Below are 115,343 nucleotides of genomic sequence, written 5' to 3' on the forward strand. Positions count from 1 at the left end.
CACCGAATATGCTAAAGCATGCGTGTGAATAAGAGTGGGGACTTGCTGAGTATGAGGCATGATGAGCGGAGTTATTGGGTGTAAGACTGGGATGCTTGAATGGATTATTATAGTTGGGTGTTATAGTTAATTTCGAGTGTGAGATGTTGATGGGGGGAGAGAAAAATGAAAAATGCCCCGCAGGAACGGGGCAGATCAGCGAGGTTTTGAGGTGTTCTATTCCACTAGGGCGCCTTGCAGAAAATGTTTGTAGTCTTTGCCAGCTTCGAGAGTCGGTCGTTGCAAGAAAAGTAGTGATATCGCGGGTTGGTTGCGCAATGATGTGTTATTTAGGTTTATGCAGATCATCACCCAGGCTGCTTTCGTGTGTTAGTGCATATGAGTTAAAGCTGTCTCTTGCGGCGGGTGAGAAGGGGTATGGCGGTGAGTGAGAATAAGGCAAGTGATGCGGGTTCTGGGACTGAGATGTTGATGAACTCGATGGTTTCGCTGTGTGCGTTGGTGACGACGAGTGTGTCATTGATGAAGTCGACGCCATGAACGTTGGCCCAGCCGTGTGCGGAGGCTGCGGTGAGGTTGCCGGCGATGTCGAGGATGTAGACGGCAGAGTCGTTGAGCGTGATGCCTGTACTGGTTGTAGCGGTTGTGCCGGGGACGAGGGATAGTGCAAAGAGTGGATCGCTGCCATCAATATTGATAAGAGCGAGGTCGTAGCCGTTATTGGAGTAGTTCGCGTCCGTGCCTGTGAAGGTGAAGATGGTTTGCGTTGCGTATGAGTTGGTGTCGCTGTCGTAGGCTGCGTAAGTGAGTGCGCCATTACCTTGTGTGAGGGAGTAGTCGAGATAGGCGGCATTGCCTTGCGAGTCGAAATCAAGGGCGAGCAGGCCTGTGGGGCGGTCTTGGGTTTTGAGTGATGGTGTGGTTGTATGTGTGACGGCACCTTGATCATCGATGTTGTAGAAGGTGTAGCCCATGGAGAAGAATGAAGTCGCTTGGGCGGCAGGGTTGTAGGCGGCGCCGCTTGTGGGTTGATGGCCGACGTTTGAGCCGTCTCCGACGTAAGACCAGTTGATGGATTCGGTGGCTGTATTGAAAGATGTGATATATGAATCGGCGTGATCGAATGCATATGGATTGATGGCGTATGCGGCGATGAGGTTGCCGTTGTGGTAGTCGAGTGAGGTGAGAGGTGAGCCTGCGTTGATGTTGTATTGCATGGCGGTGAGTGAGGCTTGGGGGTTGGTGGTCGCGTTTTCGACTTTGATGATGGAAGAGAGGTTGGTGGTGGACCAATCATTGTCCCAGCATGCGATGTAGAGGTTTGCTGAGCCGTCGTATGCGACGCGGGCTGGTGTGAAATTTTGTGCACCGGCTGACCCGCCGTTCCATGCGGTGATGTCGCTGATATTGACACTGGCGTAGACGTTGAAGTTGAGATTGTCGTTGAGGTTCTGATCTTCAATCGCAGCATTCAGGTTGGATGCTGCAAGTATGCTGAATAATGCGAAGGCGGAAGTGGTGGTTTTCATGTTTCTCTCCATGAAGTGATACAGGGGACAGATAGGGGTATGTGCAGTACAGCTTGAACTCAATTAGATGGGTTGGTACGAAAGGGATGAGATTTTGTAGAGGTCGAATTGGCTGTAACTAATGCAAAATTAATGTCTTTTGATCTTTTTCTGTCAGGCTGCCTCAAATATATCCCGTGTGAGAGGATTCGGTATGGCATTTATGATGATTGATTTAACATTTTTGATTAGGTAACAATCGTTCTTAAGGCTATTATTGCAGTTTAATGTGCTGTAATTAATCGAAAATGTTAAATAAGTTAAATGTGATGGGCAATATGTCTGGAGGCTTAATTTGAGGGCATGTCAGAGGAGGTGTTATGGGGTTATTTCGCTGTTTTATGGCTGCTGATTGGAGGTATGTTGACTGATATACGGGCTGATCGGTATACTTTGAACATGCAAAACGCACAGAGCTTGCAATTTGAAGCATTTTTGAGTGAGTCATCACAAGTCATTGTGGTTGGCGGCTCGCGCACGGTCCTTGTTATCTGAGCGGAGGACCCGCATATATACCCTGTCTGAATAAGAGGTTAGATTACGATTCGTTTTGGGAGGAATCGTGTTTGTCGCAACCTCAGGCCTAAAATATGAATGGATACTGAGTCAACCATGCGATATTCGCATGTTAGGTATGCTTAGTGACTAGAAGTTTGTAAAAAGGCTGAAAAAGCAAGCTCTCCCATCCGAAAAAGAACAAAACGGTACGAAACTGAATAAAATAGATATCCAGCGGCGGCGATCGGTCAATTAGAGATTGCGGGACAGCTGGAAGTTATAGAGCAACAACAAGGTTTAGAGTCATGATGTCAAAGACATTGAATACGCGTAACCTGGCGGCGAGCCAGGATGAGATGACGGATCGTTATATCGGTATGACGGGCGGGGAGGTTTTTCATGAGTTGATGCGTGAGCATGGTGTTGAAACGATGTTCGGGTATCCGGGCGGGGCGATTTTACCTGTGTTTGATGCGATTCATGAATCCGAACAGTTTAAATTTGTGTTGTCACGCCATGAGCAGGGCGCTGGGCATATGGCGCAGGGTTATGCTCGGGTGACGGGTAAGCCGGGTGTTGCGCTAGTGACCAGTGGGCCGGGCGCGACGAATACGGTGACGCCGTTGCAGGACGCTTTGATGGATGGAACGCCGCTGTTGGTGTTCTCGGGTCAAGTCGCGACGGGTGCGATTGGTACGGATGCGTTTCAAGAGGCGGACGTGACGGGGATAACGAGGCCGTGTACGAAGTGGAATTGTTTGGTGAAAGATCCGCATGATTTGCCACGCGTGATTAATACGGCTTTTGAAATTGCGACGACGGGTCGTCCTGGGCCGGTGTTGGTGGATATGCCTAAGGACGTGACGGCTGCAAAGATAACGCGTGCGGTGAATACGAAGCCGTATTTGCCGGGGTATCACGTTGCGGAATTGGGAGCGAGCGATCAGATTGATTGTGTAGCTGAGATGATCAACAAGGCGAAGAAGCCGTTGTTGTATGTGGGGCAGGGTGTGATTACAGGTGGGGCGGTTGACGTTCTTCGCAAGTGTGCGGAGCACGCGAATATACCTGTGACAACGACGCTGTTGGGTTTGGGGGCGTTTGATGAACTCAGCGATTTGTCGGTTGATTTCCTGGGTATGCATGGCGCGGCTTATGCGAACTGGGCGATGCGTGATGCGGATGTTGTGATCGCGGTGGGGGCGCGGTTCGATGACCGTGTGACGGGTGATGTGAAGAAGTTTGCACCGAGTGCACGCTTGGCTGAGGCTGAGGGTCGTGGTGGAATTATTCACTTTGATATCTCGCCGGACAATATTAATAAGACAGTGCAGGTGACGGTGGGTGTTGAAGGGGATGCGAAGAAGAATTTGGAATTGCTGTTGCCGAAGCTGAAGGATGTTGACCGAGGTGATTGGTTGGCAGAGATTCATCGGTGGAAGAAGGAGCAGCCATTTAAATATGATGCAGATGAACGTGAGTACCACTTGAAGCCTCAGCAGGTTATTGAGGAGATGTGGAAGCAAACGAACAGCGAGGCAATCGTTGTGACGGGTGTGGGGCAGCATCAGATGTGGGCTGCTCAGTTCTACAAGTACCGTACGCCGCGTCAATGGGTGACGTCGGGTGGTTTAGGTACGATGGGCTTTGGTGTGCCAGCGAGTGTGGGGGCGGCATTAGCTGAGCAGATTGAAGCAGATAAGGAAGGGCGCGAAGCACGTCAGGTGATCAACATTGACGGTGATGGCAGTTTCAGCATGACCGCGATGGAGATGGCGACGGCAGCTCAATATGGAATCCGTGCGAAGTCGATTATTTTGAATAACGATTTCCAAGGAATGGTTAAGCAGTGGCAGGACTTGTTCTATGAAGAGCGGTACTCGCATACTGAGATGCATAACCCGGATTTTGTGAAGCTTGCGGATGCTTTGAACTGTAAGGGTTTCAGAGTGACGAAGGCGGAGGATTTGCCTAAGGTTATGAAGGCGTTTATTGAGTATGATGGGCCGGCGGTGCTTGAAGCGCTGGTTGAGAAGCATGAGCATGTTTATCCGATGATGCCTGCGGGCAAGAGTGTGGATGATATGGTGCTTGGGCCTGCGAGTGAGCAGGGCGATTACGATCCGGCAGATGTACCGGGGTAATTGAGTAATGATGAATTGACGAAACCGGTAGCCGCGTGGCTACCGGTTTTTTTGTTGGTGAGGTGAGGGAGGGACGGTATGATTTGTGGATTGTGGTCGCGTCTGTGAACAACACGAACAAGATTGTCGGATGAAGAAGATGATGGATATGGTGAAATGTATGGTGATGGCGGGGAGTTTGGTGTGTGCTGTTGGTTTGCAGGGGTGCGGGGTTGGTGAGCAAGCTAGTGATCTGAAGAAGCCACGATTTATAGGGCATGGTCATGATGTTGGCAGTGAGCATGAAAAAGAAAAAGCGGATGGTGTGCGTGTAAAGCGAATGGGGAGGATGGACTATCCGGCGCTTAGTGAGGTGAGCGGAATTGTTCGTGCTCATCCAGATGAGAAGCAGTGGTGGGTGATGAATGATAGTGGTAATGATGCGATCGTTTATGCGATTGATGAGAAGGGGCAGTTGCTGAAAGAGGTGAAGGTTGCGGGGGCGAGAAATGTGGATTGGGAGGACATTGCGATTGAAGATGGCCGATTGTTCGTTTCGGATTTGGGGAACAATGGGAATGCTCGAGAAAATTTAGGTGTGTATGCGGTCGGTGGTGTGCTTGATGATGTTGCGGGGGGTGTTGATGTGACGTGGTATGGGATGAAGTATGAGGATCAAGATACTTATCCTGCAGCGGTTTTTGAGTTTGATTGTGAGGCTATTTTCTTTTTGGATGGGAAGTTTGCTGTGCTGACGAAACACCGGATGGGGCAGACGAGGATGGCGAACCAGGGGACGAAATTGTATATGTTGGATGAGCTGAAGGTGGGTGAGATGAATGTGCTTCGAAAAATCGATGAGAGAAGTGATGTTGGGTATTGGGTGACGGGTGCAGATGTATCGCCGAGTGGTGATCGATTGGTGGTGCTGGGGCAAACAGAATTATGGGTGTTTGATCGGCCGATGAGTGGGAGTGATAGATGGTTGAGTGAAGGTGTGTGTTGGAAAATGTCATTGCCGGCAGAGATGATGAAGCAGGCTGAGGGTGTGTGTTGGGATGATGATCAGATGATTCGGATTGTGAATGAGCAGCGGGATGTGTATGTGCTGGATGTGGTATATCTCGAGCGATACGGGGTTGGTTTTGATTCTAATGAAAAATGAGAGTGCATTTTTTCTTGGATCAATATGGCTGGTGATTACAATGTATGGCATGAGAAACGCCAAATTGAATGTCTGTGTTATGGGAGTGCTGTTGTGCGTCTGGGGCTTGGGGATCGGTGCAGTGTTACGGGCGGAGGTGGTTATTGAAAGTGCATTTCCTGAGTTGTGGTTTAATAAACCGGTGTATCTAACACATGTGCCGGACGGGTCGGGGAAGCTGATTGTGATAGAGCAGGGGGGCGGGGTGTATGTTTTTCCGAATAAAACATATGTGAAGAAGGGGGAGATGGTGCGGATGTTTGATGGGGATACAAAGCATGGGCAGATTCGGGCTGATGGTGAGCAGGGATTGCTTGGGTTGGCGGTGCATCCGGATTTTAAGACAACGCGTGAAGTGTTTTTGCATTATTCAGCGATGAATCCACGACGTGGTATTGTGTCACGGTTTAAGGTCGGGCTGGATTGGGTGATAGATAAACAATCGGAAGTATTGGTGATCGAAGTTGATCAACCATATGCGAATCATAATGGTGGGACGATTACGTTTGGGCCGGATGGGTATTTGTATGTTGGGTGGGGTGATGGTGGAGCGGCGGGAGATCCGAAGGGGCATGGGCAGGATCGGGGTACATTGCTAGGTTCTATCTTGCGGATAGATGTTGATCGACGTGAAGGAAGCAAGGGATATGCGGTGCCAAGGGATAATCCATTTGTAAGGTTGAAGAATGTTCGGCCTGAGATTTGGGCGTGGGGGATTAGGAATCCGTGGCGATTTTCATTTGATCGTGAAACGGGGTTGTTATGGGTTGGTGATGTTGGGCAGAATAAGTATGAAGAGGTGAGTATTGTGCCACGTGGTGGGAATATGGGATGGAATATCAAGGAAGGAAAGCACGCGTTTAAACGTGGAAGAGGACGTGGGCTTATTGATCCAGTGTGGGAGTATGGGCGAGATGAGGGGTATTCGATTACGGGTGGTTACGTTTATCGCGGTCAAAAGATCAAGTCTTTGTATGGAGCGTATGTCTTTGCAGATTTTGTTTCGAGTCACGTTTGGGCATTGCAGTATGACGAGAAACGGGGGGAAGTGAAAAAGCATGTGCGTATTGGTACGGGGCATACGCCGGCGAGCTTTGGTGAAGATGCTGATGGGGAGTTGTATATCTGTACGTATGGCGGCGGTATATTTAAATTTACAGAGCGTTAAATATTTACCGGATGTGTGCTATCGCTTGATTTTTGGATCGTATGAGTTTTTAGATGGATTTTGGAGATCGTTGGTGATTGACTTGGTGAGATCTCGTTTAAAAATTTCTGTGAAGAGGCAGATGCAGTAGGCTGCAACGACGCAGGCAGTGATAGCGATTTGGTAATCGGCGTAGTTGTATGCGGTTATCGCGATGGCCAACAGTACGATGAGTAGGAAGGCGCAGATAAAGCGGAGAGGTGTGGTGGCGGCTTGGTGGAGTGGCTCATTCATGGGCATATTTTAATGGAATATTGCGAGGATGACAGTGGGGCGTTGGAAATGTCGCAAAGTTATGTTTGGGCGGTATATTTCAGGGGATTAACGCGGGTGAGAGTATCTTGAGGTCGAGGATGTGGATGTCGGGGGAAAGGCGATTCTGCCAATTGTTGATCGCGGGGGAAAAGACGATATCGAGGTTCATGCCGACGGCGAGTTTGGGTGCAAGTTCGCCAAGGCCGAAGCCGACTGCGCGCATCGAGCGGTTGTTTTGCTTGATGTGAATTGAGAGGTGCGTGCCTTCAGAGCCAATACGGTTGGGTGGGCGATCTAGTGTTACATTGCGAAGAATGAGTTTGGGTTTTGGGTTTGCGTTGCCAAAGGGTGAGAGGGAATGGATGATCTGAAAGAGCTGCAAGTTGATTTCAGAACATTGAATTTCACCATCAATTTTGATGGTGTGGCTTAGGTCCTGTTCGGTAAGCAAATCATTGCAGTGGTTGATTAGAGCTTCGCGAAAAGCGGGTACATTGTCTTGGGGAAGCGTGCAACCGGCAGCGGCTTCGTGGCCGCCAAATTGGGTGAGGTGTTCGCTGCAAGCAGTGAAGGCGGCGTGTATGTTGAAGTTTGCGATCGAACGAGCGGAACCAGATGCAGAACCGTCCGGTTGATATGAGAGGACAACGGTGGGGCGATGATATGTTTCGACAATACGGGAGGCAACGATGCCGACAACACCTTTATGCCAATCATCGGCACCAATCACAATCGCTCTGTGATTGGGCGAATTGTCGCCAGCGGCTTCGATTTGTTGTTTTGCCTGTTCGATGATTTCGCGTTCAATTTCTTTACGTTTTTGATTTTCCTGCGTCAGGAAGTCGGCAATGTGTTTGGCTTGATTACCTTGGGCGATGGTTAGGAGAAAGACGGCGTTGCGTGCGTGGCCCATGCGGCCGCAGGCGTTGAGTCGCGGGCCAAGGACGAATCCGACGTGGTATGCGTCGACTTTCTCGTCACGGAGCTTTGCGGCATCAATGAGTGCGTTGAGTCCGGGGAAAGGTGTGTTTTTGATGCGTGAGAGGCCGAAGGTTGTGAGGGTACGGTTTTCACCGACAAGTGGGACGACATCGGCGATTGTGCCGAGTGCGACTAGAGAGATGAGATCGATCATGAGGTTGCGGAAGGGGGCTGGGAGGCTGCCAGAGTTAGGATCGAGGTTGTGGTGGATGCGTGCGAATTGCCAGGCAAGTTTGAATGCGACACCAGCCCCGCAGAGGTCGCCAAAAGGATAAGGGGTGGGGAGTGATGAGGGGATGCGTGGGTGGACGAGTGTGTGAGCGTTCGGGAGATTCTCGGCATCAAAGTGGTGGTGGTCGGTGATGATGAGGTCGACACCGAGTTGTTTGGCAAGGTCGGCTTGTTCTGTGGCGGTGATGCCGCAATCGACGGTGATGATGAGAGGCGGGGTCGCAGGGTCTTCAGGTTGGCGGTTGAAGATTTTATTTTCTGTATCTTGGTGCCAGTCACCTGAGGCGATGTGTGAGAGGGCTTCGGAGTTGAGGCCGTAGCCTTCGTCAATGCGGTGGGGGACGTAGCAGGAGACGGTTGCTTTGGCGAGATTCAGGGTGTGGTAGAGGATTGTGGAGGCGGTGACACCGTCGACGTCATAGTCGCCGTAGATGACGATCGGTTGGTCGTTGAGCACTGCTTGGCTAATGCGTTGTGCGGCTTGTGTGGCGCCGGGTAAGAGGGCAGGGTCATGCAGGTTTTTGAGAGTTGGCTTTAGAAAACTGGCGGCTTCTTCAAGGGTATTAATATCACGCTTTAGGAGGAGGTTGGCAATGAGTGGGTGTTGGTGAATCTGCTGTGCGAATTCGGTAGGCGAGATTTGGGTGGTTTTATTTGGATTTCTCGGGATCCAAGTTGATTTGAGGCCGGATTCTGGATTCATGGGATCCATGATAACGTAGTTGAAGCTGCAAGTGGAATGGTATTACTCATACAGATGATACGATCGTTATTGTTTGCCAAGTTGAACATTTTTCGGCTGAAAAAAGGTGTATTGGTGTGAGCTGAAATGCATATTCAGTGCAAAGGGTTCGTGATGTACTTTTTGTGGATTGCGAAATGACAGCAGTAAGAGGCAGAATAAGGATGAATGCATGAATAGGCTGCTCCATCGGGGGTTCACGTTGGTTGAAATATTGATCGTGGTGGTAATATTGGCCATATTGGCATCGATTGTCATTCCTCAGTTGAGTCGAGCGGGCGAGCAGGCGAGAGAGAATTCGCTTGCGATGAGTCTGTACCGCATACGGCAGCAACTTGAGATTTACAGAAATCAGCACAATGGTCATTATCCGTCGCTTGATCAGTTTGATAATCAGATGCTGAAGATGAGTAATGAGAGTGGTGATACTGCTGAGATTGGTACAGATGGATACCTGTTGGGGCCATATCTGCAAGAGGTGCCTGTGAACCCTTTTACGAGTAAGAAGACGATTGGTATTGGAGAAGTAGGTACAAGTGATTGGTATTACAATGAGTTGACAGGTGATTTTGCGGCAAACAATTCAGAAAAAGCTGCGAAATTCTGATTGCTATATAGTGATATTTTAATACCAACATGATGCGGTAGTGAGTTTTGTAAAGTAGTTGGTGAAATCAACATATCTGTTGTGAACAGCGAGTGGTATACTGACTGGTGTGGTGTCATGCATAGTTAGAAGACCGTGTTGGATATGGAGAGCGTCATGCGTTTTTTAAGGGTATTGTTGTTTGCTTTATGTATCTTGATCACAGCGGTATCGCATGCACAGTTAGGACGCGTGAAAGTAGATACCCGAACGGGCGTACCGGGCCCGAAAGTCGAAAAGTTTGCAGGCCGCGAAGCATGGATTCGTGTTCGTATTCAGAAAGACACAAAGGCATTGAAGATTGGCGGCCGTGGGCAAGTCAGAGTTGGGCCCGATGAATCGATGAAGGGACGCGTTCCAGAGCAAACTTGGGATTTACCGATTGAGGTGACTCGGGTTAACAAAGAGTTTTATATCAAAAGCAAGAGACGCGGGAAGGTGAAGTGGGCGTTACCAGCTTTAATGATGCAGGTTGGTAATGAACGTGTTTTGAAGTTGGGTGATCGTGAGTATCCGCACCGTCTGGTTTTAGATGGGAAAAATGTAAGTGCGTTTGATGTAATTAATCATGTACCTTTAGAAGAGTATTTACCGGGGGTTTTAGCCAGAGAGCTGTATCCAGATTGGGACGTGAAGGCTTTTGAAGCGCAGGCTGTTGCGGCGAGATCATATGCTTTGTGGGAGATGACATTAAAAACCGGTCGTAAGTTTGATCTCGAGTCATCGACGGCAAGCCAAGCGTACATTGGGAAAACGAAGGCAAGTAAGCCATTGACTGCAGTCAAGAATACTCGAGGTATGGTTTTATCGTGGGAGGGAAGAATCGTACCTGCCTTTTATTCGGCATCGCATGGCGGTGTGACGAATGATGCATCGGTCGCATTGCTGGGAAAAACACCATTGATAAAACCCTTGATGGGTAAGAATGTCGGTGACTGGGGTAAGGTTGGTGCAAAGGTTTATAGCTGGGGTCCGCAAAAAAGAAATCGACAAATGCTGTCGAAACGTATTGCTGCGTATGCCAAACGTAGAGGTCATCAGGCGTCTCAGCTGACGGAAATTCGGCGTGTTGTTGTAACAAAGAAAAGTAAGCAGGGGAGGCCAATAGAATTTGGTATCGTTGATCGTAATGGAAAAATGTATTTACTGCCGTGCGAATGGTTTCGCAATGCATGTAATTACAGTGATGGGCGATCGATACCGAAGCTTGCCCGAAAAGACATTGTAAAAAGTAGTTTCTTGACGGTTACGATTAAAGGTAACGAAGTGATTTTCAATGGCAGAGGGTATGGGCATGGCGTGGGGATGAGCCAATGGGGGGCGCAAGGCATGGCATTGAAGGGGTATACGTTTCAACAAATATTAAGCAACTATTACGCGGGTGCGGCAATCGCAAAATTGTATTAAGACAAGCTCGAAAAATTTATGGGTCAATTTTGATTTTCGGAAGTTCTTTATCGACTTGTGGGAAGTAACGTCGAATAACTGCACAATCAAATTTACTCATGATTGCCGAGGCAGGTTCATTCTGCAGCAGAAAAAGAAACGCTTTATGTACAACTTTGGAGGGAGGTATGGTACCGCCGCACCATAATTCGTAATCGGCAAAATTGAGTGTCACTTTGTATTGAAAAGTTGAGTCCGAATCTTTGACGGCAACGTCATAAATCCAAGAGTTGCTGTTTTCAATTTCAGTGCCGATGTTGATTTCTGGCATAAGCGAGTCTCGCATAGTTTTAGTGGCAAGTTTACGATAAGGATATCATATGGAAGGTCGTAAGTCGCATGATAACGATTGGGATGACGAAGAGGACCCTAAGCTTGCGATCCGGAGGCATACTGACCGCTGTTTTCATCGCGTTGAGGAGGTTGTTCAGGGAGGATATATCGTAGAGGGGATCATGATCGGTGAGGATGAGGTTGCGGAGGTGCGAAAGACGGGCGATGATGGCGGTTTACCTCAATGTAATGTGCCAGAAGATGAAAAATAGTCTTGTTAAGGCGCGAAAATTTGAAATTCGAGGCGTTTTTGTACGTCATTTAGATTGACGTGACGATTTCCTTGCAGGAAGATGGTGGCTTAAAACGTGAATTTTTTAATTGAAACAATTCGGCTTGGTTTGTCGAACCTTATGCTGCACAAGCTTAGGTCGCTTTTAACTGCCCTTGGGATCATCATTGGCATCGCTGCGGTGGTATCCATGGCATCGTATGGTGAGGGGGCCAAACAGGCGGCATTGGAGGATATTCGACAGCTTGGTGCGCGAAATATCATAGTTCGTTCCGTGAAACCGCCAGACTCGAATCAAGCGAGTGACAGCCGGCAATTCGCTCCTAAATACGGCTTGCTGCGAAGAGATTTAAGGCGTATAGAGCAAACGGTTGGGCCGATTGAGCGAATCGTGCCACTTAAGAAAGTCGGAGCTCAGGCTCAGCGTGGTCGATACAAAACGCCAGCGGCAGTGTTTGGGACAACGCCAGTGCTGATGGATGTGGCATCGCTGAAGGTTGCGCGTGGTCGATATCTGACTGAAGCAGATATGCTGCAATTGAATAAAGTTGCGGTTGCAGTGATTGGGGCTGAAATTGCAGATCGCTTGTTCCCGCTTGTAGACCCAATTGGCAGTCAGTTGAGGGTTGATACCCAAACGTTCGAAGTTGTTGGTGTTTTAAACAGGATTGGTTTGGCTGGCGGGGCAGGGTCGGCACTTGTTGGTCGTGATCTAAATTTTGATGTTCATATTGCTATGCCTGTAGCCAAGGCTCGATTTGGAGATACATTATTCCAAAGAAGTTCAGGCTCAATGCAGGCATCGCAAGTTGAAATCAGTGAGCTGTATATTCAAGCTCCTGAGGAAGATCAGGTTGTATCCGTTTCAGAACAGGTTAAACGTGTTTTAGAAAAAGAGCATAAGCAGCAGCAGGACACGTCTTTGACCGTCCCTCTGGAATTGTTGATCCAGAAGGAAAAAACGCAGCAGATGTTTAATATCATGATGATTCTGATTGCTGGATTGAGTTTGTTGGTGGGTGGTATCGGGATCATGAATATTATGTTGGCTTCTGTAACAGAGCGCACTCGCGAAATTGGAATTCGTCGTGCATTAGGAGCGACGAGGCATCACATCGTGATGCAGTTTTTGGTTGAGACGACCGTGTTATCTGGGATTGGTGGTGTCATTGGAGTTGGTGTGGGTTTGGGTGGCGTTGGCGCATTAACGGTTTTGCATCAGTTATGGCCGGACTTAGAGCAACCTCAGGTGACCATGTGGTCGATCGCAGTCAGCTTTGTCGTTGCGACTAGTGTGGGTGTTGTTTTTGGTTTATATCCTGCTATCAAAGCTTCACAGCAAGATCCGATTGTCGCGCTTCGTCACGATTAATATCTATTATCTGAGTATAAATTTTGCTCAATAATGCCGGAGCACATTGATGTCTAAAATATCTTTATATACACGTTCAATAGTTTGCTATCTATTAGTCGCTTGTTTTGCCACATCTCTTTGGGCCGGTGAGACTCAGAAAGCTAATAAGGACTATTTCAAACCAAGTGGTCAATATGTTTTGGATGTTGCGTATAGTTATGATAATGGCGGTAAGTATATTTGGAAGAAAAGCACAGGTGTGCCACATGACTTGATTCATAAAGGTGAGGTTGTACTTAAAAAGCAGCCAGAGGGCACTTACTGCTGTGGTTTTACTGTCACGATTGCTTTTGAAGTCGCCCAAGATTTCGGTTTATTTGATGAATTTTCGCCAAAGCAAGTGAAGAGATTTCAGCAGGAATGGTATGGCAGTATCAAAGAGACTGCGGAGCGTCAGGGGGCAATGGCGATGTCTAATTTAAAGATAGGCGAGCAAGTTAAGAATTGGAAAGATGTTCGGCCTGGAGATTTCTCGAATTACTGGCGTAAGCCTAAAGGTGGTCATTCGGTAATCTTTGTCGATTGGGTTAAAGAAAAAGGAAAGATTGTTGGTATTAAATATCGTAGTTCGCAGGGATCAACCAATGGGATTGGTGATAATGTTGAGTATTTCTACGGTGTGAAAAAAGATGCAAAGGGGAAGTTAAAGCGTGGTGTTGATCGAGATAGAATATATTTTTATCGTTTGTATACACCAGATGATTCGGAAAAGATCGAACAAGCCAAAAAGCGAATGGCTAGGCGATTAAAAGAAGAAAAATAAAAAAATAAAAACGCCTTATTTAAGGCGTTTTTTTGTGTTGTTATAGTTGTCAATACACGTTTTGCAAATGCATGATTTGTTTATGTATTGGTCAGGTATTTGGTCTAATAAATCCTGAGGTATCGTTGCGCTTACACACCAACATTCGCCTGCATCGGTTTGATGTAAGTAGCAGTTATTTGGTTTGCTGCACAATGGACAAATTTTCTCAATATCTGATTCTGCATTCATGTTTGCATTTTAGCACAAGATATTGTGTTTGGCTCTTATACTTGATGAGCAACTAATTGGTCAATTGTGAAAGGTATGTCAGAATCCTTGGCAATCTGCTCAAATTCCAATATTTCAGCCTCAGTAAATAACAGACCCCCGGCTTTGTCACTCTCGCAGGCAGCTTGATGTTCTAATTGTCCAGGTAACAAGCAGTTTTCGTTTCCATGCCCAAGTATATCTAGAATAACAGCTTTTGTATTCTCACTCTGGTTGCGTTTGTCGGCAAACAGGCCTGAACTAACCGCATCAGGATGGATGACTTGGAAGTAGAAATTAGGCGTTGTTTTTTCAATTGTTCCAGTTGTAATATTTTCTGGACGCGATCGTAACGTAGGTAGCGATCCACCAATTAATGCTGCGACTAATTCATTAATCAATGAGAGTCCATAGCCTTTGTGTTTTCCAAAAGGCAGTAGTGCTGAAGCGTTATGGGGATCTTGTGTTGGATTACCTTTGGAATCAACAGCAGCGTCTGGTGGTAATTGCTTGTTTTCTCGTTTGAATTGCTGAACACGTCCCATTGCGACTGTACTAGTTGCCCAATCGATGACGATTGGATAGCCAAGTGCATCCATTGTTGGAAATGCCCACGAGTGTGGATTTGTGCCTAGCGTTGGATGTTTGCCCATAAATGGCACAACCTCCGCTAATGCGGCAGTGCAGCATGTGTATGCAATGTAGCCGCGCTTAGCTGCTTCCATGACATACCCGCCACCCCATAAGTAGTGAAATGCTTCGTCAACACTCACGATGCCAACACCGTACTCATCTGCCAGTGTCATTGCTTGTTCAATAGCATTGAATGCGACCGCTTGGCCCAGTTTTTTATGCGCGTTCCAAACGGTGCAAGCTTTAAATCGATTCGGTATTTCTTCGATCTCGGCACGGGGGGTACAGCCTTGGCTTTTTTGATTACCTGACCCAAAAAGGTCATCTAAATGCAGCGCTTTAATTGCATTGTGTGTTTTAATACCGTGCCATGATGCCATTGCACAGAATCGCGCAGCTTTATCGGCTTCATCCTGGTTAAAACCTCGTTTGAGATATGCAGATGTAACGATTGTGTTATGTAGATCCAAGGGCATTATGAGGTCGTTCATCGTTTTTTAACCAATCGTTTACTTTTTGATGAATGTTTCTAAAACACAATTGTGCTAGCATTTAGGCTTAACACACACAATATCATGATTTTTAACGAAAGTGATATATGGTGTTTATGTGTGGATTCTGAGGGCGAATCCGTCAAAATTATGCCTGAAACAGTAGGTTATGTACGTAAGAAGGCTTACATGACAATAGCCATGCTCTAAACTTATATATAGTTTGTGATCATTTTCATGAGGAGTTGATATGAAGCGTTTTTCGATGATTATTACATTGTTTTTAGCGACTTTTTTCATATATGTGAACGCTTTTGCTGATCAATCGGGAATTAAGAATGTGATCGTAATGATTGCCGATGGCTCTGGATACAGCACTTTAGATGCAACTCGCTACTGGACCGGCGAGCCATTGATCTATGACCGAGATGATTGGAAAAAATATGCAATGGCTACATACTCCTATTCAGGCCCTAAGGGTGCTGATGAGCAGGATTTGAGTCGTGTCTATAACCCGGCAAAGGCATGGGATGGTACGCCAGTGGAAGGTAGTTCAGGGCGGTACCCGTACTATTTTGAAGGATATAAATGGCATCGAAGCACCTATCCAGATTCTGCAGCGACAATGTCGCAGATGATGACTGGTGTACTTACATCAAACGGTAGATTGAATGTTGGACCAAATGGCGAAAATCTCGTTAGTGTGCCGGAACTAGCAAAGCAAGCTGGCAAAAAAGTAGGCACCATATCTTCAGTTTTCTTGAGTGATGCTACGCCAGCTGCTGGAGGTGGCGCTCACAACATTAATCGGAAAGAGTACGCAGCTGTAGCAAATGAAATGTTTGATGCGGGTGTTCTAGATTTAATCGGCGGCACAGGTAATCCTGAATACAATGATGACGGGCAATCTGTCGTTCCTTCAAAGGATACCGATTACAAATACGTTGGCGGCAAGGAGACGTGGGAAACATTAAAGGCAGGTACACATCCAAATGGTTGGCTGTTAATTGAGGACAAAGAATCGATTATTCAATTAGCAGAACAAGGTTTAGATGAAGATCGCCGTATTGCAATGATTCCGCAGGCAAGAATAACATTACAGCAAAATCGATCTTCAACCGGTAATTCACGAGAAGCTGTCCCTGGTGATGATCCACTAAATACCAATGTGCCGACGTTGGTTGATATGACCAAAGCGGCATTGAATGTTGTTGGGAAAGGCGAAGATGGATTTTTTCTTCAAGTTGAAGGTGGCGCTGTTGATAAGGCAATGCATCTCAATCAAGCGGGTCGAATGATTGAGGAATACATCGATTTTCATCAGGCTGTCAAAGCGGTTTCAGATTATCTAACACACAACACCGATGGCAATAACTGGGGTAATACTTTGGTAATTGTGACTGCTGATCATGATCATCTGTTGTGCGGGCCAGATGCGCATAAGAAACCATTTCAGCCAATTATCGATAATGGGGCAGGGGTGATGCCCGGTTATCGATGGTACTTTAATAGCCATAGCAATTTTCCCGTGCCATTTTTCGTCAAGGGAGCGGGAGCTGATCGATTTGATCAGTTACCAAAGCAGATGGATTACTATGAAAGCAATGGCGAGCAGTTTGGGCGAGGTTTGTATTTCCATCAAATAGATATGGCACGCGTGCTTAAAGACATCTATCAGAATGAAATTTCTGATAATGAACAGAATAAAGAGCATCGTTTGCCATAAAATTGTGTTGAGTAGATATTAAAAAAGCCCACTAAATGTGGGCTTTTTTAATAACCTTGTAAAAAACTATTTTTTGTCGGGTAGTTGATTAGGATCAAAGCTATTATCGAAATTGTTCCGATCGAGCCATGACGGGATCACTTCTTTCTCTGAATTTACCCAAGCAGTTAAGAATAAATTTGCAACAAATCTAGATGCAGCCCGTTCTCGATTTTTCGTAAAAGCGATCACATCTTTATCGTATAAGTCTAAATCACGAGCTTCAGGGAATTTATCTGCTAATTCGTATGTCTGTTTAACATAGCTATGACTTTCTTCGAGTTCAGTAAGAACATATAGAAATAAATTATCAGCAGGCTTTATATCATCCAAAGCAACATCAAAGATTTCGTTAAATGTTATTTTACTGGGTAAGGCATCAACTTTTGCGTGGATCCCTTTATGTTCTATGTTGCCGTCTTGTTTAATCCAACCATTGAAGTGCTTGGTCGTGTGAAGAGGCATTTTTATATCAGCCGCATAATGAGATAAGTTGCCGGCATATATTAAACATTTAGCTTTTACGTGTGGATTGGATGGATCTTTTCTGTATTCAGCAAATGCAATGGTAAGGCGTTGGGTCCATTCGGTTATAGCATATGGAGCAGTACCAACTTTTTGGGGACTAATTTCTAGTTCATTACAGAGCTCGTAAAATTCATAGCGCGTGTTTGGTAGCTTGTTATCACCAATTAACTCTTTATCTAAATAATGCTCACTGCTTTCAAAATCGGTGAGTTGCTTTGTATTTGGTGATTTCATTACATCTGGATCAATAGAGCAATGTGCGATTGTTTTGAAACCGTCTTTGAAAAAAATAGGGAAGGTATTAGGAAGATTTTGAGTCGCAGCCATGGCCGCATAATAGTGGCCTTCATCATGCCAAGCTGTAGCACTATTGGGTGCTAAACTTATCGTTGATATTGCGATTGCAGTGATGAGTCCTGTGATCTTACGGCTTTTGTTTCGAGATAAAGCCGGGAGAGCCTGTATCTTGTTTGTCGTATTCATTTGTGACCTGATTATGTCTTGCACCATCGGTGCCGGCCTTTGATTGTTTCCAACTCTTACCTTGGTCATTCTCGGCCGTGGAGAGTTTGTCAGGCAAAAGATAAATACTCGGCCCCTGTTTTGTATCGGTTGGCCATGGTTTATTGTCGTCGTAGTTTACCCGATCTATTATGCGTCCAGAACCGTCATGTAGTGTGAGAATTTCATTTGTTTCGGTGGGATTATTGGCAAGGCCTTTGAGGCCACCGTTATTCCATTTTTTGACAGTCATGACTAGAAAGTCGCCTGGCCACGCCTTTCTGAATTCTTCAATTTGCTGGTCGTCTGGTATCAAAACAATTGCATGATTTGGTGCAATTTCAATCTGTTGTGTAAATGGTTCACTCTTGCCATCTTCGTCACTTAAATACCAGCCACGTATTGGGACCGTTTCGTCGCCGGTGTTGTAAAGCTCAAGCCATTCTGTACGCGCGGGTACTTTTTCTCGACTTGCCGGGTTGTACATAATCTCGGTGATCAAAATTTCAGCTTCAATAACGTTTGCGATGAGTACGTTTAGGCATAATACTGTGAAAATTGCAAGGTATTTCATGATGCTTGCCTCCAGAATAGAAAGATAACACTCGAAGCTGTCGCTGTCACGAACAAAGCCCTGGCATGGACAATCAAAAAAGCCTGATCCCTTTTTATGGGAATCAGGCTTGCATCTATAAAAGTGCACTGCAGGGTCTATGTTATCGCTTTAGTTTTTGCAGCAGGCAGTGTTGCTCAAACCCGCGCTTTCCCACCATTCGGAAAGTTCAACGACTTCGCCAGTTTCCATAGCTTTATCCATCGCGAAGCATGTTGCTGCTGCGACAAGTCCGTCTTCAAGTGAAGCTTGTGGTGCTGCACCCTTGGTCATTGTGTTGATGATGCCTTTGACCATGATGGTGTCGCCATCGCCGTGGCCACCGCCTGTTGCATCGATAACCGTTGTTGGGGCTTCCCAATCGATACGACGGAACTCAATTTTGCCTGTGATCAAGTCAGCTCTGACAGCACCTTCTGTACCCAAAATGTACATGCGGCGTTCTGGGATGCCAGCGTTGCAGCTTGTATGGAAAGTAACATTGACACCATTTTCATACTCAAGAATACCGACTTGGCTATCTACGATGTCCTTGTCGTTCCTGAAAGGCGTCTCGTGGCTGTAGATCCAGCCTTGATAGGCTGGGCGGTCATCCTTTGGATTTGGCCCAATACGATCCTGGTGATGTTTGTTTGCATCGGTGAAGAATGTGCAGCTACCAAAGCTGGCTACACGTTTGGCCTTAGAGCCAATAATCCAGTTCACAAGATCAACATCGTGGCAACATTTTTCTAGCAGGTGTGTACCCGCTAATTCTGTCTTGCGACGCCAGTCTTGGTGGATGTAACCGCCATGATTAAATTCAAGAGTCTCATTGAATTCGAAGCTCATGATGTCACCGATTTGGCCGGATTTCACAATTTCATTGATCTTGTTGTAAAGCGTTGCATATCGCAGAACTAGGCCGAATGAAAAGATTTGGCCAGGAGCAGCATTCATGGCTTTTTGCATCGCGAGGCAATCTTCAAAATTCGTCGCAAGCGGCTTTTCGCAAAAAACGTGCTTGCCGCACTCGAGTGCCTTGATTGCATGCTCCTTGTGGAAACAATTCCATGAGCCAATCATGATCCAATCGATATCATCAGCCTCGCAGAGGCTCTCGAAGCTGTCATAGATCACAGCCTCAGAAGCATCGCATCTGGCTTTGCATTTCTCAATAGATTCAGGATTCGGGTCGTATAAGCCGGAAATCTTGATCTGGTCACACTGTTTGTCCAATCGCTCCACGACATCCATCAATCGGAAGCCGGGGCCGATCAGTCCTACACGTACTACATCATGGCCATTTGCCATCATCTTTTCCTATCAAACAGGTAGCAAAAAGGGGGTCTTTACCAACTTGTATGATAAGGTATAATATCGAAATAGGTAAGTACATAGCCAAAATGACTAAAGATTTAACAATTACGACGGATATTTCCATTCCGCCACCCCCACCTAACCGTGCTTTAGCCGATGGTGCTGATTGGGTAAGGTTGGAAGGGGCTGTTTGCGCCATTTCAGATTGGCGTGAGATGTATATGCAGCACATCTCAGGGGATGTGATTGTGCCTGATAAGGTCTTGATGTTTAAACGCCGTGCTCCCATGCTTGGGCCAGCACATCGACATGGCCGGTTTGTCCTGATCATCCCCATTCGAACACGCGCAGATGTCATTATTGACCAAACGTTTTATCGCATCGGCCCGAGTCAGGCGCTCATGGTCTTTCCATGGCAGTTTCATCATTTCGCGAACTTTGAAGAAGAAGATCTGACCTGGCTATTTATGACGTTTGAATTAAAAGATGAAAAGCAGATCGCGTCACTTCGCTCAACACCGCTCACATTGAATGATCAGATTAGTCAAAACTTGATCACGCTAACAGAAATTTATGAAGCTCGAGATGCATCTGTTTCTGCAGTTGAACAAGAAATCAGATTGCGTTTTGGTTTGGTTCTCCAGCAATTGCAACGACAGGTTCAACGTCAAATCAAGCCGTTCTCGGGTGAGTCTGGCGACGTTCGTTCTGCTGCGGTTCCGCACCTATCTCTTTTTGAATCCGTTGCGAGATATCTACTGGACAATATGGAAGAGCCGGTTTCAGTTGATGATGTCGCGGAATGCCTTGCGATGTCCAACTCTCATCTGCGTGAGCGATTTAGAAAACAGTATGGCATGTCAATTGGCCACTATATCCGTCAAGTCAAGATGCACCACGCCATGCGTCTACTATCAACCACAGATCTGTCTGTTGCGCAAATTGCTTCTCGAACAGGCTTTCAATCTGTGTATGCTTTTTCGCGTTCGTTCAAACGTGAAACAGGTAAGTCGCCAAGACAATTTCGAGACAGTCTGATTAGCGAATAGATAGGCATAAAAAAAGCCCGCAAAATAGCGAGCTTTTGAATAATCGTGAATTATTGGTTAATTATGCCTTGTATTGTGGACGTTTAGGATCTGGCCAATCAATATGGAACATCTCACCGCGTTTTTTATCTGTACGCTCGTAAGTATGTGCACCAAAGTAATCACGCATGCCTTGTAGCAGATTCGCTGGTAAGACCTCACTTCGGTATCCATCGTAGTATGCTAACGCCGAACCAAATGCAGGTGACGGAATGCCATGCTCTGCACAGAGCGATATGATTTTTCGCCAATCTTCTTGGCCAGAATGTATCGCCTTCTTGAAATACGGGTCCATCATCAGGTTCTGCAATTTTTTGTCATTCGCATACGCATCTGTAATTTTCTGCAGGAATCGAGCGCGAATGATACAACCGCCTCGCCAGATCTTTGCGATCGTACCGAAGTTTAGCTTCCAGTTGTATTCCTTCTGAGCCTCCGTCATTAACTGGAAACCCTGTGCGTATGCACAGATTTTTGAGCAATACAAAGCTTCGCGGATCATTTCTACATACTTGGCCTTGCCGCGTTGGATCGGCTTAATTTTAGGCCCTTTTAATACTTTGCTTGCTTTAACGCGTTCATCTTTAAGAGCGGATAAGCAGCGGGCATAGACCGCTTCACCAATTGCATTAGCGGGTACACCAATATCTAACGCATTCATAGCAGTCCATTTGCCTGTTCCTTTTTGCCCCGCACGATCCAATACGATATCAACAAACGCCTTGCGTTTATTCGTTGGATCTTTTTGCTTAAGAATATCAGCCGTAATTTCAATGAGGTAACTTGAGAGTTCGCCTTTGTTCCACTCTTCAAATACTTCGCCAATCTCTTCAGGCTTCATTGCAAGCAAGTGGCGCATGATTGAATATGCTTCGCAAATCAACTGCATATCAATGTACTCAATCCCGTTATGCACCATTTTTACATAATGTCCCGCACCATCTGGGCCGATATGAGCGGTGCATGTTTCACCGCCTTTAATAGGCTTGCCGGCCTCAGCACCTTGCAATTCAGCACCGGTCTTTTTATCTACTTTCGCAGCACATGCGCGCCAGATCGGCTTAATGGCATTCCATGCTTCTTTCGATCCGCCCGGCATCAATGATGGGCCAAACCTCGCACCCAGTTCACCGCCCGATACGCCGCTACCTACAAAGTGAATCCCTTTTTCAGCAAGCTCATTTTCGCGACGAATCGTATCCGTCCACTCACTATTGCCGCCGTCAATGAGAATATCACCCTTATCAATTAATGGCAGTAATTCCGCGATAACCATATCCACAGGCCTGCCAGCCTTCACCAAGAATATAATCTTCCTAGGCTTGGCAAGTGACTTAACGAAATCCTTCAGCTTTGCGTAACCAATAACACGATCTGCGCTCGGCTCACCTGATTGGCATCGTTCAATGAATTCTTCCATTTTTTCCGTCGTACGGTTGTAGACTGAAACCGTAAAGCCGTGGTCAGCCATATTCAGTACGAGATTTTGTCCCATGACCGCTAGCCCGATCAGGCCAATATGATGCTCCCCATTATTTTGGTTCTTTGCCATCTCAGCGTTTGCTCCATTTTTCTTACCCCTCAGGATCTCAGCAAAATACATCATTAAGCCCTCATGATCCCGAGTGGTTTTGTTTCGTGAATCTTAGCCCTGATCCTGCCAGAGCATGAATATCTCCAGCAATATCATAAGCTTTCTGATAAACCGCGTTTATTTAACACAATATCGCAGCTTCTCGGGACATCGCTCTGATCGACATTTCAGCGATGCCACTTTCAATTATCAAATCCTATAGCCCTTTTTATCATTCTATTACGATATAACTATTGGCTTATCCTAGTTATTCGCTTGGATGTAATCTTCTACACCCGCCAAATAATTCAGTAGATTTTTAGTTGCGCGCATTGCCTGTCGTTCAACGCTCTCCTGAGTTCGGCTGCCTACATGCGGAGTCATTAAAATATTATCGACCCCAGTAAATGGATGCTCGGCACGCATTGGCTCTTCGTTTAGCACATCAGTTCCATATCCTCCCAGCTTTCCACTTCGGCAAGCCTCGGCAACATCATCTTCAACAATCAAACCGCCTCGAGCAGTATTGATGAGATAAGCCCCATCTTTCATCTTCTTAATCGATTCACGATTAATTAATCCACGTGTTTCATCGCTAAGGAATACGTGCAAGCTGACAATATCTGACTCTTTGAGAAGTTCATCGATTGTTTTTGCATGCTTGACACAATACTCGCGTGCAAATGCATCGTCCCAACGATGATCGTAGCCGATCACATTCATGCTAAAAGCTTGAGCACGTTCGGTAAGTGCCCTGCCAATTCTTCCCATTCCGACAATTCCAACCGTTTTGCCCATCAATTCATGACCTGTCACTCGTTTCCACTCACCATGCTTGCAAGCATTCATATGGATCCAGAAATGCTTAGCTAAGCCAATAATGAGCCCAATCGCATGTTCCGCGACAGTCGTATGATTCACACCCGGTGTGAACAAGACCGGAAGACCCTTATTTGTTGCATAGGCCACATCAATTGAATCTAACCCAATGCCATACTTCGAGATGACTTTTAGCGGGGTAGGGGCTTCCAACGCGATATCGATAAACTTGGCAGTAATCTCATCATCGCCATTCAATAATCCATCAAAGCCACCATATTCTTTGACGAGTTTGATCATTTCAACTTCGGGTAGCGGCCCACGAGCTCGGACAATCTCATATCCCGAATTTTCTATGACATGATGGTGCTCACCAGGTGTGTCTTGGTAGCTGGTTGTTGTTAATAATACCCGCATCAGGCGCTCCTCTAATCAGATGTTAGCTAAGAGCCTGCCGTAATAAATTCTATTTGAGGCGCGATATTGCCAAGTGTGTTTACTGGATTGACAGCCACGCTCATTCGGCAGGCTGCACATGCCTCCTGACATTACACACTGTCATTTTCATGAAGCCTGCAATCGACGCACCTGTGCATCATTCATATGTCACTGCATACATAACACGAGTTGATGTACCCAACAAAACTACCACCCATTCAAAGTATGTCAAGACGTACTGATATTACGCACTGTAAAAAACGGTGTTATCCGAATATTCGTGTATTGTTTGATCTGATCTGTAAAATCAATGATTGAAATTGCCAAAATCGAAATGATTCGCTACTCAAGTTTACCTTTAACCAGCGTAAGGCTGCGATCTGCAATTTTTGCGATCCCTTCGTCATGCGTCACAAGGATCAATGTTTGCCCGCCTTGATGAAGAGATTGGAATAATTCGATGATTGAGCCGCTCGTATCAATATCCAAATTTCCTGTTGGTTCATCCGCCATCAACACGTCTGGCTCATTGATCAATGCTCTTGCGATCGCAACTCGTTGACGCTCGCCGCCAGAGAGTTTGCTTGGCCGGTGTTTCATGCGATCTGATAACCCAACTTCCTCTAGCAGCATCTTTGCTCGCTCTTTAACTGCTTGTCTTTTTCCAGCCCAACTCAGCAAGCTTTTCCCTACCATCGACCCAATCAAAACATTTTCAAATGCATTTAGTTCTGGTAGTAAATGATATTGTTGAAAGACAAACCCCACATGCTGATTGCGATATCGATCTAGTTTTCCGCCGCGTAGCCGAAAAACCGGGTCGCCGTTGAAGAAAACCTCGCCTTCATTAGGTCGATCCAGCCCGCCGAGCAGATGTAACAGCGTGCTTTTTCCTGATCCAGAGCGGCCATAAATCGCGACAAACTCAGATTGCCTGACCTCCATATCGATGCCGCGCAAGATATGCAGATCCTGACCGCCCATCCGGTAGTGCTTATGCAAAGTGCTTGATCTGAGCACCGGTTCTTGGTTTGTCGTCGTGTCCTGATTCATATTTACTTCCGCTGTGACAAAAATACAAACTTATCTATTCGCAAGTTAGTTCTACTCGTAGCGTAATGCCTCAATAGGATTCAGCCGTGCAGCTAATAACGCAGGTATCAATGCCCCGACGACGCTGCTCGCGATTGCCCCAAGCACAATCCAGGTTGCTTTAGTTGGGTCAACCTGATCTGGAATGCGATCGAAGAAATACGTTCGTGGATCCCACATTCGCCAGCCAAACCACTGGTACAGCCAATCTTGAATTTCATTCAGATTCGTTACGATTTCATAAGCAAAAAACAAGCCTAAAAATGCACCGACAACACCAATGGCAAATCCATACCCCAAATAGATATTCATGATCCCCAGCCGTGAAGCCCCGATCGCTCGTAGCACGCCAATATCTCGCGTTTTCTCAAGCACAATCATGTAAAACGTTGTCGCGACCATGACGATTGCAACCACGCTAATGATCGCGAACAAGAACGTAACCAGCCCAACTTCATTCTGCACAGCTCCAAGTAGTTGAGCATGCATCTCCATCCATGTTTGAGCGTAAAGCACAGGCATCATCTGCCCCATCTCACGGTGCTTATCCTCTACGAGGCGAATTGCTTTTTTTACAGCTTCTGCGGTCTGTTCCGCGGTATAGCCCGGTGCAGATTTTACAAGTACCTGTGTTACCCTTGCAGGCACCATTTTTCCGGTCGGCTCAAGCGTATCGGGGTCATATTCCTCGGCTTCCCCCATATCCAACTTCTCTTGTAAAACCTTTAGCGGCACATAAACCCGGTTCGCATCAATGTCATACAAACCACTCTTGAATTCATTGACAACGGCAAACTCGGCATTCGCCGGCTCCCCACGGATACCACCCTTCTCATTTATCGGCATCAGCGCCAGTACCGCATTGTCATAAACGCTCGCATTTGCATAACGATATTTCCCCTCAGCGTCACGCATATGATACGGGTTCACCTCCACCCCCATCACCATACCCGGCAGATCTTTTCCTGCTCGATCTAATCGCTGCTTAGTCGGTTCAAGTTTGCTGCCCATTTCGGCCAACTCATCGCCCCTGCGCTTGCCGTCTCGTTGTTTTTCTACCTCAGCCAGATACTCACGCTTTTGCTTGAACTCTTCACGTATTGCTTCTTTTTCTTCGGCCGTCTTTGCTTCTGCTAAATCATCCGATTCCCATTTATCAAGCTGAAGACGCTGCGACGAAATTGCTTGTTCCAGATCCGCAACCAGTGACGGCCCAGTCCACAGCAATGTATCTTCATAATTCACAACTTCAGAATACCCGGCAGGCTCAATCCCCATCACCTCAATTGTTTTTGTATTACCCGTTCGCCCATTCTCCCCGCCGCGTTTTAGATTCAGCAAGCCATACGATTGAATAACCGGCGTCGCAGCTTCAACTTCCTTTAACTGATTCACTTCATCAATCACATCTTTATAGTACGGAAACCCTGTTAGCGTAAACGCCGTGACCGTAACATCACCACTCAGCTTCTGAGCACTCTTGCTCAGCATGTCAAAGAAGCCCCCCATAACACTAATCACAATGATCACCATCATCGTGCACATTGTTACCGCAAGCGCAGCAAACATCGGCGCTAATTTACGCCGCAAGTATTTTAATACCAGCAATACTTTGTACATGTTCCTATACCTACTCTAATGATCGTACCTGCCGTCACCCCTCACTTATCAGGACGTTTCCTGCGTCATTTGCGATCTATACGCTTCCATTTAATCGTCCATTCCCCATTATCACCATCATACTTCCTTATTCACCCGATAGCGTCACATCATACATAAAAAAAGAAGGGCCAGACGACCCTTCTGAGTATGATTAAGATTGGTATTTTATTGGGACGCCTGTGTAGGCCGCATCAATGGGAACAAGATCACATCCCGTATGGATTGCTGGTTCGTCATCAGCATCACCATGCGGTCAATTCCAATCCCTAACCCGCCAGCCGGCGGCATCCCCACCTTCAAAGCCTCTAAGAAGTCATGATCCACATTTCTGAACGTTGACTCCTCGTCGTCAATCCCATCAATCTGCTGTGTGAAGTTTGCTTCCTGCACATCCGGATCATTCAGTTCCGTATATGCATTCGCCAATTCCATTTTTGCGATAAACAATTCAAATCGTTCTGCAATCTCAGGCTCATCCGGCTTGCGCTTTGTAAGTGGGCACAAGCTCGCAGGATAATCAATCACAAACGTTGGCTGAATCAGATGTTCCTCAACCGTCTCTTCCCATACCGCATTCAGCAGCTGGTCATGATCGACAATCTCATCCGTATCGATGCTCAGCTTCTTCGCTTTTTCAATCAGCTTCTCATGATCTTTGTGCGAGAACCCATTGTGTTCTTCAAACAAATCCAGATACTTCGCGCGACGGAAGTTTGAGTAGTCGATTTCAAGATCACCGAACATACGTTTCATGCCGCCGCAGACATTTTCAGCGATATGTTGGAAGGTTTTTTCGACAAGGTTCATGATCGAGTAGAGATCGCCAAATGCTTCGTACAACTCAAGCATTGTGAACTCAGGATTGTGTCTCGGACTCAAACCTTCATTTCGGAAATTGCGATTGATTTCGAATACGCGATGCATACCACCTACAAGCAATCGCTTGAGGTAAAGCTCCGGTGCAATTCGCAAAAATAGTTCAATATCCAGAGCATTGTGATGTGTCGCAAACGGCCTCGCCGCCGCTCCGCCAGCCATCGATTGCATCATAGGCGTTTCGACTTCCAGAAACCCGCCACTGATACCGCTCTCGGCCGGAGGGTCTGTCAGGAAATCGCGAACACCCTTAACGATCTCACTACGCTTCACCATGGTCTGCATGACATCAGGATTCGTATACAAATCAACATATCGCTTGCGGTACCGTGTTTCCTGATCCTGTAGGCCGTGGAATTTGCCCGGGGGCAGGGCGAGTGATTTGGTGAGTACCGAGTATCCACCCGTTTCAACTTCTTCAGCTTTGGTCGCCCAAACAGAAATTTCACCCGTCTTCGTTGTCGCCAACGGCCCCTCCGCATGAACAATGTCAGATAGATCAGTAGCTCTCGCTAATTTGAATGTTGGGGCGCCCACCATCTTCTTTGAAACCGCGACCTGAATATCGCCCGTGGCATCACGCAGTGACATAAAGATCAGGTTCCCCATCACTCTGTGCTGTATCACACGTCCCGCGATTTTGACGATAGGCCGATTATCGACCTCAGCATTCTCTTTATGTGCTGCGTCCGCTTCTGCATCGTAAGCATCTCTAGCAGCCTTCACTGTCATCAAGCCATCGGTCCGTTGCCCGTATGGGTCAATCCCAAAATCGTCACGTAGTTTGACCAGCTTTGCTCGGCGATCTGCCAGCAATTCAGACGTGCTCTTACTGACTTCCTGTTTCCCGCCTTTGCCCTGCTTCTGTTGCTTCTGATTGTTTTGAGCTTGCTTCTCACTCATCTTTTTGTTGCTCCAATTGGTCGCCCGCCCCGTGATCCCAATCATTGTCACCTGTTAGACAGCTATCAACATAATACAACAGCCCTGAGCTTGCCGCTCAGGGCTGGAATTGTCGTTTTGTTGCAGTTGTGTCCCAATATTTTACATCACGATGCAATGTAATCAGGGCTGCTCTTGGCAATAGTTGTATAAGCCGCTAATGAGCTTATTCAGCAGCCTTTGTTGCCGCTTCAACCGTTGCACGACCCAAGCCTCTGCGGCGGTCACGCAAGCGGCGTTTCTTACCAACGCGGTCACGCAGGTAATAAAGCTTCGCACGGCGAGTATGACCAGAACGAACAATGTCGATCTTGTCGATACGTGGGCTGTTGAATGGGAACGTTCTTTCAACGCCCTCATTCGCCACAATGCGGCGAACCGTGAATGTACGATTCATTCCACCGCTTTGAATCTTGATCACAACGCCCGAGAAAACCTGAATACGCTCTTTCGCGCCCTCAATAATTTTCACGTGTACATCCACCGTGTCACCGACGGATACGTTGGGAAGATCCGTGCGGATCTGTTTTTCTTCAACTGCTTTGATAATGGCGTCGCTCATGACGTTATCTCGTTGCTAGTAAATTGTTTACGTATTTTATTCGGTTCCCGCTGCGGAAAACCGCACCGCCACCCTCATGTCGAGCCAAATAGTCTAGCTACTTCTCCCCGCTCTGTCGAATCCGCTCTCAATCCAGCCCTCTCAAAAGCGTTCAGCCACTAGCCAACTATCCCCAATCACCCATTTCATCCCCATCTTCCGCACAATCACACCCCCTTTTCCCCAGCACTGCACAACCAATCCCCGATCCTTTTCAATCATTCATGCTCCCATCCTACACACAGCCTTCTATTCTCGCGGCTTCAGCATCCCACGCAGGTACTCCGAAAATGTCACCTCCACCGAATCCTTAAATTCGCCAGCATCCAAATACATCCCGCCACATAATGAGCACATCTCGTACTGAATGTGCGGCTGGTCATGGAGCGACATCCCCACCATCAGCGTGTGACACTTCGGACACTTCACCTCACGTTCCGTATTATGCATCCGCCCAACACCCGCATCACCACTATCCACCAGCTCCCCAGCCTCTTTCATACCCTTCACCTTCTCATACTCCAACGCATCAAACCATATCCCCTTGCAGCTATCGCAGCGATCTACATCCACATCGCCAATCGACACCGTCTGCATCACACCTTCGCACTTCGGGCAATTCATTTCATGCTCCTCAACAATGAAAAATGACAGCTCTAAACTGTCATTATCTTCTCGGTTCGCCTCTTTTCTCGCAAGAGAAATTCATCGCATTGCATCATTCTTGTCTTTATCTCAACTCATTTTCTTTAAGTCGGGTTGGTGGATCTCTTTTGCAAGCCCAACCCATGAAAGAATTTTGATCGTCCAGTATGTCATGTCCCATTCAAACCACCGCATCCCATGTGCCGCTGATCGTGGCTGTGCATGGTGGTTATTATGCCAACCCTCGCCAAATGACAACAACGCCAGCCACCAAAGATTCGTCGAATCTTCTCCCGTTTCCTTGAAATTCTGATACCCCCATGTATGTGTTGCAGAGTTCACGAACCAGGTAATGTGAAAGATAACCACAGTTCTCGCACCAACCGCCCAGATCACCCACGATAGCCCGAGCACCCATCCTCCCCACAACCATCCCAACCCCATAAGGGCCACCATCAATCCAAACTGTGGCAACCAAAACCATGCGTTCAGTCGTCTAACAAACCCATCACGCATTAAATCTTTGGCCGCATCTTCGCCCTTTACACCCTCGATTTCGCGATGCAACATCCACAAAATATGCGCCCATGTGAAACCATGTCTCGGGCTATGCGGATCCGCATCGCCATCCGAATGCTTGTGATGTAACCGGTGTACACCAACCCACTGTACCGGCCCTCCCTGCCATGCCAGCGATGCTACCAGCAACAAAACCCGTTCAAACCATATGGGCGTCTTGAATGATCGGTGAGTCATCAGCCTGTGATAGCACAAATTGATCCCGATCCCTCCACTCAACCACATCAGCACAGCCATCAGCACCAACCCACTCCACGAGAACGCCCATGGCAATAATGCTAATAACGCGAGTAAATGCATCCCACCCAATCCCGTAATCACGACCCAATTCAAATTTCCCCATTCAATCCCACCGCGTCGCGGCCGAGCCGCTTCCACACGCTTTGCTACAGGCATTATTTGCTTCTTAATTCAAGAGGTATTGACAACATGGCTCACAACAGCTGCAAGGCAATCGCCGTAATGATCAAGGGCATAGTTTTAAAAACCATTCTTACCTAAACCCAACGCATCAGCTTAGCTCTTTCGAAAACGATTGCGATGAATTTAACATTAAAAGAAAAAACAGTTTTTAATCCTTATGCTGTAGCATTATTAATCCACTGCATTTTGCCCCAATCACATGTCAAAACACTCTCAAGACTGAACATGCCGATTCATTAAATACATACGATTTCTGCATAAGTCATCAAACGATCGATGAGCATTCAGTCGCTCAATCATCGCGCGACTCCGCCTCACCGAGTAAATCAGGCCGTCTTGCCTTCGTATTCTGTAGCGCTTCCTCGCGGCGCCATGCCTCAATCTTCGCATGATTCCCCGACATCAACACGCTCGGCACCTCTCGGCCTTCCCACGTCGCTGGCCTCGTATAGTGAGAGCAATCTAATAACCGATTAGCCCCCTCCGAAAACGAATCCTGATGCGCACTCTCTTCATGCCCAAGCGCACCCGGAATCAATCGCACGATCGAGTCAATCATCACCATCGCCGCCAACTCCCCACCACTCAATACATAATCACCGATCGAAACTTCCACTGGCTCTAACTCGTCGATGACCCGTTGATCAATTGCTTCGTAATGCCCCGCCAGAAAAATGACTCGCTCTTCCTTTGCCATCTCCTCCGCCATCTTCTGATCCCACACCTTCCCTTGCGGCGTCAGGTGAATCAATCTCCCCTTCGGTAGCACAACCCCATCATCACCCTTCACTTCACGTACCGCATTGACGCAATCAAACACCGGTTGGCACTGAATCACCATTCCCGGCCCGCCACCATACGGCGGCTGATCTACTTTTTGATGCCGGTTCGTCGTGTAGTCCCTAATATTCCACGTGTGATACGAGCATACCGCCTCCCTCACCGAGCCGTCCGATTTATCAACCACAGGCTCAGCCGCCCGCTTCAAGATCGAACTACCCAGTACCCCTTCAAACATCTCTGGAAACAATGTGCAAATATCAATTCTCATAGCTGTAGCCTACTCTTATCAATACTCTCAGTCCATTTTCAATGATTGCATGCTTTAGTATGCAAGCATATTACTGCTTTTTATAATTAAATTATGTACAAGTTTTGTATCCGCCATTCAGCGTTGTTTCTACTATGCATATTTGTGCTATTTCCTTTTACAGCATGTAGCACCCAAGCAACTTTTACTGCTTCCTATGATCAGGTTTGGCAGGCAACTGAAATTGTGCTTCGTGAGGAAACTTTTTTGGGCCCCACAACTTCCCGTCAGATGTCAAGCACAGGTCTTTTAGGTGAGTATAAATTTACCAGTCACTTTGATAAAAATACGGGATATATCAGAATTCCGACCTATGGCACAACTTTTTTCGATACCACAGTAATCTCTGCTCATATACAAGAAAAAAAGTACGCAAAACCCAAGCAATGTAGTTTGAAAATTAATGCCGCAGAGCATCCTTTCTCTATGCTATTTTCGATACGAGATAAGCAACTTGAAGCTAAGCTGATTAGCATGATTCAACAGGAGATCTTAGAGAAGATGCCTGAAAACGAAAATGATTGTGTTTGCAACGATTAGTCTTCCTCTGTTTGCCATGCGCGGCATGGCGTTAATCAATCCATTTCTTCTTTGCATGCTTCTAACCGCCTCGCTTGCGTCCATTCTAGGACTAGCCACTAGCACTAGCACCGCAACAAAAAACGCCCGACTTCGCAGCCGAGCGTTCTTAATTTTCGTTTAACTTCCAACTGGAAGCTCAAGCAGGCACTTAGGCCTTCTTGCCCGGCGTCGGATCAACGCCAGCCTTCTTCAAGATACTTGCAACCGTTTCCGATGGCTGAGCACCAACTGAGATCCAGTACTGTGCACGCTCAACGTTTACGTTGATCTGCTTCTCTTCGTCCTTGTTGCAAGGATCGTACTGACCTAAATATTCGATCGCCCGACTGTCGCGTGCTGAACGTGAGTCCATTGCACAAATACGGTAGTAAGGACTGTGGGTGCGACCCATACGAGTCAAACGTAATCTAACCATTTCGGTGTCTCCGGAGGGCAAAATTTCCTGCTCACCAGCCCAATCTCGCCACGATAAATGGCAATTTCTGGCCGTAAAACGGGGCAGGGTCGTCATGATAGGATTCTTATAAATCCGCCCAAAACCATGACTTGCGTGACCATTGACGGTTCAGCCGAGGTACATCACCAGGGCTTGAAGGTTCAACATACTAACCCAATCCCCCACCGCAGGCAATTTCTACGTCCCAGTTTCAGGCTTCCTTCATCGGCTTTGTCTTAACAACCCGCTCCCTGATCGGATCAAATCCTGTCAGCTTGCACACGTATTCAATCCACCTCATCGCGGTATCCGTGTTCTTCGCACTTGTTAACTTCCGTTCAACCTCTTCCCCATCATTCGCCACATACTTCAGCGTCAGATCCACACTAAAATCTCGCGAAGATTTCCGCTTCTTGTCTCTTTGATAATGTATGCTCCGAATCTGATCAAAATCCATCCATTCCGTATGCTCCCCATAGGTAAACCGAAATTTGTCCCGATACACATCAAACACCAACTGCCGTGGCGTCATTCGGTTCTTAATTGTCTTCGACACTCCAGCATACAAACCGCCACCAACCAATAGGGCAAAATAACCCTGTGCCGCAATCAAAGGCAACGCATCGCCTGCAAAGCCAAATAAAAACGCACCAACAAAACCACTCGCACCCATAATGATCAACGCCACCGCAACCCCCGGCGTGCGTTCAAATTCTGCAACAACCTCATCCCCATTTTCTTTTACCTTAACGCCACCACTACTATTATACGATTTGCCAAACAGGATCTTCGATACCCCAAGCCATATCCCGATTCCCACGCATACAAATGGCATCAAAAAAATGCACAGCACATAATCCACTTTTTGCAGTCCTGTCACCAGCACCGCACGCTCTGGATCATTCGCATCATAATAAACCGTCACCTCTTGACCCGCTGGAAATCTCTTTTTTACCGCTTTAGACGTACCCGAATTAGAAGTGCCGATCGTTCCAAAACGATATGTGTCACTTTCGTATGCTTTTCCATTCACCTCATATTCAAACACAATTTTCGCGCGGTAGCTATCGCTATCAACATCAATGTTGCTACTTGTCACAATCCCTGGCGTTGTCGGAAAACCCTCCGCCATGACTTGCCAATACATGTTTGGCCCAGCCATCCAAATGAAGAATCCAATAAATCCACACCACAACGTCCCAAAAATCATCAGCGGAATTGCGCTTAATTTATGCCCCATACTTTGACTTCCAATCCCAAAAAAATGGCGCATTCTATTGTTTTAGGCGCGCTGACTCACCCAATGCCCATTCTCAACTTCAACCAGCGGCGGCCGATCCAGCAATCGCTTTCTTGTCACAATCTCAATATCATCACTAGCTTCTGCAGCCCTTTCTGCTTTCTCTTCTTCAGACATTTCTTCAATGTTCCCTGCCGCAATATCCGCTGCTAGTTTCTTCTCATCCTCAAATAAACTGATCGGGCTCGGCACATCGCCCAGCAACATAATCCGCTGTTTTTTCCTTCTCGGGTCAGGACTCGGTGCGGCACTCAAAAGCGCCTTCGTGTACGGATGTATCGGGTTTGCATACAACGTATCACGATCCGCCATCTCAACAATCCGCCCCAAGTACATCACCGCAATCCGGTCGCAGAAATGCTCCACCACCGCCAGATTATGCGCGATAAACAGATAGCTCAGCCCAAACTCTTCCTGTAAGTCAGCCAGCAAGTTCAAAATTTGGCTCTGCACCGAAACATCAAGCGCACTCACAGGCTCATCACACACTATAAACTTCGGATTTAGCGCAAGTGCCCTCGCGATCCCAATCCGCTGCCGTTGACCCCCTGAAAACTCATGCGGATACCGGTACATATGCTCCGGCAACATCCCACATTTCTCCAGCAATACCGCAATCCGATCATCCAACTCCGACCCACTTGCGACCTTATGTACCTGCATCGGCTCACCAATGATCCGCCTGATTGTCATCCTCGGATTCAAGCTCCCCACTGGATCCTGGAAAATCATCTGCATCTCACGTCGCAGCTGTTTCATCCGCCCACTGCTTGTCCCCAGCACGTCCTCCCCGTTAAAACTAACTTCCCCATGGGTTGCCGGGATCAACCTTAATATCGTCCTGCCTACCGTTGACTTGCCGCACCCCGATTCCCCCACAAGCCCCACCGTTTCCTGATGCCCCACTGTGAACGAAACATCGTCCACAGCCTTCACATTCCCCACATGCTTGCGCAGTAATCCACGTTTTACCGGGAAATACGTCTTCAGGTTCTTTACCTCCAAAAGAGGTTGTGAACCATGCTTATTCACTGAGTCCATTCCTTCACTTGCATTCATGCCAAGATTGTAATTCAATCACCCCTGCTAGGTCTACCATCAATCCCCTCCGAACCCCTTTCTTCATGCCTCTCCATCCTGCCTCGACCCGGTCAAAAAACTGACCCGATTTTTCATCGGGCCAGCTCTCAAGTTTTCATTTCGCACATCAGATTCAGATCAACGCCGCCGCCAAAGCAGCCCGCTCATCGCCAACATCAACAACCCGGCCCCCGGTTCAGGCACGCTCAATGCTTCCAACTCCAACGCTCCAAGATAGCCAACCTTATTACCAGTTCGGCTACTGGCCATCACCTCAACCAGCAATTCTCCATTCTCATCCGCCATAAGATCCGCATACTCAGCGAAATCACTCAGGTTATCATTCGCATCGTACCAGGTCTTTTCGCCATTCACCGTGAACTCTGTCTCGTAATCATCCGTATACGAGTACCCGTGTTGCGAACCCGTCAGCAGCAGCCTGTAATGCCCGCCAGCTTCCAGCCCCGTGAGCTTAAACGACGCCGTCTTGTTCTTGTCAACATACCATGTGTCGCGCATCTTCAAGTCGCCAAACAATGATGAGCCTGCTTCGCCTTTGCTATCCCAGTAGCTAAACCCGTCCACAATCTCAAGCCCAACCTTCGTCAATTCGCCCGTCGTATTCGACGTCACGTTTAGCACGCTTCCAGCCGCGCCTACGCTATCTGCCACCGCATCATTCCAATGATTATCTGCCGCATCAAGCTTCCCAGACATCAGTACTTCCACAGAATCCTTGCCCGTTGAACTATCTTTCGTGTACTTCGATCTAGGCCCAAAATCAATGCGAATTTTTTCCCCTTCCAGTAACCCGCGAGGCTCATTATTCCGAACATCCAAATTCTGGTTAAACAACCATTCCCAGATCGTATCCTTACCCAGATCCCGTGCATGTCCGCCAACATACTGACTCGAATACGAGTCATTATAAATATCGCTCCAATTCGAGTGGCCAATATTATTCTTCAACGTATACCGGCTCGGTGACCCGTTCGCCTTCAACGTCGAATACATCTTGTCAATCTGGTTATAGTTGAATGTGCCATCATCCTCACCATGGAAAAGCCATAGCGGCACACCCGACGCGCCAAGCTCCGGAATGAAATCCTTGTACTGACTACCCAACGCTACGCCGCCCGCTATCAAGTTCGGGTTTTCATGACTCTGAATCAGTGTCCCAATACCCCCCGCGCTCAGCCCTGTCACATACACCCGCTTCGAATCAACATTCGGCAACGTCGCCAGCAAATGCTCCACAAATCCCGCATCCAGCTCCCCATTCCGCGAATCATGATTCGGCGCCACAACATACGAGTTAAACGCCGTTGTTCGCGATTTGTCGACAATCGGCGTCATGCTCCAATTGATATGTTTCTTATTGATCTGGCTACTTGGTATCCACGATCGCAGCTCGCCCGAACCGTGCATAAATATGATCAACGGCACCTTGTTGTCTGCACTCGCCTCTGTCGCATCAAATATCCGATACGGCATCGTGCTGTATTGCGCTTCTCGGCTTATCGCCAATGCCTCCGTTGGCGATATCGCTATCGCCTCTCCGCATACACCGAATCCACTAAAAATAGCAAAACACAACACCCCAGGCAGGCAACTAGTCAAATTGGTGCATTTTCTTTCTGTACCCACAGCCTCTCCTCTCAACTGTCACTCAAAATCAGGATAGTTAATCTTTTACACTGAACTGATGAACATAAGATATTTCTAAAATACCACGAATTAACCATCTTTCAATATGACTTTGCAGAAATTAATGCCAATTCAACAGTAGGCAAAAAGGCAAATAGGGCGTTGGTCGATTCGAATTAAATCAGCGCATAAGAAAACGGGCTGAGGAGAGGCAGCCCGTTTCGGAGAGGTATTCACACGTTCAACTTTCTAGGAGGAAACTTTCACTTCATCAGTTAATACGCATCACTCAGATGAAAGTTCGAGGAATTCGTAAGTATTTATATATTCCTCAGATTCTTTATCCCAGATCGCGATCGACAGGCGGATCCCTGCCGTCGGATCATGCTTCGAAATCTCTTCAGCGAGTTCACTCACACTCGTTACAGGATCGCCCATGACATGCGTGATAATCATCGGTGCTCGCGTACCCAATCCCTCGATCGCAGCAACAGACCCGCTTCTCACCGACTTCACCAAAACGCCCGGCTCAAACTTCAAACCATAACGTTCTGCCAATTCCTCACTAAAAGTCTGCAAGCCCGTCAAGCCAAATTTCTTCAGCATCTCCGAACCCTTCGACGTTTCAGTCTCAACCGCCGCTTCATCTTCGAGTTCATTCGACCTGGCGATCATGTTCGTCGGCAATTCTGCCAACTCAATCGATGTCACCTGCTCACCTTGGCCTTGACGATAATAAGTCACGTCTATCTTGGTATTAGGTGAGAATGAAGCCACAACATTTCTAAGCTGGTCAATATTGGTAATCGGCACATCATTAATCTTTGTAACGATATCGCCGCGTTTCAAACCCGCTTTCGCCGCCGGCCCGTCAGGCACAACATCGTTTACAAGCACGCCACTTTCACCTTCAAAACCAAACGACTTCGCCAAGTTCGGAGATAACTCCTCGCTCGGCAACATAATCCCCAAATAACCCCGTGATACAGAACCTTTCTCAATGATCTGTGTCACAATTCGCTTCACCATGTCTGTCGGAATCGCAAAGCCCAAACCATTAAATCCACCAGTTCTCGACGCAATCGCTGTATTCATCCCCACAACTTCACCGTAAATGTTCGTCAGCGGCCCACCCGAATTCCCCGGGTTAATCGCCGCATCCGTCTGAATGAAGTTCTCATACCCACCGTTCCCAATAATGTTCAAATTCTTGCGCCCCGTCGCCGACACAATCCCTTGCGTCATCGAAAACTCAAACCGGAACGGCGAGCCAAACGCGAAAACAATCTCACCTTGCTTGACTGGTTTCGATGTCAGCTTCGCCGGATACAAACTTCCCGCTTGTACCTTCAGCACCGCGATATCAGTTTTTGCATCCGTCCCAACAACCTCAGCATCATAGCGATCACCATTACGGAACCTCACACGAATCTTCTCAGCGTTCGCCACCACATGGTTGTTCGTAATGATATGACCTTCATTGTCATACACCCATCCCGAACCATTACCCACCGGCAATTGCGGGTTGTATTCTTCAAAATTATCATCCCCGCCGCGTTCTTCGGGCGCCTGCTGTTCAAGTTCCGGGAAGAATTTTCGGAACTCCTCCGGCATCTGTCCGAACGGCGCCATACGTCCACCACGCATACTTCGTGATCTTTGCTTGCCCAAAATCTCAATATGCACAACCGATGGCTCAACCACCTCCGCAACCTGCGTAAACGATTCAGACAACGTCTGTAACGCTTCGGACTGCGACAGATTATTTTGGATCAATTGAATCCGCGCCTCGGTCTCAGCATAAGCCAGCGACCTCACAATCCCAGGCCCCGCAACCATCGTCACCAAAACCGTTAACAATAACACAACCGATGGACCGTACCAGCGTATCCGTGGCATAGACTAAGCTCCTTGTTTCTCAAAGTCCCAATCAATTCTTCTCATGCTTATCACATCCCAATGACCAACCTGTCCCTGTCGACCGCAGACTTTTGCATGCAGCACCCAAACTATACGCATCAAACCCCCAGACTGTTCTGCATGATTTGCCCTTGCAATGCTTACTTTTGCAGCTTCGCAATTCTTCGTAAACAGCTTTGCATGCCCAATCCAGCCATACCCATAACCCACATCCCAGCAGCTTCTCGTTGGCACAAGATCACTGCATAAATATCTACTTGGAAAACAACAACTTAAGCCGTATTTATTCCCACCTCCCAAATCACCACTGCGCTTAACTCTCGTCCAGCATCGTATACGGCCCGCCATCTCTCAAATATCGGCCAGATTCAACCAACTCCACCCATTTTGCCCCAGCCTCCTGAATCTTCTCGCCCATATTGTAAATCGGCTTCGCAAACGGCGGCTGCCAATCCGATAACCCAAAAATGTCATGGAACACTACCACATGACCATGCGCCGCTGGCCCCGCACCGCAACCAATCACCGGCACAGGCCTTCCACTCCCCGGCTGCTTCGCTGCCGCAACGATCCGTTCCGTTACCTCATCAGGTACCGCCTCAACCAATAACGCTGCCGCGCCATGGGCAATCATCGTCTCCGCTGTCTCAATCAATATGTCTGCAACCCGTTTCGTTCGGCCGCTCGACAAAAACCCACCCATCGCACGCACCGTCTGAGGTCGCGATCCAATATGAGCCACCACCGGAATCCCCGCATGTGTCATCCGATGCACCAACGGAGCATGCGTCATATCCACCTCAAGCTTCACCAAATCCGCATTCCCATGCGACAAAAATCGGCAAGCATTCTTCATCGCATCATCATCACTGCACTGATAGGACCCAAACGGCATGTCCCCCATAATCAACGCTTTCGGCGCACCACGCCTCACCGCCGCCGTCAACTGAATCATAAACTCGCACGGGACAGGCAACGTCGAGTCATGCCCCAAAATCATCTGCGCCGCCGTATCCCCCACCAGCATCACACGGCAACCGCCCTCATACAAATGCCTCGCCGTCGTCGCGTCGTAACACGTAATCATCGGAAATTTATGATCATCACGAGCCCAATGACGGATATCGCGAAGGGTACAACGCTTGTCTGTTGGCTTATCACTCATCCCACGATTGTAGTTTCACCCGCCTCTTCAAGCGAATTAAACATTCTCGTCTCAATACCTTCGCCCAGAACGATTTTCGTACGATCAATGCACGAATACACCGTTTTACGTCAGAATCCCCGCCTTTCCTTATCTCCAACTACCCCTACCTCATTGCCATTCCCCATTTTCTCCGTCACAATACACCCCATGATCAGTTCTATCCGCCACGCCTCTTACCCTTTGTACGCCCTCCTCATCACCGCCATCTCTCTGCTTACCCCCACCACTTCCCTCGCCGCCGACATCCCCATCAACCTCACCGACACCCGCCAACTCGTCCTCAAAGCCTTACCTGATCCCTGCGTCATCCGCGTCGCCGACACCTACTACGCCTACGGCACCACCGACCCCGGACAAGGTTTCCAAGCCTACAAATCCCAAAACCTCACCGATTGGCAATCCCTCGGCTTCGTTTTCAAGAAAACCGAATCCAGTTGGGGCCAAAAACATTATTGGGCGCCCTGCGTCGTTCAAAAGAACAACAAGTTCTACCTCTTCTACAGCACCTTCGGCCCGATCAACGGCACATGGGGCAGGGCAGGTCACCGCATCGGTGTCGCCATCTCCGAGTCAGGCCCCCAAGGCCCGTTCATCGAACAAAAAATCCCCCTCTTTGGCGTTGGCAAATCCATCATCGACGCCGAAGTCTTCATCGACAACGACGGCTCCGCCTACCTCTACTACGTCCTCGATATCAGCGAAAACAAACGTTCTGAAATCTTTGTCGTCAAACTCAGTGACGATCTTCTTAGTATTGCCGACCAATGGGATCAAGACGACACCACCAGCAACGAACCCGTTTGGTGCGCCGAACCCATCGGCAAATGGGAAGGCAAACAATGGAATGAAGGCCCCAACGTCTTCCGTGTCGACAAATGGTACATCATGATGTACTCCGCCAACGGCTTCTTCACCCCCGACTATTCCGTCGGCTACGCCATCGCCCCATCACCCCGCGGCCCATGGTTCAAAAGCCCCAGCAACCCCATCATCAAAAAAGATCCATCCTCCGCACCAAACCCCATTGTCGGCACAGGCCACAGCGATGTCGTCCAAGACCCTACCGGCCAATACTACATCTTCTATCACGCGCATAGCCAAGACCGTGGCGTTAAACGTCGCGACCTTTACGCTCAAAAACTCTACATCCAACCCGACAAAGACCTCATCCTCAAACTCACCCTCACACCTCAACCCGCTCCTCATAACCAATCAACGTCAACTCCTCCAATCAAGGACTGATTGCAGTAGCGACAAGGGGAGAGCAGGGGAAAACGAAGTGGAATAGGGGGAAAATAGGAGGGGGATGGAGGGGGATTAATTCGTTGCATGAATAAACTGCTTATACAGATGCGCATACGTCCCACCTTCATGCAGAAGCTCCACATGTGTTCCTTCCTCAATCACGCGTCCTTGATCCAAAACCAAAATCCTATCTGCCTGCCTGATCGTCGATAGCCTGTGCGCAACAACAAACGATGTTCGCCCCGCCAGTAAAATCTCAAGCGCCTTTTGGATCCGTGATTCTGTGATCCCATCCACCGATGACGTTGCCTCATCCAAAATCAAGATCCGCGGGTCTGCCAGCATCGCCCTGCAGAAACACACCAACTGCCTCTGCCCTAATGACAAGTTAGACCCCGCTTCGCCTACTTCCGTATGTAAGCCATCCGACAACTGCTCCAAAATATCCAGACAGTTCAGCGCCTCCGCCGCAGCATACACCTCCGCATCGCTCGCCTGTGGCCGCCCCATCCTGATATTCTCAAGCACACTCCCCGTAAACAGAAAATTCTGCTGCAACACAATCCCAAGCTGCCTCACCAATGAACCCGTCTCAATTTTTTCAACCCGTATCCCATCAATCCGCACCTCTCCCTCCGTCGGCAAGTAGAACTTCGATATCAGCTTAATCGCTGTACTCTTCCCCGATCCCGTCGCCCCAACCAGTGCGATCGTTTCTCCCTGCTTCGCCTCGAAATTCACATCCTCCAGCACCCGTACCCCCGGCTCGTACTCAAAACAAACCCCCTCAAACGTCACATCACCCACAATCTCACCCACCTCCTCAGCATCCTCATCCTCCATCGCCTCCACTTTCAAATCCAGCAGCGTAAACACACGCTCCGCGCCCGCCATCGCCGTCAGTGAAAAATGATACATCCGCCCAATGATCGCGATCGGGAAGAAGAACATCCCCGACATAAAGAAGAAGATCACCAGCGACCCAAACTCGCCCGCCTGTTCACCCGGATCCGCATACGTCATCCCCAAAATCTGATACCCACCCAGCACCAACAAGATCGCAATAAAGAACTGCGAGTTCAATTCCAACAGCGGCAAGAAGATCCCAGACAGCTCTGCCGTCCGTTGGTTGTATTGCGAATGATCTTCTACCAAACCCTTAAACCGCCGCGCATTCTCATCATGACGCACAAACCCCTGCGTTACACGGATCCCGTTCACGCTCTCTGCCAGCGTTGACGTGATTCGTGAAAAACTCTCCTGCACATCACGAAACGCCTTCGATAACTTCTTCCGAAAATACCCCGTAATCAACCAGATCACCGGCGCCATCACCAGCAACACCGAAAACAACACCGCATCGTAATACAGCATCACACCCGCCGCGATCAGCATCTGTCCCCCCTGGACCAGCGTGACAAACAGCACATCCTGCACCCCCATCCGCACGTTCTCAGTATCTGACGTGATCCGCGAAATGACCCGCCCCAATTTCGTGTGGTCATAAAACCGCATCGGCATCTTCTGCAGATGCGCAAAAATCTGTTCCCGCAAATCATGCACCACAAACTCACCCAGCATCATCGCCAGCTTCATCCGAAAATGAAACACAATCGAAGTCAGAAACGATAACACCAAAAAACCGCCCGTATACCAAACCGTCCCACTGAAATCCTTTTGCTCAATCGGCCCCTTAATAATATATCCCACAAACCAACCCAACAGCGGCAACTGAACCGCCCTTAAAAACACCGTTACCAGCAGCCAATTCCGCGTCTTCGCATACGGCTTCGTATACTGCAACAGCCGCATGATCAACCCCATCGACAGCGGCCGCTCCTTCACCTCCTCCAACTTCTGCAGCGCAACCAAATCATCCAGACCTAATTGATTGTTAGATCTGTCCGCCTCGTTTGTCCCCGTCTTCACCGCCGTTGCTGTTGTCGTTGTTGTCATATCCGTCACCTCTCCCTCCCCTATCCGTTAAGTTCAATTTCCAATCCCGCCCTCCCCCCCCTGTTCGTAAAATTAATTTTTCAATCCCGCCCTTGAATTGCAGCGCTTTTTGGTTGTGTCCATCAAGCCCCGCACCGCCGGTGCGGGGGTGTTCTCCCAATCAATGACCCCTTTCTTTCCTACAACCCCCATGGGCCCAACTTTCGGGGGTTCGGGGGAGGGCAGAGGCCTAACTTCCGGGGGAAACCAGCCCTAAAATCTCTCGCGACCTCGGATCCGCGATCTGCAGATCCGCCGCCGTCCTGTAATGCCCGCCATTCGCCATCAATTCCCCGTGCGTCCCCTGTTCCACAATCTTCCCCTTTTCCAGCACAATAATCTGATCCGCACGCCGCAGCGTCGACAACCTATGAGCAATCACAAATGTCGTCCGCCCCTTCATTGCCGCATCCATCGCGCTCAAAATTTCATGCTCGGTTTCCGGGTCAATCGCCGCCGTCGGATCATCTAACAATAAAATAGGCGGCTCCAGCAATAACGCTCTCGCAATCGCCAGCCGCTGCTTCTGACCACCCGACAGATTGTTCCCTCCCTCTTTCAGCTTCGTGTCGTACCCGTTTTCTAACCCCACAATAAACTCATGCGCCTGCGCGATCTTCGCCGCCTGTTCGATCTGTTCCCGCGTTGCCTCCGGATGCCCAAACGCAATATTCTCCGCCACCGTATCCGAGAACAAAAACGACTCCTGAAACACAATCCCGATGTTTCGTCTCAGATCAAACAAATCCACATTCCGTACATCCGTATCATCGATCAGCACCGCCCCTTCCTGTGGGTCATAAAACCGCGGGATCAGTGACAGCATCGTACTCTTTCCCGATCCTGTTGCCCCCAACACCGCCACACATTCCCCCGGCTCAGCCGTAAAGTTTACCCCATTAAGTACCCGCGCATCTTCATCCCCCTCATTCTCTCCGTACCCAAAGGACGTATTGAAAAACGTCACCTTCCCCGCAACCCGATCAATTCTCTTCGCGCATTTTCCACTCTCAATCTCGATCGGCGTATCCATCACTTCAAACACACGCTGCGCTGAGGTCAGCGACCGCTGCATCCCATTCGCGATCTGCGCAATCGAATGAATTTTGTCCGAAAACTGTTGCAAAAGCCCCGCAAAAACCACCAGCCCCGTCCCAATATTGAACGACGCATCATGAATATACAACCACCCACCATACACCAGCAGTACCGCGATATTCACCGACGGTAAAAACGAGATCACCGGCACAAACCAAGATACAACCCGAAAAATATAACTCTTCTGCGCCGCAACCTCATCATTCGCCCGCCCAAACACTTTCCGCTGCTCCCCCTGCAACCCAAACCCCTTCACAACATGCACCCCCTGCACATTTTCCGACAACACCCTCACCGCCCCATCAAACAGCCGTCTATTCTCCCGATAGGCCGGACGCACCATTCTCGAAAACAACACCACCAATAAATACACCACCGGCGTACTCACCAGCGTCGCCAACGTCAGACCCACATGAATCTGAAACATAAACACCACATACGCCGCCAGCGACAACCCAATAATGATCACCTCCAGCAACACCGCATCCACAAACATCCGCAGACCTTGCACATCTGATGTCACGCGGTTGATGATCGACCCCGACTCGTTCGCATCGAAAAATCGAAACGATAGCCGCTGCAATTTGTCATACACCGCCGACCGCAAATCCACCACCATCGTTTGCACCAACAGCGACTTCCACACCGTCGCAAAACGCTCCAGTATAAACCGACCTACCGCCAGCAAAAATACAATACCTGCCAACACACAAACAATCTGCAGCGCCCCCCACTCCCCCGGCGGCGCAATACCAAACGGATACTGCGGATCTTTCGCCTCAGCATTAAACCCCTTCTGAATAATGTCCACACCCAACCCTGTCAGGCCTAGCGTCGAGATAATCACGCCCAACAACACCAGCTGCACCACAAGCAGCCGCACCGCGTGAAATTTATACTGCCACGCCAACTTCACCATCCGCCAAACCAATTCCCCAGTCGTGTAATCAATATCCATCCCTCCCGTGCTGCTCACCTCCCCACTTTGTTTCTCGCGCACGACATCCTTGCTCTCCCCATCTGTCTTCCGTTTCGTCTCTGTTGCCGTTGCCAAATGAACATCCTTAGCCTGCTAGGCCGAACGTTTTTTCTCATGCATCAAGTCACCGCAACCCACGCTACCAGACGTGAATCACAACCCACGAATCTAACAACCATTCACAAACTTACAAGCGCAATCCGCGCACAATCGCCACATCGGTCAACAATGTCTCATCAGCCCATATTCCATCTCTTTTTTTGCACAACCCCTGTCTCTCAGATAATGCCTCTCGCTCCAATCTATCTCTCAATCATCCTCACCGCCCCGGTAACGGCGGCAGCCTTTCATTCATCCGCTCCAGCGGCAAAATCTCCACGTACAGCGGCAAATGATCAGACCCAATCTGCGGCCCAAGCCGGCGGTCAACCGCCGACAACTTCGGCGACACCAGACAATGATCCAGTGGCAATCTCAACCAGCTTGGAAACTGCGCCGGCCAAGTCCCCGCATAGCCCCAACCTTGTTGTGAATACACCAGCACCGGCACCTCACCCTCAGGGTTCATCAACTCACTCAGCGGATGACTAAACGGAGTCGCATTTAAATCACCTATCAATACCGGCGGAAACGGCTGATTCCTTGCCCATTCAAACGCCCTCACCAATTGCTCATTCCTCACCGACGCATAGCTCCCAGCCCACGTCCGCACATCCATCGGCACAATCGGCGGCAACGTGTGCAACGACAACACCGAATACGTTTGACCTTGCACTCTCACCGTCGCCTCGATCGCCGGAATGTTATAACCCCCCGTCATGTCCGCCAGCCCCGCATCAATCAACTTAAACTCATCACTCTGCCCACGCTTCACAAACATCGCAATCCCAAATGCATCCGATCGTGGCCGAGGCGTGTGTAAATCATATCCCTCAAAATACCCCTCTAAATTCATCAACCACCAAGTATTCACCTCCTGCAGAAAAATCAGATCCGCATCACTCTCCTCCATCAACTTACCCACCTGCTCGTAATCCATATTCCGATTATGCACATTCACATGCAGCAGCCGCAGTCCCCGCGCCCCTTCCTCAACCGTCGCATTCGCCACACTCTTCGCCGCCGGTAAATACAGCGGCGCTATAAACCCAAGATTGATCAGTAAACACAGCAGCATCAAACTCGACCAGAACCAACGCTGCCGTAAACCCATGACAATCACACTCAACACCAGTATCTCCGCGTAGATCAACCGGAAGTTCGACATCAAGTCTAATATATGGTTATATCGATTACCCAACCCCAATATCGTCCCCAACATCGCCCCGATTCCAATCAACAACACCACCCCACTCACCACACCCCACAGACGTCGAATCACGCCACCCACAGCACTGTGCCGCTCGGACGCAACCTCACCTTCTCCTCCCTCAACCCGCTCTTCTTCGCCAGAAGATCCAATTGGCTCATCAGGTGAATTCAAGGCTCATCTCGCATTCATATCAGGCAACAAGCTCACAATCACTGCACGATAAGACTCATCCCCATCACCCTATCTCCCTTTCATCGGCCACACCTCTTCGCACCACACACTTTTCATCCAACCTCTTTCTCCCCACATGCCCACTCCAGCCCCACACGCTATCATATTCCTTTCGTACACCCGCTTATCACCCCAGAGGTTTCCCCCGCCATGTCCACCAGCAAAAAAGTCTGCGTCTTCTGCTCCGCTTCCGACCGTGTTGATGCCGCCTATAAAACCGCCGCTCAAACCCTCGGCTCCCTCATCGGCCAACGCAACCACTCCCTCGTCTGGGGCGGCGGCAAAGTCGGACTCATGGGCGAAGTCGCACGCTCCGCACAATCCGCCGGCGCAACACTCTTTGGCGTCATCCCCGAATCCATGCAAGACATCGAGATCGCCTACACCGATGCCGACCAACTCGTCGTCACCCAAACCATGCGCGAACGTAAAGCGCTCATGGACTCCGAAGCCGACGCCTTCATCATCCTCCCCGGCGGCATCGGAACCCTCGAAGAACTCACCGAAATCATGGTGCTTCGTTACCTCAAATACCACGACCGTCCCATCATCCTCATCAACACCAACAACTTCTACGACCCCTTCATCAAACTCATGCAGCACTACGTCGACGAGAAATTTGCCAAACCCAAACACATGAACCTCTTCACTGTCGTCGATACCCCCGCTCAAGCCCTCGACCTCCTCTAATCCCTCCCCCATTATTGAACAACGATCTTTCTCCCTTGCCCGCAATCAAGCAGCGTTTTTCTCACGCATCGCCCATTCAACCTTGCGCACCAATTTCCGTACGCCCAGCACCGTACCCGCCGCAACCAATCCACTCATCGCACCCGCCGTCAATGTAGCCGTGAACGTCATCTCCAAGCTTGCAAAAGCATCAAGAAATTCTGCAAGGATGACCCCGATGACAAGCCAGTAAGCCAGATAACACGCACGCACCGCCCAGTACCCCTCCTCAAATCGCAATAGCACACGCCACAAACCCAAATGCAGCAACCACAACGCAATCCCCAATGGCACCGTTAAATAAAAGATGAATAATTGCCCAATAATCGCCGCCGGCAACGAAACCAACGGCACCAGCAGCCAAGGAAAATCCTCCCCGTAAACCGCCGGATTAAACAGCCCCATCACCGTCATAAACGCCCACGGCGACAACCCCATCACAACCACACAGTGAACCCCCAATAAACCAATCGTTTTTACCATCTGAAACTGCCTCCCAATATCCCCATCACACATCTTCACACCCTGCCATCTGTTATTATAAGCACTTCACCTAGTCAGGACTCCATCCACCCTCACCACTTGCCACCCCGCATCATCTACCTCATAATTTCCCACTACACTTCCCACACGAGGCCCACATAATTGAACATGTCACGTTCCAAAACAGTCCTCATCTTTGACGCGCACCAGGTGCTGCCGCCAAATCCCCATCTATTGCACATCCCGCAACTCCGCGCCACACTCATGCGACTCAACCGCCCCATCTATCGTCTCTATATCCTCACATCCGATAACCCCGCCGCTCTTGAACAGCAACTCAAAGACAAGCAGCTCCGCCACTTCTTCCACGACATCCTCACACCCGAATCTTTCACCGAACTCGATTTCTCCGCACCCACTATTGAACGCGCCTACATCATCTCTAATCAGCCCACCCCCCCTCACGCCGCCGATGCCCCCATCGAACACCTTGCCTCCATCGACGACCTTGTCCTCCATCTCGCCACATCCCCATCCCCCCCCTGATCCCCCCCCCCAAAAAAAAAAATCCCCCCTTTTATCTTCTTTCTGATCTCTCCATCGCTCAAAAATCACCTTATTCAAGCCCGCCACCGCCGGTGGTGGGGTGTTATCCCAACCACCTCCACAGACATTTTTTCTCCACGCTGTCCCTTCTTTCCCTTTAACATCCCCATTACCATTTGTAAGTTCCGTATACAAAATGAATCCTGACCTAATCGTTACAAACCATTGCATCACGCCCTCATTACACTACAATCGCTTGCATAAATTGGCTCATTTTCAGAAATATCTTAAATTTTAGTACGCGAGAATCATTAACAATCTAGTCACGCATGCCAGCTTATTGCATGCTGCCTAATCATCGATCTGTAGGAGGAGAAGATGATCAGACCCACCACTTTTGTGAAGTGCGCATTAGCCGCTTCTATCACATTAATAGCCACATCACTGACCCAGGCTGCGCCTTTGCCCATCGCAGGTGACTACAACACCTTCGTCTTTGGAAACGCAAACCTGACTTCCGACACTCAAGGCCGTCTCGCCGTTGGAGGCGATCTCGTCATCTCCAACTACTCTGTTGGCGATCAGCTCACGCCAACCGACATCGCCCATAACTCCGACGTCCTCGTCGTCGGTGGCTCGCTCAACTTCAACAGCGGCCACATCTATCACGGTAACGCCATCATCTCCGCACCACCTTCTCAAAATAACATCCCTCAATCCGCATCAATCGACGGCCAATATTTCCAAGGCGCACCCTCACCCATCGATTTCAATGCCGCCAAAACCGCACTCTCAAACTACGCCACCCAACTCACCCATCTCGCCTCCAACGGCTCAGTCATCCAGCAATGGGGCGGTATCACCCTCAGCGGTGACAACACCAGCCCACTGCAAATTTTCGACCTTAACGCTACAGATCTTCTCAACTCGCACACCCTCAACCTCAACAACGTTGCCCAAGACGCAACCGTCCTCATCAACGTCACCGGCGACACCGCCGGCATGACCAACATGGGACTCTTCGGCTTCGAATCCATCCGCCAAAACGTCCTCTTCAATTTCGCCGACGCAACCTCACTCACCCTTCAAGGCATCGGTGTCCAAGGTTCCGTCCTCGCACCCAACGCCTCACTCACCAACGGCCAAGGCGTCATCTGGGGTCAGATCATTCTCGATTCCATGCAAGGCAACCTTCAGCAAAACCTCGCCTCATTCGACGGCGACCTCCCCCCAATCCCCGAACCCACCACCACCGCACTCCTCGCAACCTCATCGCTCATCCTCCTCACCCGCCGCAACCGCAAAACCTCATAAACGAACCCACAAACGTTAGTCATACTTTAATTTTGCTTCGAGGATTCCCATTGCACGTTCAGGCTGCGCCTTCATCTGAATGCGAATCTTCTCTGTAGTAAACGCATGCTGCGCATCGACATAATTAAACTGATCCAGCTTCGTTTCATAGCCGCTGGTAATGTAAGTATGCAACGGTTTCCAGCCCCCATTGGCCCAGTATTCCACCGACCAATCAGCAGGCGCCGCGCACCCACCGTTGTTCTTAATATCATCAAACCAAAACACACCAACACTCCGGATGGGCTTCTTCTCCTTCAACGTTAACACAACCCACTGGTCCTGACCCTTTTGCGGCCAGCTCGTCCATCGTCTCATCGACGTCTCATGCGATCCATTCGGTGTATCACCATCTCCGATCGCATATACCGTATCTGTCGCATGTGTATACGACGCCTCTAGCTTCTTGTATTCACCATCAACATTCAAAGGGTTCGAACTCAACGATGCCAACGACTTCTCTCGCGGCATCCACACCGCCATCGAACTCAATCCGCGGTTGCTCCAAGCGTAATACGGTATCAATCGGACCTTGCGATCTTCCATGCCTTGGCCATCAGCTGTCAAAGCTTGACCACGCAGATGTGCTTGAATTGTTTCCACCCCTTGCGTGAGGTGTCCAACTTGCGCCTGGCGTTCCTTAATCTTCGGCATGTCTTCAAAATACAAACGTGAAACATCAAAACTAAAATCTTGATCCAGCCCCTCCGCGCACATCACCAACGGTCCATGTGTAAACGCAACACGCCCTCGATTCGCTTTCACACGCTCAATCGTTTCGTTGCTACGCACATCCATCGGCAACTCAAGCGCAACAACATCACCCTTTGACCATTCTCGTTCAATCACCGCGAAGCCGTTTTGCACATTAAAATCCATTGACTCGCCATTAATCTTTATCTCAATATCTTTCTCCATCACATCTGCATAATGATACAGCTCGCCCGGCACAAACTGCTTGTTACCAGCCCAAGTCGGGATTCGCATCCGTACTGAAAATTTTGCCCCATTGTTCGCGGGGTTCACCGTCAAACAAATCTTGCCATCAAACGGATACGCCGTCTGCTGCTTTACACCAACCGTCACGCCACTGATATCTACCGTCGTTTCCGAACTCGCATACAAGCTTAAATACAAATCATCATCATCCACCGCATAAATCATCCCCGATATTTGCGGGATATATCTCGCCAGATTCGATGGGCAACACGCCGTACCAAACCACGTTGCGCGACCTTTGTGCCCGTGGTTAAACGCTCGCTCACCATCCGTCGATAGCGGGTTCACATAAAAAAACCGATCCCCTTTCAGATTCATTCCCGCAAGCACGTTATTAAATAACGATACTTCCGCAACATCTAGATACTTCGCTTCCTTCGTCATCAAGAATAAACGATAGTTCATCATCACGTTTGCAATACCCGCACACGTCTCGTTATAGGTATCATAATTCGGCAACTCATACTGCGGCCCAAACCCCTCATGCCCATACACAGCTCCCAAACCACCCGTAATATGCATCCGTGTATTGACAATGTCGCCCCAAATCTCCTGTAGCGATGTCTGCAATGACGAGTCCCCCAGTATCGCGCTCACATCCGCCATACCCGCGTACATATACACCGCTCGTACCGCGTGCCCAACCGCTTCACGCTGATCTCGAACAGGCAGATGCTGCTGTGCATATTCATCATGATTTAATCCCGCTTCTGAAGGCTTATACGTCACGCCTCGAATATCCAAAAACTTCTTAGCCATATCTAGGTATAAACGCTTCCCCGTTTCTCGGTACAACTTGACCAGAGCCAGTTCAATTTCCTGATGACCCGGGGCCTGATTCACCGGCTTGCCCCCGTTGTAATCACGATCACCCTCAAAAAAAACCTTGTTGATATGCTCCGCATTCTTCTCAGATAGTTTCAAGAACTTATCTTTCCCCGTTGCTTGGTAATATGCAATCGCCGCCTCATACATATGCCCCATGTTGTATAGCTCATGACTATAAATCACAAAACTATATGGCCTGTCACCCATCCCGTCATGAGAATGACGCTTCGTTGCGCCCGTAATGTGTGATGGATATAAATACCCGTCTTCAAGCTGCGCCTCGCCAATAATATCAATGATGCGATCCATCTCTGCTTCCAACGCTTTCTCGGGCTTCAGCTTCAATAAATACGCCGCGCCTTCCATCACCTTATATAAGTCAGAATCAACAAACGGATGAGGCCGATGCCCAGGCACGTCCTCGCCACGATTAAACTTCGCCGCTGCCTCCAAATGAGCCACACCAACCTGCGCCTCCTGCATCGAATGCGGCAACAAAACTTCCGCCTGTAGTTTCAATCGCGGTAACCAAAATTCATCTGTCAATCGCACTTCATCAAATGCAATTGGCACGATCGGATAATCCGCAGCTCGTAAACTTTCCATCGCAACTAATCCTGACATATAAAAGCCGATCATGAGCAATCCAAATCTATACATGAGTTAGAACTCCGATTTAGAGACAGGATTATGAGTCGAATTCAACCCCGAACGGCAAGCAAAACATGCAGCAGATACACACAAGCGAATACCACTGCTATGAATCGGAAATGATGAAATAACACCCACCATTCGTAAAATAGCTATCTTAATTTCAACACATGCTGAGGTTCCATAGTCACACTGCAACACTTAATACCACTTCATGAAATATATCCGCTCCGCAGCTGAATCTTGATCAGCGACGGCGAAATCAGAATCTTACTTATATACTTGTTTTTTCGGGTTGGCTTTGTGATTTCACTTCCAGCTTGCGCTATAACAAAGTGACCGACGTTTGACCGAGGTCCGGCAGAGTGGTAATTTGACCACTCTTTGACGGGGTCTGTATCTGTACGCAACCCCCGATACATTCATTCACCCAATTTCTCCACGAATCGGAAGAAAGAAGGTAAGTCATGACTGCTACAGAACTTAAGCAGCGTCTTTTGACTCCCGGCCCAACCGCCGTCCCTGCAGAAGTCCTCGCCGAATTGGCCAAGCCAATCATCCACCACCGCACCAAAGAGTTTCAGGCTATCTTCGCCGAACTCTCCGCACTTCTGCAAAAAGTCTTCAAAACCGAAGGCCCCGTCCTCTCTATCGCCGGCTCAGGCACCACCGCTTTTGAAGCCGCGCAAGTTTGCCTCGTAAAACCAAATTCCAAAGTCATCACCTGTGCAGGTGGTAAGTTCGGCGAGCGCTGGCAGGACGTTTACGATGTTTACAGCAAATTCCTGAACATCGAACAGATCAAAATCAATTTCGATTGGGGCAAAGCCGCTCCCGTCGATCAGATCAAAAAAGCACTCGACGAAAACCCAGACGTCTCCGTCATCACCATCTGCCACAGCGATACATCAACCGCGACCGCGAGTGATGTTAAAGCGATCGCAGCTTTGGCACAGAAGACCGACGCGCTGTTGCTCGTCGACGGCATCACCTCCGTTGGCGCATTCGAATGTGAAATGGATAACTGGGGCATTGATGCTTTAGTGACCGGTTCGCAAAAAGCGATGATGTTGCCGCCAGGTTTGGGTTACGTTGGTTTAGGCAAACGTGCACTGAAGCGTTTGGACGAAATCGAACACGATATCCCTGCATACAACTTGGATCTGCGTAAGTGGGTTGCAAGTCATGCGAAGAATGATGTGCCGTTCACGCCGCCGGTCGCTTTGATCCGCGGTCAGAAGGTTGCCTGTGAGTTGATTTTGAAGGATGGCCTTGACGCGAAGATCGCTGAAACCAAGAAGTTGGCAAAAGCATCACGCGAAGCGTTTGTTGCGATGGGTTTAGAACTCATCAGCGACAGCCCATCTGAATCAGTGACAGGTGTTTATTACCCTGAAGGGGTTGTTGATGGCAAATTCCGTGCGGGTTTGCGTGATAATCATGGGATTCACATTGCGGGTGGTCAGAGCGGCCGCGGCGCGAAGTGGAAGGGTAAGATTTTCCGGATTTCACACATGGGTTATGTTGATTTTGCAGACACGCTGGCATGTTTTGCGGCGATGGAAGTTGAATTAGCGGCACAGGGCTTTGCGATAGAGCAGGGCGTTGGTGTGACGGCGTTTGAAGCGGCTTACAATGCGTAAGTTTGAATAAAAACAAGATGAAAAACCGCGATGTATTTTACATCGCGGTTTTTTTGTGCGCACGTTTTGATTGGAAGTCGAAAATTTGAGGTGTGAAATATGGGTTGAAAAAAAAGTGGCTATGCGCGGATTAGACGGGTTGATGATTGGGATTGTGAAATCGCATGTGAAAAATAAGGGGTTATGAAAAATGTGGGCTGGGTTTGTGCGCACGGTTTTTCGATTTTCGTGATTTTCCCTTATGGTGCGGTGATTGAAAAGCGCGAGAAATGGGAAGAAAGTCGTTGGTTTTGATTGAAAATGAGATGAAAAGTGCGGGAATTGTGTGTGTTTGATAGGGGGGGATCGGATTTGTGCGCGCGTTTTGTTTTGTGAGCAATTTGGTATGGGTTTTGTGGGAGATTGAAAAGACGCAGCGAGATTGCTGCGTCTTTTTGTAGGGAGATTGTGATCTATTTTTTGAATGGGGTTATTTTGTGAATGTGAAGACGCGGTGGCTGTTGAAGAGGTCGAGTGTGCTGAGCAGTTTGCCGTCTTCTTGGAGGAAGAGGGTTGTGAAGTATGAGGTGTTGGAGCCATCGGATGTGTTGCCGGGGTGGATGTTGGCGGGCGAGGACCAGGTGTTGAAGTTATCAGTTGAGTAGGTGAATTGGAGTTGGCCACGTCTGTGGTGTACGGGTTGATAGGAGAAATCGGCGGGCCAATCGGATGAATTGATGGCCTCATCGGTGAGGAAGGCAACGACGGCGGGGCCGGCGTTGTTGCCGAGTCTGGCGATGTGTGGGTTGTATGCGTTGTAGGGTCGGCCGAGGTTATCGAGTTTTGTCGGTTGATAGATGATGAATCGATTGTCGTTGTTCCAATTGTCATTCCAGTCGTTATTGGTTTGTCCGCCGTTGTAGCCGATGATGCCGCGGATGACGTTGTTGTAGGCGATTGTGTTGTGGTGGGTTGTATCGTTGATACGTTTTTTGAAGGTGTATTCGTTGATGCTTTCGAAAGCGAGTAGGAGGGTGTCGTTGCCGTTGTTGCGTGGATCTTTGCGGAGTGTGGTGACGGTGGGCATGCCGTCACGTGAGAGTTGGTTGTTTGGGGCTCGGGCGGCGATAATGCGGAAGCTTGAAGGGGTGAGGTATGTGCTGCTGATGGTGAACGTTTTCATGACGATGTGTTGATCGTTTGAGTTGGGCAATTCATAGTCGTAATAGACTTGGAGTGTGTTGTTGGATAGCTGATGGATGAAGGGTGAGCCGAGGAATTTGTTGGTGGCGTTTGAGTCGATGCTTGTTGCGAAGTGGTGATAGGTTGGTGTGGTGTTGAGGTTGTCGATGCGTATGAGATTGATGGTGAACTCGGATTGGTTATTGTCGGTTTGTGGGTTGTTATCGGGGTCAGTGGTTTTTTTTGTGCCATGCGCGATGAGGATGCAGGGGTTGGTTTCGTTGGGGAGGGTTCCGGCCCAGAGAGCGATGTCGTGGAATACGCTGTTATCGGGGAGGAAGTCGATGATGATTTTTTCGCTCCATGTTTGGCCGTCGGTGCTTTGGAGGAGTTGGAGTCTTGAGTTATTGTTTGGGTATACGGGGCCGATGTTTTTAGCGCCGTAGTATGTGCTGCCGAGTTTGACGATGGAGCGTTGGGGTGCGAGCCCTTCGTTGGTCGCGGTGTCGGGGAGTCGGGGGTTGATCCATGAGGTGTCGGTAAAGGCGGTGTCGGCTTTTTGTAGCCATTGGGATTGAGGGAGGACGGCGTTTGAGATTCTGACTTCATCGATGAGGCCTTTGGCGTAGTCGGTGTGAATGCCGTTGTAGAGGCCGCGTCCGACCGTCCAGCCGCCGGGATGCCAAAGGTTTGTGCCGATTTTTGATCCGATGTAGATGTTGGAGTTTGAGCTGCTGTATGTGGTGGATGCGATGGCGGTGTATTCTTGGTTGTCATCGTCGTAGAGAAAAAGTTCGAGTTTGCTGCCATCGTTTGTGGCGACGAGGTGATACCATTTTGAGGTTGTGACGTAGTTTGCGGCGGTTTGTGCTACGTGTGCGTTGCCATCGTGGTCGACGAATAGGATTTTGAAACGGTTGTCGTATGTAATTTGGAGGTAGAGTGAGGCGAGCATGTTTGTGGTGCTGAGTTGGGCGTCTCGGCCGACGATGGTGCGGAATTGGTTGTTGAGTAGAGGCTTGTAGCTTGCTTCGATGGTGAAGTTGGAGAAATCGGCGGTTTCGATGTCGGCGCCTGAGGGGTTTGAGGTGGTGGATTTGGTGAAGAGTTTGGGTTTGATGCCGTTGTTTTTGATGGCGTTGTTGTTGCGTTGTGAGGATTGAGGGACTTTACTGTGGTCGGTATCGGCGTCGTATTTCATGGCTTCGTCTGAGCCGGGCCATGAGGAAAGGTGGTTGCCGTTGCCGGACTCGTCGTAGACGACGGCGGTGAAGTCGTATGCAGTGGACGGTTGTGGGAGCGTGTTGTTGGTGGTGCCGTCTTCGAAACGCCAATAGGCGATAACGCTATCGGGGGTGTATGATTCGGCGAATAATCTGGTTTGCAAATATGTAGATAATATAAGGAAAGGTATGATGCCAATTATTAAGCGTTTCATGATCGGGTCCTTGTGATGATGAGATGTCAGATTGAATGAATTCAGACAATAGCTGGATAAGCAGTAGATTGTGCAGATCGCCGGGATTGAATGATTGATTGTACGGGTAGATGAATACCTGCCTATAAATTGCTATGAAAGTAGATGTAAAAGTAATGTAATAAGGGGAAAGATACTATTGCTAGTAAGCAGTACTCAATATCCATGATCACAATATTTGATGGTGTTATGTGATGTGGGTGTGCTGAGGGGATGGGTGATAGGGAGAGTTGGGCGGTGCAGGCTGAGAAGTTATCGGGTGTTATGGGGAGAGGGATTGGGTGGCGGGTCTGATAATGACGTGTGTATTGAGGCGGGATTGGCGCTACGCTGGTGAGTTTGGTCAATGAGGTTTTAATAACGTGGTCGTGTGATGTTGCTAGGCCAGTCGCACGATATTGATCCTGAATTATATGGACGAAGTTACGGGTACGCTGTGGCTACGACGTGCACGTTCTCATTTTTAATAGCACTGTGTTGTTGTGTGCTGTGTTGTACGGGCGCAAGACAAACAATTGAATAGGCAGGATGATATGTCACCAGTCAGATTTTCGCGGGTATCGTTATTAACAGCTTTTTGTTCGATGGTGATGGGGTCGGGCCTGCATGCAGGTTGGGTTGATGATAGTGGCGGTAACTGGGATTGGCAAAATGGTGTTGGGCCAAATTTTGCGATTGATATCACGGCGGGTGGGCCGTTGAATGTGGTGGTGGCATCAACGGTGAGTGGTGCGGGGCCCCAGGGAACTTATGGTCTTTCGTTGGGCGGGCCTAGCTTTACACGTTGGCTTCAAACGGATCAGGTGGCGGCGGTTGATTTTGATGGCAAGGTGCGTTTGCAGATCAATGCGGATCACCATCAAGCTTTTGAATTCAATAATGCTGGTACGAATACGTTTGATATGGATGCGGCTGGTATCTTGATGGTGCACTCGGATAGCACCGCGGCTAGTACGAGCGCGACTGGGGTTATGAGTCTTAATCCAGCGAGTGTGCTTGATCTGAATACGTTGGCGGGTCAGATTTATGTGAGCAGTGATAACACGACGGCTAGTTATACGAATCTAAGAGGCATATATTCGAGGCATTCGATTGTTGCGGATGAGATTGCGAGTACGGCGTTGATCAGTGTTGATGGGCCGGGTGGTATTAATCGCGGTATTGAGACGAATCTTGGTGATATCACGATTGGGCCGGGGGGTAGTGGAAATATGGCTGGTCGGATTGTGATTAATGGGCGGCGCGATGGTGAATCCGAGTCGGATCATCTCGCACGAATTGCGAATACTTCGAATGCATCGGGTATGCATACTGTGAAAAACGTGACGATTCATGGTACGCTTAGTGGCAGTATTGAAGTCAATACTGGTTTGAGTGGTACGAGCTCTAATGCATACGGTATTTACGCGAGTGAGGCGGTGAATATTGGTATGTTTGCAGAGTCGGGATTGATTGAGGTGAATGGTCAGGGTAATCGCGTGGTGGGGATTAATGCGCTTGGTGATTTGCATATTCATAACGAGCTCGCTGGGGATATTTTGATTAATACTGCGGGTGGTGATGCGAGAGGTCTGTTTAGTGATGCGAACTTGACGATTGGTTCGTTCAGTGACACAGGCTTGATTGATGTGGTTGGTTCGGCTGAGTTTGGATCGGGTCAAGTAGTTGCGGGTATTGATGGACGTGTGGTCGAGATTACTGGGGAGATGGCGGGCGATATCACGGTTGAGAATACGTTGGCGGCTGGATACCGGACGCATGGTATTTATTCGGGTGGTGATTTGACGATTGGGTCGGTGGCGAGCACGAGCCGCATTGATGTGACGAGCCCGGGTCGTGAGACGCAAGGGTTGATGGCGTTGGGTTCGGTGATCGTGGCAGGGAATATGGATGGTGAGATTATTATCAATGGCAAACGTGTGGGTGAGTCGGATGCGGATCATGCGGCGCGCATTGCGGGCTCAAATACGGTGATGGGGATTTGGGCACGCGTGAATGTTGATATGCAGGATGCATTAAATGGCCGTATTGAGGTGCATGCGGGACATGTGTCTGATAGTTCATATGCACGCGGTATTTTTGCAGATGGTGATGTGACGATTGATTCGGTGGGTAGTACCGGCGGGATTATAGTACGTGGTGATGGGTGGGGCGCTAACGGCATTGAGGCTTATGATGGGGTGACGATCACGAATGAAATGGCTGGGACGATTGATGTGATTGGACGCCAAGGGGCGTATGGTATCGCAGTGAATGGTTCGGATGGGATTAACTTGGGAAATGTAACGGGCACGATCTCGGCGGTCTCGACGGATCCGACTTATGTTGGATTTGCACTGTATAGTGGTGCGGCTGATGCGGATGATTCGGTGACGCTATCAACGGGCGCGAACATTGTTGGGGAGATTGCTTTTAATGGTGAAACAACAGAAGACGTGTTGACGCTACGTGGTAACGGTACGTTCTCAGATAATCTTTATGATGTGGAGCGACTGGTTGTGTCGCAAGATACGGGTACGGGGTCCACGAAAGATGAGGTTTGGCATCTCAGTTTGGCGGATAGTTATGATGAAACGTTTGAGCGTAATATGTTTGATTCGATTGAAGTCAATTACGGGATGCTGGGAGTTGGCCAAACGATTAAGACAGATACATTGACCGTTGAAGCGGATGGCGGGTTGTACTATCGGTTGAATAGTGATGGAAGTTCAAACACGATTGAAGCGGCTTCGGCGACACTTAAAGAGGGTGCGACGATTAAGGCTGATTTGGATGGACCGATTACAGGATTGAAGACTTACACGTTGATCGATACGACAGGTGGGGTGACGATTGATGCATCGGGTGATGTTGCAGATTTGATTTATATTCCGAATACGGCGTTGATTGAGTTTGAATCTGAGTTGTCCATTGATGGCAATGATCTGATCATTACGGCAAGCGCGTTTGAGGAATTGCAGACGTATGCGGATACTCCTGCGAAGCAAGCTGCAGAATCGTTGCAGCGTGCATTTGATGAGGACGCAACGGGGGATGCGGGTGATGTTTTGGCGGCGTTCCAGAGCATGAGTGAAGAAGAATTGGTGGAAGAGCTGGATAAGATTAGTCCTGAGCAGTCGGTGGCATCTGTGAATGCAGCGGCGGATACGAGTTCGTCGTTTGCAAAGACGTTGACGGTTCGGACGCAAGCGGTGGGTTCATCGGCGTTGGCATCGGCGGGTGATGAGGGAATCTATGCGATGATGTTCTCTGGACCATCGATGCGAGATGAGGATGGATATGAATTCTGGACATCGGGATTTGGCACGTTGACTGAGCAGGATGATAAGGATGGGATTGTTGGGTATACGTCGCGTGCAGCAGGTACGTTGGTGGGTTTGGATCGGATGAGTGAGGATGTGTTGATGGGTGTCGCGTTTGGATTTGCGCATGCGGATATCGATGCGAATCAGTCGCGTGGATCGACGGATCTGGATGCGATGATGTTTGGTGGATATTTTGCTTATGCTCCATCTAACTGGAAAATAGAAGGCGGGTCGGTTTATACGATGGGGTTGGCAGATTACAAGCGTGAGACGTCACTTGGGCGTACAGCTGAGGCGGATGATGTGATGTCGCATACGTTCACGAATTATGTTGGCGCGTCGTATGATTTTACGTCGGCGGATGGGCGACTTGTATTGATCCCGAATGCGCAGCTTACGTATACGTATTTCAGGCAGGAATCGTATGGTGAATCGAAGGCTGGAGCGCTGAACCTTGATGTTGATTCGTTTGATAATGATATGTTGACGGCTATGGTGGGGATGAAAGCGGAGTATGCGTATAGTGAGCAGTTGAAGATTAATTCATTGTTTGCGTATAAGCGTGATTTGGTGAATGATGCGGTGGTTGTGGAGTCATCATTCCAATCGGTGGGTTCGACGCCGTTCAAAACGAGTGGGATTGAAGCGGATAAGAATGCGATTGAGATTGGCGCGGGTGTGGATTATCAGGTCAATGACCGCATGAAGGCTTCGGTTGATTATTCGTATGAGCATCGTGAAAGTTTGAAGACGCAGAATGTGACTGTGGGTTTGAATATTCTGTTTTAATTAACTGTTGGTTATATGAGAATAATAAAGACGCGGCTTTGGGCTGCGTCTTTTTTGTGTGATTGAAAAACCTCGATCCAATTCTCCTTCCCCGGAAGCACCGGAATCCCCGGAAGCATCGGAAGGTGGGAGAGAGAGAGGGGGATGGATCGAGGCTGCATAGAAGATTTTGGTTGTTGTTTTATGAGTCAGCTTGGAGAGCTGTTTGTTAGTGGGTTGGTGTGGGGCTATTGTGGTTTTTCAGTTGTGCGGTGGAAGATGAGGCCTTGCTCTGACATGAAGAGGGTGTCGTTGTTACAGGAGATGTATTCGGTACTGTCAGGGGAGTTGATTTCGAAGGTGTTGAGGTTGTGGCGTTGCCATGTGTAGGCGTTGAATAGTCCGATGTTTTGATTGGTTTCTGTGTTGTAGAAGTAGCATTTCGCGGTTCGATCTTCAGAGACAACAGCGTGGAGGCCGAAGGATTTGTAGTCTTTGAGTTCGGTGAAATAGCTTTTCATATCGGCTTGATATTCAAGTGGTAGCTCTGTTGCGTACCAGTGGCCGAGAATATTATTGATGGGTGTGGCCTGGCTGATGTATGTTTTGTTTGTGGGGTGATCGGCGCGGTAGAGATAGGTTTCGGCGTCGTAGAGGTAAATCGAGTTATTTTGGAGGATGCCGATTTCATCTTTTTGGCTGTTAATGAGGGCGAATGAATCGTCTTTGTTGTTGTGCCAGGTGCATTGTTCGAGGAGTTTGATTTCTTGTTGTGTTAATGGGTTGTATGCATAGAGAGATGCGGTTTTGTCGGGGTTGATTGTGCAGTGGTAGCCGATGCCGTCTGTTGTGGTTTTGATGCCGTAGTAGCTTTGAATTTGACTGATTTGTTGTGGGGTGATTTCGAGCGCGTACCAATCGCCGAGGTAGGGTGCGGTTTGGGATTGCTTGTGGAGTGATTGGTTGGTCGGGTGGTCGAGACGGTGGAGATAAACTTCTTCGACGTAAAGGTTGAGTGTGTTGTTGTTGAAATTGCCGATGTCGTTTCTGGTGGCGTCGTAGAGGTAGGTTGTGTTTTTGTCAACGGCCCATGTGCATTGGTAGAGAAGTGCGATGTTTTGCTGTGTGTTGGCATTGATGAGGTGTACGGATGCGGTTTTGTCGGGGTTGAGTGTGGTACGGTAACCGAGTGCAGGGAAATTTTTGGCTTCGGGGACGTGATTGCGGATGCCTGATTGCATTTTTGTTGGTAATTCGAGAGCGTACCATTCGCCGAGGTATGAGGGGGCGGATGTGCTTGCGGTTTGGGTTTGTGGTTTGTTGCGTGTGAAGGTAAAAGCTGGGGATGTTTCAGTGACAAGTTTGTCATCAATGATGGTCATCGTTTCTGTTACATCATCGGATGAAGTCAATTTGAATTTAGAGTTGTTTAGCTTTTCCCATGAGCCGATCAGGAAGAAGGATTCGGGGATTTGGTTGGTTGGATCCTGAAAGGTGATGTGTGTGGTGAGGTCGTCGTTGAGGGTGAATTGAAGGTAAAAGGGATCGGCAACAGGAGTGAGTTTATTGTTGAATGTAAAGCCTGCAAGTTCTGCGTATTGCTCCTGTGTGAAGAGACGCGAGTACCATTTGCCGGTGATTTCAGGTGTATTTACTGCTGGTCTGGTTGGTTTGATGGGGTTGCCGGTGAAGCCGGGGGCGGCGGTCATGTTGGGTGATTGTTCGAATAACCATTTGAGGCCGTTTGCGGTGTTTGAGTAGAGTCCGGGGTGGAACCAGCCGTGCGGGCCGTTGTAGGTTTTGAGTTGGACGTTTGCGCCTTTGGATTTGAGTTGTGATTCGGCCTCGAGGGCGAGGTCGATGTCGATGAGTGTGTCTTTTGAGCCGTGATAGATGAAGATGGGTTTGTTTTTGGCGTAATGGAGTTGTTGAGGTGTGGGTTTGAAGACGCTCATGGCGGCGAAGGAGCCGGTAATGGGTGAGTTGGGTTGGAGGGTGAGGTCGTAGACGGCGGGGCCGGCGGATGACCATCCGAGTGCGATGACGCGTGAGCGGTCTATGTTGTGATTAGATGCGATGTCGTTGATGATGTTTTCGATGATGATTTCGGTGGGGATTCTCACGCCTTGGATTTTGTGGTATCTGTTTGGCCAAACGACTTTTTTGGCTTGTTGTGGGTTCCATACGGGGGCGATGGGTTGTGCGGCGATGAAGGCAGGGTCGGCCTTAAGAGCTGCAAATTTATATAGTCTGCGGCAGAAAAAATGAAAATCCTCGGAGCCGTCGCCGCCGGGGAGGATGAGCAGGAGTGGGCGGGGTGCGGCTTTGGTTTGGTCGGATGTGTCGGCGTGATCCATGAGGATGTAGGATTGTTTGCGGTTTCTATCGAGTGTGATTTTTGATGCGATGATATCGGCGACGTCCTCGACATCGGTCGGGGTTTTGTAGGGTTTTTCGGAGCGGTGTGAGGGGATGATTCGCGCAGGTGTTCTTCCAGGCGTGGAATGTGAGCCCATGGGCATGTGAGCGTTATTTTCAATGTCTTTGGTGTAGCCGATTGTAATGAAGTCGTTGGGTAGGAGTACAACGTCGAGGCGTTTGACGAAGATGTGATGAAGATTGTGTGTTGATGTTGATATGACGTTGCCTTGGTCGTCGTAGTGAGTGATAGTAGCAGTGAGAGATTGGTAGTAGGTGTCAAGTGGTTTACCTTTGAGCTGTGAGGCGTCGGTGAGGCCGCCAGCAGAAGTGATGAGTTGTGCGAGCGTGAGTTTTGTGCCATCGGATGAGAGGTTGTATGCGCCGGGGCGCAGGTTCTTGAACTGGGGAGCCATGATATAGACGGATTGGTGATCGTCGTCGGATTCAGGTTGGGTGGAAATGGTGACTTCTATTGTTGAGTTAGAGTCATCGGATTGTATGGCGGCGAGCATGGCGGTGGGTATGGTGAGTGAGAGGAGAAGGAGAGTGATGAGGAGAATTTTGGGTTTGGTGAGTGTGGTACGGATACGTTTGGGGTCAAGGATTGCAAGGATACGCTTTTCGAAAGTGTTTTTGTTGGCCATTTGAATGCCTCCGCCCCCGCCCCCGGAAGTTAAGAAAGAGAGGGCAGAGGGTGTTGTAGAATTAGTCGCAATATCAAGGATTAGTTGTGCGTAGTCGGAAGGTTTGACGGGGTTGGTTTGGTTTTGGGTGATGGTGAGAACAAGATCGTCGCAGGCGCGTTCGCGTTCGATGTGCATGCGGTGGGCTGCGAACCAGACGAGGGGGTTGAAGTAGTAGAGGCAGCAGGCGAAGTGGGCGATGAGCTGGGTGAGACAGTCGTGGCGTTTGATGTGAGCGAGCTCGTGGAGGAGGACGGAGCGTGTGCGGTGGGCTGGCCAGGATGAGGCGTTGGCGGGGAGGAGGATGTTGGGTGATGAGAGTGGAGGTGAGCCGAAGGTCTGGGGCATGGTGGTGCTGGTTGATTGGTAGAGATTGATGTGGGATGTGATGTCGAGCGATTGTTGCTGCTCGTCGAGAAGATTGAGGAGGGGTTCGTGGGTTGTGAGTGAAGATTTGGATTTGAGACGGCGGAGACGGAGGTGGGCAATGGGGATGAGTGCTAGGAGGATGAAGGTTGGGATAGCGAGGAATGTGTGTGAAGAAAAGGTGGAAATTGATTTTAGGTTGCGTTGACTTGCGGTTTGCAGCGAAGTTGAGGTTGATGCGTCTAATGGTTGAATAGGAAGCGATGTGGACGAGGATGGGGAGGTTTGAGATATAGGGGCAAGTGTACTGTTTGGTCGGCTGATCGGTCCGGTTGATGGCGTGATGGACGCGGCGAGGCGGGTTTGCGGCAGAGTGTTTGTTGACGGAATGATGGGTAATGCTGGGAGGAAGTAGGTTGCGATTGGAAGAATGAGAAGGCTGAGTGTGGTGAGGAACCAAGTGAAGTGGCGGGTGGCTGCGGATGCACGATGAAAGAATAGGGGGATGAGGATTGATGAGGCGGCGGTAATGATGAGTGATTTGAGGGCGATATCAATTAAGAAAGCTGACATGGTGTTACTCCCGGCTGGAGGTTTTTTTAGTTTGGCGTGCGGCTAATGGGCGATTAGATGAATGAGATGTGATACAGGAGGTTAGTTGTCCTTGTTGCGGGCGGCGCGGATAAGTTTGTTGAGATTTTTGAGTTCGGTGTCAGTCAGTTTGGTTTGTTTGTCGGTGAGGTGTGCGGAGAGGGCGTCTTCGAGTGAGCCTGAATAGAAGGTGGAGAGAACGTTTCGCAGGGCGTCGAGACCTGCGGCGGATTTGCGGTGTTTGGGTTTGTAGACGAATTCGCGGCCGGACTTGGTGCGGTTGATGTGGCCTTTTTGTTGAAGGATTTTGAGAAAAGTGCGAACGGCGGTGTGGGAAGGTGGATCGGGGAGGCGGGACTGGATGTCGTTGACGGTGGCGGATTCGAGTGAGAAGAGGATGTCCATGATTTGGCGTTCGCGGCGGGAAAGATCTTTAGGGTGGGGGACTGGTGGCATGGGATTGCTCTCTGGTCTATAGGAGTTATGCAAAACTTAACGCTAATAAATTAGCGTATAGGGTTTGGCGGGTCAAGATAAAAAGCGAAAAAATTAGCGAATGTGGTTTGAGAGAAGAAGTCAATGTTAGATGTACTGTTAATTATTGTTTGGTATGAGATGGTTTGATGCGGAAGAAGAGGGTGTAGAGGAGGGGGACGACGATGAGAGTTAGGAGTGTGGCGAAGGCGAGGCCGGCCATGATGGTGACGGCCATGGCGGCGAAGAAGACATCGGCGAGAAGGGGGATCATGCCGAGGATGGTGGTGACGGCGGCGAGAGTGACGGGGCGGACGCGGGAGACGGAGGCTTGTACGACGGCTTGATAGGGGGGGAGGCCCTGTGCGCGTTCGAGATTGATTTGATCAATGAGAACGATGGCGTTTTTGATGAGCATGCCGGAGAGTGAGAGGAAGCCGATGAGGGCCATGAAGTTGAAGGGTTGTTGAGTTGAGACGAGCCCGATGGAGACGCCGACGATGGCGAAGGGTACGGTGAGGAAGATGATGAGTGGGGTGCGGAGTGCGTTGAAGATGCAGATGAGGGTGAGGAACATGATTGCGGCGATGGTGGGGATGGGTGCGAAGAGTTGAGCTTGCGCATCGGCGGAGTCTTCGAATTCGCCGCCCCATTCAAGCATATAGCCTGGTGGAAGGGGGATGGATTCAACGAGGGGTTTGACTTGGGAGAGGAGTGTTGAGGCGGGGCCTTGTGCGGAATCGCATTGCGGGATGATGGTGAGGCGACGGTCACGTCGGCGAATGATGGGGTCTTCCCAGTCGGTGGTAAAAGCGGTGGCGAGTTGTTGGAGAGGGATGGTTGCGTTTGCAGCGGATGAATAGACTTGTGTGTTTTGGATTTGCTCGGCATCGGAGCCTTCCTCGGGTGGGCGGCGAGAAATGATGGGGAGAAGTTTGTTGCCGTCGCGGTATGTGCCGACTTCGAGGCCTGAGAATTGGGTTTGGATGGCTTGTGAGATTTCTTGTTGTGTGAGGCCTGCGGCGATGGTGCGTTGCTCGGAGATTTGAGGGTGGATGACTTTGACTGGTTGTCGCCAATCGTCACGGATGTTGGTGGCATTGTTGTTGGCGTAGAAGATGTCTTGGGTTTGTCTTGAGAGTTGCCGAAGGATGGTGGGGTCGGGCCCGGAGAAGCGGGCTTGGATTTTTGCATCGCCGCCGGGGCCGAGTACGAAGCGGTTGAAGATGGGTTGAGCTTCGGGGTAATTTTGGTTGATGTAGTTTTTGATTAGGGGGATTGTTTTGGCGATATCGTCGTATTCGTTGACGGTGACGAGGACTTGGCCGTAGGCGGTGTTGGCGTCTTCGGGTGAGAAGGTGAGGATGAAGCGTAGGCCGCCTTTACCGATGAAGGTTGAGGTATTGACGACAGTGGGCAGTGTAAGAACGTGATCGGTGATTTGCTTGAGGTCGGCTTCGGTGGTTTGGATGTGGGTGCCTTGTGGGAGCCAATAGTCGAGGTAGAACTGGGGGCGGGTTGAGTCGGGGAAGAAGGATTGCGGGATGAATTGCATGCCCCAGACAGAGAGGGTGAGCGTGGCGATGAGGATGAGTGTGGCGGAGAGGCGATTATTGAGGACGAAAGCGAGGAAGCGTTTGTAGGTGTTGAGGAAGAAGTTGTCGTAGGGATCTTTGTTATCTTTGTCGGGTTTGATGCGGAGGAAGTAGTAGCAGATGAGTGGGGTGGTGGTGATGGCGAAGATCCATGAGAGGAAGAGAGAGAAGAGGATGACCCAGAAGAGTGAGCCGGCGAATTCGCCGGTGGAGTCGTCGGAGAGTCCGATGCCTGAGAATGCGAGGATGGCGATGACGGTGGCGCCGAGGAGGGGGAAGGTGGTTTGGCCGACGATTTGTTTGAGTGAGTCTAGGATTGAGAGATTTTTCTTTTGATTGATGATGCAGCCTTCGACAATGACGATGGCGTTGTCGACGAGCATACCCAATGCGATGATTAGAGCGCCGAGTGAGATACGCTGGAGGGCGATGCCGTAGAGATTCATGAGGACGAATGTGGCGAGGACGATGAGGACGAGGATGAAGCCGATGATGATGCCGGAGCGGAGTCCCATGGTGAGGAGGAGGACGCCGACGACGATGAGGACGGCTTCTGCGAGGTTGACGATGAAGCCTTGCACGGCGGCGTTGACGGAACGTGCTTGTATGGAGATTTCGCCGAATTCGATGCCGATGGGTCTGAAGGGTTCGAGTTCTTCGATGCGTTTTTCGACGGCTTGTCCCATGGTGACGACGTTGCCACCGGAGACGGTGGATATGCCGACGCCGATGGCGGGTTTGTTGTCGAAGTAGAGTTTGTTGTTGTAGGGTTCTTCGTAGCCACGGTAGATGTTTGCGACGTCACGAAGACGGATGATGGGTGTTGTTTTGTCGGCAGAAGATGATGAGGGTTGGTTGGAGGCATCGGAGATGAGAAGGTTGCCGATGGCTTCGACGTTGGGGAAGCCGCCGGTAGGGGCGATGCGGATGTATTCGTTGCCGACTTCGACTTTGCCTGCGGGTTCGAGGAGGTTTTGTTTTTCGAGTAGGTTGTAGATTGAGGAAAGGGGGAGGCCGAGTTGTGTGAGTTTTGCGTTTGAGATTTCGATGTAGACGACTTCTTGCTGGGTGCCATAGAGTGAGATTTTTGCGACGTCTTGGACAAGAAGAAGTTCGCGTTTGAGGAAGTCGACGTAGTCTTTGAGTTCGGCGTCGGTGAAGTCGGGGCCGGTGACGGCGAAGTAGAGTCCGTAGACGTCGCCGAAATCATCGTATACGAGGGTTGTGGTGTTGGGTGGGAGTTGGCCTTGTGCGTCGTTGACTTTATTGCGGAGTTCTGTCCAGACTTGAGGGAGGGTGTCTTTGTCGTAGTTGTCTTTGATTTCGACATTGATTTGAGAGAAGCCGAACTCGGATCGTGAGCGGATGTTTTTGATTTGTCCTAATTGCTGGATGGCTGTTTCGAGTGGGTCGGTGACTTCTTCTTCGACTTCTTTTGGTGAAGCGCCGGGGTATCGCGCGTAGACGACGGCTTCTTTGATGGTGAACTCGGGGTCCTCGAGTCGGGAGAGCTGTTGGTATGCACCGATACCAGCGACAGCGAAGAGAATGGTGAAGGCTGCTGTGACAATTTTGTACTTGATGGCGAGTTCAGCGATATTCATGTTTTTTAGTGTTAGTCGTTAGTGCTAGTTGAGAGTTTGGGTAGTGAGAGTGGGCTAATTGGTGGTTAGGTGTTGAGGAGTAGGGCAGGTTAAGGACCGTAGTCGGCGGGGTTGAAGGGGCGGACGGTTTCGTTGTCGTGTAGCTGGGAGACGCCGGAGGTGACGATGGTTTGGTTGGTGGTGAGGCCATCGGTGATGATGGCGGAACCGGCGGAGAGTTTAGCGACGGTGACGGGCTGTTTGGAGACGGCGTTTGTGTCGGGGTTGACGAGCCACACGTAGGATTGGTTGTTTTGCTGGAAAACTGCGGAGGAGGGAACGGCGTAGCCTAGAGCTGGTTGATCGTTGATATTAACGATGGGCGTGACGTGGACGGTGGTGGTCATGCCGGGGAGGAGGAGGATATCGGTGGGAGCGGGCATGGTGAGGGTGAGTTCATAAGTTTGTGTGACGGCGTTGGCTTCAGATTGGTATTCCTTGATGGTGAGTGGGAATGTGCGATCTGGGAGGAAATCAAAGGTTGCTTCGAAGTCGGGCTTTTTTTCTTCGTCGCGTTGTGATTGAGCAACGATGGCTTCGGGGATGTCGACGATGATCTCGACTTCGTTGACATCTTGAAGCGAGACGATGGGTTCTTTGGCTTGGATGTTTTGAAAATTGTCGATGTAGGTTTTGGCGATGAGGCCTGCGAAGGGGGCGGTGAGGGTTGTGTCGTCGAGTGCTTTTTGCTCGATGTCGACTTGGGCTTGGGCGATGTTGAAGGCGGCGGTGGCATCGATGAGTTCGTTTTGTGTGGCGGCTTTTCGGGTGACGAGTTGCTGAATCATGGAGAGTTTGGTTTGTTTTTCGGTGAGGTCGGCGTTGGCTTTTTGAAGGTTGTTGATGTAGTCACGGGAATCGAGTTTTGCGATGAGGTCGCCTTGCTTGAGTTCATCGCCTTGTTTGACGGGGAGTTCGACGATTTGGCCGGGGACTTGGAAGGCGAGTTCGACGGTTTGCCCGGCTTTGACGCGGCCTGGGAAGATGAGTGTATTGGCGGCGGTGGGCGTGCCGATGGTGAGTAGTTTGGCGGGTCGGATTGGATTGACACGTGGTTCGGGTTGAGGCTTGGGATTGAAGAAGAGTAGGGCGATGATGGCGATGGCGAGGAAGGTAATACCGATGAGAGGGCCGATGCCAAGGGTGAGGATTCGGCGGATGAGAGAAGGCTGAGTGGGGGGCGGCGTTTTATCGGGAGGTGATGGGTCAGTGGTTTGGGATTGGTCGTTCATAGGGATAATTTCCTGCTGCAAGAGCGGGTGATGATATGGGTATAGATCGTGAATGTGAGGGTGATAAGGGGAAGAAATGAGGTAGGGGATTGTGGTATTTGTGCTAGATGTTAGTGCTAGTCCTAGAAATGTGATGGATCGGAAACGCGTAATGGTATGGGTTGAGAGGTGGTGGTTTTGGGGGAGATAAATCGAGTAGGGATATGAAAGTTGTTGCAGGCGAATGAGGATAGGTGTGTAAGACACCCCGCGACCGGTGGTCGTGGGCTTGAAGAGAGTCTAATGGGTGATTAGGAGGGGATGCCGATGTCCTCGTTCCATAGATCGGGGTGTTTTTCGATGAAGTCGGCCATGAGTTTGACGCAGGCGGGGTCGTTTAGGTTGATGAGTTGGACGTTGTGTTGTGCGAAGAGTTCTTCTGCGCCGCGGAAGTTTTGGTTTTCGCCGATGATGACGCGTGGGATCTTGTAGAGGAGGGATGTGCCGGTGCACATGATGCAGGGTGAGAGTGTGGAGACGAGTGTGAGTGTGTGCCAATCGCGGCGGCGGCCGGCGTTTCGGATGCAGACGGTTTCGGCGTGGGCGGTGGGGTCGCCGGTTTGAACGCGGAGGTTGTGGCCGCGAGCGATGATTTGGCCGGATGAGTTGGCGAGGATGGAACCGATGGGGAGCCCGCCTTCGGCGAGGCCGCGTTCGGCTTCTTTGATAGCTTCGTTGAGTAGGTCTTGATCGGTCATGGTTTTAATGTGCTTTTTGAAAATGGTGTCGCGTGGCCCAGTCGGTCGTTATACAGCATGTATTTGATTCTTCACTGGCTGTTATGGGGTTTAGTAGTGCTTTGGAGGTTTATTGCGGTTAATGAATTAAGGATAGTCTTGAGGATAGTTAAGGTAAAGAGGGGAGAGAAAGTGTGCGGGGTTTGTAGCGTGCGATATGATGGGGGGATGGGATTTATGATATTAATGTTGGCGGGGTGGTTGTTGGTCGTGCTGATTGTCACGGGTGGTTTTGTATGGCGATTGCGTCATCCGAAGCGTAAGACGTATGCGGTGGCTTTGGGTCGAGGGGATGCGGTGGAGCCGGGAGATTTGGGGTTGGTGGGTGAGATGGTGCGTTTTGATTTGGGTGATGCTGGGATGACGGATGGCTGGGTGATTGAAGGTGGGAAGAGTGATGGGGATACGGTGGTGATGGTACATGGGTATGGTGATAGTAAGTATGGATTGCTTGGGTGGGCAAAGGTGGTGTGTGATTTGAAGGTGGCAAGGCGGGTGGTGGTTTATGATCAGCGAGGGCAGGGGGAGAGTGAGGGGAGGCGTTGTGATTTGGGGGTGCGTGAGCCGGGGGATGTGAGAAGGGTTATTGAACAGTTGGCGGGATGGCAGGAAGGTGAGGGCGTGGTGCTGTATGGGTGCTCGATGGGTGGGGGGACGGCGCTTGAGGCAGGGCGGGTGATGTGTGAGGCGGGGGAGAAAAGGTTGAAGGGTGTGATTGTGGATGGGCCGTATCGGTTGTGGGATGAGCCAGTGCGGAATGTGATGAAGTTGAAGAAGTATCCGACTTGGCCGATTGTGACGCTGGGTGGATATTTACTGAATTGGCAATTGGGCGGTGGGCTGTATCGGATCGATCGTGTGGCGGATGCGGCGGGATTGGGAGTGCCGCTGCTGGTGCTGCATGGGACGGCAGATCGTGTGTGCCGGTTTGAGAGCGGGGAGGCGGTCGCTGCTGCGGCGAAGGATGGGGAGATTGTCGGGTTTGAGGGTACGGGGCATTTGGAGCTGCTTGAAGTGGATACGGAGCGGTATCGGGGGGCTGTGAAAGGTTTTTTTGAGAAATTGGCTGGTGTAGGGGATAATGGTCGGGCTGGTAACTAAGAAAGCGAAAGGAATGAAGAGATGGATATTGCTCGCATGATCGATCATACGTGTTTGAAGGCTGAAGCTCATCGGACGGAAATTCGTACGTTGGTGGATGAGGCGATGATTCATGGGTTCGCATCGGTGTGTGTGAACGGTTCATATGTGAAGAGTGTGAGTAAGACGCTACGAGCGAGAAGTTCGTCTGTGAAGACGTGTAGTGTGGTGGGGTTCCCTTTGGGGGCGATGAGTGAGAACGTGAAGAAGATTGAAGCAACGGTTGCGGCGAAGGATGGAGCAGATGAAATTGATTTTGTGGGGAACTTGCCGGCATTGGTTGAGGGGGATGTTGAGGTGCTGCGTGAGCAATTTACGACGATCGTGAAGGAAGCGAGGGCGGTGAATCCGGATCTTGTGGTGAAAGTGATTATTGAATCGGCGTATCTGATGAAAGATGTGGACGGGGTGGAGGCGGAAAGAAGAATTGCGGCGGCGTGTCAGGCGGCGATTGAGGGCGGCGTTGATTTTGTGAAGACGTCGACAGGTTTTCATGGTGCAGGTGGCGCGTCGGTTGAGGCGGTGCAGTTGATGAAGAAGCATGCTGGGCCGATTAAGGTGAAGGCGTCTGGCGGGATACGGACGTATGATGATGCGATGAGGATGATTGATGCAGGAGCTAATCGCTTGGGTTGCTCAGCTGGTGTGTCGATTGTTCAAGGGCTTGCGTCAGAAAGTGGCGGGAGTGGGTATTGATATGATGGTTACAGGGGATTTGTTTGACTAATCAACGGTTAGTTTGTCGTGCTAGCTTGAGGTGTTTGTATGGATCTGGCGAAGTATTTTGATCACGCAAACTTACGGGCTGAGGCCAGTGAGGGAGATATTCGGCAGTTATGTGCCGAGGCGGAGGAATGGGGATTTGCAGCGGTGTGTGTGAATGGGCGATATGTGCGGTTAGCGAGTGAATTGCTTGCGGGGTCAGGTGTGCGGGTCGGAACGGTGGCGGGCTTTCCGATTGGGGCGATGGATGAGCAGATGAAGCAGAGCGAGGCATTGCAGGCGATGATGGCGGGAGCGAAGGATGTGGATTATGTGGCGCATATCCCGACGCTGATGGATTGCGATAAAGCCAAGATTGCCGAGCAATTCAAAGCGTATGTGGATGTGTTGCGATCGGCGGATGAAGATGTATGTGTGAAGGTGATACTTGAAACTGCGCTGCTGATGAAGGATGTTGATGTGGCTGAGGGCGAGAGGCGGATCGCGGTTTCGTGTGATGCGGCGATTGACGCGGGTGTGGATTTTGTGAAAAGCTCGACGGGGTTTCATCCGGCTGGTAGTGCAACGATTGAAGCGGTAAAGTTGTTGAAACGGTATGCTGGGCCGATGAAGGTGAAGGCATCGGGTGGGATAAAGACGTATGAGCAGACGATGGCCATGATAGCGGCGGGGGCTGACCGGATTGGTGGGTCGTCAGGTGTGGCGATTATGCAGGGCGGTGGCGATATGGATGCAGATTATTAATTGGATGGAGAGTGATGATGAAAACGATACAAGCAGGTGATGTGAAAATTGGTCATGGTGAAGGATTGTGCGTGATTGCTGGGCCTTGCACGTTGGAGTCGTATGATTTGTGTATGACGATTGGTGAAGCGGTGAAGACAAAGTGTGATTCACTTGAGATGGGCTATATTTTCAAGGCCAGTTTTGATAAGGCGAACAGGAGCTCGATCCATACGCCGCGTGGGATGGGGATTGATGAGGGGCTTAGGCAACTTGAGAAGATTGGCGTTGCTTTGGGTGTACCGACGACGACGGATGTTCACGAGTCGTATCAGGCGGCTCAGGTTGGTGGTGTTGTGGATGTGATTCAGATCCCAGCATTTCTTTGCCGGCAGACGGATTTGCTGGTTGCCGCGGCGAAGACGGGCAAGGTTGTGAATGTGAAGAAAGGTCAGTTTTTATCACCAGCTGAGATGGAAAATGTGGTGAATAAACTGAGTGAGAGCGGGGCAGATCAGTCGGGGATAATGCTGACAGAACGCGGAACTTTTTTTGGGTACAACCGTTTGGTGAATGATTTTGTTGGGTTGGGCGACATGATGGAGTATGGGTGGCCAGTGTGTTTTGATGTGACGCACTCGACTCAGCAGCCAGGAGGCGAGGGCAATGCGTCGGGAGGCAGGCCTGAGCGGGCACCATTGCTTGCAAAATGTGCTGTTGCAGCGGGCGTGCAGGCGGTCTTTATCGAGACACATACGGATCCAAGTCATGCGATGAGTGATGGTGCGACGATGTTGCCTTTAGAGCGATCGTTGGGGCTTTTGGATGAGCTGGCAAGGCTTAGGGCTGCGATTTAAAGCGATTTCTGACAGAGGCGAAATAACTGTAATTTTGGCTCAATAATCGGTAAGATGGGGATATTGAGTGGGTCAGGTTGTTGTGCAGTTGTTGGGCGTGGGAGGAGATTTTTTTTTTGGGGGGGGGGAGGAAATCCGGGTGTGATCGTAGACTGGCTAAGGCTGTTGCGGTTGCGAAATCGCTTTGGGCATTCCAATAAAGGATAACAGGGATGAACAGCGTTGATCGAATGATCCGAAAAGCACGGCGGCGAATGATTGTGCAGCGCTGTCTGGATGGCTTAAGTTGCGCCTTGATGGTTGGTGCAGCGTTGTTTGTGGTCATGTTGTTGGTGCATTACGTCGTGCGAATTGAACTGCCTGTTTGGGGTTATGCTGTAGTTGGAGGCATGAGTCTGTTGGTGGGATGTGTGATGGGGTTTGCGAAACGACCTGCGATGGGTGAGGTGGCAGCGGAACTGGATGAGCGTTTGGGTTTGAATGATGCGGTAAGTACGAGCATGCATGTGAAGGGGATGGGGAACCATCCGTTTAAAAATAAGATTGAAGAGGATGCGAAGGCTGCAGTGAACGGTAAACGTGTGGGGGATGCGTTTAAGATTCGTTTGGGACGAGGATGGTTGTGGACAACATTAACGTATGCTGGTGTACTTGGATTGGCATTCTATCTAATGAATAGTCAGTTTGATATTTTTGGGGCTGAGGCGAAACGTGAAGAAGTTGTAGCGGCGTCGGCTCATGAGGAAGAAGTCAGGAGCAATATCCAGAAGATTGGCGAAATGCTTGAGGAAGTGCAAGGCCAAAGTGATGTGAAGCATGCGACTGATATTGATGCGATCTTAAAAGAGTTGGGTGAGATCAAGAAAAAAGATATTGGAGATTCTCGCAGGCGTGATGAAATGTTGGCTCAGCTTGACGCGATGAAAAATAAGTTGGGTGAACAATCCAAAGTTGAAGAAGAGAAGCTGGATGCTATGAAAAATTCGCTTAGCCAGCTTGATCCCAAGGAAAATGGGCCAGCAGATCAGTTTGCGAATGCGATGCGACGTGGGGATTTTTCTGGGGCCATGCAGGCATTAAAGGATCTGTCTAAGCAGGTGAATGAGGGTGATTTGTCTGAGGCTGAGAGAAGCCAATTGCAGAAGCAGCTTAATAATATGGCGAATCAGTTAAAAGAAACAGCTAAAAAACAGAAGCAAATGCAGAAGGAGAATGAGCGACAGATTGAACAGCAGTTGAAGCAGGCGGGATTAACTCAACAGCAGATTCAGCAGCTCAAGCAGCAAGGATATCAACAGAAGCAGGTTCAGAAAGCGCTGCAAAAGGCAGGGCAATCGCAGCAACAAGCACAGCAAACAGCCAAGCAAGTACAGAAACAACAGCAACAGGCACAACAACAGCAGCAGCAAAGCGGTGGGGCAAATCAGATGTCGCAAGCGATGAGCCAGATGGCTGGAGGGATGGGGCAATCCGGAGCTGGACAGCAGTCGCAACAAGGTCAGCAATCGCAACAAGGTCAGCAATCGCAACAGGGTGGATCGCAGTTTCAGCAGGGTTCGGGAGCGATGCAGCAGCAGTTGGGTCAGATGGCCCAGATGCAATCGCAGATGCAACAAATGCAGATGGCGCAGTCTCAGATGCAGCAGACCATGCAGGGGATGAGTGGGCAAAGCGGGCAAGGGGGTGGGCAAGGGATGGGAGCTCAACAGCAACAATGGCAACATGGGCAGTCACCGTTAGCGCAAGGTGGGGCTGGGCAGGGGAATCAGTCGGGTGGCCAACAGGGCAAAGGCAAAGGTCAAGGGGCAGGTCAAAAACCGGGTCAGGGTGGTGGCAAAGGCGGCGTGAAGGCTGGGAAGGGTGCTGGGCAACATCAGCCAAGCGGGCAGACTGCAATTGGTGCAAAATCGCATGCTAGTAAGGATATTCAATACCGACAGGGGCGTGTGGTGGCTGACTGGATGGAAGATGGTCAGAACTATGCGGGTGAGATGTCAGTTGAGGTTAAGAGTGAGGTCAAGCAGGCGGTTGAATATGCGGAGCGGGCAGTGACGGATGACCGTGTGTCACGTAAGCATCAGGCAACGATTAAGGAGTATTTCCGAAAGTTACCGGATGCTGTACAGGAAGGAACTCCGGCGGCGCCTCAGTAATAAAAGATTGATGTATTTTGATTGATGATTGTATTATCTAACTAGGTATTAGAAGGGTATTGGATTCGTTTGAGTTTTGCTTTTGATCATCCTGAATATCTTTGGCTGCTGCTGTTTGCTGGGCCGATTATTTATTTGGGGATGCGCAGTTTGCGTGCGATGAACAAATCTCGACGTTGGTGTGCGATCGGATTACGTTTATTGGTGTTGGTTCTGGTTGTGTTGATGTTGGCTGGGTTCCAGACGGTACGCAAGAACGATGTGATGACAGTCATTGCTGTATTGGACCAATCGGAGTCGGTGAGGAAATTTGCGAAGCCACCTGCGGCTTTGGGTGGTAAAAAACATGATCGTGGTTATACCGTTGAGCAATGGCAGGAACGTCTTGTTCGGGCGGTGTCAGAGGATCGACGGCCGGATGATTTACTGAGTGTGATTTCATACGCAGATCGGCCGATAGTCAGGGCGCTGCCGAGCAAGGATCCTGTGTTTGGTGAAGCGATACAGATTGATACGGGGAGTGGGACAGATACCGCAGCTGCGATCAGGACGGCGATTGCACAAGCCCGTTCAGATTCGAGTGCAAAAATTCTATTATGTAGCGATCTGAATGATATTGATTCTGAAGAGGTGTTGGCTGCAGCGCGAGACGCTGCGGTGGCTGGCATACCGATTAGTGTGGCGCCGGTGCCGTATAGTATTAAAAACGAAGTGATCGTGAAGGCGGTACACGTGCCAATGGATGCACGTGAAGGTCAATCTGTGCGGGTGCGTGTTGAACTTGAAGCTACCGATCCAACACGAGGCGAATTATTCCTGATGTATGACGATCAGGTTGTTCCAGTGGGTGATGGGAAGCCAGGCTTAGATGTTAATGAGCGTGATTGGGTGGTGAACCAGTCAGAAGAGGGGCGTGGGCAACGTCAATTCGTAGCACTCAAGCGGATGGATGTGCCACTGGGGCATACGGGTGTGAATCATTTTAAAGCGGTATTTACTGCGGATTATGATGATGCAGTAGATCGTGTGACGGCAAATAATGAAGCGGAGTCGTTTACGATTGTACGTGGGCAAGGGAAAGTATTGTTTGTCGATGGATTGGGGGGCGAATCGGGAATGGTATTACCACGGACATTGATGTCGCATGGCATTGATCTTGAAGTTATTATCCCCAGCCAACTGCCGGGTTCTGTGAGACGGTTACAAAAATATGATGCGGTCATATTTCAGAGCGTGCCAGTAGAGTATGTATCAGCATCGCAGCAACGAGCATTGGCTACGTATGTGCATGATATGGGGGGCGGGTTTGCGATGATTGGTGGACGTGGTTCGTTTGGTGCGGGTGGGTGGACGAACTCAGTCATCGATAAAACGATTTTGCCTGTAGCTTGCCAAATCCCGACACAAACACTCATGCCTTCTGGGGCATTGGTGCTCGTGATTGACCATTCCGGTTCAATGGCGAGTCCGGTGATTGGTTCGCGTTATAATCAGCAGGTACTTGCCAATGAAGCGGCAATTTTAGCGATGAAGACGCTGTATCCCCAGGACTTGGTGGGAGTGGTGGTGTTTGACGACTATGCGAAGTGGGCTTGGGATATTCAGATGAATAGCGATACGCAAAAGCTTGCAAAGCGGGTGCGTGCAATCAGCCCTGGTGGTGGAACCAATATATTTGCCGGGTTGGAAACAGCACATAAAAAGCTCGCGCCTTTGCGAATGCAGGATGCAGCAATTAAGCACATCATTTTGCTGACTGATGGTAATTCGCAAGAAGGTAAATATGTGCAGTTGATTGGGAATATGATGAAGTCGGGTATTACGTTATCAACCGTTGGGATCGGTGATGCGCGACAGTTTGGCTTATTACAACGGCTAGCCAATATGGGTGGTGGGCAATACCACGATGTGAAGGATCCAAACGATCTGCCACAGGTTTTTATTAAAGAAGCTCAGACGATTCGGAAGAACCTGATCAAGGAGGTTGGTTTTGCGCCTGTTTTACGAGACGCAGATTCACCTTTAATTACAGGCTTTTCTGCGTCACCAGAATTACGTGGTTATGTGTTGACTGGTGAAAAACAGGATCCACGGATTTTCGTGCCATTGGTTGCAGCTGAAGGTGAGCCGTTGTTAGCTCACATGCAAACAGGATTGGGGCGTAGTGTCGCATTCACATCAGATGCAACCAATAGGTGGGCTGTAGATTGGTTAGCATGGGGTGGCTACGAAGATTTTTGGGTAAGGCTTGTACGATACATCGCAAGGCCGTCGCAGAATCGAATGAATCAGGTGATGGCAAGTGTTGAGGGGGAACATGTGCGATTACGATTAGATGCAGGGCAGGTCAAGGCAAATGGGCGGCGATCAGAAGCAAGTTTCCAGAATGATATGATTGTAGAAGGTGCAATGCTCCAACCTGATGGAAGCGTGCAGCGGATTCGATTAGATCAGGTTGGCCCCGGGATGTATGAAACGGATGTGCCCGCAGAGCAAGTAGGTAACTACATTATTGAATTGCAAATGACAGATAAAAATGGCTCGACACAACGCGCATCAACCGGTGCGACACGTTTGCCGGGTGAAGAGCTTCGGAGATTTAAAACAAACCTGCCGTTAGCCGAGCAGGTCGCTTTAATTACCGGCGGCGACATCATCAATCCGGCTGATGAAAAACCCGAAAGTATGTTTACCGAGAATCGCCCCGAGACATATACGTTACGGTCGGTATGGCGATATCTCTTGATTGTCTTGCTGATTGCATTTTTTATGGATGTTGCAAATCGACGTATTGCATGGGATCCAGATGAGATGGCCCACTGGTATCGTAAACGTAAAGCCGCTAAGGCCGCCAGAGCAAAGCGAGCCACGGAACAGACCATATCGAGTTTAAAAAACAGACGAGATAAAGCTTCGGAAGGTATGCAAGCAGATGACGATGAGTTAGCCAAAGCTGCGCTGACTGTTGAAGCGATGTATCAACAACGCAAGGCCAATACACTTGCAGAGCGTCGCAAGCGGCTAACAAAATCACGTACGTCTAAACGAAAATTTGAGGCAAATGAAACACAGTCAGCTAGCAAGGATTTTGTTGCAACAATGGGCGGCGCTCAAATTGAAGAAAACAAGCCAATTGTTCAGAACGCAAAATCAGAAACGCAGGCCGAGATGGATTCTGATGATATGACCTCACGCCTTTTAAGTGCAAAGAAAAAAGCGCAGCAGCGTTTGGATGATATTGGCAACGATAAAGAATAAAAGTTCGCGGTATACGCGTATGGAGAGATAGCTATGAACGAAGAACAGCAGGTTATGGAGCAGGTTGAAAATTTTGTCAGCGGTTATAAAGCTGTTCGTGAGCAGGTCGCGAAAATGATTGTTGGCCATGACGAGATTGTGGATGGTGTACTGACATGTTTGTTTGTTGGCGGCCATTGCTTGCTTGAAGGTGTGCCTGGGCTGGGCAAGACGCTTTTGATTCGTTCGCTATCTGAAGCCCTTTCACTTGATTTTGCTCGAATTCAATTCACACCCGATCTGATGCCAGCTGATATCACTGGCACCACGATCGTAGCGGAATCCAAGAATGCAGATGGTTCGTCTACAAGAAGTTTTCAGTTTCAAAAAGGGCCGATTTTTTCGCAGATTGTCTTGGCCGATGAGATCAACCGTGCGACGCCTAAAACACAATCCGCAATGTTAGAATCCATGCAGGAAAAATCAGTAACGGTTGGTGGCACGACTTACCCGATGTTCGAGCCATTTTTCGTGATGGCAACACAAAATCCGCTAGAGCAGGAAGGTACCTATCCGCTCCCGGAAGCTCAGCTTGACCGCTTTTTCTTTAAACTGAATGTGGGCTATTCGAGTCGGGATGAATTGCACGAGATCATGAATCGTACGACGGCATCGGCTGTTCCACATATTGAACCTGTGATGAGTGCTAAGCAGATTTTAGATTTCCAGCAGCTTGTTCGACGTGTGGTGATCGCGCCGCATGTTCAGGATTATGCGATCCGCTGTGTACTTGCGACACACCCTGAAGGTGATTTTGCAAGCAATCTAACAAAACAATACGTCCGAGTCGGCGGTTCTCCGCGTGCAGCTCAGGCTCTTGTTTTAGGCGGAAAAGTACGTGCACTACTTCAGGGACGGGCACACGTCGCGCACGAAGATATAAAGCAGATTTTATTGCCAGCATTACGACACCGAATCTTGCTCAATTTCGAGGGGCAAGCTGAAGGGGTGACCACAGATATGGTACTCAATGATATCGCAGATAACTTGATGATGGATGTGGCATATACATCTCAGAGCTAACTGAAGGATAGACATGACGCAATTTGCTTCACAAGCTGAATCTCAAAAACTGCTTACGCCGGAATTTATGAACCGGATTGAGCGGCTTGATGTCATGTCACGTAAGATTTTGCATGGCAAGATGCAGGGTGAACGCCGGTCTAAACGCCGCGGCCAGTCCGTTGAATTCGCTGATTACCGCAATTACGTTGTTGGTGATGATCTGCGTTTTATCGATTGGAATCTTTATGCGAGACTCGACAAGCTTTTTCTCAGGCTCTTTTTGGAAGAAGAAGACCTCTCCGTAAGCTTTGTCATGGATACAACCGCGTCCATGTCGGTAGGTGAGCCGAACAAGATGCATTACACCAAACAGCTCGTTGCGGCTCTGTCGTACATTGCATTGTTGAAATACAACCGTGTATCGCTGTTTTCTTTCGTTGATACGATAACTGATTCATTGATGGGGTTGCGTGGCCGAAAATTTGTACCGCAGATGATCGAGTTTATTGATCGGCAATTCGCTTCGCCTTCTCTTGAAACACCGGGCGATTTAGCGACTGTTTGCAAACGTGTTGCAATGACACAACAACAGCCGGGTGTGATCGTTTTAGTATCGGATTGTTTTGATAAGGGTGATCTCGCGAATGCAATGCGTTATCTCGGCGATCCGCGGCATGACGTTTACGTCATTCAACTACTCTCACCGCAGGAGATCGATCCGAAGAAAGCCGGTATGATCGGCGATCTCAGGTTTGAAGATGTTGAAGACGGCGATATAGCAGAGGTTTCCGTAACTCCGGAGCTTATTGATCGCTATAAAGCGAACCTTGAAGCGTACTGTACGCATATACGTGATCTCTGCATGAAGCGAAATATTGCATATATGATCGGTGATACAGCCGTCCCGATTGAAACCATGGTCATGAAATATTTGAGAGAGAAAGGATTGCTCGGCTAATCAAGAGTTAGCTGTACAACAATACGTATGAGTTTCCTGACACCCATTACTGCAGCTATTGCCGCCGCCATTGCGATCCCCGCTTTGGTGTTGCTGTATTTTCTGAAACTCAAACGCCGCCGCATGTCTGTTGCCTCCACGATACTCTGGAAGCAATCAGTGCAAGACCTGCAGGTCAACTCTCCATTCCAAAAAATTAAACGTAATTTACTGCTCTTCGTACAGCTTCTAATTCTCGGCTTACTGCTTTTTGCTGTTGCCCGTCCGATTATTCAAGCCGAAGTCATGCCCGGCAAGCGCATCGTTATTTTGATTGATCACTCCGGCTCTATGAATGCAAAAGATGGGTCGCCAACGCGTTTAGATGATGCGAAATCAGCTGCCTTACGTATCATCAATAACCTCGATATCAAACAGACTGCGGACAATGAAAACGGTGCGATGATTGTTACGTTCGCGGAGCGTCCGCAAGTTTTAACTAAATTTACGACTAACAAAGCCGCATTACGCAATGCTGTTGATATGATTCAACCGACCGATCAGCGAAGTGTTTTAAGCTTGGCACTTTCTGTGATCGAACCTGAGGTGTTGCAGCGCACAAGTGATAGCAGTACAACAACGCAGGTTTATATCATTTCCGATGGACAGGTTCACAATCTTAATGCTCGGCCGCTTGCAATCAGTGGTGCAGATCTTCAATACGTCCGTGTTGGCACGCCTGAATCTGAGGACCCACCAAAAAATCTTGCGATCACCGCACTCTCGACTCGTCGTGATCCCGATCGCCCACAATACGTTCAGGTTTACGCCAAGGTGAACAATTACAATCACGCAAAAACGCAAACTAGTCTCACACTTCGCGTTAACGGCAAAGTCGCAAATGTACGGCCGATGACAATCAATTCCGCATCATCCGATGGCCCTGCTTCATCAAGTGTTCAATTTGATCTGCGTTTTCCAGGCTATGCTCGCATTGATCTTGCAATCAATAGCGACGATGCGTTGCTCTCTGATAACTATGCCTCAACGATCCTCGCGCCAGCCAAACGCTTACGTGTCTTGCTTGTCACAGAAGGCAACGCCTATTGGCAATTGGCTTTAAAAAGTGTCGGTATCCGCGAACTTGTTACGATGCGCCCACGCAAATATGAGAATCAAGATCTTAGCACACTCATGCGGGGCGGCTGGGATACTAGCGGCCTGATCGGTGCGACCGGTGAGGGCTTTGACGTCATCGTCTTTGACAGCTATACCCCATCTAAGCTGCCGCCAGTAAACAGTATCTTCATGGGCGGCGTACCATCCGTCAATGAACTAGAACTTAAAGCATTCAGCAACCAAGACAATCTACCGGTCACCGGTTTCCTGTCATGGGAGCGTGATCACCCAGTCATGGTCTCCGTTGCATTGGATGATGTTATGATTCGCAGCCCCGGTTGGCTTGCTGTGCCAAGCAATGCAAAAATTCTCGCAACATCAGAAACAGGCCCCGTCCTTGCTGAAGTGAAACAAGATGGTCGGCATTATCTCATCAGCGCCTTTAGCCTGCTCGATAGCCGTTGGCCGCTGCATACCAGTTTCCCTGTCTTTGTCGATAATGCCATCCAATACCTCGGGCTTGGCAAGCTTGCCGAGCAATCTGGTGTCAGCTACCAAACCGGTGAAGTGGCAACCATTCCTGTTCTAGGAAAGGATCAGATCCAATACACAGGCCCAGCCGCCCTCAGCACCGCCGAACCTCGCCAAGGGCTCGCCATACTTGACCGCTTTGATCGAGCCGGCGTCTATCAGACGGATAGTGAATCCGTTGAGCCGCCTTTCAATCAATTGGCTGTCAATATGCTTGATGCGCAAGAAAGCAATTTGGCCACTATCGATAGACTTCAAGTTGGAGCTTCAGCGGTACAAGGGCAGTCCACACAATCCGCGATCACACGTGAAATATGGCATCTTTTCATCTGGGGCGCACTGATATTCCTGCTCATCGAGTGGATTCTCTATACGCGTCGAATGCATATTTAACGAAATGATTGTTTGCTAATTTGTTTTTTGAATCCGCGATTAGCCGCGCGGAAGCTTCGATCTGTCCGTGTCCGGTGTCATCCTCGGCACTACCGGATTCATCGCTGCCGCCAGACCCTTCTGGTATTCAGGATCAGTCGTATCAAGACATTTGCGACGACGCCGCTTCTGACGCTCGCTCTCGTGCTCAGGGGCCCCCATTTCCGAAATTGCCTGCTTATTCTCACCGACTAGTTCAATGCGAACCTGATCTATCTTATATCCCATCTGTTGCTCGATTTGCTCAAGCAGTTCCTCCGGGATCGCATCCAAGATCTTGCGGCTCATGTCGTCAGGAATATCCGAAATCTTCCCGGAAACCCGACACCGAACATGTAAATGCTCATCACCACGATCCGCATCATATCTCGCAGAGCCATTAACGCCTGTCCCCGGCATCTTGTGTGCCAGACCGACATCGCAGAACGCCTCAAGTGTGTTATACACCGTTGCCAAGCTCATAGCAGGCACATGATCACATAACGAGCGATATAACTCGTCAGCGGTCGGATGGGTTCGAGCTTCCTGTAGCGCTTCATACAACGCCACACGCTGCTTCGTGCATCGCAGCCCATGGCGAGAAAAAAGCTCACTTAGCTTGCTTTTGTTCTTTCGGCTCATACTTCACATACACTAACACGGGCGATAAAGACATTACAGCATGGCTGCCTTACGGCTCGCCAATTCTACTATGTACAGTTTAGACAGGACTTTACGAATAGTCCACCAAAATGATATTCATTGCCTCTTCAGGTCAACATTTTTACGAAACGGATTATTCCACTACACTATCCCCATCATGGCACGTAAAAATAGCAGTAAAAAGGCCCTTACTTACGCTGAGGCAGGTGTGGATATCGAAGCAGGCGACGCTGTCGTCGGTCGTATTAAATCCCATATGCGGAAAACCTATGGCCCGCGCGTGCTCGGACAACACGGTGCTTTCGCTGGGTGTTTCCGGCTCGACTACAACGAAAAACTTTTCAAACGCAATTATAAGGACCCCGTCCTTGTCTCAGGCACCGATGGCGTGGGGACCAAAGTCCTGTTGGCCATCGACCTGAAGGTCTACGACACCATTGGCCAAGATTGCGTGGCCATGAACGTCAACGACATGATCGTTCAAGGCGCCGAGCCGCTCTTTTTCCTCGACTACGTTGGCATCCACAAAGTCGTCCCTGAACAGATGGAACAGATCGTCAAAGGTGTTGCCGACGGTTGTCATCTTGCCGGTTGTGCACTACTCGGCGGTGAAACCGCTGAAATGGCTGATGTCTACAAGCCCGGTGACTTCGACCTTGCCGGTTTCTCAGTCGGTGTTGCCGAACTCTCCAAAGTCGTCGATGGCTCACGCGTCGAAGAAGGCGATATCATCCTTGGCCTCACTTCCTCCGGTATCCATTCCAACGGCTACACCCTTGTCCGGAAAATCATCGAGCACGCAAATCTCGATATCCGCACAATCTATCCCGAACTCGACAAAGAACGCACTCTTGGCCAGATCCTCCTCGAACCCACACGTATCTACAGCAAATCGATTTGCTCCGTTCTCCGATCATATAAACGCAAACAACCCATCGGTGGCATGGCCCACATTACTGGCGGCGGTCTTCCCGGCAACGTCAACCGCGCTCTACCTAATAATCTTGATGCCCTCATCAATAAAAAATCATGGGACGTTCCACCCATCTTCAAATTCCTCAAGAAGCATGGCAACGTTAAGCCCGCAGAAATGTTCCGTGTTTTCAACATGGGGATCGGTTACACCATGATCGTTCGTCCTCACTTCGCAGACGCGATCATGGACAAACTCAAACGCAAAGGTGAGACCGTCATGAAAATCGGCGAGATCGTCAAAGGCTCTGGTAAGGTCCAGCTCAAATAGCCTCATCCCTATAAGCCGAACAAATTAACGTGACTAAAACGGCTGCTTATGCAGTCGTTTTTTAATTCACACACATGAACACTTGTATTTGTACCGATTGCACCGATCCGATCATGTCCATTCGGCTTTTTCTAATGCCCTTAACTCATTGTGTCTTCATCATTTCCTGAAACCTTCCCGATATCACAAAGAACCACAGCTATGTTGTGACCAATCGTGTCATGCGTGGAGTAGGAATGAAACATCTCAAGACCACACAATATCTTTCAACGCGCCTCATGTTTGCCTTATTCCTGGGCGGCTTTCTCGTTGCCATCATTCTCACCATCACCAATTGGCAAACCAATTCCCAAAATTTCCAGTATCGCTTCTTATCTCAAATGGAGCAGCGCCTCGATATACTTGCTAGCCAAGTGCAGCTTCAATTAGTCGCTTCAAATAAACCCGAAGCAAAGCAACTGATCCAGCAATTCCAACAGAGCCCGGAAATCGAAACCGTCCGTCTAATTCAGGCACGTTCGTTGGCAAATAATGAAAGAACGCATTATCCGCAGGCAAAGGATCATATTCATGAAATCAACAGTGCGATCTGCGACATTAATATTGCTCAGCAGAGCGTTATTCTCTACACATCGCTAACTGCAAATGAAACGAAATGGAACATTCAAGCCAGAATCAGCACTGAAAACTATCAACAGCAACTGCTTCAATCCAATCTTTTGAATGCAGCTTCAGCGCTGCTCGTAATTTTTGCCGCCGCTATCGTCATAGCTTACATTATCCGCAAATCACTCATGCTTCCCTTTAAGCAACTCCAAAAAATTATCAAACATCAAGCTCCTGCCAAAGTTCTTCAAAGGTATGGCATCATGCATCGCAATGAGTTTGGTATTCTCGCTACCGAAATCAGTCAACTCATTCACACAATCGATCAAGAAAACGATAGCCTTAAAAGCCTTGCCAACGCACACACCGATCTCTATCAAAATGCCCCTGCCGCATTAATCAGCATCGATCTTGAAGGTTGCATTGAACATGCCAACCTCCGAGCCACTCATATGCTTGGCCTCGCGAATTGCAACGCTATGTCCGATGTCGATGCCTTCAATTACATCTATCCTTCAGATCGTCCCCTGCTCAAAGAGACACTCGATCGTCTTACTTGGCAAGACAACTGCCGCTGCAATATCCGTTTGCTTACACAAGTAAGCGAACAGCCAATCGATGTTGCGATTGAGGCCATTGGAGTATACGACGAACTCGGCAACCTATCCCATGCCCGCCTATCGCTCACAGATATCAGCCGTTCAAAAGAATTACACCGTCAACTACAAGATAAAACCTACCTCATGAATCTTGTCGTTGATCACATGTCCGATGGCATCCTACTCATCAATCGCGATAATAAAGTTGCCGCCATCAATCAACGCATGTGTACTCTCCTTCAAAGCGCACCGGAGCATATTCAAAACATAACCTACAACTCTCACACTTTCTGGGATAAACTCAACATCAAAGATCACGATGCGTTTATTCAGCAGGTTACTAATATCGAAGCGGATAATCAGCGCCCCGCGCAGGAACGTTTCGTCTCGCCACATTGCACGTATCTATTCCAAGGCATCCCCGTTCATGATGGCCTCGATAATCAACAAGGCCGCCTCTGGGTTGTATCAGAATCCCCCGATACCGAACATAATTCTCGTCTCATCAATCAGCACAATCAGCATCTTTCCGCCATCAAACATATGGCCGAAGAACTCACCAAAGCAAAAACAATCTCCGACCTCCTCGAAGCGACCGTTTCTCAACTCAACAATTTCTTTGATGTTGAAGCTGTTGGCATCGCGATCCGTGATAACAACCCCAACTCTCGAACCACACAACTGATCAACAGAAAATCAAACATCTGTGAGATCGCGCCTAATCGTGAGATAGCCCAAGCTGTTCAAACCGGCCTCATGCCCGAAATACTTGCCTCACCCGACTTCGCCTATTGGCCCGATCTTGATCTCAGTAAAGGCTTCTGGGTTAACAACCAGCGCAGCAACGGCTGGAGACAAACCTTCTCAAACGCTCGTTTCACATCACTCGCCGTTGGCCCTCTCATCGATAATTGCGGTTCCGCACAAGGCATCATCTGGTGCGCACAAAGATCAGGTGAGCGTTTTGATCGACACGAAATGCTCATGATCGAAATGATCACACCACTCATCGAAGCCCGGCTCGAAGTCGTCCAGATGCAGGAATCTCTTCAAGCGATCGACTTGATCGACCCCATTACCAGCCTACCCAATCAACAACAGTTCCACCTCGCCGCAGAACACTTCGATCATGCCACAAATTCCACTTGGTCATTACTCCTCATCGAAGTCGACAACTATCAGTCATGTCGCCAATCATTTAGTCACACCATCGCAAACAATCTTCTCACCCAAGTTGCCACACTCATAAAAAACAACACGCGGCGTAGCTGCTTCATCGCCAATTACCAAGGCCCCATCTTCGCCATTCTCATCCCTGAAACCGATCCGCAAAATCTCAACGAACTTGCCGAACGTCTCAGTTCACTCGCGACCACAACAACATTCAACCTCACCAGCGACCCCGCCCACGCCGTCGTGACATCCTTCAGCATCGGCGCTGCCTCATCCATCACCGATGGCCCTTCTATCACCAAAATCCTGGCCCGTGCAGTCACACGTCTCGATCGTGCTCGGAAATTGGGTCGCAACCATATCGTCTGTACCGATCCCGCCAGCATTTCGACTGCTAGCTGATTCAGCAGCAACCTTGCCTTTGGAAGCTCAATAATATTCACTTCTAGTAGATTGCATGAGCTTTGTTGAGAATACGAAACACACCTCACATTTCTCAGAATTAAGCTGATGTGTTGAATTCTGTAAACATCTGATGTAACTCTATTCCAAGTATCAATTTACATTTGTTTTAAGCCGGTCGATACTCATCGCCATGTTGTCCCATTGCCACATCTCACTTCAGCCCACCCACACCTTCTAATCAGATTACTATACCAGATATTATCGTAAGTTTTAACTAAATAATGACTTATGGCGTACGGTAAGCCTCGCCAGCCCCGCGCGGACGTTTGGCATGCCCTTTGAAGTAACTCTACCGTTGCCCGGATATGGACACAGACGCAAACAGGGCGGGGATTAAAAGAGACGGACAAGGGGGCGGGAGAAGGAGTTACTAAGACGTATGGAACAAACAAATTTTCATTCTGAATTCCAGACCAAGCTCGCTGATCTTATGAAAGAGATCTCAACGCTCCCCAAGACCGAGCGCACCAAGCTCGCTGATCTTGCAGGCAAAACGCAGCAGAAGCACACCGAGCTCAAAAAGACCGTGGATGGCCTTCAGGAGTCACTCGACTACCTCCGCCTGTCCATCAAGTACCTCGTCTTCGACCTCGAAGCCACACGCCGCGAAAACTCATACCTTCGCAAGGTCATCGAAGAAGAAGATCAGACCCCAGAGCCCGGCAACGACCTCGGCTCGGACGATTTTTCCTCAGGCGATCTTAACTTCTAATCTTTACCACTGACTACTAATCGAATGCAGCGTATTCCAGAATGCCGCAAAGACCCGCACTTTACCGTGCGGGTCTTTTATTATTCATACTACTCACGACCCGTTTAACCCGAGGTTACACACTTTTTTCCCCATTTATAGACCAATAATCCGCACTCTCACTTTAGATTGCCCGCTTATTGCACCGAAGACTATCATGTGCCCGAATAAAATAGGGAAACCTGTTGTTTTCTCTAGAGCTAATTGCGTCGTTATTTGGCACGCCTCAAAGCGTAACCTTCTGCAGCAGACCCCTGTTATGACTGCTGTTTAGCGAAATGACCGATGAATTACTGCTTCAGGTATTTTCGCAAGACGCTCAAAAATTCTCAGCGCACTCAAACGCATCCAACCACGCAAGATTTCAACGGTATTTCAAGGTCCGAATAACTCAAACCATCAGGAACTATCCATGCAGGACGCGAGCAAGATCCATCATCCACTCATGAGCATTCAAACCCCACAGATGATGCCCGGCCACACCACCGCCTCTCCCTATCAATCACCCTCTCTCGCCGCACCCATCCAACGCATGCGCGAGATGACCATTGACGAACTACTCCTCGAAAACCGCATCGTCTTCCTCGTCGGCGAAATCAACTATCAGTCCGCCACCTCAGTCATCATGAAGCTGCTTCACCTTCAGAACGTCAAGCCCAGCGTCGACATCCACCTCTACATCAACTCGCCCGGCGGTGCCGTCGACGACACACTCGCCATGTACGACACGATGAACTTCCTCAACTGCGACGTCAACACCTACTGCATCGGTAAAGCCATGTCTGGCGGTGCCGTCATCCTCGCAGCAGGTACCAAAGGTAAACGCTTCGCACTCCCGCACTCCAAAGTCATGATCCACCAGCCATACGGCGGCGTCTACGGCCAAACCACCGACGTCCAGATCCAGGCCGAGGAAATCCTCAAGACCAAAGACGTCCTCAACGGCATCCTTGCCAAGCACACCGGCCAAGATAAAGCCACCATCGAAGAAGATTCCGAACGTGATAAATTCTTCGCCGCCGCCGAAGCCAAAGAATACGGCCTCGTCGACGAAGTCATCGAAAAGCGTCCCGATGAAGTCAAAAAGGGTGCCCACTCCTAATCCCCCCCTCAAAAACAAAATCAAACCACCCCAAGCTCGCTTGCCATAGCGAGCTTTTTTATTTTCCTTCCCCCTTCCACCCCATCTCACATTTACTCATCCTTTCGTTCCCTACCGTCTGATAAACTTCACATTCAACCCGATATATTTCCCTCAAGCCTGCCACCGCCGGTGGCAGGGTGTCTGAAACATATCCACACACCACCAAGATCTAAAACAAAAAAATTCAAAACGCGATACGTCTTACCTAGCGCTAGCACCACATTCATGCTCTCTTCCCCCAATCAACTCTCCCTCTCACCACACCGATATCACCACTATGGCCGGCTGCATGATGCACGAATAAGCTGCCGCCTGAGTAGAAAGATACACACAACTTCCCATTAGTTGCGCCTCGCGCGCAACCCCATAATCATGTCGGATCTCAGGCAGGGCAGGGGCGGAAGGGCCGACATGATTTTTACACGCAAACAAACAGGCACGTTCAATAAAGCAACTCAAACAAATCAGCCATCGCGTCGTGGCATGCCAAGAAGATTACATGACTCAGACTAGGTTACAATGCTTGTAAACAGTATTTTCATTTGCGGTATCCCTTGCACTGACACGAACAACAAGTACTAACCAGGAGTTAGCCCATGCCTTGGTTCTACCTCGTCTTAGCAGGCCTCACCGAAATTATCTGGGCCATCGGCCTCAAATATACCGAATCCTTTACTCGCCCACTCCCAACCATCGGCGTCATCATCGCCATGGCCATCTCCTTCTTCTTTCTCTCGCTTGCACTCAAAGACATCCCCATCGGCACCGCCTACGCCGTCTGGACAGGCATCGGCGCAGTCGGTGTCGCTATCATCGGCATGATCTACTTCGGTGACCCCGTTAACACCCTCCGCATCATCTTCCTTACCCTCATCATCGGCGGTGTCATCGGCCTCAAACTCTCCACCATCTACGCCAAATAAAAAAGCAGTCTTATAGGCTGCTTTTATTACTTATTCGTGAATTGCTTTAATCAGTCCAGCTCCACCGGATTCTCCAAAACCCGTATCGTCTGAGCATCCGCGTCAAGCTCAACCATCGCCCCGTTCGGCAATGAAGCATTGTACTTATGATGTCCTGTTGAAAAATGTGCTATTACAGGGATACCTAAGTCTTTGAAGTAATGATCTAAAACTTCATCTAAACTCTGGTCGCCTTCATCACCACCCGCTCGTGTAAAGTGACATAAAACCACACCATTCAGTTCATCCAACCGACCCGCAAGTTTCATCGTGCTGAACATTCTATCTAGGCGATAGGTCTTCTCACCAACATCCTCAACATAAAGAATGTTCCCTTTTGTCTCGATCTCATAAGGCGTGCCCATCGTTGCCGCGACCAATGATAAGTTGCCTCCAACCAATCGTCCGCTCGCTTTCCCACCATGCAATGTTCGTATCGCAGGCATCCCCTCCGGACGCTTCTTTGGCAACTCAATCACATAACCTTCTTTACCCTCTTTATATTGCTCCGCCATAATCGCTCGGAAGAAATATTTTGCGGAAAAATCACTCAGATTCCCCTCACTACCCAACCCATACATCGTGTTCGGCGTGTGAAACGTAATCAATCTCGAATGACGGCCAATCGCCAAATGCAACCCAGTAATGTCGCTGAACCCTATCAGCATCTTCGGATTTGCTCTAATCACCTCATAATCCAATTTGTCTAGCATCCGAGTAGTTCCATATCCACCCGTACCCGGAAAGATTGCATCCACTTCAGGATCCGTAAATGCATCCATCAATTCTTGTGCCCGGCGTTCATCACTCCCCGCCAAATACCCATTCACGCGCCAAATATCTGATGCCTGCTTCGTCTTAAACCCCATCGCCTCAAGCCGCGCCTTTGCGCGCTCCATGCGTTGCTTATTCATAGGGCTCGCCGGCGCCACAAACAAAATCGTGTCACCCTTTCTTAACGCTTTAGGCTTGATCCACTCACGCTCTTTCATCTCTATACCTGCATCCTCATCATGCCCCATCGCAGCACCACTCATGCTCAGCACACCTACCGCAAAGCACATCATCACACACAGCATCCATCGGCCCATATCAAAGCTCCATCATTGTCTATTCGCATGCAGACATCGCAGCCCGCTCTTATACAGACCCACACAACACCAATCGGTCTCTCATGCCCCATATCTACCACACACACCGCTCAATTCACCAAACCTCACTTCGATTTCAGCCCACTCATCTTACCCGATATCAGCTTTCTTTTGAATGATTTCCATACATTTGCCATTCAAGCCCTCACTCCTCGCCTCCTTCAAGCCTAACCCCCCCGACGCCCGATAAATCCACCATGATCCGTTCCGCACACATCATGATGCTCACCGCAGCCGCCCTCCTATGCTTCGGCCTCCTCATGGTGCAATCTGCTGGTATGTATGTCGGTGCCACCGATATCCAAACCACAGCCGACGTCACCACCTCTTGGACCAACTACCTCTCCAAGTTCCTCACCTCCTCCACAGCCCTCCACGCCGCCCTCGCCATCCTCGCCATGCTCTTCGCTTCACGCATCAACGTCCGCCAGTTCTTCACCTCTCGTGGCCTCACCAATCCCCTTCCATACCTCATTCTCATCGCTTTCGCCCTCGTGATCCTCACCCAAGTCCCAGGCATCGGCAGAGAAGTCAATGCCTCCAAGCGTTGGCTCGCCATCGGCACCTTCACCTTCCAGCCCTCCGAAATCGTTAAATGGGTCATGATCCTCGCCATCGCCTACTGGTGCGCCCGTAAACGCGGCATCATGCACCGATTCCTCCCAGGACTCTTCCCACCCATCATCCTCATCGCTATCGCCTGCGGCCTCATCGTCATCGAAGACCTCGGCACCGCCGCACTCATCGGCCTCGTCTCATTCTGCCTCCTCTACGCCGGCGGAGCCCGTATCTACCAGCTCATCCTCCTCGCCGTCCCCGCACTCGCCGCCGTCTACTACTTCATCACATCCTCCTCCTATCGCATGGACCGTATCACCGCCTTCCTCGACCCTTGGGCCGATCCGCAAGGCACAGGCTTCCACCCCATCCAATCCATGACCGCCATCGCCGAAGGCGGACTCTTCGGCAAGGGTCTCGGCAACGGTGTCCGCAAACTCGGCTACCTCCCCGAAGACACCACCGACTTCATCTACGCCATCATCTGCGAAGAGCTCGGCATCTTCGGCGCCATCGCCATCATCGTCCTCTTCACCGTCCTCCTCTTCACAGGTCTCGGCATCATCCGTGAAACCCGCGACACCTTCGGCCGCCTCGTCGCCCTCGGCTTTATCCTCACCATCACAATCCAAGCGCTCATCAATGTCGCCGTTGTCACCGTCGTTATCCCCACTAAAGGCATCGCGCTCCCCCTCGTCTCCAAAGGCGGCACCGGCTGGATCCTCACCGCCTTCGCCATCGGCCTCGTCGCTTCCCTCGACAACGCGCACCACCTTGAAGCATCCCCCATCGATTCCCCTCTGGAATCCCCCCAACTCTCAACCGCCTAACCACACATCATCTTTCTTTCTCAGTTCTATAATCCAGTCCCTGATCCCACATGCAAGCATCAAGCCCATGACCGCCGGTCATGGGGTGTCCTACAACCGACTTCCAATCGCCTGCAATCATGACTTTATCAATAGCCGCCGCGACACTTCGCGTCGCGCCGATAAGCTCACAGCAGACCTGTGAATGTGCAAATGCTCAATTCCCCCCCCCCCCCCCCATCAAAGCCAACCCACTTTCTCCTTTCAATCTACGTCCTTACGCACTTCCGATCTCCAGCGTTTCTCGCACTAGCACCAGCCACTAGCACTTCTTCCAAAAAATCCTGCTAAACTATCCCTCTCCCTCAACCTCACCACCAAGGAGCGACCCACATCATGGCCAAACGCACCATCATCTTCGCAGGCGGCGGTTCAGGCGGCCACATCTTCCCCAACATCGCCATCAACGAACAACTCATCGACCTCGCACCCGACTCTGCTATCCACTATCTATTGTCTAATCGTCCGATAGACGCTGATATCGCCGCCAAAAACGATCTGCCCTACACCGCCCTTCCTGCCGTCCCTTTCAACATCCGACCACGCAAATTCCTTAACTTCTATAAAAACTATAAAGCTTCTCAACAACACGTCATCTCACTCTTCCGCCAACTCAATCCCACCGCGCTCGTCGCCACCGGCGGCTTCGTCTCCGCACCCGCCGTCAAAGCCGCCAAAACGCTCAATATCCCCATCGCACTCGTCAACCTCGACGCCATCCCCGGCAAGGCCAACCGTTTCGCCGCAAAAGACGCCACAGAAACCTTCTCCGTCTACCCCACTGGCCACCTCCCCCGAGCCAAACAAATCGGTCTCCCCCTTCGTCAATCCGCACGCATCCAAAAGGAACAAGACCTCGCTCGCCTCGACCTCCATCTCGATCCCGGCAAGCCCACTCTCCTTATCTTCGCCGGTTCCCAAGGCGGCCAAACCCTCAACAAAATGATGATCGAATTCGCCTCACGCACCAACGCCCGCAACCTCCTCACCGATTGGCAAATCCTCCACATCACCGGCCAAGCCGATTACGAATCCGTCAAAAACGTCTACACGCAACTCAAAATCCCCGCACGCGTCGAGCCTTTCTGCAACCAGATGCATCTCGTCTGGGCCGCCGCCACCCTCGCCATCTGTCGCTCCGGTGCTGGCTCCGTTGCCGAAGTCTGGGCCAATGCGATCCCCACCATCTTCCTCCCATACCCCTTCCATAAAGACAATCATCAACAAGCCAATGTCGAACCTCTCGCCGCCACCGGCGGCGCCCTCGTCCTCAAAGACCTCATCGAGCCCCACCTCAACGCTTCCCAGCTCATCGGCGCCCTTAAAGCCCTCGTCACCAACGAAGCTCGTCGTGAGAAAATGATCGCCAGCCTCAAAAACACGATCCCCGTCGACGGCGCTGCCGAAGTCGCCCGTTGGCTCCTCACCGCCTAATCACCAGTTAGGCACAAAACCATTGTTGATCATCAAGCCCACGACCCTCCGGGGGCCGGTCGTGGGGTGTCTTGCAACGATCATCCATTTGCCTGCAACTCAAATAACCACCACGATATTTCACCGTGCGTCAATAAAATCTAGTGATACCGACCTCGACTCACTTACCTTTAACTCAAAGTAGCCATTGGCTGATAGCCCGCCGGTTTTCATACCCTGGAAAACCAATTAAAAAAGGTCGGCTCATAAGAAACCGACCCAAAACATCTATCACTCTCGTTGATATTTTTAATACGTTACTGCAAAGTTTTTCTGCGTCACCGTCCCCGCTTGGTATGACTCAACATGCCCATCTACAAACCCCAAGTTGCAAGCACCCGAATCCAATTGCTGATTATCACCACCATGACGATACCTCAATGCACCTGGAACTGAACCCGTCGCGCCTGGTTCCAAATCCCGGTTATATGTCAGCGGCACTTCTCTGTCCGGTTCCTTCTCACCCGGATCATTTGGCTGGAAGATAAAATCACCATACGACCACATCGGCTGAGATTCATTCGTATGCCATAAAATGAGATCCGATGCTCCTTCGTAACCTTCCGATTGGTATTTTCCTTGGTTGCTATCGCCCAACATCAAAATCTCTGACGGACGTCTGATCTCATCTAATTTACGCTGTGCAAATACCGGATCATTTGAATCATATGGACCTGCGGAGTCCCACCAGTGTACGGACTTCAATACGCCTAGATTCGCCCCATAACTCACCTCACGATAATCTTCTACCGGGATTACAATGGATGGGCACTCATACACCGCCACCATTCCCGATCGTGACTTGGTCGCCATATTCGGGTCGGTCGAATCATCGATCCCCATATGCTTTCTGATCGCTGCCGGCCACATCTGCCCGTCCCAGCCTGACGCATCGTAGGGTGCCCAAGCATAAGGTAAAAAAGCGTCGTTATCTGACGCGTATGTATAGATCGCGATGCCAATTTGTCGCAAATTCGATTTGCACAGCAATCCTTGCGCTGTATTTCTCGCCGCACCAAGTGCCGGCAGTAAAATGCCAATCAATAACGCAATAATGCTGATTACAACCAGTAATTCGATTAATGTAAAACCGAACCTATGCATTGCCCGTGTCTCATGTCGCATTGTGCTTTCGCTCCTGTTTTGACGAAATATCTAAGCCGAAATGACCAGAAAGAAATGTAAACGCTTACATAATATTATTCACTTTCCATGTAAATGCAACATTCCATTGCCAAAATACTCAATATAAATGCTTATTTGCCAAATAAAATCCACCATTTGATCCATATTTGGTATTTTCTTGAAGAATACAGGATTTGCATTTATTTTGTAAACGCTTACAAATAGGTATTTTGGCTATTTTTGCACACTGGCAGCCTAAGCCAATGCGCTGAAAATCAAAACGGGAGCTTACGCTGAAAATTTCCACACATGGATCCCTTCGTAGACATCGAACACAAATCTTCAATGGTGTCTAGCCTTCAGACATCACTTGTTAAATAACATTTATTCAGCGAACAGAAAAAGAAAAAACCATAGAAGCAAATCGCTCAGCAAAAGAGGTCATTCCGCTCATTACCTCTTATCCGTTCGTGTCAGTTATCAAGCGGCGCAAATACCATGCCAAAAAGCATCGATTACAAACTGCGCGCACAAACACGAAAAACCTAAATTCACTTATGCGCTTTTATTTACTTTTCTCGCCATTCTTTGATGAGAACACGCCAATGTTGAGCTGTTTCTTCTCAAAGAGGCCCAAAATGGATACAGGAAAACCCTGTTATTTCTCTTTTTGTGCGCAGAAACCCGATGAAATCTGCCTACTTTAAACCGAATATGCTCAGCTTACGTCTTATCTTAACAATCGAGTTAGCCTAATGCCCATACCTCATTCAAGCTGCCTAAATGATTGTCTGAAATCCGCGTTAAACCTATACTGCCCTCTACTCAACCCGCCACTCAGGGAGATCATCACACATGGCCACAGACGAGACATCGATGAAAGATATTGATATCAAAAGCATTACGAACGTAGCCGCCGATGTTGAGCAGTACCTCATCGACTTCCTTGATTCACGACCGCTCCCAAACAACCTCCGCGAAGCCTGCAAATACGCGCTGCTCGGCGGAGGCAAACGCCTGCGGCCCGTACTCGTTATTCAGTCAGCACTTGCAGTCGGGGGTTCTCTCCAAAACGCACTCCCACCCGCGGCCGCAATCGAGATGATTCACGCCTTTTCACTTGTCCACGACGACCTCCCAGCCATGGATGATGACGACCTCCGACGCGGCCGCCCTACGCTCCACAAGCACACAGATGAGGCGATGGCGATCCTTGCAGGGGATGCGCTGATGGGGCTTGCATTTGAGCTGATTACCACGAAAATCGCAGATTCGACGCTTGCGACGCGGATTGTCGCGGAGCTTGCCACGGGTAATAACAACATGATTGCTGGGCAGATCTATGACACGCTCCCCGACTTCGAGGATGGTGTTGAATCGCTTGAGCGGTTGGTGACGATTCATAAGAATAAAACCGGTGCGTTATTGCGAGCATCTTGCCGCATGGGGGCGATGACCGCGGGCGCTAACGATAAACAAATTAACGACTTAACCCAGTATGCCGATGCGATCGGCTTGATGTTCCAGGTTGTGGATGATGTCTTGGATGTAACCCAGACGACTGAACAACTCGGAAAAACAGCGGGTAAAGATGTTGAGCAGGACAAGATGACCTATCCGGCTCTAATGGGATTGGATAAATCACGTGACGAGATCGAGCGGCTGCATGCTGAGTCGATTCAAGCACTTGCGGGTTTCGGTGAAAGCGCGGATGCTTTGCGTCACTTGTCGGATTACATGGCAGTTCGCCAACATTAAGCATGCTGCATGGGGAGGCGATGATTGGTAAAATGGGCTGCTGAATGATGGCTGCGTGTATTTGTTTGGTTAAATACGTGTATAGGCCATGGGTGAAAACTGAATGAGACGCTGTTTAAGTCTAATAACTGATTAGGCGTGAGTCCTGTGGGACTCAATGAACGGATGTTTGGTTTGGCCCGGAATTGGGTGGGTGTAAGGGTGGAGGTAAGGGGAGTGAGAACCAAAAGCGTTGTAAGTCCTCAGTAAATAACCTAATTGCGTATATGGTAATAGGTTATATCCCTGAATGAATTTCAGACTGACACCTGACAGCGCCGATAGAGAGGGGTAAAATGGGTCTTGATTGACCGCCGAGCCGTATGGGGATTACAGCAAGTATTGTTGCTGTGAGAACCATGACGTAAACCAGTGGGCGGGTTACGGGTCGGAATGAACAGTTGTCTGCGATGTGAAGTATGAACAGACAGACGCCCGTGTTGTGACATTCATTGCGTTGGATGTTTATAAATGACCAAGAGCAGTATGGAAATCATGAAGGATGTGGACGACGCGTGTGTGCGCAAGTCGGCAGTTGTCATGTTTTCATGTTGCAGGCGAATCAAGGGTAAAGCGGCGAACTGGATGAAAGCCGCGGCCGACTATCTGCATGTATGATTTTGCGCTGTAATGTATTGCGCATGTTGTACGTCGTGTGGATCAGACGGCATTTGCCCGAAAAGAAAGGCTAAGGACATGCCTCAGGATCTTTTGAAGACCATCAACGGTCCACACGATTTGAAAGCATTGAGTGTTGATCAACTCCCGCAATTGGCAGATGAATTGCGTGAGTGTATCTGCGATCAGATTTCAAGGACGGGTGGACACTTTGCATCGAATTTGTGTGTGGTTGAGTTGACGATTGCGCTGCATTACGTGTTTGATTTTGCGCAGGATCGTTTGCTGTTTGATGTTGGGCATCAGTGTTATCCGCACAAGTTGTTGACGGGTCGACAGAAGCTGTTTCCTGAATTGAAGACGAAGGGCGGGATGGCAGGGTTTCCTGAGCCGCGTGAGAGCGAGTTTGATTTGTTCTCGGTGGGTCATGCTGGGACGGCGATCCCGACGGCGGTTGGTATGGCGATCGGTGATACGGCAATCGGCGAGGGGCATCGGCGGTGCGTATCGATTATTGGCGATGCGTCGATTATTAATGGCGTGTCGATGGAGGGGATGAATTACGCGGGGACGCTGAACCGGCAGTTCCTGACGATCTTGAATGATAATGGGATGGCGATTGGTGATCCGCAGGGCGCGGTGGCACAGTATTTTGATCGCATCCGTGTGAGCCACACGTTTGATGATTTGAAGAAGCGGGGTAAGGAGATTCTGGAGATGATCCCGGGCGGATCGTATCTGGAAGATTTTTATCATCGTTCGGGTGAGGTGATTAAGGCAGCGATTTCGACGGGCCATGTGTTTGAGCATTTTGGTCATGTGTGCGTTGGGCCGCTGGATGGTCATGATTTGCCGACGTTGGTGGATTTGTTTAATGAGGTGAAGGACATTGAGAAGCCGATCTTGCTGCATGTGAAGACGGTGAAGGGTAAGGGGTATGTGCCGGCGGAAGGAGATCCGTTTAGGTTCCATGCGCCGAAGGCTGGGGTTGTTGTGAACGGGAATGGTGAAAAGAAGGTTGAAGAGGCTTTATCTAAGGGTGAGTTAGAGAAGAGCGACTGCTCGGTGGTGAAGAAGCCTGCATGTGGGGGCAAGTCGTTTACGGCTGCGTTTGCAGATGGGATGAAGGGGTTGATGGCGAAGGATGAAAAGGTATACGCGATCACAGCGGCGATGCCTGACGGCACGGGGCTGGATAAGGTGGCGGAGGCGTACCCGGATCGGACGATCGACTGTGGTTTGGCAGAGAGTTTGGGGATGGATATGGCGGCAGGTATGGCGAAGAGCGGGTTGAAGCCGTTCTATGCGGTGTATTCGACGTTTAGCCAACGGGCGCTGGATCAGACGTTCCAGGAGGTCGCATTGCAGGGCTTGCCGGTCCGTGTGTGTATGGACAGGGCAGGGTATGTGGGCGGCGATGGGGCGATGATGCACGGGTTTATGGATATCGCGATGAATGCGGTGTTCCCGGACGTTGTGATGATGGCACCAAGCGATGAAAGCAATTTTAATGCGGGGTTGGAATTTATGCGGGGGTATGAGAAGTCAGCGACGTTTATCCGTTATCCGCGTGATGTGGTGGCGGCTGAGGAGTTGCAGGCGGATGTGCCTAAGTATGAGTTAGGGAAGGCGAACCTGATTAAGAAGGCGAAGGGCAAGAAGCCTGACGTGGCGGTGTTGGCGTATGGTGTGATGGTGTATACGGCGGCTGAGGCTATTCGAGAGTTAGAAGGCCAGGGTTATGATGTTGCTTTGTATGATGCACGGTTTGCCAAGCCTGTAGATATGGGTTTGGTCACGGAGCTGATTGAGGGCGGCATCCCGGTCGTGACGGTCGAGGATCATGGGATTGTCGGCGGTTTCGGCACGATGGTGCTGGAAGGCTGCAATGAGGCTGGTCTGCGGACGGATAAGCTTAAGCGGATCGCACATCCAGAGAAATGGATGTATCAGGATTCACGCGGCGGTCAGTTGAAAGATGCGGGTTTGGATGCGACAGGAGTTGCAAGCACGATCCGTAAGTTTCTTGACAAGCTGAGCCACGATGTGAATGTGGATGTGAAAACGAAGTCGTCACAGCAAGTCGCCAAATAATCTCCCCCCCCTGTTTCGCAAGCGAGGAGTGGGCGTGTGGTTGTAGGCCTTTTGTTTCGCAAGTGAGGAGCGGCGTGAGGTTGCAGGCAAGGGATTTAATTTGAGGCTGTTTTGTTGGCGAGTCATTTAATAAATATTCAAGGCCGCATACGAAAGTGTGCGGTTTTTTTATGAGAGGAATCAGTAGAAACAGTGAACAGGTATGTTCAAAGCTAAAGGAGTTGCAGAGATTTTGTTTGTTGGGATAACACCCTGCTACCGGCGGTGGCAGGCTTGAGGTGTGTGGCGTTTGATGAAGGGGCGATAAGGATGGGGCAAGGGGGGCAAATTGCAGGAGGAGGATGAGGTTTAACGATGTTAATGAGATCAGGGGTGATGTTTGAAACGGTTTGCTGCGTCTGTGTTGTGCTTGTGTTGTAATCATCAATCGGGTCTGTGGGAAATATGACAATGGGTAAGCTGGCTGTGCGCAAGAGCATGGGTAAAGATAAAGGGCGTCGTCATCGCAGGAGTGGAAATGAGGGGAGAAACAGGGGGGGGATGGGAGTGGTTTGGAAATTGAAAATGGCGGTGAGGTTGGTGGTTTATGGGTTGGCGGTGTACTTGCCGGTGATGGGGGTTTGGCTGTGGTATACAGGTTACGGGGCGAAGGAGTTGTTGAATGCGGGGGGGATGTGGATGACACCGATGACGAGCTTTCTGATGACGCCGATGACAGTGATGAGGGAAGATGGGGTTGTGGGTGAGATCGGGATGATGTGGGGTGTGATTGCGGTGGGATTATTGGTGTTGATGGGGTTGCACTTATTGAGTCGGCTGTTGGGTGGTTGGCGAGGGATGAAGTGGGAGAGTTTGATGTTGCTGCTGGTGGGCAGTTATTCGGTGGTGTGCAGCTGCTATTGGTTAGAGGTGTTGGCGCGGGTGTAATCCCCCCCCCTGTTTCGCAAGCGAGGAGCGAGTGTAAGGTTGTAGGTGATTCGTCTTTCTCTTCTGCAGGTGGAAGGCGCGAGCGAGGGGCGGGAAGGTGTTGTAGGCGGCTAACATATCGTTGGGATGACACCCCACGACCGGCGGTCGTGGGCTTGTTTTTTAGGCTTAGATATGAAGCTTTGTCTAATAGATGGTTAGTTTATTTATTTTGTGCCCTTTGGCCCACCGTCTTGGAAGTACTTTTTGTGGAGTGCGGATTCGAGGTCGATGTTGTTGATGTTTGCGAGGGTGGTGAGCCATGCGATGACGTCGGCGAATTCTGATTCGAGGTCTTCCTGTGTCGAGCCGCCGGAGGTGTCACCGCCCTGGCCGTTGACTTTGTGGAGGGTGGTGGCGAGTTCGCCGATTTCTTCGATGAGCCACATGAAGGTGCCGGGGGTGCCGCGCTCGGCGTCTGTGGCGTAATAGCGGTCACGGATGTGCTGCTGGAAGGCGGCGATGGTGAGGGGGTCTGTGGATGGGGCGTTCGCTGATTTAGGGGGGAGATTGTCGCTCATGGAGAGTATTTTAGTGGTGATTTGCAGGAGCGTGAAATAGTTGGGGCTTGATGCGGGTTCAGGGGGATAGAATGTGGCTGTGAATGAGGGAGATATGTAAGGGCATGTGTGGGGGGATGGGGAGAAAAAGTGGGGAATGTTTGCATGTTTGGGGTGAAAAAAGGTGATAAATGGATAGAAGGGTGTTGTGGTGTGCGGAGAAGCGAGTGTGGTAATGAAAGGTTGCAAGATCAGCTTACTTGGTGAGGGGATCAAGGAGTTTGTTATGAGTACCGTTGTGATCAAAATTAGTGGGATGAAGTGTGAGGGGTGTGTGGGTGAAGTGCAGGCGAGGTTGAGCAAAGTGCGAGGGGTGAGAACAGCAGTAGTGGATCTGGCGAGTTGCGAGGCGAGTGTGCAGATTGAGGATGGGGTGGCGGATGTGGACATGCTGATGGCGGTGGTTAAGGACGCTGGGTTTGATGCGGCTCCCGCGTTCGGGAGTTGAATGGTTGGGACGTATTGAGATGGGTTTATTGAAAGTCTAATTAGGAGTTAGTCAGTGGCAAAGGTAACGTTAGATGTGAAGGGGATGCGTTGTGCGAGTTGTGTGAATCATGTGGAGAAGGCGCTGTTGGCATGCGATGGTGTGGATAGTGCGGTAGTGAATTTGCCACTGGAGGAAGCGGTGGTGGGATATGACGACGTGGAGATGGATGTTGAAGAATTGGTTGAGGTTGTTGGTGATGCGGGATATACGGCGGAGGTGCGCGGGGCAGCGGATGAGGAACATCAGCATGGGGATGCTGGGAGTGGTGGACATGAACATAATGAGGTCGGGGAGTGGAAGCAGAAATTGATCGTGGGAGGTGTATTGGGGGTTGTGGTGATGGTATTGGCGATGGGTTGGAAGGGGCAGGCATCGCATTGGTGGCAGTTGGTGCTGGCGACGCCGATCCAGGTTTGGTTGGGTTGGAGTTTTTATAAGGGGGCGTGGAATGGTTTGAAACATAAACGTGCAGACATGGATACGCTGGTCGCGTTGGGGACGAGTGTGGCGTATGTGTATTCGGTGTTTTCGACGTTTTTCGGCGGGGAATATGTGTATTTTGATACGGCGGCAATGATCTTGGTGTTGATTGGTTTGGGGAAGATGCTGGAGGCGAGGGCGAGAGGAAGTGCAGCGAGTGCGATCAGAGGTTTGATGGATTTGCAGCCGCCTGAGGCGGTGGTGCTGCGGGAAGGGAATGAGGTAGTGGTGAGTGTGGGTGAGGTGAGGGAAGGGGAGGTTTGTGTGGTGAAGCCGGGGCAGAAGGTGCCGGTGGATGGGAGGGTTGTGGAAGGTGGGTCGAGTGTGGATCAGTCGATGGTGACGGGGGAGAGCTTGCCGGTGGATGTTGAAGTGGGGAGTAAGGTGTTTGGGGGGACGGTTAATCAGACAGGCGCGTTTCGGATGGAGGCAACAGCGACGGGTGGAAAGATGTTGTTGTCGCAGGTGGTGGGGTTGGTGAAACAGGCGCAGACGAGTAAGGCGAAAGTGCAGCGGATTGTGGATGAGATCGCGGCGGTATTCGTGCCAGCGGTATTGGTGGTGGCGGTGATAACGTTTATCGGGCAGGGGATTTATTGGTGGGGCGAGGTTGGGGGATGGCAGATGGCGATGGAAGCGATGATTGCGGTGTTGATTGTGGCGTGTCCGTGTGCGCTGGGATTGGCGACGCCGACGGCGATCATGGTGGGGACAGGGATTGGTGCGCAAAGAGGGATTTTGATTAAAGATGCGGCGGCGCTGGAACGGGCTGGGAAGTTAACGGATATTGTGCTGGATAAGACGGGGACGTTGACGGTGGGTAAGCCGGCGGTGACGGATGTGGTGTGTATGTTGGGCGAGAGTTGTCAGGATGATGTGTTGCGGTTTGCTGCAGCAGTGGAGATGGATTCGGAGCATCCGCTTGGTAAAGCGATTGTGAATGAAGCGAAAGAACGTGGGATGGTTGTGGTAAGAGCGGAGAAGTTTGAATCGTTGACGGCGGCGGGTGTGAGGGGTGTTGTAGAAGGGCATGAAGTGATTGTGGGTCGGATGACGACGTTGCGGGAGATGGGCGTTGAGGGGATGGATGAACTGATTAAGAAGCGAGATGAGGTTTTGGAGGCGCAAAAGACGGCGGTGGGTGTGGCGGTGGATGGTCAGGCTCGGGGTGTGATCGCGTTTGCGGATAAAGTGAGAGATGGCGCGGTTGAGGTTGTGGCTGAATTGAAGGAATTGGGTTTGAATGTGGTGATGATGACAGGGGACAATGCAGGGAGTGCGAAGGCGGTGGGCGATCGTTTGGGTATTGATGAGGTGATGGCGGAGGTGTTGCCGGCGGATAAGCAGGCGAAGGTGAAGACGCTACAGGGGGAAGGGAAGCGGCGTGTTGCGATGGTGGGGGATGGGATTAACGATGCGCCGGCGCTGGCGAGTGCGGATATTGGGATTGCGATAGGTGGTGGGACGGATATTGCGATGGATGCGGGGCATGTGGTGTTAGTGGGAGATGATCTGAAGAATTTACCACGGGCGATTCGGTTGAGTCGGGCGACGATGAAGCGGATTTATTATGGATTGGGTTGGGCGTTTATTTATAACGTGGTGTTGATACCGGTTGCGATGAGCGGGTATTTGTGGCCGATGTTGGCGGCGGGGGCGATGGCGTTTAGCTCGGTGAGTGTGGTGGGTAATGCACTGTATCTTCGTCTGAGTTGGAAAGATTAAAATGGTGAGTCTAATTAATGATTAGGCTAGCGATATCTGAAGATATGGATACGTTGATTGAGATTGCTGAGGCGACAGGGTTGTTTCGGCCGCAGGAGTTGGAGGAGTTGATTGGGGTGATGGGCGCATATTTTGAAGGGCAATTTGATGAGCATCATTTTTGGGTGGTAGATGAGGAAGATGGTGAGATTGTCGGGGTGGTGTATTATGCGCCTGAACCGATGGCGTGTCATGTTTGGAATACATATTTTATTGCGGTGAGAGAAGGGTGGCAGCGTATGGGCAAGGGCAGTGAGTTGATGGGGGATGTTGAAGAACAAGTGAAAAGAATGGGAGGACGATTGCTGTTGGTGGAGACCTCAGGGTTGGAGCGATATGAGCAAGCGAGGCGGTTTTACAGTCAGTGTGGATATGATGAAGAGACGCGGATACGCGATTTTTATGATGAGGGTGAGGATAAGGTGATATTTCGTAAAGCGCTCTAAGCGTGAGATGGATCATTGTTTGAATAAACAGAAGTGCAAAAAGTCTTTATTAATAGGTTTTTGATGTGATAATAGGGATGGTGGGGTACATCTCAAAATTGAGATATTGCTTGTTGACGAGAAGTATGTTTAAGTACTTCGCGTTGTTTGTATGTGGGTTGTGAGGTGGTGCGGTAAGAATGGGCGTGTGGTTTTGTATTGAAATTTAAGAGATGACTTTTACTAAATCCAATTTTGGGAGGATGAATTATGCCTGTGTGTTTGAGAACGCATTCTTGTGTGATGTTGTTGATAGGTTCTTTGGTTGGTGGAATGAGTGGCGTTGATTGTTTGAATGCGGCGGATGTTAGAACGGTTGCGCTGACGCGGCATCAGGCGGCGGGGACGCGTGATGTGTGGGATGATTTTTATCATTTTACGATTAATGATTGGGGGCAGACTGCGTTTGGCGGTAAGTTGACGGGGAATGCTGTGACTGAAATTACGGACAATGGGATATGGCTTGAAGATTATGGTAATCAGTTGTTAATAGCACGCGGTGGTCAGTCAGCGTGGGGTGCGGATGATGATGCGGTGTTTCGTACGTTGACGAGTCCTCAGATTAACTCGTTGGGTACGGTTGTGTTTAAATCGAGTTTAGAGGGTGAAAATATTAGTAGTTTTCTGAATGGCTCGGCTGTGTTTCGGTATGGTGAAGATTACGGGCCACAGATGTTGTTTCGAACGGGACAGGCATGGGGCGATGGGACACTGGATATTAATAACTTCAGTAGCTTGCGCACGAATGAATCGGGTGAGTATGCGCTAAAGATGGAGTTGAATAAGTTGGGGCAACCATTGGACGGGTTTGTCGTGGTGAAGGGTGATGGACAAACGGTGAAGACGATCGCGGAGAAAGGTAGTTTTGCGGGTGGTGTTGGGAATGGTGTGGTCTATGAGGATTCATTCTTTGCGCCGAAGTTAAATGACAACGGTGATGTTTCGTTTATGGCGCACATTGAAGGTGATGGTGTTATTCAATGGAATGATATTGGGGTTTGGATGAGTCAAAATGATATTCATGTTTTGCAGATGCGTGAAAGAATGAGTGCACCGGGAACGGGGCAGGTATTAGAAAGCATCTCGATTCCCTCGATTAATGATGCGCGAGAGATTGTGTTTAAAGGTGATTTGGTTCCTTTGCTTGGTCATGATTATGATCCGCTGACAGATGCAGGCCTTTGGGGCGGGCATAAAGATGATTTGCAATTGATCGCACGCCGAGGTGATGCCGCGGTGGGTTTAGAGGGATGGAATTTTGGCAGGTTTTTGAATACTAGTATTAATCATGATGGAACGATCATGTTTACCGCTCAGCTTGCCAATGATGTTGAAAGTTTAGAGGAAACCAAGGGGGTATGGCAGCATAAGGATGGTGTGACAAGTTTGATTGCAGGGACGGGTAGCGTGATTGAGGGGTTAGATGATGGTGAGTTTGTGAGGTACGTTTTTGAAGATAGCATCAATGGGTTAGGTCAAATTGTCTTTAGTGCTAGCATCGCGGGGGCAGGAGTTACAGAAGAAGATAATGTTGGGCTGTGGATTACGGGGTTGGATGGCGCGTTGGATTTGATCATTCGGGAAGGTGATTTGTTTGATGTTGATGATGATCCGATTGCGGAAGACTTACGTGTGATCAGTGATATTGCGATGGATGGATGGTCGGGTGGCGAGGAAGGTCATGCGAAGAGTTTGAATGACTGGGGTGAGTTGGCGGTTCGTTTGAATTTTACGGATGGATCGGAAGGTTTGTTTGTGTTTAACACGATTGCAGCGATACCTGAGCCGGGGAGTGTGGCTTTGCTTGGTGCAGGTTTAGTTGGGATGCTTGCTCGAAAGAGAAAGTGTGGTTTGGGGTAATTGAAAATTCGTTGTGATTGATAGGGGCAATCTTTGTCATTGAATGATGTAAAGCAAACTCTGAAAGGAGGGTTTGATATGCCTGTGTGTAAAAAGAAAATGACTTTAATTGTAGGGATTTTGGTGTGTGTGGTTAGTGGTGGCGAAGTGATGGGTGAAGTTGAATCGCGGACGGTTGCGCTGACGCGTGAAGCGGCGCCGGGAACACGTGCGATCTGGGGGGAGTTTGGTAATTTCACAATCAATAATGCTGGACAGACAGGGTTTATGGGGAGGTTGACGGGTATTGGTGTTGTTGATGCAAATGATTACGGAATTTGGCTTGAGGATGGTGGGATCAAGCAGTTTGTTGTGCGTGAGGGGGATGGCGCGAGTGATGTGGATGATGGTGCATACTACAGGAATTTCAACTTGCCTCGCATAAATTCGGAAGGGCAGGTGTTTTTTTCTGCTGAGTTGATTGGCGAGAATGTGATTGATGAAACTAATCGTGGATTGTGGCGATATCGTGAGGGGCATGGTACGAATATGTTGGCTCGCAGGGGGCATCCGTCGGGTGGCGACATTGAGTCGACGGGTTCGATTTCGTATGCTCGAGTGAATGATGCAGGGCAGTTTGCTTATCGTGCAATTCAGTATCTAGATAATTTTGAAACGGATGCGTTTGCGATCATGCGAGGGGAAGGCATGGTGCAGCATGTAATCGTGGATAATGGTGAGCATGCAACGGATCTTGGCGATGAGGTTGTGTTTGCGAGTTCGGTTTATACTCCGAGTATGAATAATGTTGGGGGATTGGGTTTCATTGCTCGGATTGAGGGGCCTGGGATTACGAATGAGAATCACAATGGTATTTGGTATGGGGATACAAACGGGCATGAGTTGATTACGCGTCAGGGTTTTGCGGCGAATGGTACAGATCAGTGGTTTAATGAATTTGGAAGTATCCGTGTGAATGATGCTGGTCAAGTTGCGTTTAATGCGAGCTTGAAGCCAAAGGTGGGGCAGGAATATCACCCGTTTACAGACAGGGGTTTGTGGGCGGGGACAAGTGATTTGTTAGAAATGGTCATGCGTTCGGGTGATGATGCTGCGGGTCTGAATGGATTGCAGTATGGTCAAACGCTGAGCTTTGTGATGAATACGGATGGTGATGTTTTATATTCATCATGGTTGTTGTTTGATGGCGTGGAATTGAATAGTGAGAAGGGGATGTGGTTGCATTCGGATGGTGAATCAGAGCTGATTGCGGTGACGGGGCGATCTCTACCTGGATTACAAGAATGGGAAACGGTTGATTATATCTTTTCGATGAACATGAATGATCTGGGTCAGGTTGTGTTTACGACGACGGTCGAAGGGGATGGGGTGACGGATGATAATGATCGTGCGTTGTGGTTGCGGAATGCGGATGGTGGTTTGCATCTGTTATTGCGTGAGGGTGAGTTGTTTGATGTAGATGATGATGCTGTGGGGGAAGATTTGCGCATGATCAATGATATTGATATGTATGGGTATTCAGGTGGTGAGGATGGTCAGACGCAGAGTTTGAATGACTCGGGTGAGTTGGCTGTGCATTTGAAGTTTAACGATGGCTCGGAGGGATTGTTTGTGTTGGATACGATGTCGACGATACCTGAGCCGATGACAGTGGGTTTGATGAGTGCTGGAGGGTTGGGATTTCTGTTGCGGAGGCGTCGAAGGGAATGAGTGGGAGGGGTGAATGTGGGCGCTGAATTCGCTGTGCATCTGTAGGTAGATGCACAGCGAATTTTTTATATTCTGTGATTGACTTAACCTAACAAAAACCTAAAATAAGAGTGAAGTCGGTAGGCTATTTTTTGATCAAGCGTTTGCGAGATAGGGGGAAGATATGAGGTGATGTGATGATTGTTAGTGCGAGTGTGCGGACGGATGTGCCTGCGTTTTATGGGGAGTGGTTTGTGAATCGATTGAGGGCGGGGTTTTGTGGTGTGTTGAATCCGTATAGTGGGAAGCCGTACCGGGTGAGTTTGGAGCGGGAGGATGTGGATGGGATTGTGTTTTGGACGAAGGATGTTGGGCCGTTCATGAAGCGATTGCATGAAGTGAAGGGGATGGGGTATCCGTTTGTGGTGAGTCATACGATTACGGGGAATCCAAGGGTGCTGGAGAGGTCGGTGGTGGATGCAGAGAAGGCGGTGGCGAACTTGAGGCGGATCGCGGATGAATTTGGTGAGCGGGTTTGTGTGTGGCGGTATGATCCGATTGTGTTCAGCACGGTGAGTCGATATGAGGATCATGTGCGGCGGTTTGAGATTTTAAGTGAGGCGTTAATAGGGGCAGTAGATGAGGTGGTGGTGTCGGTGATGCATCCCTATGCGAAAGTTAGACGGTCGATGGATGAGGTGGCGAAGTTGGTGGAGGACGGTGAGGGGAAGAATGGAGGGAGTCACGGAGGATATGGATTGAAGTGGTGGGATCCGAGTGATGATGTGAAGATGCGATTGATCAGTGAATTGGATGGGATTGCGAAAGGCAGGGGGATGCAACTCAAAGTGTGTACGGGAGAGGCGTATCGGCCTGCAGAGGTTGTGGCTGCGAAGTGTATCGATGTGGGGCGGATGAGTGATGTGGCGGGGCATGAGATCAAAGGAAAGGAAAGAGGTACGCGCGAGGGGTGTCTTTGTGATGAATCGCGAGATATTGGGATGTATGATACGTGCCCGCATGGGTGTGTGTATTGTTATGCGACAAACGATATGGCGTTAGTTACGAAGCGGTTTAAGGGGCATGATCCAGAAGGGAGGTTTTTGTATCGCTTGGATAGGTGTGTGGTTGATGAGGTTGAGAAGGAAAGCAAGACGGTTCAGCTCGGACTGTTTGGTGAGTTGTAAAAACAAACAGCTTCGCGGATGAGGCGAAGCTGTTTGGATTGTTTTGTTATTAAGTAGTGTGGAAATTATTCTGCAACGGGGACGTCTTCGGGGATTGCAGCGGATTGTTTTTTGCGGAACTCAATGTACTTGGCTTCTATCTCTTTGTTAGAAGTCGCGAGGATGGAAACCGCGAAGAGAGCAGCGTTGACGGCGCCGTGTGAGCCCATGGACATTGTGCCGACGGGGATACCTTTGGGCATATTGCAGGTTGAGAGGAGCGCGTCAAGGCCACCCATGAGCTTACCGTCCATTGGGACGCCGAGGACGGGGATGTGGGTGTAGGCAGCCATAACACCGGCGAGGTGTGCGGACATACCGGCGGCGGCGATAACGACCTTGATGCCGCGTTCTGCTGCAGTGGTGGCAAAGGTGTGTGCGCGTTCGGGTGTACGGTGTGCGGAACAGATTTTCATCTCATAGGGGATGCTCAGTTCATCAAGGATGTCCGCACATTTTTTCATTGTGGGAGCATCTGATGGAGAGCCCATGACGATGCCGACGAGGGGTTTGGATTGTTGCGTATTCATGGCGGGAGTATAGCGGAGAAAAGTGGTACGAATCAACTGGATGCTGGTTTGGAGCTGGGGATGTGAAGCGCAAGAATGGGGAAAGTGGGGGAGGTGGGTGCATCATCGGGAGAGGTTTGGATCTTATGATGTGGCTGTGAAATCAAGGGCGAGGGTAAAGGGATAGGAGGGTGAGCGAGAAAGGATGGATGATATTGGGGAGGATCGGAGGCTCGCATTCCGGGGCGGGCTTCCGGGCAGGTGCGGGGTGAGTTGATAGATGTTGTGCTGAGAAGCATGATGTCCGAAGCCGAGGATGCGGGGGCGGGTGATATTGGGGTGGATGAGCTGGGGGAGAATCAATAATTGGTTGATTCGACTGGGGAATTTGTCTAATAGAGAGTTAGGTAGGTAGTAAAAAAAAGAGGCTGACGAATCAGCCTCTTGGGGATGTACTTATGTATCGAAGAAATTAGTGTTTTCTGCGGAGCATCGCGAGGGCACCGATACCGAAGAGAGCGAGTGAAGCTGGCTCTGGAACTGTGGTGTAATCGATGTTGAGGACAGGGCGGTAAGCTGCGATGTTGTCATTGAGTGAACCGATCGCGGCTGGGAGTGGATTGGTCGTAGGGAGATTGCCTTCTGCGTCACGAATGACTTCTGAAGCTACGATTGCGAAACCTGCGTTGGTTGGATCTGCGATCCATTCTTCAATGAGTTCTGCGGAAAGATCGATGACGTATGTCATAGCGTGCTTACCGTCAGCAGAGTTTGTGTCAGCAGCAGAGTACATATTGTTGGTAGCAACCCAAGTTTCATTGCCTTCGCCATCAATAACACGCTTGTTGAGTTGTGTTTCGACACCGTCAACGAGCGTTTTGCTGATGTTGAGGGTTTGATCGAAGTTGCCAGGTTGGAAGCCGAAGTAGGCGTTGCTGTTCGCAGCCCAGTTGTCCCATACGTCGTTGCCTTGATAGCCCTTGTAAGCACCTGAGGCGCCGTAGTTAGCCCATGCTTGGTCAGCCGTTGTACCGAATGTCCAGCCAGCATTTGCCGATGTTAGTGTTTTAACATCGAACATGAAGGATGGAGCACCTGCTTGGCGATCATACAGCGTAATTTCGAGTGTACCACCTGTGATCGCGTCGTAATTGCCAGCCATGCTGGAGACATCGAAACGCATGATAGGTACGCGAACACCCTCGATAACGGTGTGATCGTTGCCACCTTCTGACACGATTTGAGGTGTCCAGTCGTGTGTGGAAGTGCTGCCAACAGAAACCTGGTTCCAGTTGTCGCCCATTGACCACATACGCATGTCGCTACCGAGAACGATACCGCCATCGTTGGTTGTGTCGAGGGCATAGGTTGTATTGGCGAATGGATCGAGCTCACCGACTTTGTAAGAAGCGGTGTCAGCTGAAGCGATGCCTGTTGTCAGAGCGACGGCTGGAAGAGCCATAAGTAGTGAATTGAAACGCATAATTTCTCCTTTTCTCTCTAATGCATGTGTGATTCTGCGTTGAAATGGATGGTGAGCCCATGGTTGGGCGGAACAATCACGCTCCAGTACGCTGCAGGAATATTCAAATTAGTGTCTTAAGTAAATGACTAGCTCAGTTTGCTAAGTGCGAATGCAATGGGATTAAATCAAACTGCTTGCTAGATGAAAGTGATCTTGAGGCTCAAAACAAATGAGTGTGATCACGCTTCTTTCCGTCTCTGTGTGTAAATGTAAATCGTGTGGATGAAACTTCAATTGCATGATATTCTTTTCAGCGAAAAAGTTATTAGCCGTCGAAAATGATAAATACTGGGGTGTTAAGATAGGTGAGGTGTTCGTTCTAAGCTTGCTATATTTCGTTATTTACGGCGAATACTCTGTGGAAATGAGTAAATATTTCGATTCTAAATGTGAAGCAAAAATACAACAACTATTGCGAATTAACAAACAATAATATTCACAATTTCGTGATAAAAAGTCGGGATATGTCCTGAGAATAGATAGGATAGGCGTGGCTTGTTGGTGGAAATTTAGACGAGATCAAGCCACGCTTCGGGGAGGACTTCAAGCCAGAAGCGGCCGTGGATCTTTTTGACGAAGACTTTGCAACCGAAGGTTTGGGTGAGAGATTCTGGGGTGATGATGTCAGAAGGAGGGCCTTGATTGATGAATTGACCGTCACGCATGAGGAAGACATTCGAGGTGCGTGGCGAGAGTTCTTCGACGTGATGGGTGATCATGATCAGGGCAGGAGGATTGGGTTTTGCGAGGATCATTTCGATGGTTGCGAGGATTTGTTCGCGTCCGGCGATATCAAGGCCTGCAGTCGGCTCGTCGAGGATGAGTAGTTGCGGGTGATGGACAAGGGCGCGTGCGATGAGAGCGCGGCGTTGTTCGCCCGTTGAGAGTGTGGCGAAACGATGGTCTTGGCGATGGGACAGGCCGACAGCATGAAGGTATTGGGAGGCGGTTTCGATTTGTGTCGGTGATGGTGTGTCGTATAGGCCGATGGTTGCGAAGAAGCCGGTGCAGACAGCTTGGAGCGTCGAGAGACGGGCGTCAACAATAGCGCCAGTGGTGTGGATGGATGAGGTGTCGGTCGTTGGATTGACGATGCCTATGTGCTTGCGGAGTTTGGGGATGTTGGTTTCGCCGATGGTGCGGCCGAGGATTTGGAGTGAGCCGCTGGTTGGGAAGATGTGTCCGAGGATGGTGCGGGCGAAGGTTGTTTTGCCGCAGCCATTGGGCCCGAGGATTGCGACAGCTTGGCCTGCCTTGATGGTGCAGTTGAGGTTGTTGAGGATGGTGGTGTTGCCGCGTTGTATGGTGAGGTTGTGGGCTTGTATAGCGAATGTTTCTTGGGGATTGCTCATGCTGTCATGATAGCTGTTGGGTGTGATATGATCTATTTATATATAGATGCATATGATCTGAATGGAGAAACGATGGCAGCAAAGCGTATAAAGAAAATTGTGGTGAGCGAGACGCAAAAAAAGCGGCATGAGCGGTTGTTGATAGAGTTGACGTCGTTGCCAACGGGGACGGGTAAGGAGCATGCGGTTGTTCGGTATCTATATGATTGGGTCGCGCGGCGAGCTTGGGTGAGTATGAAACGAGACAAGTGGGGAAATGTGTTATTGGGTTTGAAGGGAAGGCGAGCAAAGCGGCCAGTGGTGTTGACATCGCATTTGGATCATCCAGCTTTTGTTGTTTATGAAGTGAAAGATGGTGGGCGAGAGGTATGGGCAGAATTTAGAGGTGGGGTGCATAATGATTATTTTGTGGGAACGAAAGTGCGATGGTGGTCACGTGTAGAGGGTGAGCTAGATAAAATAAAGTGCGAACAATTTGAAGGTAAAGATTCATATCAAACGCTGATAGATCTCAAAGAAACGAAGAGGGGCGAAGTGGCAGAAGTATTCGATGCTGATGAAAAAAATGGACAAATGTTTAAACAGGCTAAAATTTGTTTTCTAGCTAAAAATAAGGTCAAAACAGGTGACTTGCTAACGTGGGATTTACGCGAAAGCAAAGTTGTTAGATGTAAACTGAATGCACGGGTTTGTGACGATCTCGCAGTTACCGCAGCGTCACTCACTTGTTTTGAACGGTGGTATGAACGAAATAAAAATAAGCTCAAAGAGGCACATCATGTGCAAGTGTTGTTTACACGCGCAGAAGAAGTCGGATTTATTGGCGCGATGGGAGCTTGTCAGTCGGGGTTGATTGCAGATGATGCGAGGTTGATCGCGCTTGAGAATTCGAAGAGTATTCCGGGAGATTCGCCGCAGGGAGCAGGCCCGATAGTACGCGTGGGAGATGCAACGTCGACGTTTGGTCACGAATTGAATTACCGCATATCGCAGATCGCGAAGCAACTAACGGGTGAGGATGAAACTTTTCAGTATCAAAGAAAGCTGATGCCGGGTGGATCGTGTGAGGCTACAGCCTACCAGTGTTATGGGTATCAAACGACATGTTTGTGTTTGCCGCTTGTCAATTATCACAACATGAATGAGCAAACGAAAAAGATTGATGTTGAAGTGATAGATATGAGGGACTATCACAATATGGTTAAACTGTTAATTGGTGTGTGTGAGCGTTTGGATAACGGTGAGGTTGACGGATTAAGGCGGGTTTTGGATGACTTGTTTGAGAAGCGGAAGCATGTCTTGAGCTGAAGATTTTTTGTCAGTACAGAGTCTTGAGATTGTGATTTGTGCCAGCACGTAAAACGCGCATGACTTGCGCGTTGCTGGTATTTTTTTTGCGCTGATGAGGTTTATGCGCTGCAAGTGCGAATATTGCGCATTGGCACGCGAATTGTGAATGCATTGGCACTTTTGTGGGAAAACTGTCGAGAATCAAAGTTTTTTTGCTGGCGCACGTCCAATAATGACGGTTTGGCACAGTGTTTGCGTAGTGATGGGCACGGTTTGACGCATACGGTTTGCGTCTTGTAGTGATCAGTAAACGAATCAGAAAGAAGTGCCACATGGGCGGGTCCAGTGACCGACAAGGTGAAAAGTCCTTGCTTCACATCCTTCGTGAAGCAGATGCGCATCGACCAGCTGAAGACGGCAAAAGTCTTGGGCGCGGTCTTGTTCGGCTTGCGCACCTTGCATCGGCGGTTCATCGCTATCAAGCGGTTGCCGATCTGGAGACTTCAGAAGATTCGTTATTGATGAAGGCTTCAAGCGGAGCTTGAATAGTGTCCAGATTGTCCGTGCGGAGCACGGCTGGCAGTAAGCGATAGACGATGAACTACGGATTGTACATCTCTGCTTCGGGCGTGTTGACGAACATGTATCGTCAGG

Annotated in this window: 88 protein-coding genes (1 of these 88 cut by a window edge); 45 read left to right on the forward strand and 43 right to left on the reverse strand. The window is 49.6% G+C overall.

Going from position 1 to position 115,343, the window contains the following annotated elements; all coding sequences use genetic code 11:
* Positions 1-383: 383 nt before the first annotated feature.
* The gene (locus KS4_RS02985; protein WP_200761508.1) at positions 384-1,529 is read right to left on the reverse strand and encodes a PEP-CTERM sorting domain-containing protein; all 1,146 of its coding nucleotides are present in this window, start codon (positions 1,527-1,529) and stop codon (positions 384-386) included.
* An 842-nt stretch (positions 1,530-2,371) separates the two neighbouring features.
* On the opposite strand from KS4_RS02985, the gene ilvB reads away from it, so the two are divergent.
* The 3 genes from ilvB (at position 2,372) to KS4_RS03000 (ending at position 6,561) form a co-directional block, all read left to right on the forward strand.
* Positions 2,372-4,210 (forward strand): biosynthetic-type acetolactate synthase large subunit, encoded by a 1,839-nt coding sequence (gene ilvB, locus KS4_RS02990; protein WP_200761509.1) that lies wholly within the window; start codon positions 2,372-2,374, stop codon positions 4,208-4,210.
* Between the two features lie 130 nt (positions 4,211-4,340).
* Entirely contained in the window at positions 4,341-5,354 is a 1,014-nt protein-coding gene (locus tag KS4_RS02995; protein WP_145074422.1) for a hypothetical protein, read from the forward strand.
* A gap of 49 nt (positions 5,355-5,403) precedes the next feature.
* Positions 5,404-6,561, forward strand: a complete 1,158-nt coding sequence (locus tag KS4_RS03000; protein ID WP_200761510.1) for a PQQ-dependent sugar dehydrogenase — start codon at positions 5,404-5,406, stop codon at positions 6,559-6,561.
* An 18-nt stretch (positions 6,562-6,579) separates the two neighbouring features.
* On the opposite strand, the gene KS4_RS03005 is transcribed toward KS4_RS03000, so the two are convergent.
* Together KS4_RS03005 and recJ are read right to left on the reverse strand one after the other, a co-directional pair.
* Entirely contained in the window at positions 6,580-6,834 is a 255-nt protein-coding gene (locus tag KS4_RS03005; RefSeq protein WP_145074426.1) for a hypothetical protein, read from the reverse strand.
* A 79-nt stretch (positions 6,835-6,913) separates the two neighbouring features.
* Positions 6,914-8,770 (reverse strand): single-stranded-DNA-specific exonuclease RecJ, encoded by a 1,857-nt coding sequence (recJ, locus tag KS4_RS03010; RefSeq protein ID WP_200761511.1) that lies wholly within the window; start codon positions 8,768-8,770, stop codon positions 6,914-6,916.
* A 211-nt stretch (positions 8,771-8,981) separates the two neighbouring features.
* On the opposite strand from recJ, the gene KS4_RS03015 reads away from it, so the two are divergent.
* Both KS4_RS03015 and KS4_RS03020 read left to right on the forward strand, forming a co-directional pair.
* Positions 8,982-9,416 carry a type II secretion system protein gene (locus KS4_RS03015; protein WP_145074432.1) on the forward strand — a complete coding sequence of 145 codons (435 nt, stop codon included), beginning with the start codon at positions 8,982-8,984 and terminating at the stop codon, positions 9,414-9,416.
* Between the two features lie 156 nt (positions 9,417-9,572).
* Entirely contained in the window at positions 9,573-10,862 is a 1,290-nt protein-coding gene (locus KS4_RS03020; RefSeq protein WP_200761512.1) for a SpoIID/LytB domain-containing protein, read from the forward strand.
* 16 nt (positions 10,863-10,878) lie between these two features.
* Here KS4_RS03020 and KS4_RS03025 read toward each other — a convergent pair whose 3' ends face one another.
* Positions 10,879-11,172 carry a hypothetical protein gene (locus tag KS4_RS03025; protein WP_145074438.1) on the reverse strand — a complete coding sequence of 98 codons (294 nt, stop codon included), beginning with the start codon at positions 11,170-11,172 and terminating at the stop codon, positions 10,879-10,881.
* 49 nt (positions 11,173-11,221) lie between these two features.
* Here KS4_RS03025 and KS4_RS03030 point away from each other — a divergent pair, with 49 nt between their 5' ends.
* The 3 genes from KS4_RS03030 (at position 11,222) to KS4_RS03040 (ending at position 13,643) form a co-directional block, all read left to right on the forward strand.
* A complete protein-coding gene (locus KS4_RS03030) occupies positions 11,222-11,446 on the forward strand; it encodes a hypothetical protein (RefSeq protein ID WP_145074441.1) in 225 nt (74 codons plus the stop codon).
* 96 nt (positions 11,447-11,542) lie between these two features.
* Positions 11,543-12,838, forward strand: coding sequence for an ABC transporter permease (locus KS4_RS03035; RefSeq protein WP_145074445.1), 1,296 nt, complete (start codon positions 11,543-11,545; stop codon positions 12,836-12,838).
* A 49-nt stretch (positions 12,839-12,887) separates the two neighbouring features.
* Positions 12,888-13,643 (forward strand): hypothetical protein, encoded by a 756-nt coding sequence (locus KS4_RS03040; RefSeq protein WP_145074448.1) that lies wholly within the window; start codon positions 12,888-12,890, stop codon positions 13,641-13,643.
* Between the two features lie 15 nt (positions 13,644-13,658).
* Here KS4_RS03040 and KS4_RS18095 read toward each other — a convergent pair whose 3' ends face one another.
* Positions 13,659-13,874: a cysteine-rich CWC family protein gene (locus KS4_RS18095; protein WP_145074451.1), complete on the reverse strand. Its 216-nt coding sequence runs from the start codon at positions 13,872-13,874 to the stop codon at positions 13,659-13,661.
* 35 nt (positions 13,875-13,909) lie between these two features.
* Positions 13,910-15,016, reverse strand: coding sequence for an Ldh family oxidoreductase (locus tag KS4_RS03050; protein WP_145074454.1), 1,107 nt, complete (start codon positions 15,014-15,016; stop codon positions 13,910-13,912).
* A 250-nt stretch (positions 15,017-15,266) separates the two neighbouring features.
* On the opposite strand from KS4_RS03050, the gene KS4_RS03055 reads away from it, so the two are divergent.
* A complete protein-coding gene (locus KS4_RS03055) occupies positions 15,267-16,742 on the forward strand; it encodes an alkaline phosphatase (RefSeq protein WP_145074457.1) in 1,476 nt (491 codons plus the stop codon).
* 66 nt (positions 16,743-16,808) lie between these two features.
* On the opposite strand, the gene KS4_RS03060 is transcribed toward KS4_RS03055, so the two are convergent.
* The 3 genes from KS4_RS03060 to KS4_RS03070 form a co-directional block, all read right to left on the reverse strand.
* Entirely contained in the window at positions 16,809-17,792 is a 984-nt protein-coding gene (locus KS4_RS03060) for a phospholipase C/P1 nuclease family protein (RefSeq protein ID WP_145074460.1), read from the reverse strand.
* Positions 17,734-18,384 (reverse strand): lamin tail domain-containing protein, encoded by a 651-nt coding sequence (locus tag KS4_RS03065; RefSeq protein WP_145074463.1) that lies wholly within the window; start codon positions 18,382-18,384, stop codon positions 17,734-17,736. Before KS4_RS03065 ends, KS4_RS03060 begins: the two co-directional genes overlap by 59 nt.
* A gap of 150 nt (positions 18,385-18,534) precedes the next feature.
* A complete protein-coding gene (locus KS4_RS03070; RefSeq protein ID WP_200761513.1) occupies positions 18,535-19,716 on the reverse strand; it encodes a Gfo/Idh/MocA family protein in 1,182 nt (393 codons plus the stop codon).
* On the opposite strand from KS4_RS03070, the gene KS4_RS03075 reads away from it, so the two are divergent.
* Complete coding sequence (locus tag KS4_RS03075; RefSeq protein WP_145074469.1) at positions 19,710-20,771, forward strand: helix-turn-helix transcriptional regulator; 1,062 nt, start codon at positions 19,710-19,712, stop codon at positions 20,769-20,771. The genes KS4_RS03070 and KS4_RS03075 overlap by 7 nt on opposite strands.
* Before the next feature lie 61 nt (positions 20,772-20,832).
* Here KS4_RS03075 and gndA read toward each other — a convergent pair whose 3' ends face one another.
* The 9 genes from gndA to trmD form a co-directional block, all read right to left on the reverse strand.
* Complete coding sequence (gene gndA / locus KS4_RS03080; protein ID WP_145074472.1) at positions 20,833-22,362, reverse strand: NADP-dependent phosphogluconate dehydrogenase; 1,530 nt, start codon at positions 22,360-22,362, stop codon at positions 20,833-20,835.
* Between the two features lie 285 nt (positions 22,363-22,647).
* Positions 22,648-23,619 (reverse strand): phosphoglycerate dehydrogenase, encoded by a 972-nt coding sequence (locus KS4_RS03085; RefSeq protein WP_200761514.1) that lies wholly within the window; start codon positions 23,617-23,619, stop codon positions 22,648-22,650.
* Positions 23,620-23,982: 363 nt separating this feature from the next.
* Positions 23,983-24,693 (reverse strand): ABC transporter ATP-binding protein, encoded by a 711-nt coding sequence (locus tag KS4_RS03090; RefSeq protein ID WP_145074477.1) that lies wholly within the window; start codon positions 24,691-24,693, stop codon positions 23,983-23,985.
* 51 nt (positions 24,694-24,744) lie between these two features.
* Positions 24,745-26,352, reverse strand: coding sequence for an ABC transporter permease (locus KS4_RS03095; RefSeq protein ID WP_145074480.1), 1,608 nt, complete (start codon positions 26,350-26,352; stop codon positions 24,745-24,747).
* Between the two features lie 207 nt (positions 26,353-26,559).
* On the reverse strand, positions 26,560-28,173 hold the full coding sequence (gene lysS, locus KS4_RS03100; RefSeq protein ID WP_145074483.1) for a lysine--tRNA ligase: 1,614 nt from the start codon (positions 28,171-28,173) through the stop codon (positions 26,560-26,562).
* Between the two features lie 205 nt (positions 28,174-28,378).
* Positions 28,379-28,774, reverse strand: a complete 396-nt coding sequence (rplS, locus tag KS4_RS03105) for a 50S ribosomal protein L19 (RefSeq protein ID WP_145074486.1) — start codon at positions 28,772-28,774, stop codon at positions 28,379-28,381.
* 288 nt (positions 28,775-29,062) lie between these two features.
* On the reverse strand, positions 29,063-29,437 hold the full coding sequence (locus KS4_RS03110; protein ID WP_145074489.1) for a zf-TFIIB domain-containing protein: 375 nt from the start codon (positions 29,435-29,437) through the stop codon (positions 29,063-29,065).
* A 111-nt stretch (positions 29,438-29,548) separates the two neighbouring features.
* On the reverse strand, positions 29,549-30,433 hold the full coding sequence (locus tag KS4_RS03115; protein WP_145074492.1) for an acyl-CoA desaturase: 885 nt from the start codon (positions 30,431-30,433) through the stop codon (positions 29,549-29,551).
* Positions 30,434-30,752: 319 nt separating this feature from the next.
* Complete coding sequence (gene trmD, locus KS4_RS03120) at positions 30,753-31,511, reverse strand: tRNA (guanosine(37)-N1)-methyltransferase TrmD (protein WP_145074495.1); 759 nt, start codon at positions 31,509-31,511, stop codon at positions 30,753-30,755.
* Between the two features lie 93 nt (positions 31,512-31,604).
* On the opposite strand from trmD, the gene KS4_RS03125 reads away from it, so the two are divergent.
* Complete coding sequence (locus KS4_RS03125; RefSeq protein ID WP_145074498.1) at positions 31,605-32,090, forward strand: hypothetical protein; 486 nt, start codon at positions 31,605-31,607, stop codon at positions 32,088-32,090.
* Positions 32,091-32,280: 190 nt separating this feature from the next.
* On the opposite strand, the gene rpsP is transcribed toward KS4_RS03125, so the two are convergent.
* The 6 genes from rpsP to panB form a co-directional block, all read right to left on the reverse strand.
* Positions 32,281-32,643 carry a 30S ribosomal protein S16 gene (rpsP, locus tag KS4_RS03130; RefSeq protein ID WP_234698846.1) on the reverse strand — a complete coding sequence of 121 codons (363 nt, stop codon included), beginning with the start codon at positions 32,641-32,643 and terminating at the stop codon, positions 32,281-32,283.
* 136 nt (positions 32,644-32,779) lie between these two features.
* Positions 32,780-33,808: a DUF3592 domain-containing protein gene (locus tag KS4_RS03135; RefSeq protein WP_200761515.1), complete on the reverse strand. Its 1,029-nt coding sequence runs from the start codon at positions 33,806-33,808 to the stop codon at positions 32,780-32,782.
* A gap of 42 nt (positions 33,809-33,850) precedes the next feature.
* Positions 33,851-34,909 carry an ABC transporter ATP-binding protein gene (locus KS4_RS03140; RefSeq protein WP_145081395.1) on the reverse strand — a complete coding sequence of 353 codons (1,059 nt, stop codon included), beginning with the start codon at positions 34,907-34,909 and terminating at the stop codon, positions 33,851-33,853.
* Between the two features lie 177 nt (positions 34,910-35,086).
* Positions 35,087-36,595: a dienelactone hydrolase family protein gene (locus tag KS4_RS03145; RefSeq protein WP_145074505.1), complete on the reverse strand. Its 1,509-nt coding sequence runs from the start codon at positions 36,593-36,595 to the stop codon at positions 35,087-35,089.
* A gap of 285 nt (positions 36,596-36,880) precedes the next feature.
* The gene (locus KS4_RS03150) at positions 36,881-38,494 is read right to left on the reverse strand and encodes a trypsin-like peptidase domain-containing protein (protein ID WP_145074508.1); all 1,614 of its coding nucleotides are present in this window, start codon (positions 38,492-38,494) and stop codon (positions 36,881-36,883) included.
* 334 nt (positions 38,495-38,828) lie between these two features.
* Entirely contained in the window at positions 38,829-39,680 is an 852-nt protein-coding gene (gene panB, locus KS4_RS03155; protein ID WP_145074511.1) for a 3-methyl-2-oxobutanoate hydroxymethyltransferase, read from the reverse strand.
* A gap of 189 nt (positions 39,681-39,869) precedes the next feature.
* On the opposite strand from panB, the gene KS4_RS03160 reads away from it, so the two are divergent.
* The gene (locus KS4_RS03160; RefSeq protein WP_200761516.1) at positions 39,870-40,964 is read left to right on the forward strand and encodes a glycoside hydrolase family 43 protein; all 1,095 of its coding nucleotides are present in this window, start codon (positions 39,870-39,872) and stop codon (positions 40,962-40,964) included.
* 75 nt (positions 40,965-41,039) lie between these two features.
* On the opposite strand, the gene KS4_RS03165 is transcribed toward KS4_RS03160, so the two are convergent.
* From KS4_RS03165 to KS4_RS03175, 4 genes are all read right to left on the reverse strand, one after another.
* Positions 41,040-42,923, reverse strand: coding sequence for an ABC transporter ATP-binding protein (locus KS4_RS03165; protein ID WP_145074517.1), 1,884 nt, complete (start codon positions 42,921-42,923; stop codon positions 41,040-41,042).
* Complete coding sequence (locus KS4_RS17455; RefSeq protein WP_200761517.1) at positions 42,862-43,083, reverse strand: hypothetical protein; 222 nt, start codon at positions 43,081-43,083, stop codon at positions 42,862-42,864. The genes KS4_RS03165 and KS4_RS17455 overlap by 62 nt, the downstream gene beginning before the upstream one ends.
* Before the next feature lie 69 nt (positions 43,084-43,152).
* A complete protein-coding gene (locus KS4_RS03170) occupies positions 43,153-45,114 on the reverse strand; it encodes an ABC transporter ATP-binding protein (RefSeq protein WP_234698848.1) in 1,962 nt (653 codons plus the stop codon).
* A gap of 244 nt (positions 45,115-45,358) precedes the next feature.
* The gene (locus tag KS4_RS03175) at positions 45,359-46,522 is read right to left on the reverse strand and encodes an endonuclease/exonuclease/phosphatase family protein (RefSeq protein ID WP_145074520.1); all 1,164 of its coding nucleotides are present in this window, start codon (positions 46,520-46,522) and stop codon (positions 45,359-45,361) included.
* Between the two features lie 210 nt (positions 46,523-46,732).
* Here KS4_RS03175 and KS4_RS03180 point away from each other — a divergent pair, with 210 nt between their 5' ends.
* A complete protein-coding gene (locus KS4_RS03180) occupies positions 46,733-47,272 on the forward strand; it encodes an LOG family protein (protein WP_145074523.1) in 540 nt (179 codons plus the stop codon).
* A 45-nt stretch (positions 47,273-47,317) separates the two neighbouring features.
* On the opposite strand, the gene KS4_RS03185 is transcribed toward KS4_RS03180, so the two are convergent.
* Positions 47,318-47,794: a hypothetical protein gene (locus KS4_RS03185; protein WP_145074526.1), complete on the reverse strand. Its 477-nt coding sequence runs from the start codon at positions 47,792-47,794 to the stop codon at positions 47,318-47,320.
* Between the two features lie 168 nt (positions 47,795-47,962).
* Here KS4_RS03185 and KS4_RS03190 point away from each other — a divergent pair, with 168 nt between their 5' ends.
* Positions 47,963-48,340 carry an HAD family hydrolase gene (locus tag KS4_RS03190; protein WP_145074528.1) on the forward strand — a complete coding sequence of 126 codons (378 nt, stop codon included), beginning with the start codon at positions 47,963-47,965 and terminating at the stop codon, positions 48,338-48,340.
* 378 nt (positions 48,341-48,718) lie between these two features.
* Complete coding sequence (locus KS4_RS03195; protein ID WP_145074531.1) at positions 48,719-49,654, forward strand: choice-of-anchor A family protein; 936 nt, start codon at positions 48,719-48,721, stop codon at positions 49,652-49,654.
* A 15-nt stretch (positions 49,655-49,669) separates the two neighbouring features.
* On the opposite strand, the gene KS4_RS03200 is transcribed toward KS4_RS03195, so the two are convergent.
* Positions 49,670-52,180 carry a glycoside hydrolase family 127 protein gene (locus tag KS4_RS03200; protein WP_145074534.1) on the reverse strand — a complete coding sequence of 837 codons (2,511 nt, stop codon included), beginning with the start codon at positions 52,178-52,180 and terminating at the stop codon, positions 49,670-49,672.
* Between the two features lie 458 nt (positions 52,181-52,638).
* Between KS4_RS03200 and KS4_RS03205 the strand changes: the two genes are divergently transcribed.
* Positions 52,639-53,814 (forward strand): pyridoxal-phosphate-dependent aminotransferase family protein, encoded by a 1,176-nt coding sequence (locus KS4_RS03205; RefSeq protein WP_145074537.1) that lies wholly within the window; start codon positions 52,639-52,641, stop codon positions 53,812-53,814.
* 469 nt (positions 53,815-54,283) lie between these two features.
* On the opposite strand, the gene KS4_RS03210 is transcribed toward KS4_RS03205, so the two are convergent.
* Positions 54,284-56,413 carry a LamG domain-containing protein gene (locus KS4_RS03210; protein WP_145074540.1) on the reverse strand — a complete coding sequence of 710 codons (2,130 nt, stop codon included), beginning with the start codon at positions 56,411-56,413 and terminating at the stop codon, positions 54,284-54,286.
* Positions 56,414-56,985: 572 nt separating this feature from the next.
* Between KS4_RS03210 and KS4_RS03215 the strand changes: the two genes are divergently transcribed.
* Positions 56,986-60,546 carry an autotransporter outer membrane beta-barrel domain-containing protein gene (locus KS4_RS03215; RefSeq protein WP_145074543.1) on the forward strand — a complete coding sequence of 1,187 codons (3,561 nt, stop codon included), beginning with the start codon at positions 56,986-56,988 and terminating at the stop codon, positions 60,544-60,546.
* Positions 60,547-60,773: 227 nt separating this feature from the next.
* Here KS4_RS03215 and KS4_RS03220 read toward each other — a convergent pair whose 3' ends face one another.
* The 5 genes from KS4_RS03220 to KS4_RS03240 form a co-directional block, all read right to left on the reverse strand.
* Entirely contained in the window at positions 60,774-64,568 is a 3,795-nt protein-coding gene (locus KS4_RS03220; protein WP_145074546.1) for a M56 family metallopeptidase, read from the reverse strand.
* 81 nt (positions 64,569-64,649) lie between these two features.
* Positions 64,650-65,042 carry a BlaI/MecI/CopY family transcriptional regulator gene (locus KS4_RS03225; protein WP_145074549.1) on the reverse strand — a complete coding sequence of 131 codons (393 nt, stop codon included), beginning with the start codon at positions 65,040-65,042 and terminating at the stop codon, positions 64,650-64,652.
* A 142-nt stretch (positions 65,043-65,184) separates the two neighbouring features.
* Complete coding sequence (locus tag KS4_RS03230; RefSeq protein WP_145074552.1) at positions 65,185-68,259, reverse strand: efflux RND transporter permease subunit; 3,075 nt, start codon at positions 68,257-68,259, stop codon at positions 65,185-65,187.
* A gap of 89 nt (positions 68,260-68,348) precedes the next feature.
* On the reverse strand, positions 68,349-69,530 hold the full coding sequence (locus tag KS4_RS03235) for an efflux RND transporter periplasmic adaptor subunit (protein ID WP_145074555.1): 1,182 nt from the start codon (positions 69,528-69,530) through the stop codon (positions 68,349-68,351).
* Positions 69,531-69,820: 290 nt separating this feature from the next.
* Positions 69,821-70,267 carry a nucleoside deaminase gene (locus KS4_RS03240; protein WP_145074558.1) on the reverse strand — a complete coding sequence of 149 codons (447 nt, stop codon included), beginning with the start codon at positions 70,265-70,267 and terminating at the stop codon, positions 69,821-69,823.
* Between the two features lie 216 nt (positions 70,268-70,483).
* On the opposite strand from KS4_RS03240, the gene KS4_RS03245 reads away from it, so the two are divergent.
* From KS4_RS03245 to KS4_RS03285, 9 genes are all read left to right on the forward strand, one after another.
* The gene (locus KS4_RS03245) at positions 70,484-71,407 is read left to right on the forward strand and encodes an alpha/beta hydrolase (protein WP_200761518.1); all 924 of its coding nucleotides are present in this window, start codon (positions 70,484-70,486) and stop codon (positions 71,405-71,407) included.
* Positions 71,408-71,428: 21 nt separating this feature from the next.
* Positions 71,429-72,142 carry a deoxyribose-phosphate aldolase gene (gene deoC / locus KS4_RS03250; RefSeq protein ID WP_145074563.1) on the forward strand — a complete coding sequence of 238 codons (714 nt, stop codon included), beginning with the start codon at positions 71,429-71,431 and terminating at the stop codon, positions 72,140-72,142.
* A 69-nt stretch (positions 72,143-72,211) separates the two neighbouring features.
* Positions 72,212-72,913 (forward strand): deoxyribose-phosphate aldolase, encoded by a 702-nt coding sequence (gene deoC / locus KS4_RS03255; protein ID WP_145074566.1) that lies wholly within the window; start codon positions 72,212-72,214, stop codon positions 72,911-72,913.
* A gap of 17 nt (positions 72,914-72,930) precedes the next feature.
* A complete protein-coding gene (gene kdsA / locus KS4_RS03260; protein WP_145074568.1) occupies positions 72,931-73,749 on the forward strand; it encodes a 3-deoxy-8-phosphooctulonate synthase in 819 nt (272 codons plus the stop codon).
* A gap of 212 nt (positions 73,750-73,961) precedes the next feature.
* Positions 73,962-75,902, forward strand: coding sequence for a hypothetical protein (locus tag KS4_RS03265; RefSeq protein WP_145074571.1), 1,941 nt, complete (start codon positions 73,962-73,964; stop codon positions 75,900-75,902).
* 69 nt (positions 75,903-75,971) lie between these two features.
* A complete protein-coding gene (locus KS4_RS03270; RefSeq protein ID WP_145074574.1) occupies positions 75,972-79,160 on the forward strand; it encodes a VWA domain-containing protein in 3,189 nt (1,062 codons plus the stop codon).
* Positions 79,161-79,193: 33 nt separating this feature from the next.
* Complete coding sequence (locus tag KS4_RS03275) at positions 79,194-80,222, forward strand: AAA family ATPase (RefSeq protein ID WP_145074577.1); 1,029 nt, start codon at positions 79,194-79,196, stop codon at positions 80,220-80,222.
* Between the two features lie 13 nt (positions 80,223-80,235).
* Positions 80,236-81,162 (forward strand): DUF58 domain-containing protein, encoded by a 927-nt coding sequence (locus tag KS4_RS03280; protein WP_145074580.1) that lies wholly within the window; start codon positions 80,236-80,238, stop codon positions 81,160-81,162.
* 27 nt (positions 81,163-81,189) lie between these two features.
* A complete protein-coding gene (locus KS4_RS03285; RefSeq protein WP_145074583.1) occupies positions 81,190-83,184 on the forward strand; it encodes a vWA domain-containing protein in 1,995 nt (664 codons plus the stop codon).
* 39 nt (positions 83,185-83,223) lie between these two features.
* Here KS4_RS03285 and KS4_RS03290 read toward each other — a convergent pair whose 3' ends face one another.
* Positions 83,224-83,844, reverse strand: a complete 621-nt coding sequence (locus KS4_RS03290; RefSeq protein ID WP_145074586.1) for a Fur family transcriptional regulator — start codon at positions 83,842-83,844, stop codon at positions 83,224-83,226.
* Between the two features lie 178 nt (positions 83,845-84,022).
* Here KS4_RS03290 and purM point away from each other — a divergent pair, with 178 nt between their 5' ends.
* The 5 genes from purM to sugE all read left to right on the forward strand — a co-directional run bounded on the left by purM (position 84,023) and on the right by sugE (position 90,769).
* Positions 84,023-85,108: a phosphoribosylformylglycinamidine cyclo-ligase gene (purM, locus tag KS4_RS03295; RefSeq protein ID WP_145074589.1), complete on the forward strand. Its 1,086-nt coding sequence runs from the start codon at positions 84,023-84,025 to the stop codon at positions 85,106-85,108.
* 236 nt (positions 85,109-85,344) lie between these two features.
* Positions 85,345-87,888: a sensor domain-containing diguanylate cyclase gene (locus KS4_RS03300; protein WP_200761519.1), complete on the forward strand. Its 2,544-nt coding sequence runs from the start codon at positions 85,345-85,347 to the stop codon at positions 87,886-87,888.
* A 442-nt stretch (positions 87,889-88,330) separates the two neighbouring features.
* Positions 88,331-88,663 carry a hypothetical protein gene (locus tag KS4_RS03305; RefSeq protein WP_145074596.1) on the forward strand — a complete coding sequence of 111 codons (333 nt, stop codon included), beginning with the start codon at positions 88,331-88,333 and terminating at the stop codon, positions 88,661-88,663.
* A gap of 508 nt (positions 88,664-89,171) precedes the next feature.
* Positions 89,172-89,804 carry a ClpP family protease gene (locus KS4_RS03310; RefSeq protein WP_145081401.1) on the forward strand — a complete coding sequence of 211 codons (633 nt, stop codon included), beginning with the start codon at positions 89,172-89,174 and terminating at the stop codon, positions 89,802-89,804.
* Between the two features lie 638 nt (positions 89,805-90,442).
* Complete coding sequence (sugE, locus tag KS4_RS03315; protein ID WP_145074599.1) at positions 90,443-90,769, forward strand: quaternary ammonium compound efflux SMR transporter SugE; 327 nt, start codon at positions 90,443-90,445, stop codon at positions 90,767-90,769.
* A 50-nt stretch (positions 90,770-90,819) separates the two neighbouring features.
* Here the strand turns inward: sugE and KS4_RS03320 are convergent, their stop codons facing one another.
* On the reverse strand, positions 90,820-91,899 hold the full coding sequence (locus tag KS4_RS03320; RefSeq protein ID WP_145074602.1) for a S66 peptidase family protein: 1,080 nt from the start codon (positions 91,897-91,899) through the stop codon (positions 90,820-90,822).
* A gap of 257 nt (positions 91,900-92,156) precedes the next feature.
* Between KS4_RS03320 and KS4_RS03325 the strand changes: the two genes are divergently transcribed.
* Together KS4_RS03325 and KS4_RS03330 are read left to right on the forward strand one after the other, a co-directional pair.
* On the forward strand, positions 92,157-93,347 hold the full coding sequence (locus KS4_RS03325; RefSeq protein ID WP_145074604.1) for an FtsW/RodA/SpoVE family cell cycle protein: 1,191 nt from the start codon (positions 92,157-92,159) through the stop codon (positions 93,345-93,347).
* A 375-nt stretch (positions 93,348-93,722) separates the two neighbouring features.
* Complete coding sequence (locus KS4_RS03330; protein WP_145074607.1) at positions 93,723-94,820, forward strand: UDP-N-acetylglucosamine--N-acetylmuramyl-(pentapeptide) pyrophosphoryl-undecaprenol N-acetylglucosamine transferase; 1,098 nt, start codon at positions 93,723-93,725, stop codon at positions 94,818-94,820.
* Between the two features lie 288 nt (positions 94,821-95,108).
* On the opposite strand, the gene KS4_RS03335 is transcribed toward KS4_RS03330, so the two are convergent.
* The gene (locus KS4_RS03335) at positions 95,109-95,963 is read right to left on the reverse strand and encodes a type II secretion system protein (RefSeq protein ID WP_200761521.1); all 855 of its coding nucleotides are present in this window, start codon (positions 95,961-95,963) and stop codon (positions 95,109-95,111) included.
* 876 nt (positions 95,964-96,839) lie between these two features.
* On the opposite strand from KS4_RS03335, the gene KS4_RS03340 reads away from it, so the two are divergent.
* The 3 genes from KS4_RS03340 to KS4_RS03350 all read left to right on the forward strand — a co-directional run bounded on the left by KS4_RS03340 (position 96,840) and on the right by KS4_RS03350 (position 101,420).
* The gene (locus KS4_RS03340) at positions 96,840-97,742 is read left to right on the forward strand and encodes a polyprenyl synthetase family protein (RefSeq protein ID WP_200761522.1); all 903 of its coding nucleotides are present in this window, start codon (positions 96,840-96,842) and stop codon (positions 97,740-97,742) included.
* 735 nt (positions 97,743-98,477) lie between these two features.
* The gene (dxs, locus tag KS4_RS03345) at positions 98,478-100,493 is read left to right on the forward strand and encodes a 1-deoxy-D-xylulose-5-phosphate synthase (protein WP_200761523.1); all 2,016 of its coding nucleotides are present in this window, start codon (positions 98,478-98,480) and stop codon (positions 100,491-100,493) included.
* Between the two features lie 450 nt (positions 100,494-100,943).
* On the forward strand, positions 100,944-101,420 hold the full coding sequence (locus KS4_RS03350) for a hypothetical protein (RefSeq protein ID WP_145074616.1): 477 nt from the start codon (positions 100,944-100,946) through the stop codon (positions 101,418-101,420).
* Positions 101,421-101,626: 206 nt separating this feature from the next.
* On the opposite strand, the gene KS4_RS03355 is transcribed toward KS4_RS03350, so the two are convergent.
* A complete protein-coding gene (locus KS4_RS03355; RefSeq protein ID WP_145074619.1) occupies positions 101,627-101,980 on the reverse strand; it encodes a MazG nucleotide pyrophosphohydrolase domain-containing protein in 354 nt (117 codons plus the stop codon).
* A gap of 265 nt (positions 101,981-102,245) precedes the next feature.
* Between KS4_RS03355 and KS4_RS03360 the strand changes: the two genes are divergently transcribed.
* The 6 genes from KS4_RS03360 (at position 102,246) to KS4_RS03385 (ending at position 109,974) form a co-directional block, all read left to right on the forward strand.
* A complete protein-coding gene (locus tag KS4_RS03360; RefSeq protein ID WP_200761524.1) occupies positions 102,246-102,467 on the forward strand; it encodes a heavy-metal-associated domain-containing protein in 222 nt (73 codons plus the stop codon).
* Positions 102,468-102,521: 54 nt separating this feature from the next.
* Entirely contained in the window at positions 102,522-104,714 is a 2,193-nt protein-coding gene (locus tag KS4_RS03365; RefSeq protein ID WP_200761525.1) for a heavy metal translocating P-type ATPase, read from the forward strand.
* Between the two features lie 44 nt (positions 104,715-104,758).
* Positions 104,759-105,199 (forward strand): GNAT family N-acetyltransferase, encoded by a 441-nt coding sequence (locus KS4_RS03370; RefSeq protein WP_200761526.1) that lies wholly within the window; start codon positions 104,759-104,761, stop codon positions 105,197-105,199.
* A 249-nt stretch (positions 105,200-105,448) separates the two neighbouring features.
* Positions 105,449-107,098, forward strand: coding sequence for a PEP-CTERM sorting domain-containing protein (locus KS4_RS03375; protein WP_145074627.1), 1,650 nt, complete (start codon positions 105,449-105,451; stop codon positions 107,096-107,098).
* A gap of 78 nt (positions 107,099-107,176) precedes the next feature.
* Positions 107,177-108,808, forward strand: coding sequence for a DUF7453 family protein (locus KS4_RS03380; protein ID WP_145074628.1), 1,632 nt, complete (start codon positions 107,177-107,179; stop codon positions 108,806-108,808).
* A 176-nt stretch (positions 108,809-108,984) separates the two neighbouring features.
* Positions 108,985-109,974 carry a DUF1848 domain-containing protein gene (locus KS4_RS03385; protein WP_145074629.1) on the forward strand — a complete coding sequence of 330 codons (990 nt, stop codon included), beginning with the start codon at positions 108,985-108,987 and terminating at the stop codon, positions 109,972-109,974.
* 65 nt (positions 109,975-110,039) lie between these two features.
* Here KS4_RS03385 and purE read toward each other — a convergent pair whose 3' ends face one another.
* The 3 genes from purE to KS4_RS03400 form a co-directional block, all read right to left on the reverse strand.
* On the reverse strand, positions 110,040-110,543 hold the full coding sequence (gene purE, locus KS4_RS03390) for a 5-(carboxyamino)imidazole ribonucleotide mutase (protein ID WP_145074630.1): 504 nt from the start codon (positions 110,541-110,543) through the stop codon (positions 110,040-110,042).
* Between the two features lie 451 nt (positions 110,544-110,994).
* Positions 110,995-112,005, reverse strand: coding sequence for a PEP-CTERM sorting domain-containing protein (locus KS4_RS03395; RefSeq protein WP_145074631.1), 1,011 nt, complete (start codon positions 112,003-112,005; stop codon positions 110,995-110,997).
* A gap of 551 nt (positions 112,006-112,556) precedes the next feature.
* Entirely contained in the window at positions 112,557-113,399 is an 843-nt protein-coding gene (locus tag KS4_RS03400) for an ABC transporter ATP-binding protein (protein WP_145074633.1), read from the reverse strand.
* Between the two features lie 72 nt (positions 113,400-113,471).
* Here KS4_RS03400 and KS4_RS03405 point away from each other — a divergent pair, with 72 nt between their 5' ends.
* The 3 genes from KS4_RS03405 to KS4_RS03415 form a co-directional block, all read left to right on the forward strand.
* Positions 113,472-114,707: a hypothetical protein gene (locus KS4_RS03405; protein WP_200761527.1), complete on the forward strand. Its 1,236-nt coding sequence runs from the start codon at positions 113,472-113,474 to the stop codon at positions 114,705-114,707.
* Positions 114,708-115,021: 314 nt separating this feature from the next.
* Complete coding sequence (locus tag KS4_RS03410) at positions 115,022-115,234, forward strand: hypothetical protein (protein ID WP_145074637.1); 213 nt, start codon at positions 115,022-115,024, stop codon at positions 115,232-115,234.
* Between the two features lie 51 nt (positions 115,235-115,285).
* On the forward strand, positions 115,286-115,343 hold the 5' portion of the coding sequence (locus tag KS4_RS03415; protein WP_145074639.1) for a flagellar hook-basal body protein. Its footprint extends 716 nt past the window's final position; only the first 58 of its 774 coding nucleotides appear in the window; its start codon is at positions 115,286-115,288; the stop codon falls past the right edge of the window.

This window comes from Poriferisphaera corsica (genome assembly GCF_007747445.1).
In the GTDB taxonomy this organism is placed as follows: Bacteria; Planctomycetota; Phycisphaerae; order Phycisphaerales; family Phycisphaeraceae; genus Poriferisphaera; species Poriferisphaera corsica.

Coding starts and splice junctions, on each gene's coding strand:
- KS4_RS02985 (WP_200761508.1), bottom strand. CDS start 1,529: ATGAAAACCACCACTTCCGCCTTCGCATTATTCAGCATACTTGCAGCA.
- ilvB (WP_200761509.1), top strand. CDS start 2,372: ATGATGTCAAAGACATTGAATACGCGTAACCTGGCGGCGAGCCAGGAT.
- KS4_RS02995 (WP_145074422.1), top strand. CDS start 4,341: ATGAAGAAGATGATGGATATGGTGAAATGTATGGTGATGGCGGGGAGT.
- KS4_RS03000 (WP_200761510.1), top strand. CDS start 5,404: ATGAGAAACGCCAAATTGAATGTCTGTGTTATGGGAGTGCTGTTGTGC.
- KS4_RS03005 (WP_145074426.1), bottom strand. CDS start 6,834: ATGAATGAGCCACTCCACCAAGCCGCCACCACACCTCTCCGCTTTATC.
- recJ (WP_200761511.1), bottom strand. CDS start 8,770: ATGAATCCAGAATCCGGCCTCAAATCAACTTGGATCCCGAGAAATCCA.
- KS4_RS03015 (WP_145074432.1), top strand. CDS start 8,982: ATGAATAGGCTGCTCCATCGGGGGTTCACGTTGGTTGAAATATTGATC.
- KS4_RS03020 (WP_200761512.1), top strand. CDS start 9,573: ATGCGTTTTTTAAGGGTATTGTTGTTTGCTTTATGTATCTTGATCACA.
- KS4_RS03025 (WP_145074438.1), bottom strand. CDS start 11,172: ATGCCAGAAATCAACATCGGCACTGAAATTGAAAACAGCAACTCTTGG.
- KS4_RS03030 (WP_145074441.1), top strand. CDS start 11,222: ATGGAAGGTCGTAAGTCGCATGATAACGATTGGGATGACGAAGAGGAC.
- KS4_RS03040 (WP_145074448.1), top strand. CDS start 12,888: ATGTCTAAAATATCTTTATATACACGTTCAATAGTTTGCTATCTATTA.
- KS4_RS18095 (WP_145074451.1), bottom strand. CDS start 13,874: ATGAATGCAGAATCAGATATTGAGAAAATTTGTCCATTGTGCAGCAAA.
- KS4_RS03050 (WP_145074454.1), bottom strand. CDS start 15,016: ATGAACGACCTCATAATGCCCTTGGATCTACATAACACAATCGTTACA.
- KS4_RS03055 (WP_145074457.1), top strand. CDS start 15,267: ATGAAGCGTTTTTCGATGATTATTACATTGTTTTTAGCGACTTTTTTC.
- KS4_RS03060 (WP_145074460.1), bottom strand. CDS start 17,792: ATGAATACGACAAACAAGATACAGGCTCTCCCGGCTTTATCTCGAAAC.
- KS4_RS03065 (WP_145074463.1), bottom strand. CDS start 18,384: ATGAAATACCTTGCAATTTTCACAGTATTATGCCTAAACGTACTCATC.
- KS4_RS03070 (WP_200761513.1), bottom strand. CDS start 19,716: ATGGCAAATGGCCATGATGTAGTACGTGTAGGACTGATCGGCCCCGGC.
- gndA (WP_145074472.1), bottom strand. CDS start 22,362: ATGGCAAAGAACCAAAATAATGGGGAGCATCATATTGGCCTGATCGGG.
- KS4_RS03085 (WP_200761514.1), bottom strand. CDS start 23,619: ATGCGGGTATTATTAACAACAACCAGCTACCAAGACACACCTGGTGAG.
- KS4_RS03090 (WP_145074477.1), bottom strand. CDS start 24,693: ATGAATCAGGACACGACGACAAACCAAGAACCGGTGCTCAGATCAAGC.
- KS4_RS03095 (WP_145074480.1), bottom strand. CDS start 26,352: ATGTACAAAGTATTGCTGGTATTAAAATACTTGCGGCGTAAATTAGCG.
- lysS (WP_145074483.1), bottom strand. CDS start 28,173: ATGAGTGAGAAGCAAGCTCAAAACAATCAGAAGCAACAGAAGCAGGGC.
- rplS (WP_145074486.1), bottom strand. CDS start 28,774: ATGAGCGACGCCATTATCAAAGCAGTTGAAGAAAAACAGATCCGCACG.
- KS4_RS03110 (WP_145074489.1), bottom strand. CDS start 29,437: ATGAATTGCCCGAAGTGCGAAGGTGTGATGCAGACGGTGTCGATTGGC.
- KS4_RS03115 (WP_145074492.1), bottom strand. CDS start 30,433: ATGCCTGTAGCAAAGCGTGTGGAAGCGGCTCGGCCGCGACGCGGTGGG.
- trmD (WP_145074495.1), bottom strand. CDS start 31,511: ATGAGAATTGATATTTGCACATTGTTTCCAGAGATGTTTGAAGGGGTA.
- KS4_RS03125 (WP_145074498.1), top strand. CDS start 31,605: ATGTACAAGTTTTGTATCCGCCATTCAGCGTTGTTTCTACTATGCATA.
- rpsP (WP_234698846.1), bottom strand. CDS start 32,643: ATGACGACCCTGCCCCGTTTTACGGCCAGAAATTGCCATTTATCGTGG.
- KS4_RS03135 (WP_200761515.1), bottom strand. CDS start 33,808: ATGGGGCATAAATTAAGCGCAATTCCGCTGATGATTTTTGGGACGTTG.
- KS4_RS03140 (WP_145081395.1), bottom strand. CDS start 34,909: ATGGACTCAGTGAATAAGCATGGTTCACAACCTCTTTTGGAGGTAAAG.
- KS4_RS03150 (WP_145074508.1), bottom strand. CDS start 38,494: ATGCCACGGATACGCTGGTACGGTCCATCGGTTGTGTTATTGTTAACG.
- panB (WP_145074511.1), bottom strand. CDS start 39,680: ATGAGTGATAAGCCAACAGACAAGCGTTGTACCCTTCGCGATATCCGT.
- KS4_RS03160 (WP_200761516.1), top strand. CDS start 39,870: ATGATCAGTTCTATCCGCCACGCCTCTTACCCTTTGTACGCCCTCCTC.
- KS4_RS03165 (WP_145074517.1), bottom strand. CDS start 42,923: ATGACAACAACGACAACAGCAACGGCGGTGAAGACGGGGACAAACGAG.
- KS4_RS03180 (WP_145074523.1), top strand. CDS start 46,733: ATGTCCACCAGCAAAAAAGTCTGCGTCTTCTGCTCCGCTTCCGACCGT.
- KS4_RS03185 (WP_145074526.1), bottom strand. CDS start 47,794: ATGGTAAAAACGATTGGTTTATTGGGGGTTCACTGTGTGGTTGTGATG.
- KS4_RS03190 (WP_145074528.1), top strand. CDS start 47,963: ATGTCACGTTCCAAAACAGTCCTCATCTTTGACGCGCACCAGGTGCTG.
- KS4_RS03195 (WP_145074531.1), top strand. CDS start 48,719: ATGATCAGACCCACCACTTTTGTGAAGTGCGCATTAGCCGCTTCTATC.
- KS4_RS03200 (WP_145074534.1), bottom strand. CDS start 52,180: ATGTATAGATTTGGATTGCTCATGATCGGCTTTTATATGTCAGGATTA.
- KS4_RS03205 (WP_145074537.1), top strand. CDS start 52,639: ATGACTGCTACAGAACTTAAGCAGCGTCTTTTGACTCCCGGCCCAACC.
- KS4_RS03210 (WP_145074540.1), bottom strand. CDS start 56,413: ATGAAACGCTTAATAATTGGCATCATACCTTTCCTTATATTATCTACA.
- KS4_RS03215 (WP_145074543.1), top strand. CDS start 56,986: ATGTCACCAGTCAGATTTTCGCGGGTATCGTTATTAACAGCTTTTTGT.
- KS4_RS03220 (WP_145074546.1), bottom strand. CDS start 64,568: ATGTCAGCTTTCTTAATTGATATCGCCCTCAAATCACTCATCATTACC.
- KS4_RS03225 (WP_145074549.1), bottom strand. CDS start 65,042: ATGCCACCAGTCCCCCACCCTAAAGATCTTTCCCGCCGCGAACGCCAA.
- KS4_RS03230 (WP_145074552.1), bottom strand. CDS start 68,259: ATGAATATCGCTGAACTCGCCATCAAGTACAAAATTGTCACAGCAGCC.
- KS4_RS03235 (WP_145074555.1), bottom strand. CDS start 69,530: ATGAACGACCAATCCCAAACCACTGACCCATCACCTCCCGATAAAACG.
- KS4_RS03240 (WP_145074558.1), bottom strand. CDS start 70,267: ATGACCGATCAAGACCTACTCAACGAAGCTATCAAAGAAGCCGAACGC.
- KS4_RS03245 (WP_200761518.1), top strand. CDS start 70,484: ATGATATTAATGTTGGCGGGGTGGTTGTTGGTCGTGCTGATTGTCACG.
- deoC (WP_145074563.1), top strand. CDS start 71,429: ATGGATATTGCTCGCATGATCGATCATACGTGTTTGAAGGCTGAAGCT.
- deoC (WP_145074566.1), top strand. CDS start 72,212: ATGGATCTGGCGAAGTATTTTGATCACGCAAACTTACGGGCTGAGGCC.
- kdsA (WP_145074568.1), top strand. CDS start 72,931: ATGAAAACGATACAAGCAGGTGATGTGAAAATTGGTCATGGTGAAGGA.
- KS4_RS03265 (WP_145074571.1), top strand. CDS start 73,962: ATGAACAGCGTTGATCGAATGATCCGAAAAGCACGGCGGCGAATGATT.
- KS4_RS03275 (WP_145074577.1), top strand. CDS start 79,194: ATGAACGAAGAACAGCAGGTTATGGAGCAGGTTGAAAATTTTGTCAGC.
- KS4_RS03280 (WP_145074580.1), top strand. CDS start 80,236: ATGACGCAATTTGCTTCACAAGCTGAATCTCAAAAACTGCTTACGCCG.
- KS4_RS03285 (WP_145074583.1), top strand. CDS start 81,190: ATGAGTTTCCTGACACCCATTACTGCAGCTATTGCCGCCGCCATTGCG.
- KS4_RS03290 (WP_145074586.1), bottom strand. CDS start 83,844: ATGAGCCGAAAGAACAAAAGCAAGCTAAGTGAGCTTTTTTCTCGCCAT.
- purM (WP_145074589.1), top strand. CDS start 84,023: ATGGCACGTAAAAATAGCAGTAAAAAGGCCCTTACTTACGCTGAGGCA.
- KS4_RS03300 (WP_200761519.1), top strand. CDS start 85,345: ATGAAACATCTCAAGACCACACAATATCTTTCAACGCGCCTCATGTTT.
- KS4_RS03305 (WP_145074596.1), top strand. CDS start 88,331: ATGGAACAAACAAATTTTCATTCTGAATTCCAGACCAAGCTCGCTGAT.
- KS4_RS03310 (WP_145081401.1), top strand. CDS start 89,172: ATGCCCGGCCACACCACCGCCTCTCCCTATCAATCACCCTCTCTCGCC.
- sugE (WP_145074599.1), top strand. CDS start 90,443: ATGCCTTGGTTCTACCTCGTCTTAGCAGGCCTCACCGAAATTATCTGG.
- KS4_RS03320 (WP_145074602.1), bottom strand. CDS start 91,899: ATGGGCCGATGGATGCTGTGTGTGATGATGTGCTTTGCGGTAGGTGTG.
- KS4_RS03325 (WP_145074604.1), top strand. CDS start 92,157: ATGATCCGTTCCGCACACATCATGATGCTCACCGCAGCCGCCCTCCTA.
- KS4_RS03330 (WP_145074607.1), top strand. CDS start 93,723: ATGGCCAAACGCACCATCATCTTCGCAGGCGGCGGTTCAGGCGGCCAC.
- KS4_RS03335 (WP_200761521.1), bottom strand. CDS start 95,963: ATGCATAGGTTCGGTTTTACATTAATCGAATTACTGGTTGTAATCAGC.
- KS4_RS03340 (WP_200761522.1), top strand. CDS start 96,840: ATGGCCACAGACGAGACATCGATGAAAGATATTGATATCAAAAGCATT.
- dxs (WP_200761523.1), top strand. CDS start 98,478: ATGCCTCAGGATCTTTTGAAGACCATCAACGGTCCACACGATTTGAAA.
- KS4_RS03350 (WP_145074616.1), top strand. CDS start 100,944: ATGGGTAAGCTGGCTGTGCGCAAGAGCATGGGTAAAGATAAAGGGCGT.
- KS4_RS03355 (WP_145074619.1), bottom strand. CDS start 101,980: ATGAGCGACAATCTCCCCCCTAAATCAGCGAACGCCCCATCCACAGAC.
- KS4_RS03360 (WP_200761524.1), top strand. CDS start 102,246: ATGAGTACCGTTGTGATCAAAATTAGTGGGATGAAGTGTGAGGGGTGT.
- KS4_RS03370 (WP_200761526.1), top strand. CDS start 104,759: ATGGATACGTTGATTGAGATTGCTGAGGCGACAGGGTTGTTTCGGCCG.
- KS4_RS03375 (WP_145074627.1), top strand. CDS start 105,449: ATGCCTGTGTGTTTGAGAACGCATTCTTGTGTGATGTTGTTGATAGGT.
- KS4_RS03380 (WP_145074628.1), top strand. CDS start 107,177: ATGCCTGTGTGTAAAAAGAAAATGACTTTAATTGTAGGGATTTTGGTG.
- KS4_RS03385 (WP_145074629.1), top strand. CDS start 108,985: ATGATTGTTAGTGCGAGTGTGCGGACGGATGTGCCTGCGTTTTATGGG.
- purE (WP_145074630.1), bottom strand. CDS start 110,543: ATGAATACGCAACAATCCAAACCCCTCGTCGGCATCGTCATGGGCTCT.
- KS4_RS03395 (WP_145074631.1), bottom strand. CDS start 112,005: ATGCGTTTCAATTCACTACTTATGGCTCTTCCAGCCGTCGCTCTGACA.
- KS4_RS03400 (WP_145074633.1), bottom strand. CDS start 113,399: ATGAGCAATCCCCAAGAAACATTCGCTATACAAGCCCACAACCTCACC.
- KS4_RS03405 (WP_200761527.1), top strand. CDS start 113,472: ATGGCAGCAAAGCGTATAAAGAAAATTGTGGTGAGCGAGACGCAAAAA.
- KS4_RS03410 (WP_145074637.1), top strand. CDS start 115,022: ATGGGCGGGTCCAGTGACCGACAAGGTGAAAAGTCCTTGCTTCACATC.